85 protein-coding genes, 8 tRNA genes and 1 riboswitch (1 of these 94 running past the window's edge) are annotated in these 115,343 nt (G+C 40.4%); of the genes, 39 read left to right on the plus strand and 54 right to left on the minus strand.

What is annotated here, in order from left to right; translation table 11 throughout:
- Positions 1–288, plus strand: a 288-nt coding sequence (locus tag LY11_RS06490) for a transposase (RefSeq protein WP_146610806.1), incomplete at its 5' end; no start/stop codon positions are given.
- A gap of 151 nt (positions 289–439) precedes the next feature.
- On the opposite strand, the gene LY11_RS06495 is transcribed toward LY11_RS06490, so the two are convergent.
- Positions 440–513, minus strand: a tRNA-Asn gene (locus LY11_RS06495).
- 120 nt (positions 514–633) lie between these two features.
- Positions 634–707: transfer RNA gene (locus LY11_RS06500), tRNA-Asn, on the minus strand.
- Positions 708–852: 145 nt separating this feature from the next.
- Here LY11_RS06500 and LY11_RS06505 point away from each other — a divergent pair.
- On the plus strand, positions 853–1,776 hold the full coding sequence (locus LY11_RS06505; protein WP_111632919.1) for a PfkB family carbohydrate kinase: 924 nt from the start codon (positions 853–855) through the stop codon (positions 1,774–1,776).
- Positions 1,777–1,850: 74 nt separating this feature from the next.
- On the opposite strand, the gene LY11_RS06510 is transcribed toward LY11_RS06505, so the two are convergent.
- From LY11_RS06510 to murB, 4 genes are all read right to left on the minus strand, one after another.
- Complete coding sequence (locus LY11_RS06510) at positions 1,851–2,087, minus strand: cytochrome b5 domain-containing protein (RefSeq protein WP_111632920.1); 237 nt, start codon at positions 2,085–2,087, stop codon at positions 1,851–1,853.
- Positions 2,087–2,764 carry a lycopene cyclase domain-containing protein gene (locus LY11_RS06515; protein WP_111632921.1) on the minus strand — a complete coding sequence of 226 codons (678 nt, stop codon included), beginning with the start codon at positions 2,762–2,764 and terminating at the stop codon, positions 2,087–2,089. The genes LY11_RS06510 and LY11_RS06515 overlap by 1 nt, the downstream gene beginning before the upstream one ends.
- A gap of 242 nt (positions 2,765–3,006) precedes the next feature.
- Positions 3,007–3,537 carry an RNA polymerase sigma factor gene (locus tag LY11_RS06520; RefSeq protein ID WP_111632922.1) on the minus strand — a complete coding sequence of 177 codons (531 nt, stop codon included), beginning with the start codon at positions 3,535–3,537 and terminating at the stop codon, positions 3,007–3,009.
- A 192-nt stretch (positions 3,538–3,729) separates the two neighbouring features.
- Positions 3,730–4,746 (minus strand): UDP-N-acetylmuramate dehydrogenase, encoded by a 1,017-nt coding sequence (gene murB / locus LY11_RS06525; RefSeq protein WP_111632923.1) that lies wholly within the window; start codon positions 4,744–4,746, stop codon positions 3,730–3,732.
- A 154-nt stretch (positions 4,747–4,900) separates the two neighbouring features.
- Between murB and LY11_RS06530 the strand changes: the two genes are divergently transcribed.
- The 6 genes from LY11_RS06530 to LY11_RS06555 all read left to right on the plus strand — a co-directional run bounded on the left by LY11_RS06530 (position 4,901) and on the right by LY11_RS06555 (position 12,882).
- Positions 4,901–5,509, plus strand: coding sequence for a TetR/AcrR family transcriptional regulator (locus LY11_RS06530; protein WP_111632924.1), 609 nt, complete (start codon positions 4,901–4,903; stop codon positions 5,507–5,509).
- Between the two features lie 214 nt (positions 5,510–5,723).
- Positions 5,724–6,335 carry a TetR/AcrR family transcriptional regulator gene (locus tag LY11_RS06535; protein ID WP_111632925.1) on the plus strand — a complete coding sequence of 204 codons (612 nt, stop codon included), beginning with the start codon at positions 5,724–5,726 and terminating at the stop codon, positions 6,333–6,335.
- A 29-nt stretch (positions 6,336–6,364) separates the two neighbouring features.
- Positions 6,365–7,687 carry a TolC family protein gene (locus tag LY11_RS06540; RefSeq protein WP_111632926.1) on the plus strand — a complete coding sequence of 441 codons (1,323 nt, stop codon included), beginning with the start codon at positions 6,365–6,367 and terminating at the stop codon, positions 7,685–7,687.
- On the plus strand, positions 7,684–8,748 hold the full coding sequence (locus tag LY11_RS06545; RefSeq protein ID WP_111632927.1) for an efflux RND transporter periplasmic adaptor subunit: 1,065 nt from the start codon (positions 7,684–7,686) through the stop codon (positions 8,746–8,748). The genes LY11_RS06540 and LY11_RS06545 overlap by 4 nt, the downstream gene beginning before the upstream one ends.
- Before the next feature lie 30 nt (positions 8,749–8,778).
- Positions 8,779–11,970: an efflux RND transporter permease subunit gene (locus LY11_RS06550; RefSeq protein ID WP_111632928.1), complete on the plus strand. Its 3,192-nt coding sequence runs from the start codon at positions 8,779–8,781 to the stop codon at positions 11,968–11,970.
- A gap of 78 nt (positions 11,971–12,048) precedes the next feature.
- Positions 12,049–12,882 (plus strand): hypothetical protein, encoded by an 834-nt coding sequence (locus LY11_RS06555; protein WP_245952633.1) that lies wholly within the window; start codon positions 12,049–12,051, stop codon positions 12,880–12,882.
- 18 nt (positions 12,883–12,900) lie between these two features.
- On the opposite strand, the gene lpdA is transcribed toward LY11_RS06555, so the two are convergent.
- From lpdA to LY11_RS06570, 3 genes are all read right to left on the minus strand, one after another.
- A complete protein-coding gene (gene lpdA / locus LY11_RS06560; protein WP_111632929.1) occupies positions 12,901–14,307 on the minus strand; it encodes a dihydrolipoyl dehydrogenase in 1,407 nt (468 codons plus the stop codon).
- A 79-nt stretch (positions 14,308–14,386) separates the two neighbouring features.
- Entirely contained in the window at positions 14,387–16,054 is a 1,668-nt protein-coding gene (locus LY11_RS06565) for an ArnT family glycosyltransferase (protein ID WP_111632930.1), read from the minus strand.
- A gap of 9 nt (positions 16,055–16,063) precedes the next feature.
- Positions 16,064–16,510 (minus strand): GtrA family protein, encoded by a 447-nt coding sequence (locus tag LY11_RS06570; protein ID WP_111632931.1) that lies wholly within the window; start codon positions 16,508–16,510, stop codon positions 16,064–16,066.
- Between the two features lie 138 nt (positions 16,511–16,648).
- On the opposite strand from LY11_RS06570, the gene LY11_RS06575 reads away from it, so the two are divergent.
- From LY11_RS06575 to LY11_RS06585, 3 genes are read left to right on the plus strand one after another with little or no spacing between them, the layout of a single operon-like run.
- On the plus strand, positions 16,649–18,529 hold the full coding sequence (locus LY11_RS06575) for a CocE/NonD family hydrolase (protein ID WP_111632932.1): 1,881 nt from the start codon (positions 16,649–16,651) through the stop codon (positions 18,527–18,529).
- Positions 18,530–18,535: 6 nt separating this feature from the next.
- Entirely contained in the window at positions 18,536–20,194 is a 1,659-nt protein-coding gene (locus LY11_RS06580) for a M1 family metallopeptidase (protein WP_111632933.1), read from the plus strand.
- A gap of 59 nt (positions 20,195–20,253) precedes the next feature.
- Positions 20,254–20,979: a head GIN domain-containing protein gene (locus tag LY11_RS06585; protein ID WP_111632934.1), complete on the plus strand. Its 726-nt coding sequence runs from the start codon at positions 20,254–20,256 to the stop codon at positions 20,977–20,979.
- A gap of 243 nt (positions 20,980–21,222) precedes the next feature.
- Here LY11_RS06585 and LY11_RS06590 read toward each other — a convergent pair whose 3' ends face one another.
- The 5 genes from LY11_RS06590 to LY11_RS06610 all read right to left on the minus strand — a co-directional run bounded on the left by LY11_RS06590 (position 21,223) and on the right by LY11_RS06610 (position 28,534).
- Positions 21,223–22,113 carry a hypothetical protein gene (locus LY11_RS06590; protein WP_170132641.1) on the minus strand — a complete coding sequence of 297 codons (891 nt, stop codon included), beginning with the start codon at positions 22,111–22,113 and terminating at the stop codon, positions 21,223–21,225.
- Between the two features lie 119 nt (positions 22,114–22,232).
- On the minus strand, positions 22,233–23,465 hold the full coding sequence (gene odhB, locus LY11_RS06595) for a 2-oxoglutarate dehydrogenase complex dihydrolipoyllysine-residue succinyltransferase (protein WP_111632935.1): 1,233 nt from the start codon (positions 23,463–23,465) through the stop codon (positions 22,233–22,235).
- A gap of 20 nt (positions 23,466–23,485) precedes the next feature.
- Positions 23,486–26,281, minus strand: coding sequence for a 2-oxoglutarate dehydrogenase E1 component (locus tag LY11_RS06600; protein WP_111632936.1), 2,796 nt, complete (start codon positions 26,279–26,281; stop codon positions 23,486–23,488).
- A 54-nt stretch (positions 26,282–26,335) separates the two neighbouring features.
- Positions 26,336–27,214, minus strand: a complete 879-nt coding sequence (locus tag LY11_RS06605) for a MerR family transcriptional regulator (RefSeq protein ID WP_111632937.1) — start codon at positions 27,212–27,214, stop codon at positions 26,336–26,338.
- 69 nt (positions 27,215–27,283) lie between these two features.
- A complete protein-coding gene (locus tag LY11_RS06610; protein ID WP_111632938.1) occupies positions 27,284–28,534 on the minus strand; it encodes a DASH family cryptochrome in 1,251 nt (416 codons plus the stop codon).
- A 165-nt stretch (positions 28,535–28,699) separates the two neighbouring features.
- Between LY11_RS06610 and LY11_RS06615 the strand changes: the two genes are divergently transcribed.
- Complete coding sequence (locus LY11_RS06615) at positions 28,700–29,608, plus strand: TIGR01777 family oxidoreductase (RefSeq protein WP_111632939.1); 909 nt, start codon at positions 28,700–28,702, stop codon at positions 29,606–29,608.
- On the plus strand, positions 29,605–30,909 hold the full coding sequence (locus tag LY11_RS06620) for a cryptochrome/photolyase family protein (RefSeq protein WP_111632940.1): 1,305 nt from the start codon (positions 29,605–29,607) through the stop codon (positions 30,907–30,909). The genes LY11_RS06615 and LY11_RS06620 overlap by 4 nt, the downstream gene beginning before the upstream one ends.
- A gap of 77 nt (positions 30,910–30,986) precedes the next feature.
- On the opposite strand, the gene LY11_RS06625 is transcribed toward LY11_RS06620, so the two are convergent.
- The 8 genes from LY11_RS06625 to LY11_RS06660 form a co-directional block, all read right to left on the minus strand.
- Positions 30,987–31,907 carry an FKBP-type peptidyl-prolyl cis-trans isomerase gene (locus LY11_RS06625; protein WP_111632941.1) on the minus strand — a complete coding sequence of 307 codons (921 nt, stop codon included), beginning with the start codon at positions 31,905–31,907 and terminating at the stop codon, positions 30,987–30,989.
- A 5-nt stretch (positions 31,908–31,912) separates the two neighbouring features.
- Positions 31,913–32,455 carry an FKBP-type peptidyl-prolyl cis-trans isomerase gene (locus tag LY11_RS06630; protein ID WP_170132642.1) on the minus strand — a complete coding sequence of 181 codons (543 nt, stop codon included), beginning with the start codon at positions 32,453–32,455 and terminating at the stop codon, positions 31,913–31,915.
- A 145-nt stretch (positions 32,456–32,600) separates the two neighbouring features.
- On the minus strand, positions 32,601–34,391 hold the full coding sequence (locus tag LY11_RS06635) for an acyl-CoA dehydrogenase family protein (RefSeq protein WP_111632943.1): 1,791 nt from the start codon (positions 34,389–34,391) through the stop codon (positions 32,601–32,603).
- A 78-nt stretch (positions 34,392–34,469) separates the two neighbouring features.
- On the minus strand, positions 34,470–35,648 hold the full coding sequence (locus LY11_RS06640; protein WP_111632944.1) for an acetyl-CoA C-acyltransferase: 1,179 nt from the start codon (positions 35,646–35,648) through the stop codon (positions 34,470–34,472).
- A gap of 87 nt (positions 35,649–35,735) precedes the next feature.
- The gene (locus LY11_RS06645) at positions 35,736–38,141 is read right to left on the minus strand and encodes a 3-hydroxyacyl-CoA dehydrogenase/enoyl-CoA hydratase family protein (protein ID WP_211321504.1); all 2,406 of its coding nucleotides are present in this window, start codon (positions 38,139–38,141) and stop codon (positions 35,736–35,738) included.
- Positions 38,122–38,580 carry a MarR family winged helix-turn-helix transcriptional regulator gene (locus LY11_RS06650; RefSeq protein WP_111632946.1) on the minus strand — a complete coding sequence of 153 codons (459 nt, stop codon included), beginning with the start codon at positions 38,578–38,580 and terminating at the stop codon, positions 38,122–38,124. The genes LY11_RS06645 and LY11_RS06650 overlap by 20 nt, the downstream gene beginning before the upstream one ends.
- A gap of 119 nt (positions 38,581–38,699) precedes the next feature.
- On the minus strand, positions 38,700–40,034 hold the full coding sequence (locus tag LY11_RS06655; protein ID WP_111632947.1) for an OmpA family protein: 1,335 nt from the start codon (positions 40,032–40,034) through the stop codon (positions 38,700–38,702).
- A 260-nt stretch (positions 40,035–40,294) separates the two neighbouring features.
- A complete protein-coding gene (locus LY11_RS06660; RefSeq protein ID WP_111632948.1) occupies positions 40,295–42,073 on the minus strand; it encodes an AMP-dependent synthetase/ligase in 1,779 nt (592 codons plus the stop codon).
- Positions 42,074–42,584: 511 nt separating this feature from the next.
- On the opposite strand from LY11_RS06660, the gene LY11_RS06665 reads away from it, so the two are divergent.
- A complete protein-coding gene (locus tag LY11_RS06665) occupies positions 42,585–43,064 on the plus strand; it encodes a hypothetical protein (RefSeq protein WP_170132643.1) in 480 nt (159 codons plus the stop codon).
- Between the two features lie 84 nt (positions 43,065–43,148).
- Here the strand turns inward: LY11_RS06665 and LY11_RS06670 are convergent, their stop codons facing one another.
- Positions 43,149–44,936, minus strand: a complete 1,788-nt coding sequence (locus tag LY11_RS06670; protein WP_111632949.1) for a M61 family metallopeptidase — start codon at positions 44,934–44,936, stop codon at positions 43,149–43,151.
- Between the two features lie 146 nt (positions 44,937–45,082).
- Between LY11_RS06670 and LY11_RS06675 the strand changes: the two genes are divergently transcribed.
- The 4 genes from LY11_RS06675 to LY11_RS06690 all read left to right on the plus strand — a co-directional run bounded on the left by LY11_RS06675 (position 45,083) and on the right by LY11_RS06690 (position 51,543).
- On the plus strand, positions 45,083–46,171 hold the full coding sequence (locus LY11_RS06675) for an efflux RND transporter periplasmic adaptor subunit (protein WP_111632950.1): 1,089 nt from the start codon (positions 45,083–45,085) through the stop codon (positions 46,169–46,171).
- Positions 46,172–46,185: 14 nt separating this feature from the next.
- Positions 46,186–49,299 carry an efflux RND transporter permease subunit gene (locus tag LY11_RS06680; protein WP_111632951.1) on the plus strand — a complete coding sequence of 1,038 codons (3,114 nt, stop codon included), beginning with the start codon at positions 46,186–46,188 and terminating at the stop codon, positions 49,297–49,299.
- A 61-nt stretch (positions 49,300–49,360) separates the two neighbouring features.
- A complete protein-coding gene (locus LY11_RS06685) occupies positions 49,361–50,674 on the plus strand; it encodes a TolC family protein (RefSeq protein WP_111632952.1) in 1,314 nt (437 codons plus the stop codon).
- A gap of 17 nt (positions 50,675–50,691) precedes the next feature.
- A complete protein-coding gene (locus tag LY11_RS06690) occupies positions 50,692–51,543 on the plus strand; it encodes an N-acetylglucosamine kinase (RefSeq protein WP_111632953.1) in 852 nt (283 codons plus the stop codon).
- Between the two features lie 228 nt (positions 51,544–51,771).
- Here LY11_RS06690 and LY11_RS06695 read toward each other — a convergent pair whose 3' ends face one another.
- Together LY11_RS06695 and LY11_RS06700 are read right to left on the minus strand one after the other, a co-directional pair.
- The gene (locus LY11_RS06695; RefSeq protein WP_111632954.1) at positions 51,772–52,185 is read right to left on the minus strand and encodes a GNAT family N-acetyltransferase; all 414 of its coding nucleotides are present in this window, start codon (positions 52,183–52,185) and stop codon (positions 51,772–51,774) included.
- A 324-nt stretch (positions 52,186–52,509) separates the two neighbouring features.
- On the minus strand, positions 52,510–52,980 hold the full coding sequence (locus LY11_RS06700) for a carboxypeptidase regulatory-like domain-containing protein (RefSeq protein ID WP_111632955.1): 471 nt from the start codon (positions 52,978–52,980) through the stop codon (positions 52,510–52,512).
- Positions 52,981–53,121: 141 nt separating this feature from the next.
- Between LY11_RS06700 and LY11_RS06705 the strand changes: the two genes are divergently transcribed.
- On the plus strand, positions 53,122–55,119 hold the full coding sequence (locus LY11_RS06705; RefSeq protein WP_170132644.1) for a S8 family serine peptidase: 1,998 nt from the start codon (positions 53,122–53,124) through the stop codon (positions 55,117–55,119).
- 11 nt (positions 55,120–55,130) lie between these two features.
- Here the strand turns inward: LY11_RS06705 and LY11_RS06710 are convergent, their stop codons facing one another.
- The 3 genes from LY11_RS06710 to LY11_RS06720 all read right to left on the minus strand — a co-directional run bounded on the left by LY11_RS06710 (position 55,131) and on the right by LY11_RS06720 (position 57,185).
- The gene (locus LY11_RS06710) at positions 55,131–55,634 is read right to left on the minus strand and encodes a GAF domain-containing protein (protein ID WP_111632957.1); all 504 of its coding nucleotides are present in this window, start codon (positions 55,632–55,634) and stop codon (positions 55,131–55,133) included.
- Between the two features lie 138 nt (positions 55,635–55,772).
- Positions 55,773–56,933 carry an iron-containing alcohol dehydrogenase gene (locus LY11_RS06715; protein ID WP_111632958.1) on the minus strand — a complete coding sequence of 387 codons (1,161 nt, stop codon included), beginning with the start codon at positions 56,931–56,933 and terminating at the stop codon, positions 55,773–55,775.
- A 63-nt stretch (positions 56,934–56,996) separates the two neighbouring features.
- Entirely contained in the window at positions 56,997–57,185 is a 189-nt protein-coding gene (locus LY11_RS06720; protein ID WP_111632959.1) for a hypothetical protein, read from the minus strand.
- Positions 57,186–57,270: 85 nt separating this feature from the next.
- On the opposite strand from LY11_RS06720, the gene LY11_RS06725 reads away from it, so the two are divergent.
- Positions 57,271–57,639 (plus strand): response regulator transcription factor, encoded by a 369-nt coding sequence (locus LY11_RS06725; protein WP_170132645.1) that lies wholly within the window; start codon positions 57,271–57,273, stop codon positions 57,637–57,639.
- Positions 57,640–57,667: 28 nt separating this feature from the next.
- Here LY11_RS06725 and LY11_RS06730 read toward each other — a convergent pair whose 3' ends face one another.
- From LY11_RS06730 to LY11_RS06740, 3 genes are read right to left on the minus strand one after another with little or no spacing between them, the layout of a single operon-like run.
- Entirely contained in the window at positions 57,668–59,671 is a 2,004-nt protein-coding gene (locus LY11_RS06730) for an OmpA family protein (RefSeq protein WP_111632961.1), read from the minus strand.
- 9 nt (positions 59,672–59,680) lie between these two features.
- The gene (locus LY11_RS06735; RefSeq protein ID WP_111632962.1) at positions 59,681–60,676 is read right to left on the minus strand and encodes a PorP/SprF family type IX secretion system membrane protein; all 996 of its coding nucleotides are present in this window, start codon (positions 60,674–60,676) and stop codon (positions 59,681–59,683) included.
- A gap of 29 nt (positions 60,677–60,705) precedes the next feature.
- On the minus strand, positions 60,706–70,551 hold the full coding sequence (locus LY11_RS06740; RefSeq protein WP_245952635.1) for an Ig-like domain-containing protein: 9,846 nt from the start codon (positions 70,549–70,551) through the stop codon (positions 60,706–60,708).
- Positions 70,552–70,968: 417 nt separating this feature from the next.
- Between LY11_RS06740 and LY11_RS06745 the strand changes: the two genes are divergently transcribed.
- Positions 70,969–73,479, plus strand: a complete 2,511-nt coding sequence (locus tag LY11_RS06745; protein WP_111632964.1) for an NACHT domain-containing protein — start codon at positions 70,969–70,971, stop codon at positions 73,477–73,479.
- 65 nt (positions 73,480–73,544) lie between these two features.
- Here LY11_RS06745 and LY11_RS06750 read toward each other — a convergent pair whose 3' ends face one another.
- The 5 genes from LY11_RS06750 to LY11_RS06770 all read right to left on the minus strand — a co-directional run bounded on the left by LY11_RS06750 (position 73,545) and on the right by LY11_RS06770 (position 78,251).
- A complete protein-coding gene (locus tag LY11_RS06750) occupies positions 73,545–75,152 on the minus strand; it encodes a S8 family peptidase (protein ID WP_111632965.1) in 1,608 nt (535 codons plus the stop codon).
- 190 nt (positions 75,153–75,342) lie between these two features.
- Positions 75,343–76,134 (minus strand): uroporphyrinogen-III C-methyltransferase, encoded by a 792-nt coding sequence (gene cobA, locus LY11_RS06755; protein WP_111632966.1) that lies wholly within the window; start codon positions 76,132–76,134, stop codon positions 75,343–75,345.
- An 87-nt stretch (positions 76,135–76,221) separates the two neighbouring features.
- Positions 76,222–76,659: an RrF2 family transcriptional regulator gene (locus tag LY11_RS06760; protein WP_111632967.1), complete on the minus strand. Its 438-nt coding sequence runs from the start codon at positions 76,657–76,659 to the stop codon at positions 76,222–76,224.
- Between the two features lie 50 nt (positions 76,660–76,709).
- Positions 76,710–77,936, minus strand: coding sequence for a sterol desaturase family protein (locus LY11_RS06765; RefSeq protein ID WP_111632968.1), 1,227 nt, complete (start codon positions 77,934–77,936; stop codon positions 76,710–76,712).
- A gap of 69 nt (positions 77,937–78,005) precedes the next feature.
- A complete protein-coding gene (locus LY11_RS06770; protein ID WP_111632969.1) occupies positions 78,006–78,251 on the minus strand; it encodes a hypothetical protein in 246 nt (81 codons plus the stop codon).
- A 234-nt stretch (positions 78,252–78,485) separates the two neighbouring features.
- On the opposite strand from LY11_RS06770, the gene LY11_RS06775 reads away from it, so the two are divergent.
- Entirely contained in the window at positions 78,486–78,953 is a 468-nt protein-coding gene (locus tag LY11_RS06775; RefSeq protein WP_111632970.1) for a hypothetical protein, read from the plus strand.
- 94 nt (positions 78,954–79,047) lie between these two features.
- A complete protein-coding gene (locus LY11_RS06780) occupies positions 79,048–80,376 on the plus strand; it encodes a sigma-54-dependent transcriptional regulator (protein WP_111632971.1) in 1,329 nt (442 codons plus the stop codon).
- Between the two features lie 21 nt (positions 80,377–80,397).
- Here the strand turns inward: LY11_RS06780 and LY11_RS06785 are convergent, their stop codons facing one another.
- The 6 genes from LY11_RS06785 to LY11_RS06810 form a co-directional block, all read right to left on the minus strand.
- On the minus strand, positions 80,398–82,983 hold the full coding sequence (locus tag LY11_RS06785; RefSeq protein ID WP_111632972.1) for a hybrid sensor histidine kinase/response regulator: 2,586 nt from the start codon (positions 82,981–82,983) through the stop codon (positions 80,398–80,400).
- Between the two features lie 51 nt (positions 82,984–83,034).
- Positions 83,035–83,634 (minus strand): alpha-ketoglutarate-dependent dioxygenase AlkB family protein, encoded by a 600-nt coding sequence (locus LY11_RS06790; RefSeq protein ID WP_111632973.1) that lies wholly within the window; start codon positions 83,632–83,634, stop codon positions 83,035–83,037.
- The gene (locus LY11_RS06795) at positions 83,607–83,873 is read right to left on the minus strand and encodes an Ada metal-binding domain-containing protein (RefSeq protein ID WP_111632974.1); all 267 of its coding nucleotides are present in this window, start codon (positions 83,871–83,873) and stop codon (positions 83,607–83,609) included. Before LY11_RS06795 ends, LY11_RS06790 begins: the two co-directional genes overlap by 28 nt.
- Before the next feature lie 5 nt (positions 83,874–83,878).
- Positions 83,879–84,592, minus strand: a complete 714-nt coding sequence (locus LY11_RS06800) for a 2OG-Fe(II) oxygenase (RefSeq protein WP_111632975.1) — start codon at positions 84,590–84,592, stop codon at positions 83,879–83,881.
- Position 84,593: 1 nt separating this feature from the next.
- Positions 84,594–85,442, minus strand: a complete 849-nt coding sequence (locus tag LY11_RS06805; RefSeq protein WP_111632976.1) for a bifunctional helix-turn-helix domain-containing protein/methylated-DNA--[protein]-cysteine S-methyltransferase — start codon at positions 85,440–85,442, stop codon at positions 84,594–84,596.
- An 83-nt stretch (positions 85,443–85,525) separates the two neighbouring features.
- Positions 85,526–86,080, minus strand: a complete 555-nt coding sequence (locus tag LY11_RS06810; RefSeq protein WP_111632977.1) for a hypothetical protein — start codon at positions 86,078–86,080, stop codon at positions 85,526–85,528.
- 233 nt (positions 86,081–86,313) lie between these two features.
- Here LY11_RS06810 and LY11_RS06815 point away from each other — a divergent pair, with 233 nt between their 5' ends.
- From LY11_RS06815 to LY11_RS06840, 5 genes are all read left to right on the plus strand, one after another.
- A complete protein-coding gene (locus LY11_RS06815) occupies positions 86,314–86,508 on the plus strand; it encodes a hypothetical protein (RefSeq protein ID WP_111632978.1) in 195 nt (64 codons plus the stop codon).
- Between the two features lie 77 nt (positions 86,509–86,585).
- Positions 86,586–87,758, plus strand: coding sequence for an HlyD family secretion protein (locus LY11_RS06820; RefSeq protein ID WP_111633119.1), 1,173 nt, complete (start codon positions 86,586–86,588; stop codon positions 87,756–87,758).
- Positions 87,755–89,908, plus strand: coding sequence for a peptidase domain-containing ABC transporter (locus tag LY11_RS06825; protein ID WP_111632979.1), 2,154 nt, complete (start codon positions 87,755–87,757; stop codon positions 89,906–89,908). Before LY11_RS06820 ends, LY11_RS06825 begins: the two co-directional genes overlap by 4 nt.
- Before the next feature lie 405 nt (positions 89,909–90,313).
- Entirely contained in the window at positions 90,314–90,529 is a 216-nt protein-coding gene (locus tag LY11_RS06835) for a bacteriocin (protein WP_111632981.1), read from the plus strand.
- Positions 90,530–90,554: 25 nt separating this feature from the next.
- Complete coding sequence (locus LY11_RS06840) at positions 90,555–90,752, plus strand: hypothetical protein (RefSeq protein ID WP_111632982.1); 198 nt, start codon at positions 90,555–90,557, stop codon at positions 90,750–90,752.
- Positions 90,753–90,804: 52 nt separating this feature from the next.
- Here the strand turns inward: LY11_RS06840 and LY11_RS06845 are convergent, their stop codons facing one another.
- The gene (locus LY11_RS06845; RefSeq protein WP_111632983.1) at positions 90,805–91,641 is read right to left on the minus strand and encodes an AraC family transcriptional regulator; all 837 of its coding nucleotides are present in this window, start codon (positions 91,639–91,641) and stop codon (positions 90,805–90,807) included.
- A 90-nt stretch (positions 91,642–91,731) separates the two neighbouring features.
- Here LY11_RS06845 and LY11_RS06850 point away from each other — a divergent pair, with 90 nt between their 5' ends.
- The 4 genes from LY11_RS06850 (at position 91,732) to LY11_RS06865 (ending at position 97,329) form a co-directional block, all read left to right on the plus strand.
- Positions 91,732–92,667, plus strand: a complete 936-nt coding sequence (locus tag LY11_RS06850) for an NADP-dependent oxidoreductase (RefSeq protein ID WP_111632984.1) — start codon at positions 91,732–91,734, stop codon at positions 92,665–92,667.
- Positions 92,668–92,761: 94 nt separating this feature from the next.
- Positions 92,762–93,193 (plus strand): DUF417 family protein, encoded by a 432-nt coding sequence (locus LY11_RS06855; RefSeq protein WP_111632985.1) that lies wholly within the window; start codon positions 92,762–92,764, stop codon positions 93,191–93,193.
- 113 nt (positions 93,194–93,306) lie between these two features.
- Complete coding sequence (locus LY11_RS06860; protein WP_111632986.1) at positions 93,307–95,505, plus strand: alpha-galactosidase; 2,199 nt, start codon at positions 93,307–93,309, stop codon at positions 95,503–95,505.
- Positions 95,506–95,817: 312 nt separating this feature from the next.
- The gene (locus LY11_RS06865) at positions 95,818–97,329 is read left to right on the plus strand and encodes a glycosyl hydrolase family 18 protein (RefSeq protein ID WP_111632987.1); all 1,512 of its coding nucleotides are present in this window, start codon (positions 95,818–95,820) and stop codon (positions 97,327–97,329) included.
- Between the two features lie 56 nt (positions 97,330–97,385).
- Here LY11_RS06865 and LY11_RS06870 read toward each other — a convergent pair whose 3' ends face one another.
- The 3 genes from LY11_RS06870 to LY11_RS06880 form a co-directional block, all read right to left on the minus strand.
- Positions 97,386–101,120 (minus strand): T9SS type B sorting domain-containing protein, encoded by a 3,735-nt coding sequence (locus tag LY11_RS06870; RefSeq protein ID WP_111632988.1) that lies wholly within the window; start codon positions 101,118–101,120, stop codon positions 97,386–97,388.
- A gap of 235 nt (positions 101,121–101,355) precedes the next feature.
- Positions 101,356–101,598 (minus strand): hypothetical protein, encoded by a 243-nt coding sequence (locus LY11_RS06875; protein WP_146610807.1) that lies wholly within the window; start codon positions 101,596–101,598, stop codon positions 101,356–101,358.
- Between the two features lie 252 nt (positions 101,599–101,850).
- On the minus strand, positions 101,851–102,432 hold the full coding sequence (locus LY11_RS06880; protein WP_111632990.1) for a hypothetical protein: 582 nt from the start codon (positions 102,430–102,432) through the stop codon (positions 101,851–101,853).
- A 195-nt stretch (positions 102,433–102,627) separates the two neighbouring features.
- Here LY11_RS06880 and LY11_RS06885 point away from each other — a divergent pair, with 195 nt between their 5' ends.
- Positions 102,628–103,224 (plus strand): Crp/Fnr family transcriptional regulator, encoded by a 597-nt coding sequence (locus LY11_RS06885; RefSeq protein ID WP_111632991.1) that lies wholly within the window; start codon positions 102,628–102,630, stop codon positions 103,222–103,224.
- A 1,071-nt stretch (positions 103,225–104,295) separates the two neighbouring features.
- Here the strand turns inward: LY11_RS06885 and LY11_RS06890 are convergent.
- From LY11_RS06890 to LY11_RS06920, 7 genes are all read right to left on the minus strand, one after another.
- A tRNA-Glu gene (locus LY11_RS06890) sits at positions 104,296–104,367 on the minus strand.
- Between the two features lie 41 nt (positions 104,368–104,408).
- Positions 104,409–104,481 (minus strand) — tRNA-Met (locus tag LY11_RS06895).
- Positions 104,482–104,678: 197 nt separating this feature from the next.
- Positions 104,679–105,377 (minus strand): hypothetical protein, encoded by a 699-nt coding sequence (locus tag LY11_RS06900; RefSeq protein WP_111632992.1) that lies wholly within the window; start codon positions 105,375–105,377, stop codon positions 104,679–104,681.
- Positions 105,378–105,550: 173 nt separating this feature from the next.
- Positions 105,551–105,622, minus strand: a tRNA-Glu gene (locus tag LY11_RS06905).
- 44 nt (positions 105,623–105,666) lie between these two features.
- Positions 105,667–105,739: transfer RNA gene (locus tag LY11_RS06910), tRNA-Met, on the minus strand.
- 48 nt (positions 105,740–105,787) lie between these two features.
- A tRNA-Glu gene (locus LY11_RS06915) sits at positions 105,788–105,859 on the minus strand.
- 41 nt (positions 105,860–105,900) lie between these two features.
- Positions 105,901–105,973: transfer RNA gene (locus tag LY11_RS06920), tRNA-Met, on the minus strand.
- Between the two features lie 111 nt (positions 105,974–106,084).
- On the opposite strand from LY11_RS06920, the gene era reads away from it, so the two are divergent.
- Entirely contained in the window at positions 106,085–106,963 is an 879-nt protein-coding gene (gene era, locus LY11_RS06925) for a GTPase Era (protein ID WP_111633120.1), read from the plus strand.
- A 46-nt stretch (positions 106,964–107,009) separates the two neighbouring features.
- A complete protein-coding gene (gene der / locus LY11_RS06930) occupies positions 107,010–108,311 on the plus strand; it encodes a ribosome biogenesis GTPase Der (protein WP_068405690.1) in 1,302 nt (433 codons plus the stop codon).
- Positions 108,312–108,396: 85 nt separating this feature from the next.
- Here der and LY11_RS06935 read toward each other — a convergent pair whose 3' ends face one another.
- Entirely contained in the window at positions 108,397–110,004 is a 1,608-nt protein-coding gene (locus LY11_RS06935; protein ID WP_111632993.1) for a S41 family peptidase, read from the minus strand.
- A gap of 191 nt (positions 110,005–110,195) precedes the next feature.
- Here LY11_RS06935 and murQ point away from each other — a divergent pair, with 191 nt between their 5' ends.
- The 4 genes from murQ to metH form a co-directional block, all read left to right on the plus strand.
- Positions 110,196–111,002 carry an N-acetylmuramic acid 6-phosphate etherase gene (gene murQ, locus LY11_RS06940; protein ID WP_111632994.1) on the plus strand — a complete coding sequence of 269 codons (807 nt, stop codon included), beginning with the start codon at positions 110,196–110,198 and terminating at the stop codon, positions 111,000–111,002.
- Positions 111,003–111,009: 7 nt separating this feature from the next.
- The gene (locus tag LY11_RS06945) at positions 111,010–111,579 is read left to right on the plus strand and encodes a hypothetical protein (protein WP_111632995.1); all 570 of its coding nucleotides are present in this window, start codon (positions 111,010–111,012) and stop codon (positions 111,577–111,579) included.
- Between the two features lie 50 nt (positions 111,580–111,629).
- Positions 111,630–112,379 carry a Bax inhibitor-1/YccA family protein gene (locus LY11_RS06950; RefSeq protein ID WP_111632996.1) on the plus strand — a complete coding sequence of 250 codons (750 nt, stop codon included), beginning with the start codon at positions 111,630–111,632 and terminating at the stop codon, positions 112,377–112,379.
- Between the two features lie 215 nt (positions 112,380–112,594).
- Positions 112,595–112,704, plus strand: a riboswitch (SAM riboswitch).
- 143 nt (positions 112,705–112,847) lie between these two features.
- A protein-coding gene (gene metH / locus LY11_RS06955; RefSeq protein WP_111632997.1) for a methionine synthase crosses the window boundary here: on the plus strand, positions 112,848–115,343 show its 5' portion. The gene runs 1,164 nt beyond the window's last position; only the first 2,496 of its 3,660 coding nucleotides appear in the window; its start codon is at positions 112,848–112,850; the stop codon falls past the right edge of the window.

Consider the following 115,343-nt stretch of genomic DNA (forward strand, 5'->3'; position numbering starts at 1 on the left):
AGTATGAGCCTGAGTCAGCTATTTGAGCATACAAAAGATAAGGTATTTGGACTGGCTAACCTGGCCAAATGGCATGAAAAAGTTAGACAAACAGGTTTTAAAGCATTCAAAACTATTTCCAGGTCTATACAGAGTCATTATCAAACGATATTAAACTACTTTGACCGCAGATCTACCAATGCATCAGCAGAATCTTTTAATGCCAAAATCAAGGCATTCAGATCGCAATTCAGGGGAGTCAAAAACATTGAATTCTTCCTTTTTAGGTTAACGCAACTCTATGCGTAAAATCCAAAAATATCCAATTGCTCCACAACTTTTGGCATTGATCCTAATGAATTGTAAACCAAGGGTAAACCTTTATTAGTTCGTACAACCTATGGTGTGATTCAGCACAAAAAAGCCTTCCAGTTTTCACTGAAAGGCTTTTTGCAATTTGCTCCCTCTGCTGGGCTCGAACCAGCGACCCTCTGATTAACAGTCAGATGCTCTAACCAGCTGAGCTAAGAAGGAGTGCTGGTTTTTTAAAAAAATAACGCCTTTTTTAAAAAGGTAAAGCGTAATATAAAAGGCAATGCCCTCTACTTTAACAGAAAAAACCTTTCAACGTGATGTTGAAAGGTTTTTAATCTGCTCCCTCTGCTGGGCTCGAACCAGCGACCCTCTGATTAACAGTCAGATGCTCTAACCAGCTGAGCTAAGAAGGAGTACTCTGGTTATCCGAAAACGTTTTCTCTGCTTTAATAAACAACATAAAGCTTCGTTCGTTTTGGGAATGCAATATTAGGGCTTTTAAATTATTTATGCAATATTTGTAGACAATATTTTTCAAAAAAAATTAAAATAAAACATATGAGCCTGATAATCATAGGGACTGTAGCATTCGATGCAATTGAAACTCCCTTCGGAAAGACTGATAAAATAGTAGGAGGAGCTGCAACTTACGCAAGTTTGGCTGCTTCTTACTTCTATAATAAAGTGAAAATCGTCGGAGTTGTAGGTGATGACTTCCACCAGGAGGACATTAATACCTTTACAAAACATGGTATCGATACTGAAGGTCTGCAAATAAAAGCAGGTGAAAAATCATTTTTCTGGTCAGGAAAATACCACAATGACATGAACAGCAGAGACACTTTAGTTACTGAACTGAATGTTTTGGGAGATTTTGACCCGATTATCCCTGAGAGCTACCAGGACTGCGAATACCTGATGTTAGGCAACCTGACTCCACAAGTACAGCAAACGGTCATCAAACGTCTTAAAAACAGGCCTAAACTAATCGTTTTAGACACGATGAACTTCTGGATGGACATTGCACTGAATGATTTGCTGGATACGCTTAAAATGATTGATGTATTAACCATCAATGATGAAGAAGCACGTCAGCTTTCAGGCGAATATTCATTAGTTAAAGCAGCGAAGAAAATTCTGGAAATGGGCCCAAAATACCTGATCATTAAAAAAGGTGAACACGGCGCATTACTTTTCCATGAAGATAAAGTATTCTCTACTCCTGCGCTTCCTCTGGCAGAAGTTTTCGATCCAACTGGCGCAGGTGATACTTTTGCAGGCGGATTTATTGGTTATCTGGCGAAAGTTGGAACGGTCAACTTCGATACCATGAAAAATGCAATCGTTTACGGTTCTGCACTGGCATCTTTCTGTGTAGAAAAATTCGGAACAGAGAAAATCGTCAACCTGACTGAAGCAGAAGTTGCCGGCCGTATCCAGGAATTTGTAAACCTGAGCGCTTTCACACTTACTGAAGCTTAATTATTCAGACTTCCCACTAAAGGAAAATGAACTTTAATAAAAAAAAGCATCAGTTTAAGGCTGATGCTTTTTTGTTAACTTTTCAGTTTACCAACCGCGGTAAACTTTTCAAATACAGTTTCTGAATGCGGCGCATCTGCCAGTTCATCGGTCAGATCCTGTCCTGCCCAGTGTTCATAATGCTTCCCATTTTTCCATAACCGGCTTTCTCCAACGTCGTAAATCAACCCGAGATAAGCTACCCATATTTGTGGTTTGTCCTGCCCATTTCTTAAAGCCAGTTGTTGTTTGGTAAATTCTGGTAGCTCCATTAACGGCGTGCTCTTAATTTAAAAAACTCAAAAAGATAAACACTCAGCAATAACATCCCCATAAAATAGAAAGGCGTTTCAAAGGGAATATTAAACTGATTAAAGTTCAATGTTTCCGCACTATTATACTGTATCACAGGAAGATTAGCCAATAGCCCATACACAATATAGAATGGGATTAAAGTCACCAGGAATGCACGGTAAAAACGGTACATGAATCTGATCTTATTGACATATTCGACATACAGGATGAAAACCAATAAGATCGAAAATGTAAAAAGAGTATATAACTTCTGATGACCGAAATAGAGCATAGCTATACAGACTCCCAGCATAATATTACTAAAAGCCAGGCTATATTTCTCAGGGCCATTATCTGGAAAACGATGATTAAGAAACAAGTAAACCGCAAGCCCGCTTAAAGGTAAAATGAATAATAACAACAACTCTTCTATTGGCAATTGCCATAAAGTCATCCCACTTAAATAAGGCGGATTAAATACAATTACCTTTAATTGCGTCATAAATTCCGTAGGGATGGAGAAAGAAAAAACACTGATCAAAACAGCAAGAACCAGGAACTTACTCTGGTCAGTAAAGTTGAGTTGCCGGATAGAAAAAAATAAGACCGGCAATAACAAAAGTGCCAGGTCAATCAATAAATAAGTATAGTTCATTTAGCAGGATAAGTCTGAAGTCCAAAAATATACTTTTGATCCGACTAAACCACTTTCTTTTTCCACTGGCAACTGCACATTGAAAAGACCGCTGAACCTTCATCAATACAGCGGTCTTTTCAATGTGCAGTTCTCAGCAATTAGTATCCTTGATTGTTGCCCTGCCATGAAGCTTAAATCGAGCGCACAAAAAAGCAGCTATTTTTTATATAGCTGCTTTTCGTTAAAAGAAAACAGAATGATTAAACGATTTCTGTTCCGAGAATTTCTTTAGAATACGTTTTAAGATATTTTTTCAGTATCTGACGGGCAACGTGGATTCTTGTTTTTACTGTACCGATTGGGATCTTAAGCATATCCGCAATCTCATGATATTTATAGCCTTCAAAATATTTAATAAAAGGAACGTAGTATTCAGGTTGTAAAGTAGCTAAAGCCTTATTGATGTCACCAATAATAAACTTGCTGTCTATTGTATTTTTTGTAGCACTATAGTGAAGATTTGCAGAAGATATATCCTCAGATTTAGTAATTAACGCATTTGTTTTAACCAAACGTCTGTAATTATTAATAAAGGTATTTTTCATGATGGTGAATAACCATCCTTTCAAATTTGTTCCCTCTTTGAATTTACTGTAGTACGTAACCGCTTTCAGCATGGTGTCCTGAACTAAATCGTTTGCGTCTTCAATATCTTTTGTAAAATTTAAAGCGAATGACTGCAAGGAAACCGAGTGGTTGTGAAGCTGAAGGTTGAATTCATTTTTTGTCATAGTGTTTAAGTTTTAAGGTTAAAAAAGCAAGCAAACAATACCTTTAAAAAGTGGCGCTAATCAGGTTTGTTTAATCTTGTATATTAACACTTATACAACATATGTACCAAAAAAATGATTCATGGTTAAACACATAGATTTAATTGTTTAACCATGAAAAAACTCTATATAGTTGGGAAAATCACACAATTGTTACAGGATATTCACTTCCCGTTCCAATTTTACATCAAATTTAGAGAATACAGTGTCTATAATTTTTTCTGAAAAACTATACACTTCCTCTCCGGTTGCACCACCATGGTTAACCAGAACCAGTGCCTGATTTTTCCAGGTACCAGTATGTCCTTCAGTAATTCCTTTAAAACCACACTGTTCAATCAGCCAGCCGGCAGCCAGTTTAACTTTATCTTCGCCAGCAGGGTAACTGATCATTGCAGGAAACGCATGTTTTAACCCTTCAAATTTAGAACGGTCGATAATAGGGTTCTTAAAGAAACTTCCCGCATTACCAATAGTTGAAGGATCTGGCAATTTACTTACTCTGATCTCAGCAACAATTTTTGAAATATCTGTGATTGTAGGATGTGTGATTCTTCTTTCTGCGAGCAACGACTGTATAGCACCATACTGAGAATTGATTCTGATCCGGGTAAATAGTCTGAAATTGACACGCGTAATAATATATTGACCTTTTAATTCATTTTTAAAAATACTGTCTCTGTAAGCGAAATGGCAATCCTCATACCCGAAATTCTTAAACTCACCAGTAGCCAGTTCAAATGCTTCACAAGACTCAAACACATCCTTAAGTTCCACACCATACGCACCAATATTCTGGATCGGCGATGCGCCTACAGTCCCTGGAATAAGACTTAGATTTTCCATTCCTGCAAATCCATTCTCTACACAATAGTTTACTAAATCATTCCAAACCACTCCTGCTCCTGCAGAAACAAAAACCTGGTTATCTGCAACTTCAGTGGTAATTTCAGGAATGCTGATCTTCAATACCAAACCAGGATAGTCTTCCGTAAAAAGCACATTGCTACCCCCTCCGAGTATCAGTAATTTGCTGGCCTTGAATACCGGGTGATTCCTTAATGCAACCAGCTCATCTTCTGTAAAAATTTCAATAAAAAAGCGGGCTTTGACATCAATACCAAAAGTATTGTAAGGTTTAAGGGATATATTTTCTTGTAATACAAGCATAAGAATTATTAGAATTATTTACCGCAAATGTAATTGTTAGCCTGTGTAATAAACATGTTAAATATAATATTTAATAATTTTGTATAATTTACATCCGATTCTAACCCCAATTCAAGCCGGCACGCTCATAGAAAAAAAGCATTGCTTATTCACAATGGAAAATCAAGATAGAAAAAGACTCTTAATTATAGACGCTGCATTAAAGAGATTCGCACATTACGGACTCGCAAAAACTACGATGACTGAAATCGCAAAGGATATTGCTTTTTCAAAAGCGTTACTCTATTATTATTTCCCTGATAAATTGAGCTTATATGTCAGTGTAATTGAACATATGATGCACACCATCAGCAGAGATCTGATTAAGTCCGTAGAGAAGACATCTACCGCTACAGAAGGTATTCTGATGCTGTTGCAGAAAAGACAGGCATTTACACAGAAGTATTACAATCTCCTGGAATACACCCAAATGATTGGCCCTGAACTCCCGGAAGCACTTTATGAAAAATTTCAACGTGCCAGGGCATTCGAGCTTAAAATCATTACAGGCCTGCTGACCAAAGGTGATACATCCGGAGAATTCGCCATCAAAGACATCCCTTTCACCACCGAAATATTTGTCGAAGCGGTGTCTGGTATCCACTTCAATATCCTTAACCGTGCGCGGAATATTTTCCCTGGGAAAGAACAGTTTAAACTCATCTTTCTGAAAGAAAAAAGGTTCGCCGAAATCTTTCTGGCGGGTTTAAAGCCATTAATCTAAACACAGCTTTAAGTCACAGAACTACCATTTATTCGTTAGCACGGCTTATAAGAGACTGAAGACCAACAAAAACGGTTTAAACTCTCTTATTAAAGTCATGGTATTGTCATATCTTCACTAAGTATAGTTGTTTTTATACTAAAGTTTCTTTATTAGAAAAGCTTGCCATACTTTTGACTTTACATATAATAAAGTCAGAAGGTAAAAAAGTAAAATGGCAGAAACGGATAAAAAAAGGGAGCTGATTATAGAGGGTGCAATAAAGCGTTTTATACATTTTGGCATCAATAAAACTACGATGAATGAAATAGCAGAAGATCTATCTGTCTCTAAGCCTTCATTATATTATTACTTTCCAGACAAAACCAGTTTAATTCTCGGTGTAGTCGAGCGGATTTTCAAAGATTATTTCGATGTTTTATATGCCGACTTAAAGCAATCATCCAATATCGAAACCACGCTATTGAACATCGTAGAAATCAAACATCGTTTTTTTCTGCGCTATTACATGCTGCATTTATCTAACGGAAATCCTGATTCTTCATTGAACTCGGTTGAATTAAAATCATATTTAGAAAAAATGCTGGAGAAAAATGTTGAGTTTCACGAAAAAATATTTGAAATGGCAGTAGAGAACAAAGAGATCGCTCCACAAGAAAACATCTCTAAACTCGCCGAATTATATTTATCCTGTCAGTCTGGTTTGACCTCCCTCTGTATTATGCACGGGAATAAAGAGCTTTTCCCGGGAAAGAAAGAATTAAAATTAATGAAGGAAAAACAGATCAGTCTCTCTAAAATATTCATTAAAGGACTAAAAAACTAAAACCAGCCCTATACCAGAAAACCACAATCATGACTACACGAATAAAATCGATCCCCATCTTACTGCTATGCCTGTTTTTTACAGATATAGCATTTGCGCAAGAGCAACTTACGCTTCAGGATGCGCTTAACTTTGCTATTCAAAATAACGTTAATATACGTAAAGCGAAACTGGATATTGAAGGCGGAAAATACAAAACGCAGGAAGTTAGAGCACAAGCCTTACCACAGGTTACGGCAAATGGTGGTTTAAATTACAATCCTATCATTGGATCACTGATCTTTAATAACCAGGCTGTTCAGCTTGGTAAACCATGGGACATCAATGGGGGCTTTCAGCTTAGCCAGCAGTTATTCAACCAACAGGTTTTTACCGGACTAAAGGCAGCACGCACCAGTGAAAACTATTATAGCCTGAGTGCAAACCTTACAGAGGAACAGGTTATAGAAATGGTTGCAAATAACTATTACCAGGTATTAGTAAACAGACAACAACTTAATGTCATAGATACCAATATCAAAAACGTTAAGGTGGTAGAAAAGATCATTTCCAATCAGTATGAAAACGGTCTGGCAAAAAAGATAGATGTAGACCGGATTAAAGTGAACCTGACTAACCTGCAAACCAGACGTGAGCAAACAATTAACGGTGTTGTCCAGTTAGAAAATCAGTTGAAGTTTTCGATGGGCATGCCGGTAACGACCATCATTACCTTACCACCTGATGAATTCAGTAAAGTGGAAACTTTACCCGTAATGGCCGACAGTATAAATACTGAAGGAAGAACAGAAATCAGGTTATTGAATATTCAGAAAGAGTTACTGAGTCTTCAGCGAAAATCATACGTAGCGGAGTATTACCCTCAGTTATCCCTGGTGAGTAATATAACCAGAACCGGACAAAGTGATAAGTTCGATTTACTCAGCCCGCACGGACGCACATTTTATTACAATGCTTCTGCTATCGGGGTCACGATTAAAGTGCCGATATTCAATGGTTTTGCTACACGTTCAAGGATCCGTCAGGCTGATGTGAATATCAAAAAAGCGGATGAAGATATTAGAGAAAGTAAAAATAATCTGAATCTGGCTTATGAAAATGCGAAGATCCAGCTGAAAAATAATATTACGACTATCAAATCTCAGCGCCAGAATGTTTTACTCGCTCAGGAGATTTATAACAGTACTCAAAACAATTACAATAACGGGCTTGCTGCCTTAACGGATCTTTTAGATACGGAAAATGCTTTGACCGAAGCACAAAACAGCTATACCCAGGCATTACTGAACTACAAAATTGCCGAAATCCAACTAATCAAATCAAACGGAAATATAAAATCACTATTAAAATGAAAAGAGGAATTATAACAGTCATTCTAATTATAGTAGTTATCGGAGCTATTGCTTTGGTACTTAAAAACAATAAGAAGAAAAATGACGCGCAAACGGCTTTGGTAGCTCAGGGAAGTGGTGCTATCAGTGTACGCGTGGCTCCAGTGAAAAAAGTAGCCGTTGATTTGGATTTTAGTGCAAATGGTAATTTTATACCTAAAAAAGAATTGAACTTTCTGTCAGAAAATGCAGGCCGTATCACAAAAATATATGTGGAAGAAGGTGACCGCGTACATAAAGGACAGGTTTTGGCACATATTGATGCTGAAATTATCAATACAGATAAAGAAACTGCACAAGCAGCACTGGATAATGCAATCAGAGACGAAGCGAGATATGCAAGCTCTTTCAAAACTGGTGGTGTAACGCAGCAGCAGCTTGACCAGGCAAAACTGGCTACAAGAAATGCAAAACTAAGATTACAAGGTTCTGCAAGAAGAGTAAGTGATGCGAATATCAAATCTCCGATTGATGGTATAGTGAATAAAAAATACATTGAGACTGGTGCTTTCGTTACCGCGCAGGGTACGCAGTTGTTTGAATTGGTTGACGTTTCAAAACTAAAACTGAAAGTGAATGTAAACGAAGGACAGGTTGCGAACCTTAAAGTAGGCGAAACTGTACAGATTAAATCGAATGTATTCCCTTCTGATAATTTTTCAGGCAAAATCACTTTCATCGCTGCTAAAGCGGATGAAACTTTGAATTTCCCGATTGAAATTGAAGTAGACAACAACCACAAAAACACAATCAAAGCAGGTATGTATGGAACTGCAATTTTCAAGTTTCCAGCTCAGGCAGCAACGATTACTATTCCCCGCGGTTCATTTGTGGGCAGTGTAAGCAGTAACGAGGTTTTTGTATTAGGAGAAGGTAATACAGCGAAACAGCGTAAAGTAGTTGCAGGCAGAATTATCGGTGATCAGGTAGAAATTCTTGATGGGTTGAAAGAAGGTGAAACGGTAATTATCAGCGGACAGATCAACTTGGTTGACGGCAGTCCTGTTGCAATTATAAAATAATATCAGATCAGCATATAAATCTATATATAGATGAAATTAACAGAAATATCAATAAAAAGACCTTCGCTTGTCGTCGTTGTATTCAGCGTACTGACATTACTGGGTTTATTGAGCTACTTCTCTTTAAGTTATGAGTTGCTGCCCAAGTTCTCTCAGAACGTCGTGTCTATTTCCACCGTATACCCGGGTGCATCACCTAGTGAGGTAGAAAATACGGTAACCAAGAAGATTGAGGATGCGGTATCCTCCATGGAGAATATCAAGAAACTAAACGCGGTTTCTTACGAAAGTTTATCCGTGGTAACGATCACCCTGAATGACAAAGCCAATGTGGATTTATCATTAAATGAAGCGCAACGTAAGGTAAACTCTATTCTTAAAGATTTACCGACCGACGTAAAACCTCCTTCCTTAAATAAATTCTCTCTGGATGATTTACCAGTGATCACGATGTCAGCATCAGCGAAAATGGACGATGCGTCGTTTTATGATCTGATCGACAAACGTATTGCTCCGATTATATCCAGGGTAAATGGTGTTGCACAGGTTAACCTGGTAGGCGGACAAGAACGTGAAATTGAAGTGGGCCTGGATGCAGATAAAATTCAGGGATACGGTTTATCTGTTTTACAAGTTCAGCAGTCAATTTTAACATCCAACCTTGACTTCCCTACTGGTAGTGTGAAAACACATGACCAGGATATTTTAATCCGTTTATCCGGTAAATACAAAAACGTAGATGAACTGCGTAAATTAGTTGTAGGTACAGGAAAAGATGGTGTTCAAATTCGTTTGCAGGACATCGCAGATGTGAGAGACGCACAAAAAGAAGTAGAGAAATTAGCGCGTATAGACCGTAAAGGAGCTATTGCGATACAAATTATCAAACAATCGGACGCGAATGCCGTAGAGGTAAGTAAAAGCGTGCATAAGGTAATTGAAACTTTGCAGAAGGATTATGTGAAGAATAACCTGAAAATAATTATTGCAAATGACAGTTCTATTTTTACATTGGAATCTGCCGATGCAGTAATCCACGATTTAGTGCTTGCAATTATTCTGGTTGCTTTCGTGATGCTTTTCTTCCTGCATAGTATTAGAAATGCCCTGATCGTTATGGTTTCTATCCCTGCTTCCCTGATTGCTACTTTTATCGGGATCAGCGTACTAGGTTATACCTTAAACCTGATGTCACTATTGGGATTATCACTGGTAGTTGGTATTTTGGTGGATGATGCGATTGTGGTATTAGAGAATATTTACCGCCACATGGAAATGGGTAAAAACAAAGTGCGTGCTGCTTATGATGCGACAAGCGAAATTGGTTTTACCGTAGTATCCATTACATTGGTAATTGTAGTTGTATTCTTCCCTATTGCTATAAGTACAGGCTTAGTTTCCAATATTCTTCGTCAGTTCTGTGTCGTGGTAATTATTGCGACTATGCTTTCACTATTAGCATCCTTCTCTATTGTTCCTCTTTTATCATCCCGTTTTGGTAAATTAGAAAAGATAGAAGGCAAGAACATATTTGGTCGTTTCATCCTGTGGTTTGAAAAACAACTGCGCAAATTTACGGTCTGGATCACCAGTATCTTAGAATGGTCCCTGGCAAACAGAACACTCACAATTTTAATTGTAGTTGTTATGTTTGTTGCTTCAATATGGCTGGCGGTTGCAGGTTATATCGGAACAGAATTTTTCCCAAAAAGTGATAAAGGAGAATTCCTTGTACAAATAGAACTTCCTAAAGATGCGTCCATCGAACAAACGAATTTGATGACGCAAAAAGCAGAAGCCTTTTTAGTTAAAAAACCAGAAATCCTGCAATTGATTACCACTGTAGGACAATCAAGTGGTGATTTTGGAGGAACACAAGCAACAGCCTATAAATCTGAGATCAATGTAAAATTGGTTGAAAGAGATAAACGCGAAGACGTATCGAGTATTTACGCGACAAAAGTAAGTCGTGAACTGGCTAAAGTATTAGTTGGTGCTAAAGTAAAAACTGTTCCGATCAGTATTTTAGGTATCGCAGAAAATGCACCTATTGAACTGGTGGTTATGGGTTCAGATTTAGACAGTGCCATGAAATATGCCGAAGGTGCTAAAGCGGTTCTGGCTAAGATCAAAGGATCTGCAGAGCTGAAGTTATCTGTTGAGAATGGTAGTCCTGAAATTAATGTACAGGTAGATCGTGATAAGATGGCTGCTCTTGGTCTTACCCTGCAAACAGTAGGTGCAACCATGCAGACTGCATTTAGTGGAAATACAGATGGTAAATTTCGTAGAGGAGAATATGAGTATGACATTAATATTCGTTACCAGACGTTCAACCGTAAAAACATTGATGATGTAAGAAATCTGATCTTTGTGAATACGGCAGGGAAACAAATTAAGTTATCACAATTCGCATCCATCACTAACGGTTCCGGTCCAAGTCAATTGGAAAGAAGGGATAAGAGTACTTCGGTTTCAGTAAGAGCTCAATCTATTGGTCGTCCAACAGGTACGATTGTAGCAGAATTCCAGGCACAATTACTTGCATTGGAAAAATCAGGTAAACTTAGAAAACCTATAGGTGTAAGTTATGTATGGGCAGGTGATGCCGAAAATCAGGGGGATGGTTTCGGAACTCTGGGTATAGCCTTATTAGCATCCGTTATCCTGGTATACCTGATTATGGTAGCACTATATGATAGTTTTGTTTATCCTTTTGTCGTGATGTTCTCCATTCCTTTATCAGTTATCGGAGCCTTGCTGGCACTCGCACTGACGAATAATGCAATTAACATATTTACGATTTTAGGGATGATCATGCTAATCGGACTGGTAGCGAAAAATGCAATTATCCTGGTCGATTTCACCAATCAGATGAGGTCTGAAGGTAAAACTACACATGAAGCTCTTATTTTAGCCAACCATGCGCGTTTACGTCCAATTTTGATGACGACCATTGCCATGGTAATTGGTATGATGCCAATTGCGCTTGCAAGTGGCGCAGGTGCAGAATGGAAGAATGGTCTGGCCTGGGTAATTATTGGCGGACTATTAAGCTCATTGTTCCTGACGCTAATATTTGTGCCGGTAATGTACCAGTTATTTGACAGACTGCTTGAACGTCTAGGATTGAACAAAAAAGGAGTCACTATTGATGAATTGATGGTAGAACCTTATGACCATAAAGAAGTTCATGAATATGATTTAGATCACCAGCATTAAGAGCATTCGTTATAAATTTCAAAAAGGAACCCATTTGTGGTTCCTTTTTTGCGTTATAGAAATTCACAACACGTAATTATGAAATATACACTTGTATTGATCTTTCTTTTAACCTGCTCATTTGTGGTTAAAGCACAATATCCTCCAGTATTTGAGGGCATGACTACAGACAGTACTAAAATATTGTTAGGGGACATGCCACTGAATCTGATTAAATACAGTTACAATACCCCCAGTATAAATTTCCTGGCTATTCACGATAATGAAGATACCGGGGTAAAAGCTGCTTTCGATTATATTGCGATGAACGGCGGAAGTATCGTAGACTGTCAATATGGAGGTGCCAGGAACTTCAAATTCATACAGGATGAGGTCACCTATCAGACAGATCCCAACAGTATCTATACAGCCGAAGGCATTCCTATCGGACTGGAGAAATATGGAGTATCCAGTGAAGCTGTAATTGCCGAACTGAAAAGTACGGGTAAAACTATTCTCAAAACTTATAATCCTAAAAAATCAGCTTATATATTCACCCTGCATAATAACGCCGACGGGGGATTTGGCATTCAGAGTTACCTGCCGGAAAACGAACTGGGAAGTACCGCAGACTCCGTTCATGTCAACTATGAAATGGATGAAGACGATATGATCCTGGTTACCGAACTGAAACTCTTTAACCTGTTAAAAAAAGCAGATGTTAATGTAGTACTGCAATCTGAAGAAGCAGTAGATGACGGTTCACTATCCATCTATGCGATGCAAAATAACATTCCTTATATCAATGTAGAAGTACAACATGGCCATCAGGAGGAAAACCTCAGGCTTATACAACTTGGCGTAACTGCTTTGGCTGAAGCTTATCCGAAACTGGGCATAAAAAAACCTGCAGTTGAAACTGCGGGTTTTTAATAAATTATAAAACTGATCTTAAATATGAATCGCCCTGTTTGCAGTTGCAGCCATAGCCGCTTCTTTAATAGCTTCAGTATACGTAGGGTGTGCATGACAAATTCTTGCAATGTCTTCAGCAGAAGCACGGAATTCCATAGCCACTACAGCCTCAGCAATCATATCAGCAGCACGCGGGCCGATCATATGAACACCTAATATCTCGTCAGTAGCTTCATCCGCCAATACTTTTACAAAACCATCTGTATCCATACTTGCTTTAGCACGTCCACTCGCTTTGAACGGGAAAGATCCTGCTTTATATTTTACACCTTTTTCTTTCAATTGCTCTTCAGTATAACCTACCGATGCAACCTCTGGCCAGGTGTAAACAACTCCTGGAATCAGGTTATAGTTGATATGTGGTTTTTGACCTGCGATAGTTTCCGCTACAAAAACACCTTCATCTTCTGCTTTATGTGCAAGCATTGCACCAGTAATTACATCACCAATTGCATATACACCTTGTACAGCAGTTTCTAAATGTGCATTTACAGGGATTTTATTACCACGCTCCTCAGTTTTGATTCCGATATTCTCTAAACCTAAACCTTCAGTATAAGCCGTACGGCCAACAGCTACGATACAGTAATCAGCTTCTAAATTCACCTCTTCGCCTTTAGCGTTCAATGCAGAAACCGTTACTTTTTTACCTTTTGCAGTTGCACCAGTTACCTTATGGCCCATAAAGAATTCCATACCCAGTGATTTTTTCAATACACGCTGTAATTCTTTACCTAAACCAGCATCCATTGTAGCGATAATAGAAGGCAGGTATTCCACTACAGAAACTTTAGTTCCCAAACGTGCGTAAACAGAACCTAATTCCAGTCCGATTACACCACCACCAATCACGATCATCGTTTTTGGAACCTCTTTAATATTTAATGCTTCTGTCGAAGTAATAATTCTTTTTTTATCTATTGGTAAAAATGGTAAAGCAGTGGGCTTAGAACCCGATGCAATCACTACATTTTTAGCGGTAATAGTTTCAGATGTTCCGTCAGTTTTGGTAATCCTGATTGTGTTTTTATCTACAAAAGAACCTAAACCTTCAAAACTGTCAATTTTATTCTTTTTGAACAAGTAAGTGATACCTGCTGTATTTTGCGCAACCACATCATCTTTACGGGCAATCATTTGTGGCATATTCACTGTCAGATCCTTTAGGTCAATCCCGTGGGTAGTGAAGGTATGCGCAGCATTATGATAATGCTCTGAAGAGTCTAACAATGCTTTAGATGGAATACAACCTACATTTAAGCAAGTTCCACCAAAAGTTTTATATTTTTCTATAACTGCTGTTTTTAACCCTAATTGTGCACATCTTATTGCGCTTACATAACCACCAGGACCAGAACCAATAATAACGACGTCGTATTGCATAATGATAAAATTTTGTTGTACAAAGTTAATAATCCCCAATAGAAATAAGGCATCAGCAAGGGGGTTTCTTGTTAATCTTTCAATTAATCAACACTACTTCGGTTGTAGACAATGTCTGTTCCCGTGTAGCATGATTCAAAAATTTTCCTTTAACCATCGTAATCCGGAAATTCCCGAACGACTTAAGGCGTGTAACCTTCATCCCCTGCTGAATATACTGATCCACTAAATCCGGGTTAGCGTACAGCAGGTAAGGTCTTGGAGGTAATAAAGCCTCTTCCCCCGGTCTTAAGAAATAAACCGGAGCATTGACATAAAAATCCAGCGAATAAGCAAAAGCAAGTCTGCTTTGTACCACAGGCAGTCCTTTTTCATTATGCGCATTAATCCAGAACGCAGCTTCACTATCCCCCTGGTATTTGACTAATCGTGGATAATAAGCCAGGTTAAAATACAGATTCACAAAAAAGGCGACTGTACAAACCTGGAAAAACACTTTATACGCCTGCTCAATCGGCTGAAGAGTGATTATAATAAATAAAGCTACAGCCCCCGCCAGCAATACTGCAGCAAATACCGTAATGTTATCCGGCTGGAAAAAGTAATGCAATACTATAATCAGGAACATCATAATGCCCCCAACAATCAGCTGCATGATCCGGATAGCTTTTACAGAACTTTCTAACTTGACCCTGCATAAGTATTGCGCACAAATGATAGTGAAAAACGGAAATACAATCGTAATATAAAAAGGAAGCTGAAATTTTGATAAAGAGAAAACCAGGAAAGTCAGGAATGAACCGGAGATACAGAACCATTCAGTCAATAAAGGTTTCTTAAAATTCTTACGGAAAAACTGGTATATGGCCGTATATAACAGTAAACTCCAGGGCAAAAAGGCCCATAAAATGGTATGTAAAAAGAAAGTCGGGTCACCACTCGATTTTTTGATCGGCCCGTTGTTAAAGAAACGCCCAAACTGGCTATCCCAAAAGAAAAACCTGATTCCGGATACCCCCTGCCGTCCGAAAACTACTTTCTCCGGATGCACATCAAACTGATGATACAAAGTATAAAGTTCCGGGAGCATAAAAACCAGGATCAGCACTGCTGCCAGCAACCACCTGAAATTAAAGACCATTGCCCAATTCTTTTTAATCAGCAGCTCTCCCGCAACCGCTCCCCCGATAGGGATCAATGCAAAAATCCCTTTCGTCATCACCGCACAGGCAGCGAACACAGAGGCAATCACTAGATGCCAGAACCACTTTTTGCCCAAAGCTTTATAAAAGTGATATACACTTGCGATAATCAGTCCGGTCAGAAATGGTTCTGCACGAACATCCATCGTACAAATCAGAATGTGCTGCGCCGTTAATAAAAGCAAAACAGCCCATAAGCCAACCTGCTTCGAATAAAGTGCCTTCGCAAACTTATAAGTATATACAGCCGCCAGCAGGATAAAAAGTATTCCAGGCAGCTTATAAGCCCAGGTATTGACTCCAAACACTTTGAAAAAAACAGCCGTTACCCAGAAAGGAAAATGAGGTTTATCCAGCCAATCCTTTCCTTCGACCATTAAATCAATGAAATTATTGTGCTGAGCCATATTTTTGGCGATAGAAGCATATAAAGCACCATCCGGTCCGATTACGGTTACAAATAACCCGGTAAAATTTAAAAATACAGCAAACCCGATAAAAAGGTAAAGCCATTTTGTAGTTTGATCTGCCAATACTTTCTGCATAGGTGTTGATTAGATTGATTTTCCTTTGCCAGAAGCTTTAAAAACAAAGAAATAGTTTGCACTGAAATTCCAGAAGAAAACAATAAAAATGGCTACTGCCTTACTAATATAAAAGTTAACCGAAAGCAAATTATCCAATAAAAAGATAATACCCGAATTTAACAGGAGGCCGATTAATGAAACCACAAAAAATGCCGTGAACTGTAACCCTGGCTTTGATTTATTGTCCTTAAATGTCCAGTTGCGATGAATAATGTAATTGCTGATTACTGCTGCGGTAAAGCCTATTCCATTGGCTATAAATTTATTAAACCCCAGCTCATCCTTAAAAAACCAGGTGAGGGCAAAATCTATGATCAATCCTGATACCCCTGTGATTCCAAACTTGATGAAGGCCAGGATTTTTGGCGTTAACAAAGAGGAAAGATAGGAACTACTGAATTTATTTTGCGGCATGATTGATCCTTAGGTGAACCAAAGGTACAATCATTTTAGAATTGAGGGTCAAAATGAGTAACATTTTAGATTATATAGCGCTCTATTTTATAAAAAAGGTGCTATATCCCTTATATTTAGACCATCTAAACTTTTCATATGAAACCTTCTTTTAAAATGTTCTGGGTAGCCTTATGCTTTCTGGCAATAAGCTATTCTTCCATGGCCCAGGTAACAGATTCTGCTTATGTCCGTGACAATTACACTAAAATTGAAAGACAAATCCCTATGCGGGATGGCGTTAAGCTATTTACAGCGATTTATATTCCAAAGAATAAAGATCAAAAGTATCCTTTTATGCTGAACCGTACACCCTATACCAGCAGTCCTTATGGCGAGAACCAATACAAAACGACCTTAGGGCCTGACCCTTTATTCCTGAAAGAAGGCTTCATCTTTGTTTACCAGGATGTGCGTGGCAGATGGATGAGTGAAGGTGAATTTGTAGACGTACGTCCTCAGATTGCCAATAAAAAAAGTAAAAAAGACATAGACGAAAGCTCTGACACCTACGACACCATAGACTGGCTGATTAAAAACGTGCCCAACAACAATGGAAAAGCAGGTATTTATGGAATTTCATACCCGGGGTTTTATTCTACAGCTTCTTTACCAGGTGCACACCCTGGCCTGAAAGCAGTTTCACCTCAGGCTCCGGTTACAGACTGGTTTCACGGGGATGATTTTCACCATAATGGTGCATTTATGCTATCAGATGCGTTTAACTTTTATTCCGTATTTGGAGTTCCAAGACCAAAACCAATTACGCCAGACAAAGGCCCTAAAAGCTTTAAGTTCCCTATCAAAGACAATTATCGCTTTTTCCTGAGCGTTGGCGCACTTAAAAACGTGAAGCTGAAATATTTTGGTGATACCATTAAATTCTGGAATGACCTGATGGCTCACGGCACTTATGATTCCTTCTGGAAAGCCATGGACATCCGTCAACATCTTACTGACGTAAAACCAGCAGTACTGGTAGTTGGTGGTTTCTTCGATGCTGAAGATGCCTATGGAGCTTTACACACTTACCAGGCTATTGAAAAACAAAATCCTAAAGCCAAGAACAGCCTGGTGATGGGCCCATGGTTTCACGGAGGATGGTCAAGAGGAACAGGAGCGAGCTTTGGGGATATACAATTCGGTCAGCAGACCAGCACTTGGTATCAGCAGAACTTAGAATTCCCTTTCTTTATGCAATATCTTAAAGATAAAAAAGATGCAGACATAGCCGAAGCGACTATCTTCCTGACTGGCAGTAACCAATGGAAGAAATTCAGCAGCTGGCCACCTCAAAACACAGAAGAACAAACATTATACTTTCAGGCCAATGGAAAGCTAAGCTTTACTCCGCCAGCCACAGGAACCAGTTTCGATGAATATGAAAGTGATCCGAATAACCCGGTTCCTTATCAGCAAGGTATACAAGAAAAAAGAACAAGAGAATATATGATCGACGATCAGCGTTTTGCAGCCCGCAGACCTGACGTAAAAGTATACCAGACAGCTATTCTAACCGAAGACATCACCCTTACAGGTCCCTTAATGGCTAAACTTTCGGTTTCTACTACAGGGACTGATGCCGATTACGTAGTTAAACTAATCGACGCTTACCCGGAAGACGAACCAGATCTGGCAATCAATCCAAAAGGAATTATCATGGGCGGTTATGAAATGCTTGTTCGCGGCGAAGTAATGCGCGGCAAATTCCGCAACAGCTTTGAGCAGCCTGAAGCTTTCGTTCCAGGGCAAATCACCCAGGTCAACTATGCCCTTCCTGATGTAGGTCATACCTTTAAAAAAGGTCACAGAATTATGATCCAGGTACAAAACTCCTGGTTCCCGTTAGTAGACAGAAACCCGCAGAAATTCCTGGATATTTACCACGCTGAGGATAAAGACTTCCAAAAAGCAACACACCGTATTTATCATGACAAAGCAAATGCTTCTGCCTTAACGGTGACCGTATTAAAACCTTAATCCATGATGAGAAGATTATTTATCAGTACCCTTATTGTATTCACAGCCCTTTTTCAGGCTAATGCACAGCTACTTCAAGGGAAGCACACCTTTTCGCGCGCAGATACATTAAGAGGTATGCTGACTCCACTGCGTACTTGCTATGACATCAATTACTACCACCTTGACGTAAAAGTGGATATTAATAACAAATCAGTCAGCGGAAGCAATGAATTCAATTTTACGGCGACCACAGATTTCAAACAACTTCAGTTTGATCTGTTCAGTAACCTGACCATTGAAAAGGTAGTCTATAAAAACCAGGAACTCCCTTTCAAAAGGGAGTTCAATGCAGTTTTCCTGACTTTCCCTTCCACCATTAAAAAGGGGGCCAAAGACAAATTTGAAGTCTTTTACTCAGGCAATCCTGTCATTGCCAGAAAACCACCCTGGGACGGAGGTTTTATTTTCAGTAAAGATGCAGCCGGAGATCCCTGGGTATCTGTAGCCTGTCAGGGTTTCGGTGCCAGCTCATGGTGGCCAACCAAAGAACATCAAAGTGATGAAGTGGATAGTGTGTTAATCAGCATCAGTGTTCCTAAAGATCTGCAGGAAGTATCAAATGGCCGCCTGCGCAGTATCGTAGATAAACCTGATGGTTACAAACAATACAACTGGTTTGTGGCTAACCCGATTAACAACTATAACATTACCTTTTACATCGGGAAATATGCCCACTGGACAGACCTTTACAAAGGAGAAGACGGAGATCTTACCTTAGATTACTGGTCGCTGAAAGCTGACAGTGCCAAAGCAAGACCACACTGGGATGCCGATGTCAAGCCAATGCTCAAAGCATTCGAACACTGGTTTGGCCCTTACCCTTTCTACAAAGATGGTTACAAACTCGTTCAGGCACCACATCTGGGTATGGAACATCAAAGTGCCGTTGCCTACGGTAACCAGTTTAAAATGGGTTATCTGGGGAATGACTTATCCGGTTCCGGCTGGGGCTTAAAGTTTGATTTCATTACTGTACATGAAAGCGGCCACGAGTGGTTCGGGAATAACATCACTGCGAAAGACATTGCTGATATGTGGATCCATGAAAGTTTCACCAATTATTCAGAAGCACTGATGGTGGAATCCCAATACGGAAAAGAGGCTTCTACGGCTTATGTAGTAGGTATAAGACAAAAAATTCAGAACGATGTCCCTATTATCGGTACTTACAACGTAAACCATGAGGGCTCTGGCGACATGTATTACAAAGGAGCAAATATGGTGCATACCATCCGTCAGCTTATCCAGGATGATGAAAAGTTCCGCCAGATTTTACGTGGCCTGAATAAAACATTCTACCATCAAACTGTTACTACAACACAAATCGAAAATTACATCAGCAAAGAAAGCGGTCTGAAACTAGCTAAAATATTTGATCAGTATTTGAGAACTACCGATGTACCTGTGCTTAACTACAACATTAAAAACGGTAAATTAACTTACCGCTGGACAAATGTAGTGGAAGGCTTCGACATGCCTGTAAAAGTATCCCTGGCACCTGGTAATTTTAGTTTTATTTATCCGGATGCCCATGCCAAAACAATCGCTGTTCAACAGGGTATCAATGAATCCAATTTTAAGGCAGATCCTAATTTTTACATTTTGTTGAAAAAGGATAAATAAAATTCAGAAGTTTATGCAACAAATCAAAATCTTTAACGTCCTATAAAAAACCTAAAGAAATGAAGAAAATAAATAGTTTACTCTTACTGTTGCTGCTCACCATTAGTACTCACCTTAACGCTGCCTCTCCTATCCGGATTAATAAATCTTTCGGTGAAGAAGAAAGGTCTGTCGGAAGTTTTAGAGGAGTGGCTACAGGCGGCCCCCTGACTGTAAAGATCACGATGGGCAATAAAGAATCCCTGCGTCTTGAAGGCGATCAGGAAGCCATTAGTGAATTAACTACTGAAGTGATTTCAGGTATCCTGACGATCAAACCAAAGACTAAATGGAACATCTGGTCAAGAAAGTATAACAGTGCCCATATAACTGTATACATTACAGCAAAAAAGATCAGCTCCCTAACCATGAGCGGATCAGGTAATATGGAAGTTGAAAACGCCATCAATTCTTCCGAACTGGTGACTACCCTTAGTGGCTCAGGAGGTATTACTGCCACTGCCAACGTAAAATCATTTACAGGCACAATCAGTGGTTCAGGCTCCATCAAACTAAGTGGTAAAGCAGACAACTCAAACCTGACCCTGAGTGGCTCAGGAGGCTTTAAAGGCAGAGATTTTGCTGTAAACGACTTATCTGCTCAAATCAGCGGGTCAGCTAATATTTACATCACAGTCAATAAAAACATTGAAGCAGTGATCAGCGGCTCCGGCAGCATCCGTTATTCAGGAAACGCAGCAGTTAAGAAAACTGTCATTGGCTCCGGAAGCATAAGAAAAGAATAACAATTATTAACTCCCTATAAAAGAAAGGCCCCGTATTTAAGGTAAATACGGGGCCTTCTGCTATTTTACCTTTTTAAAGGCAAAAAAACACCGCTACAATAGCGGTGTCAATGATAATCTAATATTTTTCATAGGTATATGAATTTCTTGCAAAATCCACTATAACTATCAATATAATATCCGGTTTCTGTTATTTTTTCGTTAAAAAATAAAACATGCCCGCTAACGCTTTAATAACTCAATTTAAAATTGGTACCCCAAAGCCCAGAAATTCTGTACATAGTTAATCTTCTGACTCGCTTTATCTAAATCGTCTCTTCCCGTAGTATGCACAGTTTTCAGGTTAGTTGCCCCAACCTTCGTTGTATTCTGAATATATAACCCTCTGGTCACATAAAACTTCAGACCAATCTTAGCTGAGAAACCATAACCAGCAACATTCCAGTGATTATTTCTTCCCTGCTCGAACAAACGTACATCCGATCTCGGTACCATCATACCACCACCAAGACCAGTCTCTAAAGTTAACGAAGTCTGTCTGGAAGGTGCAACCCAAATATCATCGTAACGCTCAATCTCAATATTCGCATAATTGAATCCATCGGTATGCTCATAAGTCAGCATTTTACTCGTTACATCAATCATCTGTCCATTATAAGTTCCTGCAAGCGGCCCCGTAGGCACACCAGGATCAGAAATAGTCTCCCCGATCACACCAGTAATGGCTACTCTCTGCGGAATATCCATCACATATTTCATGTGATCCCAACCAATTGAAATACTATAATTATCTGAAATAAAATATCCCACACGAAGATTATACTGAGGCTCAGAAACCTTTGCAGGATTTAAATAGTTCCACTTTAGCGGAGACTGCCTGTCATGAGCAACTACATCCTTCAATGTAAAATCATAATTAGGTCCCGTAAAGTTAATATCACTCTTTCCATACCACGAATGGTTATATCCCCAATGCACATAGAAATCCCCTTTTCTGGAGAAATTCCTTTTGATCTCATTAGAAAATATACTCTTTCCAATCTTTACCGGATTATCCGTTGTATTTGTAACTTCTTGCGCCTTCGTTCTTTTACCAAAAACCAGGAACAACAATAATAAGTAGCTTTTTTTCACAACGTAAAAGTACAGAAATCCTGTCAAAAACGAATTACAGCAAAACAAATGACATGAACAAAACAAAAAAATCCTGCTGTAACGAAACAGCAGGATTTTTTAAATATATGAAGCAGTAATTATATCCCTAACAACAAACGTGCAGGATCTTCTAACAACTGTTTTACTCTCACTAAGAAGCCAACCGACTCTCTGCCATCAATGATTCTGTGATCATAAGATAAAGCAAGATACATCATCGGGCGAACCACAACTTCACCTTTCTCTGCAATCGGGCGCTCAATAATATTGTGCATTCCTAAAATCGCAGACTGAGGTGCATTGATAATTGGCGTAGACATCATTGAACCAAATACACCACCGTTAGTGATTGTAAATGTTCCACCAGTCATTTCTTCCAAAGTCAATTTGCTATCACGTGCTTTAGTAGCCAGCTCAATCACAGACTTTTCAATCTGGGCAAGTGTCATACTTTCCGCATTTCTAATGATAGGAACAACCAATCCTTTAGGCGCAGAAACAGCAATAGAAATATCTACGAAGTCATTGTAAACCACAGACTCTCCGTCAATACGTGCATTAACAGCAGGGAAATCTTTCATCGCCTCACAAACAGCTTTCGTGAAGAAACTCATAAAACCTAAACCAACACCATATTTTTCTTTGAACTGATCTTTATACTTTCCGCGAAGATCCATGATCGGTTTCATGTTTACTTCGTTAAAAGTAGTTAACATGGCCGTTTCATTCTTCACTGCCACTAAACGTTTTGCAACAGTTTTGCGCAATGGAGACATTTTCTCTTTACGTTCATTTCTTGAACCCGCAACAGGAGCAGCTACAGCTGGTGCAGCTTTTTCAGGAGCTTTAGCCGCTGGTGCAGCCGCTTTCTCCGCCTTAAGCGCATCATCCTTAGTAATTCTGCCATCAACACCAGAGCCTTTAACAGCCGCTGCGTCAACACCTTTTTCTGCAAGAATTTTACCCGCTGCCGGTGAAGGCGTACCAGTTGCATAACTCTCGCCATTTCTTTCCGCTACCGGAGCAGCAGGCTGCGCATTATTTACAACTGCTTTTTCTTCAGCAGCTGGTGCTGCCGCTTTTGCCGGAGCAGCTCCACTAGTTTCGATAGAACAAACTACAGCACCTATAGCCAGCGTATCGCCTTCGGCCGCCACTATTTTCAAAGTTCCGGCTTGCTCAGCAGTTAATTCAAAAGTTGCTTTATCAGACTCTAACTCGGCGATTACTTCATCCATTTCTACGGCATCACCATCATTCTTCACCCAACGGGATAAAACAACTTCGGTAATTGATTCGCCTACTGGCGGAACTTTTATTTCTAGACTCATAATTGATGTATTATATTTTCCTAATCTACGTTATATGCTTTACTCACTGATTTCTTAGCAATTTTATGATCCACCTCAGTTACAGGTGCTGCAAAAGATTTTGCCAGGATATAAGCTTGCTCATCCGCATGCTGTTTCGCAAATCCAGTTGCAGTACTGCTGCTTTCTTTTCTTGAAATCACTTCAATATCACTGAATACTGTCTTTCTTGTTTTACGCAACAAATAAGGCCATGCACCCATATTTTCAGGCTCTTCCTGAACCCATATCGCTTCTTTCGCATTTTTATAACCTTTATAAACTGCTTCCATTTGTTTCAATGGCGTAGGATATAACTGCTCAACACGAACAATAGCAACATTTTTGATCTCTTCTTTCTGTTGTTTCTCTAACAATTCGTAGTAAATTTTACCACTGCAGAACAACACCCTGTCTACCTCATTAGCCTTCACGTTTGCATCATTGATCACTTCCTGGAATTTACCATCAGTAAATTCAGATAGTTTTGAAACACATAACGGATGACGCAATAAGCTTTTAGGAGTGAAAACGATCAATGGCTTTCTGAAATCACGTTTAAACTGACGACGGATAGCGTGGAAGAAGTTAGCAGGTGTAGTACAATTGGTTACCTGCATATTGTAATCCGCACAAAGTTCCATAAAACGCTCAATCCTTGCAGAAGAGTGCTCAGGTCCCTGTCCTTCATAACCATGAGGCAATAACATCACTAATCCGTTTTCACGCTGCCATTTTGTTTCCGCACTTGCGATATACTGATCCACAACAATTTGCGCCCCATTGAAAAAATCGCCAAACTGTGCTTCCCAAATGGTTAACGCATTCGGATTTGCCATTGCATAACCATATTCAAAACCTAAAACACCATACTCTGATAAATGTGAATTGTAAATATCAAATGGAGCCTGCTGATCAGAAAGGTTGCTTAAAGGGATATATTCCTCTTCAGAATCTTCTAAAGTTAAAACAGCATGACGGTGTGAGAACGTACCACGCTCCACATCCTGTCCGCTTAAACGAACTCTCTTGCCTTCAGTAAGCAAAGTTGCATAAGCTAATTGCTCACCCATTGCCCAGTCAAAAACATGACTTGAAGTAGCCATTTTATTACGCTCAGCAAATAGTTTCTCAATTTTCTTGAAGAACTTCTTATCTGAAGGTAAAGTGCTGATTCTTTTTGCAATCTCTAATAAAGTAGTCTTTTTAACAGACGTATCCGGAGAAGTAACGAAATCTTCTGCACTGGCAATTCTCATGTCTGACCATGCACCAGCAAACTTCACCCCTTTATAAGTAGAAGTAACTTCTTTAGCTTCATTTAACCGCTCCTGTAAAATACCACGGAATTCAACTTCCATTTCTTTTGCCAGGCTGGCTTCCAGTTTACCTTCACCAATCAGTTGTTTGATATAAATATCTCTTGGATTAGCATGCTGCTCGATGCTTTTGTATAATAAAGGCTGGGTGAACTTAGGCTCATCCGCTTCATTATGACCGAACCTGCGGTAACACAGAATATCGATGAAAACATCATTTTTATATTTCTGACGGTATTCCATTGCCAGGTTAATCGCATAAACCAAAGCTTCCACATCATCCCCATTTACATGGAAAACAGGTGAAAGCGTTACTTTAGCAATATCTGTACAATAGGTACTGGTACGGCCGTCTTTATAATTTGTAGTAAAACCAATCTGATTGTTAATTACCAGGTGAATTGTACCACCGGTTTTATAACCATCCAGACCAGCCATTTGAATAACTTCGTAAACGATACCCTGTCCGGCAACTGAAGCGTCACCATGAATAAGGATAGGCGCAATACGTGAATCATCACCACCGTATTTGAAATCGATTTTAGAACGTGTCATTCCTTCAACCACACCATTTACTGTTTCCAGGTGAGACGGGTTAGGACATAAACTTAAATGGACGTTTTTTCCGTCATTCGTAGTTACATCCGTAGAATAACCAAGGTGGTACTTTACATCACCTCCAAAAGGAGACTCCGCGCTGTAACCTTTACCTTCAAATTCAGCAAAGATATCTTTGTAAGTTTTTTGCATGATATTGGCAAGAACGTTCAAACGCCCTCTGTGTGCCATACCAATTACAAACTCTTCAATCCCCATTGCAGAACCTTTTTCAATAACTGAATCCAGTGCAGGAATTAAAGCCTCAGCTCCTTCTAAAGAGAATCTCTTCTGACCAAGAAATTTAGTGCCCAGGAAGTTTTCAAAGCTTACTGCTTCATTTAACTTTTTAAGGATTCTTCTTTTCTCTTCAATTGAAAAATTCGGGGTGTTTTGAACACTCTCCATCTTATTTTCAATCCAGCCTAATACTTCAGGTGTACGGACGAATTTATATTCGGCACCAATAGACCTGCAGTAAGTTCTTTTCAGGAAGGTTACAATATCGCTTAGTTTGGCCGCACCAATACCAAGTTCTACGCTCGAGTTGAAAATTGTGTCCAGGTCAGTCTGACTCAAACCAAAGTTTTCAATATCAAGTGTTGGTAAATGATGCCGTCTTTCTCTTACCGGGTTTGTTTGGGTAAACAAATGACCGCGCTGGCGATAACCATTGATCAGATTTAAGACACTCACTTCTTTTAAAAAATGTTCGGGAGTTGCTTCACCGGCTACGCCAGCATCCGCTCCTCTTCCAAAATCAAACCCTTCAAAAAACTTTTGCCAGCCGAATTCAACCGCATTAGGATCTTCTTTATAAGCTTGATAAATAGAATCGATGTATTCGGCATTTGCGCCGTTGAGATAAGATAAATTATCCATTGTTTAAGAATTGGTATAAGTATGGCAAAATTAGGATTTTACCTTTAAAAACAGCTATAAATCATCAAGAAATTCTACGATTTCACAAACCTTTTTAAGTGGTGTCAGCCGATCGTCAAGAAGTATGTCAAATTCAGAGATTAAACTACCCGCAACCAGCAGAGGCACATCCATATGGTCCAACACCTTAGTCAATATTTTGTTGATGTCTTTTCCAAGATTCAAGGAAGTAAGGACAATAAAAGCGTAATCAGGTTTATAATGTAAAATTACTTTTTTCAGATCACTATATGGGATTTCCTGTCCGAGGTACAGCGTATCCATCCCGCATCGTTTGAGTAAATAGCGGGCAAACAGTAAACCTGTTTCGTGCATTTCGGCTTCCGGGAGAAATAAAAGAAACCTTTTAGCATCTTTTCTCTCCGGCTTGACCAGCTTATCAATCTCTACAATCATCCTGTCTCTGATCAGATTGGAAGCAAAATGTTCATGTGAGGGATCTATAGCACCAGTCTGCCATAACATTCCTACCTTCTTCATAAAGGGGAAAAGTACAAGATCCATGGTATTGACAAGTCCTAATTCCTCAATGCAACCAGAAAGAATTTCAGCAAAGGCAATTTCGTCATATTTTAAAGTGGCATCAGAAAGATGCAACACTTGTACTGTATCATTGTTATAATCTGCTTGTAACTGCATCACAAGGTCATTGATCTGAACCTTATCCATTTTTGCAATGCGGCTTATCTTGTAGCCTTTTTCATTCAAAGTCACAATATTAAGCAGATGTTTCAGGTCTTCCTCCTCGTAATATCTGATATTCGTAGCAGTTCTTTTTGGGGGCACCAGGTTATATCTGGCCTCCCATGCCCTGATTGTATGTGCTTTTATGCCTATTAAGCTTTCTATATCACTGATTGAGAATCTTTTCACTTATATGTGATAACGTTGTTAAACAAAAAATGTTTTAAATATTTTTTTTGTTTAACCTCCGTCCTTTTTTTACTGAATATCCTGAACCTCTATATCCAGTAATTTAATTTGTTTATCCAGGTCAAACGCATTTTTAGAACGTGTATCTTTTCCACCTCCGGCTACATAAGCCCAGTTGCCCCAATTACTGGCTGGTGAATAATCAATTAGTTTTTGCTCAAAATAGCCAGCTCCGTCTATCCAATTTAATTTTAAGATATAAATCAGGTAAGTAGCCACCAATAAACGGCCGGTATGGGTAATAAAACCAGACTGATTCAGTTCGCTCATGTGCTGATCAACAACAGGGTTGCCTGTATTTCCATCCTTCCACTGCTGCAAACGCTGAACATATTCTTCAGTTTGCGGGAATTCCTTCATTTCTACAATATCCTTGAAGTAATCCACACTATGCTTTTTAAACATAAACCTGAAGAAATCTCTCCACAATAAGCCCAATATCAATTGCGTGAAATGACTGTTAGCCCCGAATTTTTGTTCGGCCTCTTTCACTGCCCAATAAACTTTTCTTGGAGATAAAGCACCTACAGCAAGCCATGGCGATAATTTAGAGGTAAAACTATGCTGGGCAGCCTGTGCTTTGCTGCTCCGGGTATAAATTTCAGAACCGGCTGCAAATAATTCTTGTAAATGTTTTATGCCTTCCTGCTCTCCACCTGACAAACTGGTTGTGAAAGCCCCGCCACATGTCGGTAACTCTCCCCATTCTTCGGCCACTACAAAATTAATCTGTTCAGGAGAAAGAAAACAATCTTTTACGATCGCATCCCTTTCTGTCTTTTTCTTAAACTGGGAAAAAACATCAGGAATATCTTTAATAGGGAACGGAAGATCTTCTTTATTGTAAAGGGTATGCCCAATAAAGTGTTTCAGGTTTATTCTCAATTTCCACAGCAAGTCTTCCACATTAGAAGAAACTGTAGTTTCTTCTGTTGCGACTTCTCTATGGTGATAAACCTCTGCAATTTCATATTGTTCAGCAAGTGCTGAAATATGATCTTCAGGAGTACCACAGATTACTAAAAGATTACCACCCAGTTTGATCAGTGACTCGCGCAAAGCAAAAACGCTTTCTGCCAAAAATTGAAACCTGTTGTGCACCGATTTGCTTTCTTCTTCAGTTGTACATTCGAAATGGCGCGGATCAAAAAAATAAACTGGCAGAATACTATCGGACTTACTGATCGCTTCTACTAACATTTCATTGTCATGTAACCGCAAATCATTTCTAAACCAGACGAGTATTTTCCGAGATTCCATTTATTTAGACTAAAGTTTTGTTGTAATCTCCAAAAATATACCATTTTTATCCTAACATCTAATGCACAAAGTAATATTTACATAAGCGCAACAAAAGTTTAGCCTAAAATCACGTTTAAACTACTTTCTCAGAAACAAAACCATTAGTATTAAAGTTAATCCTACATGAACCAGCATATTTTACTCACAGGTGCAACCGGCATGCTCGGTAAAGATTTAATTCAAACGCTTTTAAAGCGGGGAAATAAGGTTTCTATCCTTTCCCGGAAGCCGCATCAAATTGACCAGGTAAAAGTCTTTTTATGGGATGTCGAAAAGCAGAAAATTGATGCGGCCTGCCTGGAAGGCGTGGATAGTATTATTCATCTTGCTGGCGAAAATATATCCAAAGGAAAATGGACTGAGCAGCGCAAAAAAGAAATTATTGACAGCCGGGTTCTTTCTACACAATTGCTGTTTAAAACCATAGCCACTAATCCGAACCAAATTAAAAACTTTATTTCCGCCGCTGCTATTGGGTATTACGGTAACCGTGCGGATGAAATACTGACAGAAGAAAGTAAGCCGGGCCATAATTTCCTCGCAGATTGCTGTATTCAATGGGAAAAAGCCATAGACCAGGGGCAGCAGCTGAAGCTGAGAATCGTAAAAATCAGAACTGGTGTTGTGCTGGCCAAAAATGATGGCGCACTAAAGGCCATGGCCACACCGATCAAACTATTTGCAGGAGCTCCTTTGGGAAGCGGAAAGCAATGGGTGCCGTGGATTCATTATCAGGATATGACCCGCATTTATCTCCATGCACTGGATAATGAGTTATTAACAGGCGCATACAATGCTACCGCACCTGTTCCTGTCACTAATAAACAAATGACCAAAGCTATTGCTAAACAATTACATCGGCCTGTATGGCCGTTTAGTGTTCCTGAGAAAATATTGCAGCTCATTTTAGGGGAAATGAGTTCACTGGTCCTGAATAGTACCCATACCACAGCGCATAAAATAGAATCCAGTGGATTTATTTTCAAATATACCCAACTGGAACAAGCTTTATCCGATATTTACGGCTCATGAAAACAGAGGTTAATATTTGCTGGTTAAGAAGAGATTTAAGGTTAAAAGATCATGCGGCTTTATACCATGCCTTAAAAGAAGGTATCCCGGTTTTACTGCTCTTTATATTCGATCGCCATATCCTGGATGACTTAAATGATCCGAAGGATGCCAGGGTAACTTTTATCTACCGTAAATTAAAGGAGCTGGAAGCCGAATTGCAGCAAAAAGGGTCTTCTATCCTCATTAAGTATGGCACGCCAGAAGAAATCTGGCCGGAATTGCTGAAAACTTATACGGTAAAATCTGTTTATGCCAATCATGATTACGAGCCTTATGCGACGGAACGCGACGATACTTTAGCAGAATACCTCCGTTCGGAATCTATTGATTTTAAAACCTTTAAAGACCAGGTAGTCTTTGAGAAAAAGGAAATCGTAAAAGCTGATGGAAAGCCTTATACCGTTTTCACCCCTTATTTCCGTCAATGGAAAATGAAGCTGAAAGATTTTTATCTTAAAGCTTACCCAGTAGAAAAATATCATAAAAATCTGCTGCAAACTCAGCCCCATGCTTTTCCTGAATTAAGCACTTTAGGCTTTGAAGAATCAACGCTGCAATTTCCTTCAACCAGTTTTGAGGATAAATTAGCTGCTTATGAGCAACGGAGAGATTTCCCTGCAGACGACGCAACCACCCATTTGGGCATCCATTTAAGATTTGGAACGGTCAGTATCAGAGCAGCAGCAGCGAAAGCCTTACACGCGGGTGCTGACAAATGGTTATCAGAGCTGGCCTGGAGAGATTTTTACATGATGATTTTATCTCAGTTTCCTCATATTACCACACAATCCTTTAAACCAGCCTACGACCAAATTAAATGGCTGAACAGGGAACAGGATTTTGAAGCCTGGAAAAACGGTAAGACAGGTTACCCTATTGTAGATGCAGGAATGAATCAGCTGAATCAAACGGGTTATATGCACAACCGGGTCCGAATGATTGTAGGAAGTTTCCTGACCAAACACCTGTTGATTGACTGGCGCTGGGGAGAGGCTTATTTCGCAGAGAAGTTATTGGATTATGAACTGGCCAGTAATGTTGGCGGATGGCAATGGGCCTGTGGTTGCGGTAATGATGCAGCTCCTTATTTCAGAGTATTCAATCCAGAGCTGCAAGCAAAGAAATTTGATCCGGAAAATAAGTATATCTACCGTTGGGCACCTGAGTATAAACAAGAAAAGCACAGTCAACCTATAGTTGACCATGTTTTTGCGAGAGAACGAATTCTCAAAGTATTTAAAGAAGCTTTAAACAGTTAAAAACATCCTATAAACAGAAAATCCCTGCTAAGTTTTGAAGCTTAGCAGGGATTTTCTGTTTATATTATTTATTGCGCTTAATTCGTTACACTGACAATTTCAATATCAAAGTCCAATACGGCATTTTTAGGTAAAGATGGCGGAATCCCAACCGGACCATAACCACGATCAGAAGGAATAAGAAGACGAATCTTACCACCTGCAGTTAATTTTCCAGGAATCACATCACCCCAGCCTCTAACTCCTAAATTCCCTAAAACAGCACTGAAAGTACCATCAACATTAGTCTGAGATACAGTTCCATCAGCAAACCTTAAGGTATAATTTGCAATCACTGTAGAGCTCAGTGAGATTTTATCGGTACCAGTACCTGGAGTTGAAATACTATAATAAACCCTTGAAGGATCTTTGATCATCGTCAGGCTATTCTTTTTAATAATATCATTGATAACACGGTCATCCAAAGCAATCTGTGATTTCTCAGGTGCTGTAGTTATTGTCATGTCAATATTTTCATTCGAAGGAACAGTTCCTGAACCATTTTTTCCATACACAAGGTAAGATGGAAGCAGAATTCTTGCAGAGCCACCTGGTTTAAGTCTTAAAATAACATCACGTATGGCAGTCACTCCTACTGTTGCGAAAATAGTATTGTCAACAGGCGACAATACATTGGTATAGCCCCCCAGTGTGCCAAAATTTCCGTTTAAAGAAGAAGCCCAGTACACTGTACCATTCTCCAGTCCTTTTACCGAAAGATTATATAACACAGAGTCACTGGTTGAGTAAAGCGCAGTGCCGGTTCCAGGATTCAGAATCTGGTAGTAATAACCAGTTTTCAATGAATCTTCAATAACAGTCAGGTTATTGGCGGTAATATAATCCTGTATTTTCTTGCCGTCTACCACCTGGATAGAATCATAAGTCTTTTTACAAGAACTAAAAAGAACGGTTAAGCCAATCAAGGCAAGAGTAAATTGTGATAACTTTTTAAGCATTATTTTTAATTTGTTTGGACTATTGGTACGAATTTTTTTACTTCGATTAATTGGATGTCGAAATCTAATATAGAATTTGCAGGCAGAAAAGAAGGTAATCTGTTAGTTTGCTGTGCTGCAGGAACTATTCTGTTTTGGTAAGCCATTGTGGAAGGTATAATTAACCTGATATGCCCGCCCGGCTGGATTAATCTGAGTCCTTTTTGCCAGCCCTCTATAGCTGAGCTAAAACTAAATGTTGGCAAAAGATCGTCAGTTACTATCGGAGTCATATCATATAACTGCTGTTTGATCGTACTTCCGGTATAACGTATTTTAATAACATCTGTAGGATCATAAACCGCGCTACCTTTTCCAGCATCATAAATCTGATAATACATGCCATCAGAAGTCCTTGTCGCTGTTATCTTGTTTGCCTCTATCCCTGTAGCATTAACTGAATCTATATATATCTTAATCAAATCCTCATCAATGGCTAATTGCGCAACTTTATCATAGGCAGGAGCTGTTTTACAGGCTGCGAAGGAACAAGCGGCGATTATCAACACTAACAAAGTTTTGCTTTTAAACATATTGCACAAAAATAGTCTTTTATTAGGGATGGTACAATATTTAACCAATTTTAACAATTATCACAAAAAAGAGGCCGGATCATTTGCGATGACCCGGCCTCTTTTGTATTAAAAACAATAATTAAAAGCAATATTTATTCTCAGCAATCAGTTGTTGTGCAACCTGCTGACGCGCGTCTTTTACATTAAATGGTTCCACTTTAGTAAATCTTTTTAGTCCCACTAACATCATACGTTGTTCATCACCTTCAGCAAAAGCCCATAAAGCTTCTTTTCCAGCTTTTTGCAAAGCATCAACTGCCTCTACAAAGTAAATGCGCATCATGTTCAACTGTCCCTGGCAAGCTTCAGCACCTCTTAAACTAACCAGTTTCTCTGTTCTTAACATTACTGACTCCGCTACATAAACATAACTCGCCATATCTGCAATGTTCATCAGAATTTCCTGCTCTTTAGAAAGGCTCATCATTAACTTCTGAACGGCTGCGCCGGCAACCATTAAGGTTGCTTTTTTCAGGTTTTGAATGATTTTTTTCTCCGCTGCGAAAAGGGTATCATCCTGTTCTGCGAAATCAGGAATAGACATTAATTCAGCTGCTACAGCAGTAGCCGGAGTCATTAAGTCCAATTCACCTTTCATTGCTCTTTTCAACATCATGTCAACAGTCAATAGTCTGTTGATTTCGTTGGTTCCTTCGAAAATCCTGTTGATCCTTGCATCACGGTAAGCCCTGTCCATTGGGGCATCGGCCGAGAAGCCCATTCCACCATAGATCTGAACACCTTCATCTACTACATAATCCAGTGCCTCAGAACCCCATACTTTAAGGATGGCACATTCCACTGCAAACTGCTCTGTAGATTTTAGTTTAGCCTTACTTTTATCCATACCGCCAGCAACCAATGCTTCATAAGCATCGTCAATATTCTGACCTGCACGGTAATTAGCAGATTCTACCGCATAAACTTTAGTTGCCATTTCAGCAATCTTATAACGGATAGCACCATACTTTGAAATCGGGCGTTCAAACTGGATACGCTCGTTTGAATAATTAATTGCTGTACTGATCACCGCTTTAGAAGCTCCGACAGCAGCAGCAGCCAATTTAATACGGCCAATATTTAAAATATTAACAGCGATCTTAAATCCGTTTTCGCGTTCTGAAAGCATGTTTTCTACAGGAACTGCACAGTCGTTGAAAAACACCTGACGTGTTGAAGATCCTTTAATCCCCATTTTATGCTCTTCAGGGTTCATGGTCACCCCACCAAACTCACGCTCTACAATAAATGCAGTCAGGTTTTTATCGTCATCTATTTTTGCGAATACTATAAAGATGTCAGCGAAACCACCATTGGTGATCCACATTTTCTGCCCGTTAATCACATAATGTTTACCATCTGCTGATAACTTCGCTTTAGTCTTCCCAGAATTTGCGTCTGATCCTGAATTCGGCTCTGTTAAACAGTAAGCTGCTTTCCATTCACCTGAACCCAATTTTGGGATATATTTTGCTTTCTGCTCTTCATTTCCATAATATAGAATAGGCAAAGTACCAATACCTGTATGTGCAGAAATAGCAACTGCAAAGGAATGACCGGCACCAATTACATCAGCAACCAGCATAGAAGTATTAAAGTTTTTACCGAAACCACCGTACTCTTCTGGAATAGAAACACCCAGCAACCCCAATTCGCCTGCTTTAGTTACTAAGGAAGCCATCAGGCCTTCTTCCATTTTATCGATGCGATCCAGGTTCGGGTACACTTCTGCTGCTAGAAAATCTCTGCAGGTCTGTGCAATCATTTGCTGTTCTTCATCAAATTCTTCAGGAATAAATACATCCTGGTATGTGGTTTCCTTAATCAGGAACTCGCCACCTTTTACTTTTGTTTTGTCTGTAGTTTCCATATTCTTTGTTGTTGAAGCTGCCGGGATCTCCCCGGAGTTTCATTTTTATATTTTATAATAAAGCGCTGACCTCAGCCGCTAAAGAAGTTCAAAAATACCAGCAGCACCTTGTCCACTACCCACACACATCGTTACCATTCCGTATTTACCATTTCTGCGTTTCAGCTCATGGAACAATTGTACAGAAAGTTTGGCTCCTGTACAGCCCAGCGGGTGCCCTAAAGCAATCGCACCACCGTTCACGTTCACCACATCCTGGTTGATACCCAAAGTTCTGACTACGGCTAATGACTGAGAAGCAAAAGCTTCATTCAGCTCTATTAAGTCCATTTGCTCTAAAGTCAGCCCTGCTTTCTTTAAAGCCAGGGGAATTGCTTCAATCGGGCCTATACCCATAATCCTTGGCGGTACACCAACCACACCATAACTTACCAGGCGGGCAATCGGTTCAACACCCAATTCTTTCAGTTTACTTTCAGAAACGACGATCACAAAAGCTGCACCATCCGAAGTCTGAGAAGAGTTACCAGCAGTTACACTTCCATCAGCGGCGAAAACAGGTTTAAGCTTAGCTAATTTATCCAGAGAAGTATCCGCACGAGGTCCCTCATCGGTATCCACGACATAACTTCTGGTCTTCTTTTTCATCTGACCGTCCAGATAATTTTCAGTCACTGTAATTGGTGCTACTCCGGCTTTTAAATGTCCGTTCTTTATCGCCTCCACTGCTTTCATATTCGATTTGAAAGCGAATTCATCCTGATCCTCTCTGCTTACCTTATATTCATTGGCTACAGCTTCGGCAGTAAGTCCCATTCCCCAGTACCAGTCCGGGTTCTTTTTAGCGACTTCAAAATTAGGGACTACTTTCCATCCCCCGAAAGGCATACCAGACATCACTTCAACACCACCGGCGATAATGCAGTCTGCCATTCCACTTTTAATTTTAGCAACTGCAGTCGCTATGGTATCCAATCCTGATGCACAATACCTGTTTAAGGTTACACCCGGAACTTTAACCGTATCCAATCCCATCAGGGAAATCATACGGCCTATATTTAATCCTTGTTCTGCTTCCGGAGTTGCATTCCCAACGATAACATCATCTATTTGATCTTTATCCAGATTCGGAACTGAGGCTACCAGTTGTTTGATGACTTCAGCAGCCAGATCATCGGCCCTGGTAAAACGAAATACGCCACGTGGTGCTTTGCCCACTGCTGTACGTAAACCTGCTATGATATATGCTTCTTGCATTTTTTGATGTAGTTAAGAAAAATCTCAGCGGAATAAATCCTGCTGATCCTTTGCTGTTAAACCTTATATTATCTTTAAATCCTCTGGTTAGTTACGAAGTGGTTTCCCCTTGGTCACAATACTCTGAATCCTTTCTAAAGTCTTCCGCTCACCGCAAAGTGATAAGAAAGCTTCTCTTTCCAGATCCAGTAAATACTGCTCAGTTACTTCTGTTGGAGCCGATAAATCACCACCACACATTACATAACCCAGTTTTTCCGAGATCTTTTTATCATGTTCAGAAATATAGTGCCCTGAATACATCGTATTTGCACCTGCATATACGATTCCCAGTCCTTGTTTACCCAGTACCCTGATATCTTTTCTTTTCACAGGTTGTGTATAGCCAGCATCTGCCAGCTCAATTGCTTTTGCTTTAGCATCAGCAATCAGTCTGCTGCGGTTCATAGAAACAGAGAACTTATCTTTTTGCAGGTAACCTAATTCATAAGCTTCCAGTGCAGAAGTCGAAACCTTGGCCATTCCTATAGTCAGGAAACGATCTTTCAGTACATTTTGAACAATCTGGTCATCTTTATACTCATCAGAAGCGCGAAGGGCGAATTCTTTGGTACCGCCTCCTCCAGGGATCACACCTACTCCAAATTCAACCAGTCCCATATAAGTTTCTGCATTCAGCTGTACATGGTCTGCATGTAAACTAAATTCACATCCACCACCCAAAGTCAGGTTATGCGGAGCAACTACAACCGGAATAGAAGAATACCTGATCCGCATCGAAGTATTCTGGAAAGCCCTGATGGCCATGTTCAACTCATCCCACTCCTGCTCTACAGCCATCATGAAGATCATTCCAACATTTGCACCTGCCGAGAAGTTAGCACCGTCATTACCAATCACTACACCTCTGTACTCTTTTTCTGCCAGGTCTATGGCTTTGTTAATAGCCTGAAGGGTATCCCCGCCGATGGTATTCATTTTAGAATGGAATTCCACATTCAGGATTCCGTCTCCTAAATCGAGGATAGAAGCACCCGCGTTCTTCCAGATTGTTTTAGTAGTACGGATGTTATCCAGGATAATAAATGAATCTGCACCTGGTAATGCTTTATAACTCTTAGAAGGAATATCGTAATATTTTTTAACGCCATCTTCTACCTTGTAAAAAGTAGTATGACCAGCGGCAAGCATTTCATGAACCCAGGCGGCAGCCTCATGTCCATATTTTTTCATGCCTTCCAGTGATTCCCTGATACCTACAGCGTCCCAGACTTCAAACGGACCTAAGTCCCATCCGAATCCCGCACGCAAGGCATCATCAATTCTGTAAAGTTCGTCTGAAATTTCAGGAATCCTGTCAGATACATATTCAAACAAGCCAAAGAAAGAATGTCTGAATACTTCTGCCGCTTTATCCTTACCTGCTGCAAAAACTTTCATCCTGTCTCTGACGTTTTCGATGGGTTTGGTCAGTTCCAGTGTAGCAGACTTAACTTTTTGCTGTACGCGGTATTCCAGTGTCTTTAAATCAAGTGCTAAAATTTCTGTTTTACCGTCAGCAGTTTTTGTTTTTTTATAGAAACCTTGTTTGGTTTTATCTCCTAACCATTTATTGGCTTCCATTTTAACTACATAATCAGGAAGCTTAAATAAATCGTGGGCTTTATCATCAGGGCAATTATCATACAGCCCTTTTGACACTTTAATCATAGTATCTAAACCTACGACATCAGAAGTACGGAAAGTAGCTGATTTCGGTCTGCCCAGCGCAGGTCCGGTAAACTTATCAACTTCTTCTACCGTTAAATCCAATTTCTCTACCAGGTGCAGTAAAGCCATCATAGAATATACACCTACTCTGTTGGCGATGAATGCAGGAGTATCTTTACATAAAACCGTTGTTTTACCTAAAAACTTATCTCCATAGTGCATTAAGAAATCTACCAGCTCAGGTTTGGTATCCGGGGTAGGAATAATTTCCAGTAAACGCAGATAACGCGGTGGATTAAAAAAGTGTGTTCCGCAGAAATTAGCCTTAAAATCGTCGCTTCTTCCTTCGGTCATTAAATGTATAGGGATACCAGAAGTATTGGAAGTAATTAAGGTTCCGGGTTTACGGAACTGCTCCACCTGTTCAAATACTTTTTTCTTAATATCAAGATTTTCAACTACCACCTCAATAATCCAGTCTACACCGGCAATTTTGGACATGTCAGCCTCGAAGTTACCCGTGGTAATCTTGTGGACTACTTTTTTGGTATAAACCGGGGAAGGATTAGTTTTAATGGCATTTTGCAAAGCTGCATTCACAATCCGGTTCTGAACTGCCGGATTTTCCAGCGTCAACCCTTTGACTATTTCCTCAGGGCTGAGTTCTTTGGGTGCGATGTCTAACAACAATACTTCTACACCTATATTCGCAAAGTGACAAGCAATGCGTGAGCCCATGATACCGGAGCCTAATACCGCTACTTTATTTATCTTTTTGTTCATCATTTCCTGTAGTTACTGTATATCCTAAAGTGAGTTTATTTAATTTCTGTAAGCTTTGTACCAGGTTGTTCTTTTCTGGTACACTCAAATGATCATTCAGGTATTCATTGAAAGAGCGGACAACGCTTTTTGCCACTTGCCGCTTCTCACGGCCGAAGTCTGTCAGAAAGACTTTCACGGATCTTTTATCTCCAGAGGAGGCTTCCCTGTATATTAACCCGGATTCTTCCATATTGTTTAGCATCCTGGATAAGCTGGTCGCCTTTACGCCAAGCAATCCTGCAAGCTGCGAGACTGCTGTACCGTCTTTATCGATATTAATCAACACATAACCAATCGCTTGTGTGATTCCAAAGCCTGATGCGATCTGGTTATACGTGTTAGACATGTTCTGCCAAACTACTTTCAATAAATAATCTATTGTTTCCTGTTGTTTCATTAATTACTATGCTTGCATAACAAAGCTAAAGAATATAAAGGTAGAATCCAAGGAAAAAAAAGAGCACAAAAAAAGCCGCCAGGTTTGACCCTGGCGGCTTCTAAAATATTGGTTTCAGACTAGTATAAAGTAAATTCTACTCTTCTGTTTTTCTGACGACCAGCTGCAGTTTTGTTAGTTGCAATTGGTTGGTTTTTACCGTAACCAGTAGCTTCGATTCTAGATGCGTTAGCACCTTGAGAAACTAAGTAAGCTTTAACTGACTCAGCTCTGTCTTTAGATAATCTCATGTTCAAATCAGCTGAACCTGTGTTATCAGTGTGACCAGCTAATTTCAAGCTAAAGTTTTTAGTTACTAATAAGTTAGCAACACGGTTTAAAGAAGGGTATGATTTAGCTCTGATAGTCGCTTTAGACAAATCAAATTCTAAGTCTTTAATTGCTTGTTTAACAACTTTACGATCAGCTTCAGTGATGATTACTTTTTCAGTAACAACTGGAGCAGGAGTAACTAATGGACAACCAGCACCATCAACAACAGTTCCTGATGGAGTGTTAGGGCATTTATCCAATTTGTCAGCAACACCGTCACCGTCAGTATCTTTTAACAAGTCATTCATTTCAGTTCTTAATTTAGCGTTTTCAGATTTTTGAGCATCTAAATCGCTTTTTAAAGAATTTGCAATGTTTTTAGCCTGAACAGCTTCGTCGTAAGAAGCAGCAACTGGATTGCTGAAAGCTAATTGCTTTCCTTTACCCAATGCAAATTCTAAACCAGCGTGAGCATAGCTGAATTTATCACTGTGACGACCACCACGTTGAGTTCCGTCTAAGTTATCACCATCAACAAAGTAAACAGACCAGCCTAAGTTAAAGTTAATGTTATCAGAAACTTTAAATCTAGCACCTAATCCTACAGGGATGATTAATTCTTTAACATCTTTTGGATATTCAGTAGTTACATTACCAGCAGTAACCTTTGGTTTGTAACCAGCTAAACCAGCACCACCTGTTACAAATAACTGTAAGGCATCTTGTTTTCTGAATAAGTCAATGTTAAACATGTTAACTTCTGCGCTTAAACTAGCAGCATAGTTTAATTCTGTTTCGAATTTAGAGTTTCCACCAACGATAGCAACACCTTTTCCATCATTAAATGATTTAGAGTTGTCACCTTTCAATTTACCTCTGATTCCGTCTAATTTCAAAGAGAAATATGGAGTAAATTGTTTCTTAATGTAAAGACCATATCCTAAACTAGAACTGTTCTTAGAGAAATCATTGTGACCACCTAGTGGAGAAGTTGGAGTTAAAACACCAGCGTTAACACCGATAGACCAAGTACTGAACTGCTGAGCAGCATTAGTAACCGGAGCTTCCTGCGCTTGTGCAGCACCGCCGATTAAAAGGGCAGCTAAAGCTACCGGCAAACTTTTAAATAATTTTTGTTTCATAATATGAGTTTAATAAAAAAAAATAGTTCTGGTATTTTTTTTTGATACTTAAGCAATATCTATACCAAATTAGTTTACAAGCCTTTGAGCACTCTTGGGGCAGTTTTTTCTTCACAAACTGTATGTTTAATGAAGCAAAATCTGCCATTTTAAATGAACAGAAACTAATATAACGCCGCCAAGGTATGGAATATAAAGAAATCTGACAAATAATTTTCAGTCACGAAGATTATTTATTACTATTAAAACACATTCTATACCTATTTTTCAGATTTATAGTCCTCCGCGTCCTTATACATTTTCTCTATTAAATCTTTATTCTTCTCCAGAATTATTTTTCTCTTCAAACTTAATTTAGGGGTAAATTCACCACCTTCGATGCTCCATGCCCTGGTGAGCAGTACAAAACGTTTAACCTGCTCCCATTTTCCAAAATCTTTAGACCCGTTGGCGATTTCCTGATTATATTTCTCCAGCACCTGGGTATTCTTAACCATTTCTTCGTCAGTCGTATAGGTTATCCCTTTTTTAGTACACCATGATTTTAAGGCTTCAAAATTTGGCACAATCAACGCAGAAGGAAATTTACGGTTTTCGCCGAGTACCATGATATGGTCAATCAAAACTGATTCTTTGTATTTATTTTCCAGCATTTGCGGCGCAACATACTTACCACCAGCAGTTTTGAAAATTTCTTTTTTGCGGTCAGTAATTTTCAGGAATTTCCCGTTCACGAGTTCTCCAATATCTTCGGTATGGAACCAGCCATCCTTATCAATAGATTCAGCGGTGAGATCCTCTCTTTTATAGTAACCTTTCATTACATTATGTCCCCTGGTCAGGACTTCTCCATCAGCAGCAATCTTAACTTCTACCCCATCAATCACAGGGCCAACCGTACCGAACATGGCATTGTCGAAATGGTTCACTGTAATCACCGGTGATGTTTCTGTTAATCCATAGCCTTCAAAAACCGGCATTCCTGCTGCCCAGAAAATACGTGCCAGGCGCGGGTTCAGTGCTGCACCACCAGAAACGATCACAACGATATTTCCGCCCAGTGCTTCCTGCCATTTCTTAAAGACCAGTTTCCTGGCAATGCCCAGTTTAAAGTTGTAAAACCAGCCGCTGTTCATATCATAATGTTCAGCAAGCGCAACTGACCAAAAGAAAATGCCTCTTTTAATACCGGTAAGTGATTTTCCTTTTTCCATGATCTTATCATATACCTTTTCCAGTAATCGTGGAACAGTAGAAAAAGCATTGGGTTTAACAGATTGAATATCTGCTACAATCGTATCCATGCTTTCGGCATAATATACAGACACCCCCATATAGAGGTAGAGATAAACAATCATGCGCTCAAAGATATGTGACAGAGGCAAGAAGCTAAGTGCATTTTCCAAACCCTGCGGAACAACTACGGCAGAATTTATAAAGTTCTGAACCAGGTTATTATGAGTCAGCATCACTCCCTTTGGGGTTCCGGTAGTACCAGAAGTATAAATCAAAGTCAGCACATCATCGGGAGTTACTGCTGCTCGGTAAGTTTCCAGCTCAATTCCTTCGCTCTTTGCGCCAGCTTCCACAAGCGTATTCCAGTGCACTGCACCGGGAACTTCATCAAAAGTATAAATCTTAAGATCCGGGTTAACCGCCTCAGCAATAGGCTTTATTTTCTTGAAAAGGGTTTCATCTTCTACAAAGAAGACACTTACACCAGCATTTTCCAGAATAAATTTAATATCATGTTCAGCCAGCGTAGGGTATAAAGGTACATGGTACCCCCCAAACTGATTGACAGCAAAATCTGCGATGTTCCATTCCGGCCTGTTATGAGACATGACAGCGATCCTGTCTCCTTTAACCATTCCGAGTTTCAGCAGACCTTTACTCAGGTTATCTGCAGTATCAGAAAACTGCTGCGTGCTATATTTTTTCCATACCCCATTACTCTTTCCACTAATAAACTCGTCTTTTGGGAATTTCTCTAAGTTGTATTTAAGTAAATCAAATACTCTTGTTACAGTTACAGGCATAATATTGATTTTATCAGTTTAAATATTTTATCTAGATGAACCCGGTAAGGCTCAAGAACGAAATTAGTTCCGGATTACTTTGTTATTCCCAAATCTAACAAATTAATTATTGTATTAAAACCAATTTTAATTTTGGTATGTTTTATCGGCTTAATCTTCTCAAACGCAGATAATCTTCCTATTTCATAGGTATTTCAGCCTTAAAACCTGCAAAATCAAGATCAGAAATTGTATCTCTTCTTTCTTTTACTGCCAATCATCAGCTTTTGTATTTGTCCTGAATAAACTACTACACTCAGACTGTTATAGTCTGGTTCTCTATGATACTACAATGACTACACGTCACCTCCACAGTGGACTCATAGCGACTTCAACTCCTGCTTAACCCGGCCAGGTATATATGCTTTCCAAAATATTCACTTCCTGTTTCCGAATTTAAATTTCATTCCAATGACATACCCGGCATAATAATTGCTAAGCTCATTTTTACATTTAAACTTTAACTAATCATATGAAAAAAGTATTTACAATACTTTGCCTTACTGTAATCGCTATGTTTGCGATCCAATCATCTTCTAAAGCTCAGAGCTACAAAAATGCAATCGGTGGTCGTTTTGGAGCATCTAACGGCGTAACTTTTAAAACTTCTCTGGGTGAGAATAAAATGTTAGACATTATTGCCAATTTCAGATCTAACAATAATTACAACTATTTCCGTGCAACTGCTTTATATGAAGTTTATCAGCCAATCAGTGGTGCGCGTGGACTGAACTGGTACTACGGTGGTGGTGCAAGTTTAGGTTCTGTAAAATATAAACCATACAACTCAAGTGATTTATATCTTTCTGTTGATGGTGTTTTAGGTTTGGATTACAAATTTGCTGATGCGCCTATTAACCTTTCGCTAGACTGGAAACCAGCTATTCAGTTGGCTCCTGATACAGATTTTGATGCTTCAGGTGTTGGACTATCTTTACGTTTTACTTTCTAAGGAAAAACTAAAAACATTAAACAAAAAAGGCGTATGGAACTGATCCATACGCCTTTTTTGTTACTATAACAGGTTAAGTTGCTGCTAAATTCCAGTCCATCTTTTGAAAACTGCTTTCTGCAATGCTGAGCTTCCCGTATCCATTGAAGAAACCAGATCCACATTCGGGCTCGCTTTCAAAGTTACTTTAACCTCCTGATCAACACCATCCCTGATGATTCTGACACGAATTACATCGCCAACCTTTTTACTATGCAATACTGCCATCCCCGAAATCGATGGTGCAGCATTCACATCATCAATGCTGATCACTTCATCACCAACATTCAAACCATCAACCCATGCCGCCGAATTACGTGATATTGCGGTAATCAATACATGACCTTCTGTTGGTCTGGATGCAACACCCAGGTAAGCTGCCTTTTCACCAGCATCTTTCACGTTGATACCGGCATAGCCCAAATATTTTTTATAATCAACTGAATCCGTACCATTCACATATTTAGCCCAGAAATCGGTGAAGCTGACCCCGCTGATCTTCTCTACCAAAGCTTTGAATTCAGCATCTGTATAACCTCTGCCTTTAGTTTTACACTGCTCATACATCGCTTTCATCACATCATCCAAACTAGATTTCCCATTGCTCGCGTGTGCAATTTCAAGATCCATCAGCATACCAACAATCTCTCCTTTACTGTAATAAGAAATACCACTATTATTCGAATTTTCATTCGGACGGTAATATTTGATCCAGGCATCAAAACTTGACATCGCAGCCGATTGCTCATAACCACCCGGTGTATTGATCACATCAGACATAGAACTGGTCAATGTCCCAATAAATTCTTCAGGCGTACTTAATCCCGCACGCAACATCAGCTTATTTTCATAGTATGCTGTAAATCCTTCAGCAATCCATAAATCTGTCGTATAGTTTTCGTTCTCATAGTCAAACGGCCCTAAAGCTACCGGACGTAATCTTTTCACATTCCACAAATGATGATATTCATGGGCAACCAGGCCTAAAAATCCTTTATACCCTTTTTCAGTCCCGTAAGCATTTTTGGAAGCACCCAAGACCGTAGAATTCAGGTGCTCTAAACCACCTCCGCCTCTTTGGAAATTGTGTACAATAAACGTATAATGCTTATTTGGATTCTCTCCGTAAATAGCCGTTGCCTGTTCTACAACCTTAGCCATATCAACTTTTAAACGTTCCACATTATAATTTCCGCCACCATACATCGCCACTTCATGTTTCACGCCTGCAGCAGTAAATTCAAAAACTTCCTGGTTACCAACTTCTATAGGACTATCAAATAAAATATCAAAGTTCTTAGCGGTATAAGTAAACTTCTGACCTTTTACGGGCTCTAAACCTGTAGAAACTTTCGTCCACCCTTCAAAAGGAATAATTTTAACAGTGCTTGATAAAGCAAGCTGGTTATCTGGATACATAAAAATCGCTGTTGGCGATAAAAACGCGTGTGTTGCGTCTATAAATGGGGTACGAACTGATACTTCAAAAGCATAAACATTATAATTGATCGCTATTGCATTGGAGTTATTCGTATAAACCCTCCAGGTATTTTTCTTTAATTTCTCTGTTTTAAGTACTTTTTTACCCGATGTGGCTTTAAAGCCTTCTACATTTCTGGCAAATTCTCTGATCAGGTAAGATCCAGGTGCCCAAACCGGCATTTTAACGTCAATATATTCCTTGGTTAAACCACCTATCTGCATATTTACGGCAGCATAATGAGCTTGTGGTTCTTTAAAACTAACCTCATAACTCACTTTAACTTGTGCTTTAGCAGCCAAAGCTGGCGCAATTAAGAGCAGCAATCCTATTCTTATTCGTTTTAACAGCATATTAATAATTCTTTTGGCGCAAATTTAGAACATATAGCATTTGTTATCAGTTTAAATCGGAAATTAGCTGTAACATACTTAATACAAGTAGTGTCAGCGCACATATTTAAATATTTTTGTATAATTAGTCGCTCCAAGAACCAATTATGAAATTGAAATACGTCATTTACTCCCTTATTTTCGTTGGGATAGTTTACCTTATTTATCACAGAATATCCATCAACAAAAAACTTGAAAACTCGGGAATGGGTGCTGGTGCAAAAAGCTCCGGCTCTTCCAAAGGCGGAAAACTACAGCATATGGCGGTTAACGGCATCGTGGTTCAGGCCGTTTCTTTCGCTAATAAACTAGACATCACCGGAACTATCGAAGCCAATGAATCGGTTGCGCTGCAAAGTGAAGTTTCAGGATTAGTAACCGGGATTTATTTCAAAGAAGGAAGCAATGTAACCAAGGGTGCTTTGCTGGTAAAAATTAATGACCGTGATATTCAGGCACAATTGCAGGAATCGCTGACCAAACAGAATTTATCCTCATCCAATGAAAACCGGGCAAAACAGCTGCTGCAAAAAGGAGCGATCAGCCAGGAAGAGTATGATACTGCATTAGCCGATTTGAAATCTTTAAAAGCCCAGGCACAACTCATCCGGGCACAACTGGCAAAAACTTCCATCCTCGCACCTTTCAGTGGAAAAATAGGCCTTCGTTCTATTTCTGCGGGTGAATATATCACCCCTACTAAAATCATTGCCAATTTGCTAAGCACAAACCCGGTAAAGATAAACTTCTCTGTACCGGAGAAATATATGGCACAGATTAAAGTAAATTCAACAATTACTTTCCGTACCGATGGTTCCGCACAGATTTATGAGGGAAAAGTTTTCGCACTGGAACCTGGCATCAATGCACAAACCAGGACTTTACAGGTTAAAGCGCTGGCTGCAAATGCAAATAATGAATTACGTCCCGGCTCTTTTGCTAAGGTATCTCTTACCCTGGATAAGGTTGACAATGCTATATTAATTCCTAACCAGGCAATTATTCCTGTATTAAGAGGTAAAACTGTATTCATCAGCAAAAACGGTAAAGCAAAACAAGTAGAAGTAAAATCAGGTACACGTACCGATGAAAATATAGTGATTAACTCCGGACTAAAAATCGGTGACACCGTTTTAACAACAGGTGCTCTTTCATTGAAAGATGATGCCCTTGTCAAAGTATCCGTTGTAAAATAACTAACCCTACCGAAATGAGTATATCCACCACGAGTATAAAAAGACCCGTTCTGGCAATTGTAATGAACCTGATGATCCTTCTGTTCGGGGTTATCGGTTACAATTTTCTGGGTGTAAGGGAGTTCCCGAATATTGACCCGACCGTAGTTTCCGTAAGGACTTCCTATCCCGGTGCAAATTCAGACATTATTGAATCACAAATCACTGAGCCGCTGGAGAAATCTATCAATGGAATTGACGGAATCAGAAACATGTCTTCTTCCAGTAACCAGGGAAGCAGCACCATTACAATAGAGTTCAACTTAGGTAAAAATATTGAAGAAGCGGCAAATGATGTGCGTGATAAGGTTTCGCAGGCTACCCGGAATTTACCAAAAGATATTGACGGAAATCCTGTAGTGAGCAAGGCGGATGCAAATTCCGATGCGATTATTACCATGACCATCCAGAGTGATCAAAGAAATCAGCTGGAATTGAGTGATTATGCGGAGAATGTAATTGCTGAACGGATACAGACTATTCCGGGCGTAAGCAGTGTGCAAATCCAGGGGCAGAAGAAATATGCAATGAGAATTCGTATTGACCCGAATAAACTGGCTGCTTATGGTTTAACTTCTCAGGATATTGTGACTGCCCTTGACAATGAAAACGTGGAGCTTCCGTCTGGTAAAATTACCGGGGCGAACACAGAGTTAACGGTAAAAACATTAGGTAAGTTAACGAATGAGAAAGAGTTCAATGACCTGATCATTAAGAATGACGGCAACAATGTGATCCAGTTAAAGGATGTTGGTATTGCAGAAATGGGCCCTGAAAATGAAGAGACTATTTTAAGGGAGTCTGGTAAACCGATGGTTGCCGTAGCTTTGATTCCACAACCGGGAGCAAACTACCTTGACATTTCAACAGAATTTGAGAAACGATTCACACGATTAAAAAATGATATTCCCAAAGATATTAAGCTGAATGTTTCACTGGACAACACCAGGTTCATCAAAAATTCAGTAACAGAGGTAGCAGAAACCATTATCCTTTCGCTCGTACTCGTTATCCTGATTATCTACTTATTCTTTAGGGACTGGGCAATTGCCATCAGGCCGTTGATTGACATTCCGGTATCATTGGTATTTACTTTCTTCATCATGTATATTTTTGGTTTCTCCATTAACGTACTGAGTTTACTGGCTATCGTACTGGCCACAGGACTGGTGGTGGATGATGGGATTGTGGTTACCGAAAATATTTTCAAGAAGGTGGAAGAAGGGTATTCTCCTTTTGAAGCGGCAATTAAAGGGTCTAATGAAATTTTCTTTGCGGTTATTTCCATTTCCATCACCCTGGCAGCGGTATTCTTACCCGTCGTATTTTTACAGGGCTTTGTAGGCCGGCTTTTCCGGGAATTCGGAATCGTGATTGGTGCGGCGGTCTTAATATCTGCCTTTGTTTCGCTGACCTTAACCCCGATGCTGAATGCTTACCTGATGAAAAAAACAGGGCATAAGAAATCGAGATTTTACGAATGGTCAGAGCCTTATTTTGTGATGCTGAATGACAACTATGCTAAAAACCTGAATAAATTTCTTGACAAAAGATGGCTGGCCATTCCAATCATCGTAGCCTGTGTGGGTCTTATTGTGCTATTCTGGAAGATCTTACCGAAAGAAACAGCTCCTTATGATGACCGGAGTGCGATCAATATGAGTATCACTACACCTGAGGGTGCATCTTACGATTATACGGATCAGTTCATCATGAAAATCGCCAAAATGGTGGAGGATTCTATTCCGGAAAAAAACGTAAATATCACGATTACCTCTCCGAGTTTCGGGGGAAGCGGGGCCGTCAACAGTGGTTTTGTGAGAATGGGGTTAGTTGATCCTGAGTTGCGTGGTCGTTCTCAGGAGGAGATTGCCGCACAGCTGACGCGGATCACCAGGAAATATACCGAAGGAAAAGTATTGGTTACCCAACAGCCGACTATCTCAGTGGGCCGTCGCGGTGGTTTACCAATCAGTTATATTATACAGGCTCAGAATTTTGATAAACTTCGGGAAAAGGTGCCTCAGTTTATGGATGAGGTAAGTAAAGATCCGACGTTTACGGTTTCTGATGTCAACCTGAAATTCAATAAGCCGGAGATCAACCTGACAATTGACCGGGATAAGGCGCGAAACCTTGGGGTATCGGTTTCTGCGATTGCACAAACTTTGCAGCTGGGCTTAAGTGGTCAGCGTTTTTCTTATTTCTTTATGAATGGGAAGCAGTACCAGGTGATCGGGCAGTTTGACCGTGGCAACCGGAAAGATCCATTGGATTTGAGTTCGGTGTATGTACGAAATGACAAGGGGGAACTGATCCAGGTAGACAACCTGGTGACTGCCAAAGAAGAAAGCAGCCCGCCCCAATTATACAGGAATAACCGTTTTACGGCAGCGACAGTTTCTGCTGGCCTGGCCCCGGGAAAAAGTATCGGGGATGGTATTGCGGCGATGGACAGAATCAGGGATAAGGTTTTAGATGAGACTTTTTCTACTGACCTGAGCGGGGAGTCGCGGGATTTCCAGGAGAGTTCTTCGAATACGATGTTTGCATTCGGACTGGCTTTATTGTTAGTTTACCTGATTTTATCTGCGCAGTTTGAGAGTTTCAAGGACCCGATCATCATCATTATGACGGTGCCTATGGCAGTAGCGGGAGCTTTTCTTTCATTATGGTTGTTTGGTCAGAGCTGGAATATCTTCAGTCAGATTGGTACGATCATGCTGATTGGACTGGTAACGAAAAATGGTATTCTGATCGTAGAGTTTGCAAATCAGCTGAAAGAGAATGGTAAAAGTGTGCATGATGCAATCAGAGAGGCTTCTGTTTCGCGTTTAAGACCAATTTTAATGACCAGTCTGGCCATCGCCATTGGTGCTTTACCTATTGCTATGGCATTGGGTGCAGCAGCAAAAAGCCGTATGGGTATGGGGGTTGTGATTGTGGGTGGTACTACGTTTTCACTGGTGCTTACTTTATTTGTAATTCCTTCGATTTATTCTTACTGGTCTAAGGAGCATAAAACGAATACTGATTTACAGGAGTCTTTAAAAGCAGCGCTGGCCGAAGAAAATAAGCCTTCGGTATAATGGGTTAGCATAGACAAAAGAATAAGTTATTATAAACAAATGAATAGTTTAGTATAGACAAATGAATAAGCATCTCTTATATATTTTAACTTTTCTGCTTTTCTGCTGTACAAAGGCAGTGGTAGCTCAGGACACGCTCAGCTTGGAAAACGCAATTAGTACGGCATTAAAGAACAATTATGATATTAGATTGGTCAATAATGAAATACAGATTGCCAAAAACAACCTGAACGCCGGAAACGCTGGAATGCTTCCCGGACTTGCCGGAACTTTCAGTAATGGGGGCAGCAGACAAAATACGGTACAAACTCCGGCAACAGGTCCGGAGAGAAAATCAAGTGGTGTACGCAGTACGAACCTAAGTTATGGGGCTGCACTGGACTGGACAATTTTTGACGGGTTCCAGATGTTCGCGAATTACAATAAGTTAAAGGAGTTACAAAAGCAGGGAGAGGTTAACGGTAAACTGACCATACTGAATACTGTTTCTGATGTAGTCTCTGCTTATTATGCTTTGGTTAGACAGCAGCAGTTGGTATTGGCCACAGATAGCGCATTAAAGATCTCCCGGTTAAGGGTAATGATAGCAGATAACAAATTAAAGATAGGACGTGGTTCTAAGCTGGATGTTTTGAGTGCAAAAGTGGATTACAATACCGATACAACCTTGTATTTGCAGCAGAAAAACATATTGAATACTTCCAGAATCACTTTAAATCAATTGATGGCAAGGGATCTGAATATTGTATTTGCGGTAAATGAGCGGCTGAATATTGAGAATGACCTGAAGCTTGCTGATCTGGAGTTATCAATGGAGCGTCTAAACCCAACTTTACAGAATGCTTTGATCAACAAGAAAATTGCTGCGTTGAGTCTGAAACAGATCAAGGGGCAGCGTTATCCTACCGTAGCTGTTAATAGTGGTTATGAGTTTTCAAGGAGTACAAGTCCGACGGGGTTTAACCAGAAATTCAGAGCTAACGGACTTACTTATGGTTTAACAGCCAATATTAATATTTTCAATGGTTTTCTGCAGCGGCAGAATGAGCGTAACGCTAAGGTACAGCTGAATTCTACTGAGTTAAGTTTGGACAAGACGAAGCAGGACGTGAGTGCTTTGCTGAATGCTACTTACCAGAATTATGCAACTAACCTTGATTTGCTAGAGGTGGAAACCGGAAATGTAGATTTGGCGAAGCAGAATCTGGATATTACTTTTGAAAAGTACCGTTTGGGTAGTATTAGTCCGCTGGAATTGCGGGAGGCACAGCGAAATTCCATAAATGCGATCATTCGCTTTCTGGACGCGCAATATCAGGCTAAACTAACAGAAATTAATTTAAAAGAGATTAGCGGTACTTTAAATGTTCAATAAGTTGATTACTTTCGTTTATGATATTAGTAGCAGATAGCGGTTCTTCAAAGACAGACTGGCTGGGGTATAAAGATGGTAAAACCATCAGTTTTAGTACGCAGGGCATCAATCCTTATTTTTTAAATGCACAGGACATCTTCAAGATATTCACGAAGTTAAAGGTAACAGAGGAGTTTGCTGCTGATGTTCGTGAGATTTATTTCTATGGCTCAGGTTGTTCTACGCCAGATAAGCATGAGGTAATTTCTAATGGTTTATCATTGTACTTCCCTAAGGCTTTTATCAGCGTTGAGAATGATTTAATTGGTTGCGCGTATGCAACGTGTGGTGATGAGAAGGGTTTGATTTGCATTTTGGGTACTGGTTCTAATGTATCTTATTTTGATGGTGTCTCTACTTATGATAGCAATTATGGCTTAGGATATATTCTGGGCGATGAGGGTTCTGGCACTACTTTCGGCAAGAAGATGGTAACATCTTATTTGTATAAGCAGATGCCTGAGGATTTACGTATACTTTTCGCAGAGGAGTTTAATACGGATAAGGAAACAATCATCACCAATGTTTATCAAAAACCATTTCCTAATACATATTTAGCGGGCTTCAGCAGGTTTATGTATCCGAACAGGGATCATCCTTTTATCAACCAGATATTAATTGATGGTTTTCAGGAATTCATTGATGTAAATATTAAAAACTTCAAGGATTATAAGACGCTGGATTGTCACTTTGTAGGGTCTGTTGCTTATTATTATCAGGATATGCTGAAAGAGGTTTGCGAGTTGAACGGGTTGAAGTTAGGAAGGATTATGCAGAAGCCGATTGAGGGGATTTATAATTATATTTTGAAAAAAGAAGGAATTCTCTAGGGTTTCTCTAGTTAAAAAAAACAAACACCCTATGTTCGGCCGACATTGCCTTCGCTGAAGAAGCTCGGAACGCATGCCCTTCACATTAGGGCATTCATTTTTTTTTAGACTCTCCAACTGACGTTCATCTGCTGGTTGGCGGACTATAGCAGATATGCTATAGCGATGTGTTAAAGCAGGTGCTCTATAGCAAAGGACCTTAAAATGATAATATGGCAAGAGCGGAACTTAGTTTAATATTTTCTGCATCGTCACATAATCAATGCCTCCTTTGCTGAATTTCTGTTCAGTTTCAACCATACCAGACTTCTTATAAAATGATGCCTTATCAACGCGGGCATTACACCAGATTGTTTCCACTTTATTTTGCTTCGCAACTAAAAATAGATGTTGTAATAATTTTGTCCCGTAACCATTGCCCTGAACCTTGGTATCAGTTGCAAATTTCCTAAACTGAGCTTCATTGCCAGTAATAAATAGAGAGACTACTGAGACTAGCAGTTCATCCTTGAAAAGTCCAAAATGAAGCCCGTTTTTGTCTTCTTCTAATTTTACATAGTCAATAGATTTTTCAGGCCACATTACCCTGTGCCGTAAATCCCAGGTATCAGCTGCCTTTATTTCTTTGACGATCACTCCCATTTACAAATCCTTTATTACCACATAACTTAACCAAATTCAGCTTCCAATTATGAATCTAAAAATCATTTTTAGCTTCCCATATTATTCTCATTTTGAATTTCCCATATTATTCTCATTTTAAGCTCCTTCGCTATATTAATCTGCCAGTTATGGTATACCTGCTATAGTCCACCAACCAGCAGATGAACGTCAGTTGGAGAGTCTTAAAAAAAAATGAATACCCTAATGTGAAGGGCATGCGTTCCGAGCTTCTTCAGCGAAGGCAATGTCGGCCGAACATAGGGTGTTTATTTTTTTTAGCTGGAAAAACCCAGTGAATACACTTTAATAAACCGCCTTATGGTTAACAACTATATCGCAAACCGTAACCTTCTTCGCAAAAACCTCTACAGGATTCAACTCCCCCTTCCCATTCGACAAACTTGCGAAAAACATTCCCCCATCCTCACCAGTAAACAAAGAATATACCCCCGGTGCCAGCTTACACTCAAAAAACCCCTTATCATCAGTCTTCACCTGCGCCACTAACGGCCGGTTGATCACTTTATACAAAGGCCCCTCGCCCTCAGTTTGTGCTCCCGTTGTCACCGCATAAATATAAACCGTACGCTGCGAAACCTTCCCGGAATTACGCTCAGGCTTCTGATCAGGACCAGGCATAAAATTACCCTCCTTCACGGATACCCTACCCTTTACCCCCTCTACGACACCCCTTTGCTGGCTCGAAGATCTCGAAGCACAAGAAAAATTTACCAGGAGTACTGCTGAACAAAAAATAGCTAAATAAAATTTCATCTGTATAGGTATTAAAGTTAAATTTGAAGCACCCCGTAACGCAATTCAAGCAATTTACCGTGCATTATGATTAATTCTCTCAATTTACGAAAGTGTGGACTATTATCCATAATATTCTGCGCAAGCCTTACACTTTCGCAAGTGCACGCACAACAAGTTATCATGCCCGGTGTAACCAACGCCACATTTCTTAAAACCAATAGCGTTGCCCTTGCCAGCAGTGCCAACAAACAAAGACTTAGTGCCTTTGCTATTGCTGCCAGGAAAGGATGGGCAGTAAACAGAAGAGACCGGGACGGATCAGTGATCAGACTGCAACGCCTTGACGATGCCGGATTACCCGTATATTATACCACCAACAACAATGTAATTGCCGCAGCAACTACAAGAACCAATAAATTATATAATGGCGGCGGCTTAGGATTAACCCTCAGTGGCAGTACCATTCCAGCAGGAAAAATAGCCATATGGGACGGAGACGGTGTATTAACCACCCATGTCGAATTTGCCAGCGGAAGAATTGAAATCAGAGATAAAACCCTGACCACCTCAGAACACTCCACACACGTTGCGGGAACCATGATTGCCGCAGGCATAAACCCAATTGCCAGAGGCATGGCATTCGGACTCCCGAAACTCTACTCCTTTGACTTTGACAACGATACCCCCGAAATGTCTGAAAATGCCGCCGGTCTGCTTATTTCCAATCACTCTTATGGTGTGGTTGCAGGATGGTCCTTAAACACAGATATTAACCCCGAACGCTGGGAATTCTATGCAGCTCCAGGAGCAACAGAAGACTATAAATTTGGATATTACGACGCTCAATCCTCAGACTGGGATAAAATCTGTTACAACGCACCTTATTACCTTCCTGTAAAATCGGTCGGGAACAACAGATCATCCAACGGGCCGCCAGTAGGCGGAGACTATTACAGATTTAATGCAGATAAAGTAATGGCCGATGCAGGCAAAAGACCAGCAGGTCTGAGCAGCAATGATAAATATGATAATATAGCCACTTACGGAACCGCGAAAAACATTCTTACCGTAGGTGCCATCAACCCGCTTCCAGCCGGCCCTTATACACCAGACCGCATTATAGCAGCGACTTTCAGCAGCTGGGGACCAACAGATGACGGCCGGATTAAGCCAGATTTAGTAGCAGACGGCGTTAGAGTCACCTCTACCAGTAATGCAGGCGATGACAGGTATACAACCCTCTCAGGCACTTCTATGGCTACCCCAAATGTGAGTGGCTCCCTGATACTTTTACAAGAACTCTACAGCCGCCAGAATAATACAGCCTATATGCGCTCTGCAACCTTAAAAGCCGTTGCAATTGGTACCGCAGCCGAAGCAGGCAGTGCTCCCGGGCCTGACTACAGCTTTGGATGGGGATTATTAAATACGGAAGCCGCCGCACAGGCGATACTGGATAATCACGTTAAAAGTAAAATCGCTGAAAACCTGCTTACCCAGGGAGAACAGCAATTTATTGATGTCGTAGCTAAAGGCGGAACCCCGCTAACCGGTACAATATGCTGGACTGATCCCGAAGTAACCCCTTTGAGTACTTTGGAAGCACTGAACAACCCAGCACCACGATTAGCCAATGACCTTGACCTGCGCGCGGTTCAGGAATCTGTGACATTTTTACCATGGATACTTGATCCCGCTAAGCCAGCCGCTCCGGCAACAAAAGGAGATAATACCAGGGATAATGTGGAACAAGTCAGAATTGATGAACCTGTTGCAGGAAAGACATACAGGTTTAATGTATCCCACAAAGGAACACTTAAACGCGGAGCGCAAGCCTATTCCATCCTGTTGACAGGAATAGATGGCGATGCTGCCTTTGCCTCCAATAAAGTAACTGAAGGTGACCTGAATATGGTGGTTTATCCTGTTCCGGCAAGAAACGAAGTGAATATTAATTTTAATATAGCAGACAAAAAGAATGTCAGTATCGACCTGTTCAATATCTCAGGACAAAAACTTTACAGTGAAAAGAAAAATGATTTTTCAGGCGTATATTATAGTCAGATAGATCTGACACACTATGCCAGTGGCATGTACTTTATGGTCGTAAAAATAGGACAGAATTCTTATACTAAAAAATTCATCTGCACTAAATAATAACGGAACAATTAAGCCCTCTTTTCAATCTCAAGCTGGATAAGCTGGGCAACCCATTCCAGTTTTTTTCTGTCTTCCGGCGTAAATGTCCTGACCTTTTTATCTACAATACACACCGCACCAATATTAAAACCTTCTGAAGTTGTAATCGGTACCGCAGCATAAAACCGAAGACCGAATTCACCGACTACCAAAGGATTGGACATCAGGCAAGGCTCTACCAGTGCATCTTCGAAAACTGTCAATTCATCCCTCAGGATCGCCAGAGAGCAAAGGCTAGTGCCCCTTTCAACTTCACTACCCGAATCTCCCTGCTGATCGGCCTTCGTCCACACATGATCTTTATCGACAAAGTTGATCATCGCCAATGGAACTTTCAGCATGGTTGCCGTGACAGCTGCCAGCTGATCGAAGATCGGTTCAGACTTGGTGTACATAATTTTATACTTTTTTAAGTTCTCTAAACGCGCCTCTTCATTCTGTGGAATTATATTCCTTCCAAAAGTATTCTCCAATGTGTTATTTATTACTTTATATAACTTATATCTGCGAACCTATACAATTACCATACCCTTTTAAAATATTCAGTCAAAAAAAAACTACACCAAACAGGAGTATACCGATATTCCTGTTTGGTGTAAAATAGGTAAGAACTAATAACTTAACTCTACAATTTGTTTGACATCAGCGGGCTTAATGCTTTTATGTTCTCCCAAACCTAACCATCCCCGATCGGTAAACCGCTCCTCAATTTTCTCTGCAGTACCCTTATAATCATCAGTATACTGAGAAAGCCTGGTGTCAATTCCTAAAGAATGGAAAAAAGACTCCGTTCTGTTAATCGCAAGCTCCGCTTTCTCCTCGATTGTACCTTCCTGAATCCCCCAGATCCGTTCCGCATACTGTGCAAGTTTTTCCTTCTTCTGCTCAAAATTATACCGGTAATGTGTAGGTACAATAATTGCGAGCGTACGCGCATGATCAATACCAAACAAAGCTGTCAGCTCATGACCAATGGCATGTACTGACCAGTCTGTAGGCACCCCCTTTTGAATCAGTCCGTTTAAAGCCATCGTACAGCACCACATAAAGTTAGCTGCAGCCTCATAATCTGACGGGTCCTGCTGTACCCTGGGTGCAATTTCTATCAGTGTCTGCATGATTCCTTCCGCAAACCTGTCCTGTAAAAATGCCTGCGCAGGATAAGTCATATATTGCTCCAGTACATGTGTAAAAGCATCAGTGATCCCATTCGCCAATTGCCGCTGCGGAACAGATTTCACCACAAGAGGATCAAGCACAGAGAACTCCGGGAATAAACCAGGTCCGCCCATTCCGAACTTCTCCTGCGTATCTGCACGTGTAATTACGGCGCCAGAATTCATTTCTGAACCCGTAGCCGGCAAAGTCAGTACTGTTCCAAAAGGCATCCCCTTATCCGTTCTGATCTTATTTTTCAAAATATCCCATGGCTCGTCCCCCTGGTACAGGGCCGCAGCAGAAAGGAATTTAGTACCATCGATCACAGAACCACCCCCAACAGCCAGCAAATAAGTAATCTGCTTGTCTTTGATAACTTTTAATGCCTGCATTAACACCTCATATTCAGGGTTGGCCGGGATACCACCAAACTCAGTTACCTCAAAGCCATTCAGCGCCGAGATCACCTGGTCATAGATACCATTCGACTTAATGCTTCCACCCCCATAAAGCAATAATACTTTTGCATTTTCCGGAATCTCCTGGCTGATCTTTGCAATCTGCCCTTTACCGAATATTATTTTTACCGGATTCTTAAATTCGAAATTCAACATACCTTTAAGGTTAATACTACCTGAATTATTTATAATTATGGATTAATACTTTAATCCTGCTTATTAACGCTCCGCTTCTTCATAGCGTATAAACTGCCATTTTGCCTTGGCATCCTTTTCAAAGAAAACTTTATAGCTATTATCAGGAGGTAAAGTAAAATGAAAAGATAACGTCGTTTCCTGGTTATTTTTCGGTATGAAACTAGGGAGTAAGGTATTAGCAATTGCTTCTATTTGTTCTTTCGGCTGCATGTGTCTTTTATAAATAATAAAACAAAAGTATCAATTCTTTCTGCCAATCATGGCACTCTGTTTGTTCAGCATGGTTTTTAGAATTATGAATAGAATACTAGTTGTCGAAGACGATCCGGATTTACTGGAAGTCATTCAAATGCTTCTTGAGGAAAATAATTATAAGGTTTTCCCATTAATGAACGGAAGGCCCATCTTCAGGATTATTGAAGAGTTCAGACCTGATATTATCCTGATGGACATCAGACTGGACGGGATGGATGGAAGAGCAATCTTCAAAGAAATCAGAACCAGACCAGATACCGCCCGTATACCAGTTGTATTAACTTCGGGTGGCTTCTCTGAAGACTATATTATGCGGGAAAATTTATTGGCAGATGCTTACCTGGAAAAACCATTTGAAATGGCAGTGTTGCTGGATAAGCTGCAGCAGTTACTAAAAGAGCCTGCCTGAATTCATCATTCAGACAGGCCTTGAGTATTTATTGTTTGGTAACCTTAAATTCAGTTCTTCTGTTCAGCTGACGGCCTTGTGGGTTATCTTTTCCACTAGGAAGCTGATTCGGCGCAATAGGCTTAGTAAAACCATAGCCCTTAGCTGTCACCCTGCTGGCAGCAATACCTTTTTTAACCAGGTAATCTACACATGACTGCGCCCTTCTTTCTGACAGTTTCAAATTGTAAGCAGCCTTACCCACATTATCAGTATGTGAACTGAGTTCAATTTCCAGGGTTTCATTGTCAATCAGTTTCTGGTACAGCTTATCCAGGATAACCTCTGATGCCGGATTAAGCTTATAACTGTTAAAATCATACAGGATATTTTCCAGGACAACCGGTTTATTAATAATGAACCCATCCAGGCAGATCCGCGGATTCAGCAGTGTATCTAATTTAGCCAGTTCATCATAAGTATAGCTCAGTACCTTTCTGAAATAAAGGTTTTTCTCTGCCTTTATTCTTAACTGACGGTTAGAATTGACTTTGAACCTGTATTTACCATCTGCCTCAGTAATTACCTTCATAATTTGTGTAGAGTCGGTAAGCGTAACGACTGCACTATCCAGCGGCAAATTGGTTTTACAATCCAGAATTGTTCCCTCCACAGTCAGGAAATCTTTTTTGACATGGAAGATCTCCAGACAACATACGGACTCCCTGTCAGAGCTGATGTATCCTTCGCTATCCTCACTATCTGATGGTGTGAAATAAGCATCATCCTTTGAAGAGTTAAATGGAAACCCCAAATTTCTTGGTTCAGACCAGGCCCCAAAGTTACCCGTACTTTCATAGAAATCCAGTCCGCCCATACCTACTCTTCCATCGCTGCTGAACAGCAATTTTTTAGTTCGTTCATTATAATAAGGGGCCTCATCATTCTCTTTAGAATTGACCATATTCCCCATATTGGAAGCTTCACTCAGAGTTCCGTCACTGCGTAATTTACAATACCAAAGATCAAATTTACCTAATCCACCTGGCCGGTCTGAAGAGAAAATAAGATATTTCCCGTCTTTACTTACAAAAGGCTGCATCGAATTGAAGCCTTCCACGTTCACTTCTGTGCCTAAAACTTTTGGTGCCGCCCATACCTCTCCGGTACCTCTGGAAACATTAACCTGGTATATCTTTTTATTACCTGCCCCACTCCAGATGGTCACATACATGACCCTTCCGTTTGGACTGAATGCCGGAGCAGCAAATTCTTTACCTTTTTCCGGAGTTCCCATTTTCTTCACCGTTGTCGATGTCCTTAATGGATTTCCTGAGGCCGAATAAATGGCATTGATAAAAGGGTTCTCCGACTTCACAACTTTAGTTTTCATCTTACTATCCTTGACAGTCTGCGTTTTGTTACCTACCGCAACAGGCCGGGATGAAGTAAAATAGAAATTATTATTCATCAGTAAAGGCGTATAGTTAGACCCCTGGTCATTAATTTGATTCAACAGCTTACTGAACTTATACAAGCGTGGGTAACGCATTTCATACAAGGCAAAATTACAGGAAGCAATTTCAAGTTTCGCTTTCTCTGCGTAGTCATCATTCGCTTTATATTTAGTTAAAAACTCTTTGAAAGAGATAATCGCATCATTGAATTTTTGATTGGAACGCTGACTTTCCCCGAAATAAAACAGGCTTAAGGCGTACTTAGGGTCGCTGAAGTTTCTGGCAATGGCGTACCAGGCTTCGGCTCCCCTGAAGTCCTTATAAAGACGGAGTGATGACGCTAACTGAAAAACACAATATTCGTATTCAGGGCGCTTTGGGCTTTCTTTTTTCACCTTAGCTTCAAACGCATAAGGCACTACAAAACCCGTTGTATCCGTTGAGATATTTAATGCTTTTTTATAGTATTCAGCGGCTGCATAATAATCCTTATTCTGGAAATACACATCAGCAACTCTTTTATTATTGGTTACATATTGGGCCTGTGTTCCTGTACTTAATAAACAGATCAAAAGCAATAGTCTGAGAGGTTTCATATTTGTGGGTTATAAGCGTGGACAAAAGAAGTTAGGACCTGAAATCCCCCTGCGGCTGGTAAAGGATACTGACAATTCCAATCCACCTTTACTTCCTGTTGCACGGTTAAGCCCCGAAGTATTAAAGTCATAACTGACCCCAAAAGTCATGTTCTTCAGGTGCAGCCCGAAGAAGGCTATCGCAGCATCGTCAAAACGATAATTCGAGCCGAACATCAGATCGGCATCCGGATTGACATAAAATTGCCCGTAAGCGCCTACAGATGTTTCATGAGCAGTCCCCTGTTTCATATAAAGTCCATTAGGTGTAATATCAAATACATCGTTCACTTTAACACGGGCACCACCATGCGCAGTATACCGGATAGGTATTCTGACATCATTTCCAAGGAAACGGTCAATTGGCCTGGTCAGGTGATTGGCTGCAACCCCTCCAAATACATTGACACGTTTATCTCCGCTTCCATCAAAGTACATGGCACCTACATTCACGTCCGGAACCAGAGTATTGCTGGAGGTAAAGTTTTCATTGAAAGGCAAACCCGGATCGTATCCGGTTCCTGGGTTAAACTGGTTACCCAGTGTAACTTTCGAAGGATCAAAACTCTTGTTTAAGATCCCCGCCTGCAAACCAAAGTTGATCATGTTTAATCCTGCCCGGCCAAAACGGATCCGGTAGGCAGCTGAAGCTAACGCATTCAGGTAATTATAACTCACGTCTCCTGCATTCTGATTCAGGATCATCCCCCCAAAAGCAAGATTTTTAGTAGGTGCCATATCAAATGAGGCACCTGCTGTGAGATAGGAATGGGAAACTGATCCCCATTGTTGTTTGGCATTTACTGATACCCGGTAATCTCCATCGATAACACCCGTTAAGCCTGGGTTAAGCCATAATGGATTGGCATAATATTGTGAAAAGTGAGGATCGATTTGCGCACTAACCTTCGAAGCCCCCGTAATGCACAACAAGCCCAAGACGATGATTTTTGATAGTTTCTTCATGTGATTCATATTTCAGGTTAATGGGTCCCTTATCTTAAAATGGTTATTGTTCCTTTTCTTTTATCTGTAGAGCCGTCTGTAAGGGTCAGTTCTACGTAGTATACATATACACCATTTGGTTGTATTTGTCCTCTATATGAGCCATCCCACCCTACTTGCAGCTGCAACGATTCAAATAAGAATTGTCCCCACTGATTATAGATGCGCATTCTCATTTTAGCAATTGAATTTCCATAAACATAGAAGACATCATTTTTACCATCCCCGTTTGGTGTGAATGTATTCGGAATAAATATATCACCAGGTATTGCTCCATCGGTTGCTGTCCCGGTTACACTGCCCGCTGCACTGGTTTGACAAGTTGTACTTCCTTTTGCTCTCACCATCAGTTTAACAGTTGTATTTGCCGGAAGTCCTGAGATCAGGTGTGTCGTACCTGCGGCTCCTGAACTTGGACTGGTCCAGGTAGTCCCTCCATCCATAGATACTTCATAGCTGGTTGCTCCCGGAACATCATTCCAGCTAAAGGTGATACTGCTCAGTGTACTTGATTTCACCACTACTACCGGCGATGCAAGTGCTGCTGCTACAGTTACATTAACTGCAATTCTGCCGCTGGTCGCTGTTCCTGAAATCGCTTCTACATAAAAGATCGTCGTTGCAGTGATGGCTGGTGTCGTAAAGGCTGGCCCTGTGAACAACACGCTTCCTCCTGTTGGTGCATTGTACCAATTGTAAGTTACTCCTGTCAGCGCATTGGTTACGGTTAAAGTAACCGGGCTTCCTCCGCAGCTTACTGCATCCCCTACTGCAGATGCCGGTACGGTAACATTCACGGTATAGGTATTGGTTGCAGTCAGTCCGTTTCCGTCTGTAACAGTTACAGTTACCGGGAAGCTTCCTCCTAGTGTTGGCGTTCCTGAGATTATCCTGGTTACCTGATCAAAGTTTAAACCAGGAGGCAAGCCTGTAGCTACATAACTATAAGGCGCTGTTCCACCAACTACTGCTGGTAAGGTTTGAGGAGTATAAGAACTGCCGACCTGTCCATCTGGTAAAGTTGCTGGTGGCAAGGTCATTTGTGTGCTGCTGCCTACTCCAAGAATGAAAGCGGCTACCGCTGTACATCCTTTGCTATCTGTGGCTGTAACAGCGAAAGCATAACTTCCTGCTGCTGTAGGTGTTCCGGTCAGCAGTCCCGCTGCAGACAGCGATAAACCTGCTGGAAGCGTACTTCCTGGTTCCAGGCTGTAAGTATAGCCAGGAGTACCTCCTGTTGCTGAACCCACCTGCGCAGAATAAGTAGTTGAGGTAGACGCGCCAGCCAGGGTTGCACCATTGTAAATCAATGCCGGGTTCACCGTTAAGACAACTGTTTTGGCAGTGGCCGATGAGCTTTCGCAAGTATTCGGTCCTTGTACAGTCACATAATAAGTGGTATTTGCTGTCAGTACAGGTGTGTTATAAACTGCTCCAGTAAATACTGAATTAGTTAAAGCTGCATCGGTGTACCATTTAAATGTTGGGTTACTTACTGTCGCACTGCTTGCTGTTAAACTAGCGCCCGAGCCTCCGCACACTACAGAAGGTATACCTGTTATGGTAATATCTGCCGAGCTGGCCGGAGTTTTTAAGTTCACATTTACAGCAACTCTTGTGCTGGTTATTCCTGCCAGACCTTCTACATAATAAATAGTATTCACTGTGATTGCAGGAGTCTGGAAGCTCGTTCCTGTGAAAATCGGGATTCTCGCAGTTGTATTCGTAAACCAGTTATAAGTGATAGCTGGTACTGCATTGGTTACAACTAAAGTAACACTGCCCCCTCCGCAATTCGATCCGTCAGCAACAATTGGTGCTGGGACAATCACATTCAGCGGATAATTGGCTGAGGCATTCCTGTTGCTTCCATCGGTTACGGTCATCGTGACTGTGAACATGCCGCCTATAGTGGGTGTACCTGTAATATTCCTGGTTGCAGGATCAAATAACAGACCTGGAGGCAGACCGGTAGTAACGTAAGTGTAAGGGGCAGTTCCGCCTATTGCTGCTGGAAGGGTTTGTACTGGATAAGCTGTACCTACTTCTCCATCTGGCAAGGTTGCTGCTGGTAGTGACAATACAGTTGTAGTACCAATGTTCAGGGTGAATACGCCCTGAGTACTACAGCCTTTACTGTCTGAGGCATTAATTGAGAAAGTATAATTTCCAGCTGTTGTTGGTGTTCCGCTGATTAATCCGGCAGATGACAAGGTTAATCCTGCTGGTAAAGCACTGCTTGGTGCAAGCGCATAAGTATAAGGCGCTGTGCCACCAGTGGCAGGATCAATTTGTACACTGTATGGATTGATGGTGGAGCCGTCATTGAGTGCTTTACCTGCAAAATTCAATGGAGCATTCACGTTTAAGGTAATCACCAGTGCTTGCCCAGCCAGGTTTGGACATTTATTCAATCCTTGTACGGTTACGTAATAGGTTCTGCTTGTTGCCAATGGAGGTACATTGAAAGTATCCCCTGTAAACACTGCGTTCATGAGCGCAGAATCTGTATACCAGGTAAATACCGGGTTAACCACAGTCATACTGCTTGCAGTTAAGGTTGTGCCTGATCCTGAACATAGCACCGCAGGAACACCATTCACGCTGATGTCTGAGGCTGTTGCCGGCGGGTTAACATTCAGGGTAACAACTTTTGCATCGGCTGCAGCATTTTTACATTTATTAGTTCCTTCAACGGTTACGTAATAAAGTGTATTCGTTGCGGATGCTATTGGAGTAAATGTTGGACCGGTCGCAGCTACTACGGTTAATGCAGCATCTTTATACCAGGTAAACATTGGATTGGTTACTGTAGCTGAGCTGGCAGTTAAAGTAACCTGAGATCCTGCACAAGTACTTACTGGTATACCGCTTACGGTAATGTCAGCAGCTGTAGCTGGCGGATTAACAGTTAAAGTAACCACTTTAGCGGTACCTGCTGTGTTTGCGCAGCGGGTATCTGCTTTTACGGTAACATAATAAGTAGTCGTTGCTGTTACCGGAGGCACGTTATAGGTTGCTCCTGTAAATACTGCACTGGTTAATGCAGCATCTGTGTACCAGGTAAATACTGGGCTGGTTAGCGTACTGGTGGCTGTTAATACAGCACCTGTGCCTACACAAACAGAATTTTCTGCACCAGTAACATTAATATCAGCAGCCATAGCCGGCGGATTAATAGTAATGGCAATTGGAGTTCTCGCTAAAGCAATTCCACAAGCATTACCATTTGAGGCTTCTACATAATAAGTTGTAGTTCCTGCTGGCAAACTAGTTGGCGTAATAAAGCTATTGGTGTTAGCAGCAATCAGGTTTCCTCCGGTTAATGCGTCATACCAGTTGAAAGTAATACCTGTAACCGGGTCTACTCTTAAAGTGACCGGAGTATTCAGACAAGTTGTTACTGGATTTCCTGTAGCTGGTACCGCAGCCGGAGCCGCACCGGTAATAATCACTGTTACTGTAGTTTTTACTAATCCCGGACAAGTACCACGGGTGGCATTTACTGTGTAGGTGTAAGTTCCGGCAGTCAGCGTAGTTGGTGTACTGAAAGTTGGATCGTTACCTACTATTGCGCCTGAACTATCATACCAGGTATAAGTTATGCCTGCAACAGGATTACTCACTGCAAGGTTTGCAGCACTGCCTTCGCATGCTGAAACTGTAGTTGCAGCAACCGTTGGTGGTGCTATAATACGCTGTGCATAGTTCAGATTGATTGAGGTAAGCAGCCCCGCTGCTCCTGATTTAAGCTTCAACTCGATGGCATCAAAAGCAGTGCCTGGAGTAAATTGAATAACAAAGTTTTTATTAGCAGTAACGACATTCAGATTAAGTTGCGGATCGGTAATATTCCTTTCATCAGTATTACTTATTCCATTTTTATAAGTCGTTACAGTGATGTTGTTGGCAATACCCAAAGTAAGCAGTGCACCGGTTTGTGTCAGGCTTACTTTTACCTGATCACCAGGAGTTGAAAGTCCCACAAAACCTACCCGCTGACTTACATAACTATTCAGTAAACCAACCGGGATAAAGAGTGAAGAACTCGTAGTAGAATCATTGTCTAAAGCAAAAGCAGGATTTGAAACCCCTGCGAATAAAGCAGGCCCATTTACTGTGTTACCCATATCAACTGTTGCCCCTTCACAAGGAACTGATCCTGGATTTGGTGGCGTATTATTTACAGTCACCACAACCGAAGCTGCAGCAGACACGCAAGTTCCTGCTGTACCTTCTGCGGTTACATAAAATGTAGTAGTCGCAATAAGCGGATCAGTTGCAAACATTCCATTCGCCCCATTGGCTAAGGTTGATAATTCTGGCGTACCTGGCGTGGTAGCCGGATCAGCACCATACCAGTGATAAGTTAAATTAGCAGTTGATGAATTTGCAATCAGCACTGCTTTCTCTCCCGAATTAATCGTTACTGCTGCAGGAGTCAGTACTGGTGGAGTCAGGCTGCCGACAGTAACTATAATTGCTGCTTTTGCAGATGTGGTACCGCAGGTGTTCACGGCTTCTACTTCATAAGTTACATCTGCGGTAACTACATCAGTAAATATTGCTGTTGTCTGACCAGGAACTATTACACCGGCTTTATACCAGTTATAGGTAACCCCGGCCTGAGGGCTTTGTATTTTGATTTGGATGCTTGATCCCGCACAGGTACTCTGTGATGGTGAAAGCAATAATGGAGTTGCAGGTGCAGGGCTAACTGTGACATTGACCTGAGTTCTTGAACTTCCGCAACCTCCTCTTGAAGCTTCTACAAAGAATTTTGTATCCGCAGTAATTGCAGGTGTGGTAAAAGTAGCACCGTCATTACCTAAGTAAGTCCCGGCGGCATCGTACCATTTATAGATAATACCTTGCTGCGGAGCTGGAACAGATAGAGTTGCGGGTGCATTTAAGCAGGCAGTTACATCGGCCGAGGCAACTGCCGGTGCTTTAGCTATCCTTCTGGCATAGTTAAAGTTAATAGAGGTTAAAGCACCCAGAAGACCTGAGTTCAGTTTAACTTCTACCCCGTCAAACTGAGCTGCCGGAACAAAAGTAAGCAAGGCCTGAGAACCGCCGCTTAATAACTGAAGGTTCAGGATTGGATTGTTTATAGCAACACCGTCATTGTTACTGGCATTGCCCTGGTAAGTAGTTACAGTCACACTTGGAACAAGTGAAAGTGATAATAACTGACCTGGCGAGTTTAACAATACACGCACAGTATCACCTACGTTAGACAGACCTGTGAAAATTGCTTTTTGATAAACATTGGAACCTATGCCTACTGGTATAGCTAATGTTGATCCTGTTTGCTGATCACCGTCAATTGCTAATGCCGGATTATCTACTCTGGCTAATATAGAGACTAAGCCTCCAACGCCATTGGTTTGACTGGCTGGCCCTTCACATCCTACTGGTATAGGTGTTCCGGTTGGCACTACCGTAATCGTTTGTTGTACTCTTACAGAAGAGGCACAGCCGGTTATTGTAGAAACCGCGTCCAAATAGAAAGTTGTAGTTGCGGTAAGTGGTGGTGTCAGATAAGTTGCCCCGGTAAATACTGGGGTAACATCTGTCGCTGAGGTATACCAGTTAAAGGTAACATTGTTTTCTGTTGAAGTTCCTGTGAGGCTTACACGCTGACCTTGGGCTACTGTAGTCATCGCAGTAGCAATCTGCGGAGTAACCGGACGGGCATTAACAGTAACATTTGCTGCTGTACGGGTCGCTGAAACACAACTTCCATTGGTAGCTTCTACATAATAAGATGTATTTGCAGTTAATGCGGGTGTAGTGAAAACTGTGCCTGTAAATAAGGCTGTTCCACCGGTAGCAGCTGCATACCATTTATAAGTAATTCCAGCTATCGGACTGTCTACCGATAAGGTTGCTGGTGAACCTGCACAAACCGGAACTACTGTCGCTAAAACCGGAGGCGTAAGCCCGGTGGTTACAGTTACGGTAACCGGAACACGTGTATCATTGGCACAGCCATTTTTACTGACTTGCAAATAATAAATTGTAGTTGCAGTAAGTGCCGGTGTGGTAAAGGTATTGTCATTTGAAAGGACTGTTCCTCCAGTTGCAGCACTATACCAGGCAATGGTAGTCCCGGCAACCGGTGTAACTTGCAGCGTAGCTGTTGAGCCTGAACAGATGGTTTGATTTCCTGTAACCACCGTTGGGTTTGGAGCAACAACAGCCGCTCCATAAATATATACATTGATTAAAGCAGATAGTACAGCATTGACTTTGACTTCTACTCTGTCATAAACGCCGCCTGCTGCAACGGCAACTTTAAATCTGTTCCCTCCTAATAAACTTAAATGAATCAAGGATGAATTTAGCGGATAGCTGCTTACCACGGTAGTACCGTTCATCACATTAATGGTAGTTCCACCAAGAACTGATAAGTCTAACAGACCTGATGGTATTTCCAGTTCAAGACGGACACTATCTGTTGCTACGCCAGGATTTTGGAAAATTAAACGCTGGTATCCTGTAGTTCCAATACCTGCGGGCAGAGAGATCCTGGTATAATTGGTCAGGTCTGCATCTGTAGAATTAGCAGGATCAAAGATCGCACAAGCAATACATAACAAGCCGCCTGTAATTCCGCTTTCTTGTTTGGTAGCTGCATAACAGTTCGGATTGACCGTTCCGTTAATCACGCTAACTACAACCGGAACTCTGATTGCATTGGTACAACCAAAACTATTGGTAGTTCCTGCATAATAAGTCACATTAGCATTAAGTGCTGGTGTTGTAAAAGTTCCGCCCGAAGCTAGTTCAATACCGCCAGTTGCTGCTGCATACCATTTGATTGTTGAACCAGAGGTAGCGGTTGCCTGAAGGGTTGCAGTTTGACCGGCACTGACTGTTACATTATTAATAACAACAGTTGGTGCATCTGGTGCAGGGTTTACGGTGATAGTAACCGGGATACGTGCGCTTACTGCAGTTCCCGAAACTGCTTCTGCGTAGTAAGTGGTGGTCACTGTTAATGCAGGTGTAGTAAATGTAGTTCCGGTGCTTAGTGGTGTATTTCCGGTAGAAGAATAGAAGTTATAAGTTACCCCATTGGTAAGGTTATCAATAGTTAAAGTTGCAGTATTACCACTACATACTGTCACACCTGCTACAACAGGTGCATCAACAGTAATGTTCAGTGCATAATCTGTACTGGTAGAGATTCCTGTGTTGTCAGTAACTTTCATCGTGATGGTATAATTACCACCGGCGGTTGGAGTTCCTGAAATTACCCGGGTTGAAGCATTAAAGCTTAAACCTGCTGGCAATTGATTTGCATCAATCGTATAAGTATATGGACTGGTGCCCCCTGTTACTGCCGGCAAACTTGGAGAGGTATAAACTGTACCTACTTTACCATTGGCAAGCGTGGCAGTTGGCAAGTTCAGTGCACCGGCAACCTTTAAAGTGTATGGAACGGTGATCGTTCTGCCTGCTGCATCGGTTACCTGGATGGAAAGTGTGAAGGTACCTGATTGGGCAGGCGTTCCTGAAACAGTTTTAGTTAAAGGATTAAAAGCCAGTCCCGGAGGCAGGTTCAAGCCTGCATAAGTATAAGGCCCGGTTCCCCCAGTTGCATCAGGTATAGTCTGAGTCGGATAAATTACATTAATTGCGCCGTCAGGAAATACAACATTACCCAATGCCAGTGCGTCTCTGACAGTAATGGTATAGTTCAGGGTAGCGGTGTTGTTTTCATTATCGGTTACAGTGACCGGAAAAGTGAAAGTGCCTGTTTGTGTTGGCGTACCTGTAATTGCCCGGGTAGCCGGATCAAAATCTAGTCCTGGCGGCAGATTTGTAGCACTATAAGTAAAGACACCGCTTCCGCCTGTTGCTGAAGGTATAATTTGCGGAGTATAGGAAATCCCCTTAGTCCCATCCGATAAAGTGGAGGCTGTTAATACCAGCGGGCTTCTAACTATAATCGTATAGGTAGCGGTTGCAAAGTTTCCATCTGCATCGGTAACAGTTACGGGAATAGTATAAGTACCCGCTGTTGTAGGTGTTCCTGTCAGCAGTCCGGTTGCCGGGTTTAAGGTAACCCCCGGAGGCAGATTAGTCGCTGTATAAGTATAAGGTGTGCTTCCTCCGGTTGGAGTTGGCAATTGTGTATTCGGGTAAACTTTATTGACTGTACCATTTGGCAAGGTTGACAATGGTAAAGTTAAAGTCGATGTGATAGTTAACGTATGAATTGCGTTGGTTTTGCAGCCCGCAGCATCTGTTGCAATTAACGTAAAAGTTGTTGCTGCCGCTGCTGCGGTAGGTGTTCCGCTGATTAAACCTGCCGAGGTCATGGTTAAACCTAAAGGCAATGCACTTCCCTGAGCAATTGCATAGGTGTATGGAGCTGTGCCGCTGGTTGCCGGATTAATCTGTTTCGAATAGGCTTTACCAACTGTGCCATTGCTGAGTGGAGTTGCCGCAAACAAGAGTGTTGGTTTAACGGTCACCACTACACTATCCAGATCAGATTCTGCAATACAGCCTGTTTTCTGAGCAGCTACGTAATAGGTATAAACTCCGGCTGCCAGACCGGTTTCTGTAAGCACATTAGCTGTTACACCTGTAGCAGCTGTTCTTGGTCCATTAGTACCAACCTTTTTGTAAAAATTATAAGTATATCCAGCATTAGGGCTTTGAGGCGTTAAGGTTAAAGTACTACCACCGCATAGTATTTGTGCATTGCCGGTTATGCCGTCAAATAATGGTTTGGGTACTGTACGCTGTGCTTCGTGAATATTCAAACCTCCTGCCAGCAGATTACCTCCTATGGCCAGGCCATTGTCCAGGGTAACTTTAATCCTGTCAAATGGAGCGCCGGGTGTAAAGAATACCGGAAACTGGTTGTTATTTGTGAATAAGCCGAGTAAGTCAAGATTGACTAAAGCACTGAGTGAATTCAGATTGCCAACAGCGGTATTTCCATTGTAGGCTTGCACGGTAATCGTTTTCAGGACGTTTACGCTTAATACTGAACCACCCTGAGACAAAACAACCTTCGCCACATCTGATGCGGAAGAAAGTCCGTTTAAATAAATAGTTTGAGAAACTGATGAGCCCAAAGTCACTACTCCTGCCTGAAGTTGTGAAAAAGTATTCAAGTTACCATCAATAGCGTTTTGAGGATTAGCAACCAGGCTGGTTAAAGAAACATTTAAGCCTGTAGCTGCTACACTCGTAAATATAGAAGAACTGCAATTATCGGTATCATAATTGAATGCCGGATATACATTCATATTGATTGAACTTCCAAGACTGATTGAAAGTGCATTACTACGCACTCTTAAACGAATCCGCAGGGAGTTGTAAGCAACTGATGAAGTAACTGCAAAATAAGTTTTTCCGTTGACATCAGTCACAACTGTAGCCGAAACGTTGGTAGCAGGTATTACTGTACCGTCGCTGCCTGCCGTAGCCCCGGTATAAGCGTCAATTTGTACAATTCTTTTAGAGAAGAGTCCGGTAAGATCTCCTACAAGTCCGAGCAAATCGAGGTTTAAGCCATTATTGGTAGGCTGGTCAAAACGGATATAGGTTGTTTTTCCAGCAGTTAACGGACTACCATATTTAAGTTGTAAATACGCCTCCCCTTCGTATCCCAATCCGAGTAGACTGAAATACCTGGCATTCAGTGTTGCCGGAGCTCCCGGTGGCTGCAAGATTGCATTTCCAGGATTATCCACTGATGCTACATTGCCTGGATTAGGATTTGGGTTGTCCGATCCAATGTTATAGCTGGCAATTCCTGGTGAAGGAGTGATCGTCGCGTAATTTTTTGTTTGCGCATACGATCGCATACCAAATAGCGTTATAGCTAGTATACTAACGAGAAGACAAAGGTATTTTCTTAAAATTTGAGGAGTAAACGTATATTTCATACCGGCAGTTTTAGAGGTTAACTTTCATACTTTCCGACAATTTTAAGTAAAGGGCGCTTCTAATCAGGTGTTCAAATCGTTCATTTAATGTGGATGAAATGAACGGCTGATTCCGTTCATTTTGTTCAATTTCTTATTTCTAATTCAGAAAATTTTGGACATGCGCTTTTAAATGCACTCTAAAAGCATTTATCTGTTTAAAGGAAAATTTCTTGCCTTTTTTATTTAAAACCTTTCTGTTCATTTATCACGTATATGTGTATATTCGGTTACTATTGGTGTCTAACTAGCTTTTATTAACTAAAATCGAATAATACAATAGAAAAAAACGGATCTATGGAATACAGTCACCGGCTGAACGAACTTAAAAGCTTGATTCTCTTAAAATGTGGTATTCGATTTATTACGCCTGCTGACTGTAAGAGAATCTCAATTGAGATTAGTAAGCATCTTAACAAGAACGTAAGTGAAACGACCATTAAAAGGTTATTTGGTTTCGCTGTTGTTAAACATAAGTTTTCTACGTTCACCCTGACCACCCTTGCTGAATACGTTGACATTGCATCGGTTGATATCGTCGATTTACCACAGTCATCCCCTCCAACAGATGAATGGAAAAATCTTAAAGATAAAGCCGATAAGATTACCCAGTTCACGTTAAAAACTATAAGGAACAGATCCGGCATTCCTTATGACATTACCATCAGCCGGAAATTCGCAACCTATGATTTTGATGAGTTTTATACTGGCGACTATATCTTTACCAGTGTAATATCACAACCTGGCTACGGGAAAACTATTTTACTCAGCCATCTGGCAGAAGACCTGTTTTATAAACAAGACGCTGCGTATAAAGATTCCACCATCTTATTTGTTCAGGCTTATAACTTCTTTAGTAAAGATCAGGCAGATCTGAATATGGAGGATCAGCTCAAATTACAGTTACAGATAGATCCTGCCGAAAATACGCTGGAATATATTAATAACATTCAGGCTGCACATGGTGGTAAGTTTATTATCATGTTAGATGGTTTTGCCGAGCTGATTTTAAAGAAAGAAGATAAGAACCGCTTATTTGATAATATCATTAACCTGATCTGTTCACTGGAAGATTACAAGAATATCAAGTTAATGATGAGCCTGCGCTCTACAACCTGGATGAGGTTTTATGAACGCATCCGCCATTCTTCCTTCCTGAAGTCAAAATGGTTCCCGGGGAACTATTTTAATCTCCATGAGCTGTCCAATGTTCCTCCGCTGACAGAAAAAGAAGTAGATGTGATAATTTCTAAAATCAATTACCTGGACAATAAAGAAATCAATCCGAGACTCAAAGCTCAGCTGAAATTCCCATTGCATATCCAGCTCTATTACCAGCTCAAAGAAGAAGATCCTGATTTTAACTACTATACAAACATTACCTTTTACGAGCTGGTTTCCCGTTTTATTCAGGAAAAGATTTACCGCTCGAATTATTATACGGAAAAGATACTTTTCCTGAAAAAAATCATTCAGCTTACTGAGTATGGGAAACAAACCAATGCAGTAGAAAAAGACAGTTTGCTCTCAGAACTCTCTGCTTTCAGAAATGCCTATATAGAATTACTTGCCGATGGTATCCTGATGGAAGAAAAGCGGACAGAAAATGCACATCCGAAAGAATATGTACGCTTTCTGCATCCGCACATGTTCGAGTATTTTCTGTTTGTTGAGATTCTGGAAAAATTCCATCTTCAGGTAAACATCGATTTCTTCACTTATATCAATACGGAATATGAGGCTAACCAGGTCCGCTTCCAGCTTTTACAGTGGACTACACGCTTTCTGATCAAAACAGGTAATTTCCATGAGCTGAAATCTGTTTTCAAATTGAACCTGAACAGCTTCGAAACTAATTACCTGATCTTGTTCATGGCCGAAGAGATTAAATACAGATCGAAGTTTAATCCAGACATTCTCAGGGTACTCGACGAGAATCAGTTTCATGAGATCATCATTTCAAAACTCATCAATTTTGACTTTATTGATTCCTGTTATAAAGAGGCTGTTGCAGCTTTAATTGATATTGCCAGTAATGATGATCATTTACTGGTCTACAATTCAATATTAGGGGTTCTTGAAGTCATTAAACTGGATAAAAAAGCCATTAAGGCAAGAATAAAGAATATCAGTACACTGAATGCTGCAGATTGGATGGTCAACCCGGTAGAAGCATTGGAGATTATCTACGCCAAGATTAATGCGGAACAACCTGTTGAAAGGAATTTCCTGGGTCATATTGAAAGCTTAAGAAACGGAGATAATCCTTTTGGGGTCAGACCTGAAAACCATATTGATCCCAGGCAAGGTATTTCCTACCTCCTGATCCTTTATGTAAACCTGTTTACTGGTGATGCCACCTCCGGCCACGAAGTGATTTCTAATATTGTTAAACTTCATCCAAGAGAATTTGCAAAAAGAACTACTTTCACTATTTATATACTCGCTGTGTACGGAATGTATAGTTCCAGAAGTGCCCCGGGAAAGAAAACAGACCAGATTGAGAATATTATCGTCTATTTATCCAACAGGAACTGCACTAATTTCGCCAAATATCAGGAAGTAATTTTACTGATGTTCCAGGCGCAGCAATATTACAACAGGAAAGAGTATGAAATTGCGATTCACCATACCAAAGAATGCCTGCTGCTTTTCAGAAGAAATAACGTGCTGCTGAATGCGATGTTTATGTTCAATCTGCTGATCAATATCTATACAGACCTGAATGAGTTTGACCTGGTCAACGAATACAAGTACGAGAAGCTTTCTTTACTTGATGAACACCAGGTTTCAAGACAGCTATTTTAATTTCAATAAAAAATGGCGCTGCCTCTATAGAGACAGCGCCATTTTTTATTGAAATTTATAGGATTTTATTTATAATCAGCCGCTAGTTTCAAAGCATTATAAGCATTGACAATTCCACCTGAGATACAAATGACTGCAAAAGGTACAGATTTCGGAGTTTCCCCGTCAGCACCTTCAATATCTACATTATGGTCAACTTTCACCACTGATTTCATAATAATTTCCTTAACCTGCACCGCAGTCAATTTAGGATAGTATTCTCTGATCAATGCGGCAACACCTGCCACTACAGGAGCAGCCATACTTGTACCGTTATAAGCTTCATATTTCGATCCCGGTACTGTAGAATAGATTTTCACACCTGGTGCAAATACATCAACAGTTGTTTTTCCATAGTTAGAAAAGTCAGCTTTCAAAGTTTTATCATCAGCAGATCCCGAAGCACCTACTACAATATAAGCTGCTGCTGTTCCACCACCTTCATATCTGCGGTCTGGAAAGCTTTTCTCTACATCAAGATCTTTATTGTCATTTCCTGCCGCCTGAATAATCAGTACATCCTTAGACATGGCATATTTAACGGCCTCATCCACAGTTTTCTTATCCCATGAATACGCTTTACCAAAACTCATATTCAAAACCTTTGCGCCATTAGCTACTGCATAACGGATTGCATTGGCAACGTCTTTATCACGTTCATCGCCATCTGGTACGCTACGTACACCCATAATCTGAACGTTATCAGCCACACCTTTAATACCAAGGTTATTGGTACGGTTTGCAGCTATAATTCCGGATACGTGTGTTCCGTGACTTGCATCAGGACCTGTAACGTCATTATTTCCATAATCTTTTTGTTTGCTGTCTGCGTAGTTATCTCCTACAAATTCAGCCCGGGGATCAAAATCAAGGTTTAAATTATAAGCCAGCTGATCCTGGTAGTGCTCCAGGCCTTTCACGATCTGTGCTTTGTAGAAATCCTCATAAGTTGAGTTCTGCAATTGAGAAACCATGATGTTTTTCAAACGGCCTTCTATATCAGAGGCAGCTTTATAATTTTGGAAGTCTGCTAAAGTTGGGTTTTCTTTACCCATGCTCTTCACCATGGCATCCAATGCAATTTTTAAACCACCAATGTTTGCAACTGCATTTTTAGCTTCATTCGTTTGTTTATCGAAATCAGTTTGTTCTTTTTGATACTGGTCAAATGCTGCTTTGTCATCCGGTTTAACGGTTTCTGCAGTTACCCCTTCAAACCTGGCTTTATCTCTGCGCAATACGCGGGTAAGCTCTAAAGCTTCATGACTTACTGAACCTTTCGCTGAACCAATAAAGTTCCAGCCATTCACATCATCTATATATCCGTTTTTATCGTCATCTTTTCCATTACCGGCAATCTCTTTTTTATTTACCCAGATTACACTCAGTAAATCTTCATGTTTGATGTCAACTCCGCCATCCAGTACACCCACAATAACTGGTGTTGATTTTTTACCTTTTAGTAATTCCAGGTATGCTTTTTCAGTACTTACACCAAATACAGAATCTTTTTTAAAGTCAAGGTTATGCCAGTTATCTTTCTGAGCCTGAGCAAAAGAGCTGAATCCTAACCCAGCTATAAGTGCAGCGCTGAATATACCACGCAATACAACTTTATTTTTCAATGTGTTCATATGTGTTAATTAAATTATACTCTAAACGTTAATATTGATGTTTAGTTATGCCGCAGCTATCAAATTTAGCTTAACTGCGAGCTTTCACCTTTATATTCAAAGGTAACGGTTTGCGCCTGATTATAAATCAAAAAGCCAGGAATTTCTCCTGGCTTTTTATTATAAACTATTAAGACTCTTATTTAACTCCTTATCCTTCAGAAAGCAGATGATAGAAATCTCTGATCCTGGCAAAAGAAGGATGTAAGGAAACAACATCACCAAAAACTAAAACAGCGGGAGAAGAAATTTTATGATCTTCAATGAGTTCTGCGATAGTTTCTACTACGCCTACGATTGTTTTCTCATCGTGAGCAGATCCATTTTCAATAACGGCAACTGGTAATCTACCTTTTCCTTCAGCCATAAAGATCGCGGCAATCTCTCTGATCCTCTCAATTCCCATTAACACGACAACAGTTGCTTTGGATTGTGCTGCACCTTTTAAATCTGAAGAGATCTCCCCTTTCGAGTTCACTCCGGACAGTACCCAGAAGCTTTCACTCATATTCCCGTAAACCATCGGGATCTTATGCAAACCGGGAACACCGATCGCACTGGAAATACCTGGTACAATTTCAGTTTTAATACTGTAAGATTCAGCAAAATTTATTTCTTCGAAGCCTTTGGCAAAAACGAATGGATCACCACTTTTAAGCCTGACCACATGGCCGTAATTCAAAGCGTAATCGATCATTAATTTATTTACGGCATCTTGTGAGAAGGATTCTCCATCAAACTGGCTTCCTACAAAGATTTTGATAGCATGTTCCGGGGCATGATTCAGTAATGCGCCGTTCACTAAGGCATCATATAATACAACGTCTGCAGTGTTGAGTGCTTTTACTCCTTTTAAACTAATTAAATCAGGATCTCCGGGGCCGGCTCCTACTAAAGTGATACGGGGTTCCTGAATGCTGTTTTTTATTTTATTTAAAATCATAACCGGCTATTTTAAAGGTTTATATACTTGCTGATACACAAATATAATAAAGTCTATTTAAATAGTAGTCTTTTTTTTATAATAAATTTAAAACATCATTTCGCCATTGCTTTCACGTGCAATAACATCTGCAACAGAGGTCTTTGAAAGTACTTCAAGGGTTGCGTCTCTGACATCAATAAATGTCTTTCTGATCCCGCATGTTTTTTCATCATGACATTCATCACATTTACGATAGAATTTTAAACTTGCACAAGGAACCATAGCAATCGGCCCGTCTGTTATCCTTAGAATATCTACCAGATATATATCTGCCGCATTCTTATTCAGACTATAACCTCCTCCTGCACCTTTTTTACTGTACAGATAACCTGCATTACGCAAATCCAATAATATCTGTTCCAGGAATTTTCTGGGTATCATCTCCTGTTCTGCCAATCTTACGATTTGCATTGGAGGATTCTCAACGTTCTTGCCTAAAGCCACCAGTGCTTTAATGGCATATTTTGTTTTCTTAGACAACATATTAGAAACAAAGTTAAGAAAAGATTTAGGTATTGATAAATGTCACGGATTTAATATAACGTTTCGTCACGCAATACATAGCGATAATATAATTTGCTGAGCTGAAAGTACTGCTCCATCAGTAGCATGACAACTGCAGGAAGAATAATCCACTCAAAAATCCCGGCTTTTCCGAGCATATAACTCAACAACAGGATTACCCGGATACATTCCAGTTCATAAATATACTTCCGTTGTTCCATCAGCGCACCACAATTAACCAGCGTCAGCAGGACGGTTGCGGCAATAAATAGCTTATCAACTGTACCAAGCACGGGAAACCAGGCTGTAAAACCAGTAAGCAGCAGAATAGAGAAGATAACCTGCGCGTTGAGATAGTTTTTGATTTTAAACTGAGGATTGTCTTTGTGCCCCTGCATCAAAAACCTTTTTTCCAGCGCAGGGCGAATATCCTGATCTAATATTGCCGGACTTCCGAAAATAATCCGGCACTTCTGCTGAAAGCCTTTCACCCGGCTGCAGGCTTCTATAAGTTCCAGGTAATAGTGGAAATGCTGCCACAAAAAGCTATAGCTTTTTAATGGGTGCGTCAAACCATAATTTGGCTTTTCTTCTTCCAGCTGGAAAGTTCCGAAGAGCTTATCCCAAAAGGTAAATACATCCCCATAATTTTTATCCAGGTACTTTTCATCGCTGGCATGATGAACACCATGTAAGGAGGGAGTAATTAATATATGTTCCAGCCAGCCTAATTTGCCCACCAGCTGTGTATGGATGAAAAATGAATAAGCGCCGTGTACTAAAAGAATAGTAAAAACCATAACCGGATGAAAACCGATTAAAGGCAGAACCGCATAGAAAATATTGCGGATTAAGGCTTGAAGTGTAGTAATACGTGCGGAAACTGTCAGGTTGAATTCTTCACTTTGATGGTGAACGATGTGCGCTGCCCATAAAAAATTAACTTCATGTCCAAGCCGGTGGTACCAGTACCAAAGGAAATCTGTTGCCAGCATCAATATAATCCATACCCACCAGCTGTTTGGGATAGGAAGAATTGCATAATTGGTATATATCCAGTCAAATACCTGGTAAAAGCCAGCAGCGACAAAGAGGTTAATCAGGCGTTCTGCGATGCCGATACTTACATTAGCTACCGAGCTTTCATGTTTAAAGTAGTACTCTTTCTTTTTGCGCTTTGCCAGTTTATATTCCAGCAACAGAAAAATAAAGAATACAGGTATAATGAAAGCAAGGTAGTTTAAGGGTAACTTCATATCAGATATTTTTGATTTAATTAGTTCAAAAATACCTAATATAAATAAAAACTACTATTTTTATAGTCTTTATTTAATAAAGTCTTCGTAGAAGTTATCAGGAGCCTGTTCATTGATAGACTCTTCATTTTTAATCGTGGCGATCAGCGCAACCAATTTCTTTTCCAGTCTTTCATACTCTGATCTGTGCTGTTCAGCTTTTTCAGCAGAAAGCCCATCACCTTCAACTGTTGTTGAAATTTTAGCCTGTAAATAAGAATTATAAGTCTCAGCGGTTTTTTCTGCCAGTGAATTCAGCATTTCTTTATAAGTCATCGTAGTTATGATTAAGTTCTAAGCCTTAATAACGTTTGCCAAAAGGATTTGTTCTAAGGAAGTTGCTGTGTTATGGGGGCAGAGTGTAGAGAATGTCTACATCATTATTTTACTGCAAAACACTTAAACAGCTAAACTAAAGCGTATTACCTGTTTTCTGGCACGCTGGCACCATTATGATACATAGCTAAACAGAATTAGTTAATTAGAATTTTAAATTTAAATAAACAGAATATGAGAAGTTTCATTTTATCAGCAGCAGTTTTAGCAATCGCAGGAGTATCAACAGTTAAAGCAAATGAAATTAAAAACCCAATTGCAATCCAATCAGATAGCGCAGCTTATTCAGTTAAATTAGATAGCACAGCTAACACATTCAGAACAGACAGCGCAGCTTATACAGTTGCAGCAGATAGCGCAATAAATACAGCAAAAACAGACAGTGCAGCTTTTACAGCAAGACTGGATAGTACTTCCAATATAGTTAAACAAGATAGTGCAGCTAAAGTACCGGTTAAAGTTGAAGCATTACCTGATCCGGTAAAAGCGACTTTAAAAGCTGATGCTTATAAAGAGTGGACACCAACTACAGCTTTTTTAATTACCAATGCTGATAAATCAACTTATTATCAGGTAGATGTTAAAAAAGACGACAAAGTAGCCTTCTTAAAAGTAGGTGCTGACGGTGTAGTTCAACAATAATTGCTACACACAATAAAATATAAATAATATAAAAGCCGGAAGTTCTCCGGCTTTTGTATTTTTGCCGTATATTCAAAAAGCGAAGCGGATACTTATGGCGAAAATACTTATTATTGAAGATGATCTAACTTTCTCTCAGTTGTTAGAAGGCTTTCTTAAAAAGCATGGTCATGAACCTTATGTTGTTCATGATGTCAAAAGTACTTTCAAGATAATTTCGCAACACAATTTCGAACTCTTTCTGATAGATTACCGCCTTCCCGATGGAACTGGCTTAGATGTACTCGCACATTTGCGCGAAAACGGATTAAACTATCCGGTAGTCATCATGACCAGTTTTAATGATGTAAGAACTGCAGTAAAATCAATCCAGCTTGGCGCAATAGATTATATTACCAAACCTGTGAATCCTGATGAACTGCTGATGATCATCAGAGGTTCCCTGGAGAAAAAAGAAGAAAAAAGCCAGCCTGCTTCGGTTGAACATGAAGACTTCATTAAAGGAAAAAGCACAACAGCAGATAAGTTGTACGCACATATAGACCTGGTTGCTCCCACAGATATGTCTGTGATTATCCAGGGAGAAAGCGGAACAGGTAAGGAATATGCTGCCCGTACTTTACATACCCAAAGTAAACGGAATACCAAACCTTTTGTAGCAATTGATTGCGGAGCCCTTTCTAAAGACCTGGCTGCAAGTGAACTGTTTGGTCACGTTAAAGGTGCTTTTACAGGAGCCGTCAATGATAAAAAAGGGCAGTTTGAGGCTGCTGAAGGTGGCACCTTATTTTTAGACGAAGTTGGAAACCTGAGTTATGAAGTTCAGGTAAAACTATTAAGGGCTTTACAGGAAAGGGTCATTCAGCCTTTAGGCAGTACTAAAAAGATTCCTGTTAATGTGCGGATCATCACTGCAACGAATGACGACCTGTTAACCAGCATCCAAAACGGAGAATTCCGTGAAGATTTATATCATCGTTTAAACGAATTTAAAATCCTTTTGCCTGCTTTACGTGACCGCGGTAAGGATCTGGAACTGTTTATCAATCATTTCATCAAACTTTCCAATACTGAACTGCACAGGAATGTACAGCATCTTTCCGGCCCGGTAAAAGACCTGCTTTTGCAATATGACTGGCCGGGAAATTTAAGAGAGCTGAAAAATGTGATTAAAAGGATGGTTTTATTGACCCCTACTGATACTGCTGGCATTGAATCTCTGCCTGATGAAATGATTCTGGCGATTAAACAGACTCCTAAACCGGGTGGTTCAGATCTTAAAGCGATCAATGAAAGCAATGAAAAAACACTGATCATGGAAACACTGATCAAAGTCAAGTATAACAAATCTAAAGCAGCAAAACTTCTTAATATAGACAGAAAGACACTTTACAGTAAAATGGAGCGTTACGAGATCGAATAGACTGATCAATCTTTTGATTAGCTAATTTTCTGATTTACCAATCTTCTGATCTACCAGCTGCATGAGCAAACCCAGTCTTTTGATTAAGTTTTCCAGTTTATCCTGATGGCTCCGGCCAATATCCTGCACCTCAGAGAGTTCAATTTCCATTGTCCGGAATTCTGCTGCAAGCTGTCCTGAACCCATTTGTGCAGTTCTTCCGGCAATACGGTGAACGATTAACCTGGCTAAAGGCTGATCATTTGAAGTGATACTTTGCTGAAGCTCCACCACATCATGCTGGCAGTCTTCCTTAAATCTGTTCAGAATACTTAATAACAATTCCTCATCACCAAAAGTCATCTTTTCTACGATCGTGGTATCCAGTGCAATTCCATCAAATTCATCCTTTATTTGCTTTTGAGACACTGATTTAACTTCGTGTAACTGTGCTTGCTGCACTTCCTGCTGTTGTTGCTGAACTGCATTTTCAGGCACTGCTGTTGTAATGAAAACATTAAGCAGATCACTTTCCCTGAACGGCTTCATAATCAATCCATCGAACCCTTGCTGCAATACCGATTCCAGTTCTTCTGGTAAAACCTGGGCGGTCATTGCATATATTTTAATGTCAGAAGGAATCCTGGCTTTCATCAAACCACAAAGTTCTGCTCCTGAAATCTCAGGCATCCGCATGTCCATCAGAATATATTTCACTTCAGGGTCCCAGTCCGCAGCCAGCATAGCAGCCGGTGTATTAAAGCAGACATGATTAATCTTCTCTTTCGTAAAAATGATCTGACACAGGTCAAGAATCAGCTGATCGTCGTCTACGACCCAAACTTTATCTTTCACATAGATCTTTTCACTAAGCTGTGGCACTTTATTTTCTCCAACTGGTATAGCTGCGATTTTAAAAGTCAGGTATACGGTAAAAACACTCCCTTCTCCGGGTTTACTTTTGACATAAATACGGCCGTCCTGATTTTCTACCAATGATTTAATGATCGTTAGCCCAAGCCCTGCACCTGCTTTATTGATCACCTCTTTATCGGGTGAATCAATCTGCTCAAATTCATTAAAAATACGGCTGCTTTCTTCTTCAGTTAATCCGATCCCCGTATCTTTTACCATGAAAGTAAAATGAAGATTGTCTGATTGCCTTTTATAAAAAACGCTCAGCAATACTTCGCCTGTTTGTGTAAACTTAATCGCATTACTCATCAGGTTATATAAAATCTGTTTGAGTCTGAAAGCATCGCCAACTACAAATTCCGTATCATGCAGTTCGATTATTTTCCGCATTTCCAGGTTTTTCTGTTCTGCCTGCGGCTCCATGATCATAATTACTTCTTCCAGCAGCTCCCTGATATTAAAAGGTTTTTGCTGAAAAGTGAATTTTCCTGATATAATACGGTTATAATCCAAAATTTCATTCACAATCTGAAGCAAATGCTCAGAAGAGTGGTAAATCGCATCAATATCTTTCTGTTTAGGGTGTTCCTGCTCCCTGATAATTTCTGCATAGCCAATAATGGATTGTAAAGGTGTTCTGATTTCATGGCTCATATTGGAAAGGAAGCGTTGCTTTGCCATTCCATGATACTCCGCTTCATCTCTTGCAGCTTCGAGCTCCTTTCTATAGAGGTTACTTTTCGTAATATCTGTTAAAATCAGGTACAACAACACGACTGTTAGCAGGAAAAAGCCAATCATAATAAAGCTGATCCTGGTAATCCCGGTATTCACTACGGCTTTTGCTTCTATGCCGTTTTGCTCGATCTGGGCTACCACCTCGGCTTCTACTTTTCTCAGAATATCAAGCATCTGACGGATCAGCGCGTCATTCGCATTGGCAAGAATAGCTTCTCTGTCTAAAAAGCGTGCACTTTTCAATTGCTGCTCTTTCGCTATAGTACGCAATGATTTCTCCAGTCCCTTTGCGATTACAGTCTCCCCTGCTAAAGCAATGGTATCCCTTTTTATCTTTTCTTCATTGGTAACCTGATAAGATTTATCTTCTTCTTCCTTTTTCTTATTAAACAGGCGGTTGAAAAATCCCTTGCGTTGTTTAGACTCATCGACAGGCAATATCGTAACTGTTGAAGTCTTTTTCTCTGTCGTAACAATAGTACTATCTTGCTGCTGCTGCCCCTTGTTGACCAGTTCATTCAGCTTTTGGACCTCCTGAGTAAATGATTTATTATTCACGAGCCCTTCTCTGACTTTAAGGTAGCTGATAAACTGTTTATCCCTTTGAACGAGTAGTTTTTCTATGGATTTAATCCTGCTCAGCTGAACAGAATCAGAAGCATACATCCCTCCTAAAGTATCCAGCATAAACCTGAGCTGTCCGGACTGTTTAAAGAAATTACTATAGTTACCGGGTGAATTGAAAGCCAGGTTTTTTTGCTGCTGATCCAGACTTGCTATTTTTCGGGAAACCAGGTTAACCAGTCGTAATTTGACGTTAGGAGTTGAAATGGTATCTACTGTATTCAGCATTTCATCAAAAGCTATTTTACTAACTCCCCAGGCTAAAAAAAGGGCAAAAAAGGCCAGGGTGAAACCTATTATAATTTTGCCTTTGGCATCGCTTAAAAAACTTTTCCGGGAAACATCTATCATTCGCTGGTTTTGATAATATCCAGTAAAGATAACAATGATCAAAAGAATTTGTTACACGATAGTCCTGAAGGTTAGGTTTATTCTCGGGCGGGTAACTTTAGTGGTCTTTGGTAAACGGTGCAGCCAGTGTGTTTGTGTAGTTCCTTTCATGACCAGTAAACTCCCGTTTTCCAGCAGTAATGAAACCACTTGTTTCGTATCTTTATGCTTGAAAGCAAATTTACGTTCTGCACCAAAACTTAAGGAAGCGATCGTCGTATTCCTGCCCAGCGATTTTTCATCATCACTATGCCAGGCCATTCCTTCATCGCCATCATGGTATAAATTAAGCAGGCAAGAATTAAACCTGGCACCTGTTTGCAATTCTACTGACTGTTTTAAGGCAAGCAGGTCTGCTGTCCATAAAAGGGCATGTTTAGTTGTATTAGAGTAAGTATAGGCATATTCTGCGTCTCCATACCAGGCCACTTTCCTTTTGGTGATGATATGTTTGCCAAAAATGACTGCTTCATCATTTTTCCAGATGATGTCATTCATCAGCCGCTCCAGATAGTAAGTGAGCTGATCAGCGGGTACTAAATGTCCGTAATAAATCACCTCGCCATCATAAGGCAGCAAATTCACTAATTCTCCGGTACTGAATAAATCCATTTCTTATATAAATTTCTTTTGCAATTTCCGCATGGGCGGTATCCGTTAGCTATGGCCTGCTGTTCATCCGTAAAAAACACTCTGTTCTCTGCTTTCATCCGCTTTCCGCTTTTACAACCCAGCAGTCCGTAAATCTTTAGTTTTTTATTTCCACCTAAGGTAATTACACCTCGCCTGATCAGCATTCTGAGCCGGACAGCGCTAATATCGGTATGGTTCAGTAAATTTACAGGATTCATCGGTTTTAAGTTAATGCGTCATGAAAAATGATCCCAACCGCGTAACGTTCGCCGCTTTGCACTTCACTGATCCCATGTTTCATTTTCATCTGGTAATAGCCTTTGCTGCCTTTTGCGGGTCTGAAATTAGTGGTAAACAATAACATATCTCCCTTACGGGGCTTCAATACGATCGCTTTGGACTGTGCCCTGGGATTCTGCTGGGTCAGCACAAACTCCCCGCCTTCATAATCTTCTCCGGGTTCATTTAAGAACAGTACCAGTTGTATCGGAAAATAAACATCTCCATAAAGATCCTGATGTAAGGTATTATATCCTCCCTGCCCATATTTCAAAATCAGTACAGTTGCTTTGGTTTGCTGCTGCGCTTCACATTTCGTTAAAAATTCTTCATGAAGCAGCGGATATTGATTATCCAGCTGAAGAACTTTCATCCAGGTATTCGCAATCGGAGCAAGATAGGGATAAACTGTTGTTCTGATGGACTGGATCAAGGCAGGTAAAGGATAATTGAAATATTTATATTCCCCGATACCAAAACGGTATCTTTCCATAACCACGGTCTTGCGATAACCATCCGGATTTTGATAACTACTGATCAATCCAGCACAATCCTCTGCCGTTAATAAATTTTCAAGCACAGCATAACCCTGATCATTCATATTTTCTGTAACCCGCTGCCAGCCGGCAGCTGCTATTTTTTCTTCCACTGTCTTCATCTTATGCTTCGCTGATTGTCATTGCCGCTTCCCACCCGATTATAGCCGTTTTGCGCGTACTTCCCCAGTGATACTGACCTAACGTACCCGTGGACTGAATTATCCGGTGACAAGGAATAATAAAGGCCACCGGGTTAGCGCCTATAGCTGAACCTACCGCTCTGGAAGCAGACGGCATTCCTATCTCTTTGGCAACAGCACCATAAGTTGTCAATTGTCCGGCAGGAATTTTCAATAAAGTTTCCCATACTTTCAATTGGAAATCTGTTCCTTTTAAATGCAGTTTGATCTCGCTGATGCGGTCCCAGTCGTGCGTAAAAATGTATAGGGCATGCTGTTGAGCAGCATCTGCAAACTGCCGGTACACTGCATTAGGGAATTTGGTTTTCAAGTCTTCCAGTGCATCTTCAGCCCTATCAGTAAAAGCAATATGACAAATTCCTTTAGCGGTTGAAGCTACCAGGATGTTACCAAAGGGTGTTTCGGCAAAGCTATAGTTGATGGTCAGATGCTCCCCTCCGTTTTTATATTCACCCGGGGTCATTCCTTCAATATTGACAAACAGATCATGCAGCCTGCTTGTTCCGGAAAGACCTGTTTCAAATGCAGTTTCAAACAGGGTAGCCTGATTTTCTTTCAGCATTTTCTTCGCGTGTTCAACGGTCAGGTATTGCAGAAATTTCTTTGGACTTACGCCTGCCCACTCCGTAAATAACCGTTGAAAGTGAAAGGGGCTAAGATTGATTTTTTCGGCAACTTCCTCCAGCCCGGGCTGGGTTTTAAAGTTACCATTGATATAACTTATTGCCTGGGCAATGCGGCTATAATTAGTTTCTTCTTGTGCTTTCATTTTTTTCGTATAATTGATTTGACCATACAAAAATAAAGGCCCGGACAAGTTTTACCGACCCGAAACTTGCTCAGTTTCAATAATTATTTACTTCCGGTAGCTTCATCCAGTTCTTTCATATACAGGTAGTAAGCAGCAATATAAGTTAGCTCATGATGGCTGGGTTTAGCGATAAACTGCTTAAAATCATCAATATCATTCTGAGTAAAACCCATTTTCACAAAAAAAGGCTGGGCAAAATCCCACTCTTCCAGGTTCACCTTTTTATTTTCAAGCCTTTTATAGAGCTGTAAGGATTCTACAAATTGACGATAGTCCTGTGTATCCTTAAACTTGTCCATAAATACGATCATTGTGCGGTAAGTAGCAGGCTGTCCTTCCTCCATCGCAGTTCTTAAAAATGCGGAAAGCACTGAGCCTTTCCATAACACACTATCCACATTTCCATAGTTTCCGCAATGTTTTAAGATTTCAAGATCTCTCAAAAAAAGAGAGTCATTTTGCACTGTCTGATGTTTAGCAAAATAAGGTTCCCGATCAAGCACCTGGTTACAATCAATTCCTTTCTGCGCGAATGACATTAAATTTATGCCGAAAAGCAAGCTGATCAATAGGGTATAAAAAATATATTTCTTCATAAAAAAATAGCGATGAAAGGCAGACAAGGTAATAAAATCCTGTTATCAACATGAATTGTTTGCGCCTATTTAAACGGTTCTGTTTCTGTAGCAACCAATAATGAATAAATTGAACAGGAAGCACCGTCATGTTTTAGCTTCTTATTATCTAATTTCGATTCAGCGTTTGACCAAAGAGGCGTACCCTGAAAAGCCTTCAATGAGTAAGGAACTATTCGTAACAAGCTATTATTATGAGAAAATTAGAGTTAAAAAATCTTGGTGTTCAGGAAATGAATACAACGGAAATGCTGAATACCGAAGGCGGAAGTCTGCTGAGTTTTCTTGACGGATTACTTGGGGGTGTAAATACATTGTTAGGCAACGTGGTAAATACTTTGAATAAAATATTATCTCCACTGATCAATATTGGCATCGGTCCTTTTTAAAAGATTAGAATTTAAAATTCTTACTGATAACCGTTATGCCAGATTGCAGCATAACGGTTATTTTATATGCTGCCCATATGTCTCTGTCTAATTATACAGTTGAAACTATATCGAGTAATTCCATTGTTTACCGTTCAAAGATTGGTAAGCCCAGCCAATTTATCTATATCGCTACCGTACTGGCTATCTTAGCTACTTTCATCGCATTACCGTTTATTAAAACTCCGATCAGTGTAAAAAGCAGTGGCCTTTTACAGTCCTCTATGGAGAAAACAGAGCTTACTGTTCCAGTTAATGGCAGAATTATCCAGCTCGGATTGAAAGATAATCAAAAGGTAAAACAAGGCGACCTGTTAATAGTCATTGATGCTTCTGCACAAAAAAAACAAGATGCACTGGTACAAACACGCCAGGGACAAATCAGTGAGTTTTTACAAGACCTGAACAAATTATTAGAATACATTCAATGGAACGGATATAGTTATCCAAATCCAAAAACCGGCCAGTATACCGCAGCCTGGCAGGAATTTGCCCAAGAATCTGAAAATGCCAGAATCGCTAAAGAACAGACAGAAACCACTTTCAACAGGTATAATAAATTGTATCAAAGTAAGGTGGTGACTGAATCTGAATATGAAAAATATAAGTTTGAAAAAGAACAGGCAGCCTCTGCCTATCTGATGGTGACTACCAAATATAAAACCAGGTGGCAAACAGAAGCCAATCAATTCAGGAATGAACTGCGTCAGCTTTCCAGCCAGCAGGTAGATTTAAACGAACAGAAAAAACAATATACTTTAAGGGCTCCGATCAGCGGCTCTGTTCAGAATCTTTCTGGTATCCAAAAAGGAGCTTATGTATTTGCGAATCAAAAGATCGGTGAGATCTCACCAGATACCAATATTACTGCTTTCTGTTATATTAAACCGGCCGACATCGGGCTGATCAGAAAAGGACAGGAAGTCAGGTTCCAGGTGGATGCTTTTAATTATAATCAATGGGGACTGGCAACCGGGCAGGTGCTCGATATATCAGATGATATTATCATGATCAACAATAATCAGCCTGTGTTTAAAGTCAGATGTAACCTGACTAAAAACTACCTGGTGCTGAAAAACGGTTATAAAGGGTTTTTAAAAAAGGGAATGAACTTTACTGCACGTTTCACGGTTACTGAGCGCAGTTTATATCAGTTATTATATGATAAAGTTGATGACTGGGTAAATCCAAATGTAAGCGACAAAATATGAGCACCAAAGTAAAACAAAGGGACATTACAGATTGTGGTGCGGCATGCTTAGCGTCAATTGCTTCCCATTTTAAACTGGATCTTTCTGTTGCCCGTATCCGGCAACTGGCGGGTACAGATAAAAAAGGAACAACAGTTTTAGGATTGGTAGAGGCTGGCCGTAAATTAGGCTTTGAGACTGCTGGTGTAAAAGGCCCTTTCGAGAGTTTGTTTAAGATTCCAAAACCTGCTGTCGCTCATTTAATTGTTGATCAGATTCTGCAGCATTACGTGGTGATTTATAAAGTGACCAGTAAATTTATAGAGGTAATGGATCCCGCTGATGGGCAAATGCACCGCAAAACGCATGAAGAATTTAAAAAGGAATGGACCGGGGCACTCGTTTTATTATTGCCTGCTGAGGAATTTCAGACCGGGAATGAGAAAATATCCGTACAAAGTCGTTTCTGGACCCTGATTAAACCACACAAAGCCATTCTGATCCAGGCACTGCTGGGTGCTATTGTATATACCGTACTGGGGCTGTCTACTTCCATTTTCGTCCAAAAACTAATAGATTTTGTATTGGTTGATGGTAACCGGAACCTGCTCAACCTGATGAGTATAGCAATGGTGATCATCCTGGCTGTTCAGCTTTTCATCGGCACTGCCAAAACAATATTCACTTTAAAAACAGGTCAGATGATTGATAGCCAGCTGATTTTAGGCTATTACAAACACCTGTTGAAATTACCGCAAGCATTTTTTGATACTATGCGTGTGGGTGAAATTATTTCAAGGATCAATGATGCTGTAAAAATCAGGGCCTTTTTAAACGATGTGAGCATTAACTTCCTGGTGAATATTTTTATCGTTTTCTTCTCGTTTATCATGATGTTCACCTATTACTGGAAGCTGGCATTGATCATGCTGACAGTAATCCCTTTATATCTTATCATTTATGTGATTACAGATAAGCTGAACAAGAAAGTACAAAGGAAACTCATGGAAGATTCTGCTGAACTGGAATCCCAATTAGTGGAAAGTCTGAATTCCGTGGGCACCATCAAACGTTTCGGTTTAGAATCTCATGCCAATGAAAAAACAGAAACCCGCTTTATTAACCTTTTACAAACAGGTTTTAAATCCAATATCAACTCTGTTTTTTCAGGAACTTCAACGGAATTAATATCAAGACTTTTAACCATAGTTTTACTATGGGTAGGTGCAGGATATGTACTCGAAGGGAATATCACCCCTGGTGAATTGTTATCATTTTATACCCTTATCGGTTATTTTACCGGCCCGGTTACCTCCTTGATCGGGATGAATAAAACGGTACAGGATGCAGTGATTGCAGCAGACAGGTTGTTTGAGATCATGGACTTAGAACGTGAAAGTGAGGAGAGCCAGATTGACCTTACTCCTGATAAAATTGGGGATATACATTTTGAAAAAGTTTTTTTCCGTTATGGAACCAGGCTCAATGTATTTGAAAATCTGAACCTGATGATCCCTAAGGGCAAGTTTACTGCTATTGTTGGCGAAAGTGGTTCAGGAAAATCGACCTTAATGTCAATTCTGCAAAATATTTATCCCATACAAGAAGGCAATGTACGTATAGGAAGTTATGACTTAAAGTACATCCGTAACTCTTCCCTGCGCCAGGCAGTAGCCGTTGTACCGCAAAAAATTGATTTATTTGCGGGTAATGTTATTGATAATATAGCAGTAGGTGATGATGAACCTGATATGCAAAAGATCATTGAAATATCCACGCAGCTCGGAATTATAGATTTTATAGAAACCTTACCCAGAGGGTTTCAAACTTACCTTGGAGAAAATGGCACCACTTTGTCTGGTGGACAGCGGCAGCGTATTGCAATAGCCAGAGCCTTGTACCGGAATCCGGAAATCCTTATTCTGGATGAGGCTACTTCTTCCCTCGACTCTGCTTCAGAATTGTACGTTCAAAAGATGATTGAGCTCTTAAAAGCGAATCAAAAAACAGTTATTGTTATTGCACATCGGTTAAGCACATTAAATCATGCAGATAAAATCATTGTACTGGACAAAGGAGTAGTTGTTGAACAGGGCACACACCATGAACTCATCTACAGTAAAGAGTCAGCTTATGCTAATTTATGGAAACTTCAATTACCACAACTATAATTCAATTTTCGATTGAGGTTTTCTTTGGGTCCGAATGAAGATAATTCCATTCTACAAAAAGAAAAACATACTTAAAATCAGTTAGTTAACACAAAACAATTACATCAAAACAGTCTCTGCTATCTTTTTTAATTCACCATTTGCCCCCTTAAACAGACAATGCACTAAATGAATGAATTGAATAACAACCAAAAGCAGTCATTGCGGCAGTTCAAAAACCCTGTTTTTAAGTATAAAAACCAAGTATTCAGCCACCTGCAAAACAAAAACATGCTATTACACACTTTTTCACTCTTCCAGGTTTTAGCCAAATATCATTACTTTCGTCAGAGTGTTTGGCCAACCTAGGCGTATCCTGAAAAGCCTTTAACGAGTAAGGAATTTATTTTATAATAATCCCCCATTATGAAAAATTTAGAATTAAAAAATCTTGGTGTTCAGGAACTGAATACAAAAGAAATGTCAACAATAGAAGGCGGTGGTTTACTAGGTGATATTTTTGGTGTAGTTGGCGCAGTGGCTACTACTGTAGGTGGAGTTGTTAATACTGTAAGTACTGTAGTTGGGAATACCGTTAAATTTGGTCTTGCTCAATTATTTACAATTTTAGGTTCATTATAAGGCCTGCATTAACCAACCCCCTGTTATGAAAAATCTAGAATTAAAAAACTTTGGTGTTCAGGAAATGAACACGGCAGAAATGTCAACAATTGAAGGTGGTGGTATCCTTGGAGATCTGGTTTCAGGTTTAACCAAAGAAATTATCTCAATCACTACTAATTTTGTAAAAAGTACTGTTAGCTTTCTTGGCAGTACCTTAGGCACAATTTTCGGCTCTCTATAAAAACCATAATAAATTAACGCTTGCCGTTATGCTGATAGTATCAGCATAACGGTCATTTAAAAGTTTTCCTGTACTGCCCCGGACTTAGCCCTTTTTGTTTCCGGAAAAACTTATTCAGGTGGCTCTCATCCGTAAAACCCAGTTCATCGGCTATTTCATTGATTCGCATATCACTATGCTGCAGCCTGTTCATGATAAACTTTGTCCTGTAATTGATCGTGTATTGCTGCATCGTTTCATTCATATGCTTTTTAAAATAACGTCCCAGGTAGGTTTCTGAAATCCCAAAATGTTTACTGACCATTTCTGTGCGGATCTTTTCGGGATGATAAATATTGTTCTGAATATACTCCAGGATACCTAAAGCCTTTTCTTCAGTACATTCATTGACCTGTTCAGGCAAATATTTTGCGATGTTCCGGGCAACCACGACAATGAGTGTATTTACCAGTTGCTGCACCAGTTCCTTATTGTACAAATCCCGGTTTACACCTTCCCGGATCACAGCCTCTACCATCGGACGTACCAGGCTTTTATCAGATTGATTCTTCAAAATGCAACCAGGCTGATGATTCGCATGCTGCAGAATAAATTCTAAACGCTGAAGATCGGCACTGCTGATTCCTTTTGAGCGGATATAAATATCATTAAAACGCAGAAAGAAAAATTGTGAAGTAGTTTCAATATCAAATGAATGACAATCATCGGGTGTGATCAGGAACATATGGTCAGGATGATAACCAAATTTATGCTGATTGATACACTGTTTTCCCGTACCTGACAACACATAGATTAATTCGAAAAAGCTATTTTTATGTGCCCAGACTGAACTTTCTTCCAGTGTTTCAAAGCTCACTGAAAATGGCTCATAGAGATTTTCTTTCTTCATGATGCAAATATACCGAAATAGAGAAAATATATACCGTAAAACCATCAATAAATAAGTACAATTTTGTGTTACAAATTTAAACAAAGAGAAATGAAAGCAATAGTTCTAACAGCAGCCGGCGATGTAGACAAACTGGCACTGACCACCTTACCAGCACCAGTAATCGCTGAGGATGAAGTCCTGATACAAGTTAAAGCAATTAGTATTAATCCTGTTGATGCCAAAACAAGAAGCGGAAAGGGATTATATGGAAAACTCAAAGAACAGCCTCCCATTATCCTTGGATGGGATGTTTCAGGTATAGTTACGGAATCAAAATCACCGCTGTTTAAAGTGGGGGATGAAGTATTTGGGATGGTAAACTTTCCCGGTCACGGTAAAGCTTATGCTGAATATGTTGCTGCTCCGGCAGTACATCTTGCGCTAAAGCCAGCGAATATTTCGCACGAAGAAGCTGCAGCAGCAACATTGGCAGCACTTACAGCCTGGCAAGTACTGGTTAACTATGCAAAAATCAAAGCGACAGATCAAGTACTGATCCATGCAGCAGCCGGAGGTGTAGGACACTACGCCGTTCAAATTGCCAAACATATCGGAGCTTATGTAATTGGAACATCCTCTGCAAAAAACAAAGACTTTGTAATGAAACTCGGTGCAGATGCGCATATTGATTATACCAGTCAACGCTTTGAGGATGTCGTTGAAGGATTGGATTTTGTTTTTGACACCATCGGCGGTGACAATATAGATCGTTCGCTGGAGGTCATTAAAACAGGTGGTACAATCATTAGTATTCCTTCAGGTTTAAATGAGGACGTGACTGCTAAGGCATCAGCCAAAGGCATTAATGGTTACTTCATCCTGGTGGAGTCCAATGGAGAGGATATGAAACAGCTGGCCGGCTTACTGGAAAAAGGGATTGTTAAATCACATGTTGGTCAAACCTATTCATTTGAGCAATTGCCAGCAGCACATTCCGCTATAGAATCTGGCAGAACAGTTGGAAAAATAGTGATCACTGTTTAAGCTAAATCAGATAAGGGCCTGCTTCAATAACCGGGCTCTTATCTTTTTTATAATTTCCTTGTAAGGTTTCTTTTCAATTCCCGACAAAAAGGGCATGAAAACAAATAAAACAGGTTACGCCACAGGCGTTATTGCCACTATAGTGGTCTTGGTATGGATAGGCATATTAAAATTTACGCCCTCAGAAGCAAAAGGTATTCAACCTTTAGTCGAAAACAGCTGGTTAATGAGCTGGTTATACAAGGTAGTCTCTATTCAGACAGGATCAATCCTGATAGGAATCTTTGAAATTATTACTTCGCTATTTCTGATTAGTTCTTTCTGGAGCAAAAAAGCGGGAAAAATTGCAGGTATATTAACACTGATCATTTTCGCTTCTACTTTAAGTTTTTTGCTGAGTACACCTGGTATCTGGAAGCAAATGGACGGGGTTCCGGTTACTGATTTCTTTATCTTAAAAGACCTTGCATTTCTGGCAATAGGGATTCAGGTTCTAGCCCAATCCGAAGATGAAACTATCGTTTAAAAAATTAGTTATCAACCAATTATCAGCTAAATCATTTTATTAATTTAAGCCGTAAGCCTCCTGTTTCTTTTCCATATTTATCTCTTTATATTCGTAAAAACGGAGATTAAAAAATGAGAAGAATATTAGCTGCTTTACTATTATTTCAAGCCAGTCACCTCTTGGCACAGGACAAAATAAGCTTGCTGCCAGTATGGGCACTGGCATCAGCTGAAAAACAAGATTGGCTTATCAATAATACTGGTAAAACTGCATCAGTATACCGTGATGCAGCGAATAAAGATATTATTTTGTCTAATGGTTTAATCAAAAGATCATTCCGTTTACAGCCAAATCTTGCCTGCACAGATTTCAGTAATCTCAGCAACGGACAGCAGCTTTTAAGAGCAGTGAGCCCGGAAGCAAAATTAACTATCAATGGTAAATCTTATAACATTGGCGGGCTATACGGTCAAAAGCAAAAGGCTTACCTGTTAAACCAGTGGCTGGATGGGCTAACAGCTAATAGTTCAGATTTCCTTTTTAAAGCTTATCACGTTGCTGATATTGTACCCTACATCAATTGGAAGCCCGCCGCTAATACCTGGGCATCCAACAGGTTACAACCTACAGGAAAGATGCTTACGTTTTCGTTTGAATCGACCTTGCCTGCTTTAAAGGGAATCCGGGTTAATATAAATTATGAATTATATGACGGTATACCACTTATCTGTAAATGGCTAAGCGTGGAGAATAAAGGCCGGCAAACGATCAAGTTAAACAAGGTGATGAATGAGATCATTGCTGCACATGAAGAAGAATCTACTGTGGACGGGAACCCAAAAGACATCAAAACTCCTCATGGAATTTATGTAGAAAGCAATTATGCTTTTAATAATTCCATGAATGCCCGCCTGTCGGACCAAACTACCCACTGGAATACAGATTCAACCTATACATCGCAGGTTAACTACAATCTTAAAACGCCCTGTTTACTGGAAGTTTATCCGCCGATTGGTCCGGGCGTAACCATCGCACCGGGGAAGAGCTTTAAATCTATCAGAACAAATGAATTGCTGCTGGATAGTTATGACAGAGATAGAAATGGATTGGCGCAGCGCATGATGTATCGTAAAATTGCGCCCTGGTCTACAGAAAACCCAATCTTTATGCACCTGGTTACGATTGATCCAAAGGTGGTCAGAACAGCTGTTGATCAATGTGCAGAAACCGGCTATGAGGCTATTATTCTTAGCTTTGGCAGTGGCCTGCATATGGAAGATCATAGCGAAGAAAATATAGCCAAGATCAAAGACTTAGTAGATTATGCACATAGTAAAGGTATTTTGATGGGTGGATATTCGTTATTTTCCAGCCGCCGGATTAATGATCAGGAGGATGTAATTGATCCAAAAACCGGAAAAGCAGATGTCCATGCTCAGTTTGCCCATGCACCTTGTTTAGGCTCAAACTGGGGCCTGGCTTATATAGAAAAGATCAAAGGGTTTATTAAAAAGACAGGGCTGGATATATTTGAAAATGATGGCCCCTATCCGGGTGATGTCTGCGCATCTACAAAACATCCGGGTCACCAGGGATTAGAAGATTCACAATGGGCACAAATAGAACTGCAAAAAGGGTTGTATCACTGGTGTAATGAAAACGGTATTTATGTCAATGCACCCGATTGGTATTTTCTGGATGGAACTCACAAAATAGCCTTAGGTTACAGGGAAGTGAATTTTAGTTTACCAAGAGAACAGCAGGTCATTCTGAACCGTCAGAATATATATGACGGAACCTGGGAAAAAACGCCCACGATGAGCTGGGGCTTTGTCCCGTTAACACAATATCAGGGTGGCGGAAAGGCCGCAACTTTAGAACCACTTTCGGAACATCTTGATTCTTATGAGCAGCTCATGATGCAATATTATGGCGCAGGAATTCAAGCATGTTACCGCGGGCCGAGATTATACGATACACAGGAAACAAAGGAATTGGTTACCGGGGTGATCAGCTGGTATAAGAAATACAGGACGATTCTAAATTCTGATATAATACACCTGCGCAGGGCGGACGGCAGAGAATGGGACGGAATTTTACATGTGAATCCTAATGAAAAAGAAAAGGGATTGGCGATGTTATACAATCCTTCGGCAGAAAAAATTACGCAAAAAGTCATCTTGCCTCTTTATTATACCGGCCTTACTGGTCAGGCAAACATCAGGGAGAAAGAAGGTAAATCTGTTTCCTATATCTTAGACCAACAGAGCAAAGTAACTTATGAGGTAACGATTCCGGCAAATGGATATACGTGGCTGGTGATTGAATAACAACATTTTACTTTTCCGGATTTAAACATTAAAAACATATAATGAAAATTGTAAATATTTCTACATAAGGCCTTATACTTTCATCATCTGAAACACATAAACAAGAAATATTTTCATAACAATGTGACAATGAGACACATTACTCATTTAATATTCGATTCACAATCGCTAATCCATTCACAAATATTCTTTTAAAAAGAAAATAAGTACCATATATATAACATCTGATAATTTATATCGAAAATGTTACAATTAAAGTTGCGAATGTAAACTCCAGTGTTATTTTTGAGGTTAACTTAAAAACCTAATCCTATGAAACAACATTTATCAGTTGATGACAAAATCTTGTCATCGAAAAAGAAAGTGTGCAATTTCTTAAAAAAGAGCACAGCAGCAGGTCTTTTTCTACTGACTGCTTTTTCTTCCTGTAAGAAATCAGAAACCGGAAATCCGCAATCAGACAACCAATCCTTAAGTAATTCGAAAACACAGGTCAATTTCGAACGCAATGCGAATGCCAGCTTAACTAAGCCAATCACTATAGGCTACTATCCAAGCTGGACAGAAGGATGGTTAAATGAAGACGGAAAAAGCGCCTTCACAACCTTACCAACTGCAGTAACCCACGTATTCTTCGCTTTTGCCAAACCTAACTTAACGTATGTAAAGGGGTCTTACAACATTTCTACAGCAAACACAGGTCTGGAATGCTATCAGGCTACTGAAGGCGGTTTGATGTTGAAACGTGCAGTTGGAATTCTGAAACAACGCGGTATCACTGTAATTTTATCATTAGGCGGTGAAACCTACTGGAGAGCTCCCGAAAACTTCAACAACATCAACTATCAGCAGATTAAAGATTTCGTAGACGATATTGGCTTTGGGGGGATTGACTGGGATTTTGAACCTGCTGGCAGCTTTAGCGAATCAGGAAATGCGGCTAACGTAGCCTATTTGACAAAATTCATTACTGAATCCAGAAAACTAATGCCAAAATCAGCAGGATATATTATCGCTACCGCACCTGTTGGATCGGGTGCTATTGGCGGCTTGAATAATGATGATGCTGCTTCTCCATTCGCTTATAGCAAACGTAATACGATAACAGGAGAATCAGACAATTATCTATACAGCGCAACCGACGGTACGAAAAGTATCAGCTTATTTGGTTTCAGCTCAACAGGCGCGATGATACCAGTAATCAAAGCAGCGGGAGATAAACTGGATATTATTGCCTACCAGGCTTACAATATCGGTGCAGCACCAAACCGCAAGTTAATGTATGATTCTTATGCTTATTATGCTAACATTTACGGTTTTCAATTGGCACATGGAACGCACGTACCTAACGAACCCTGGGGACCTTATTTTGAGCACACTCCTCAATTTGAGGCAGATTTAGCAAAGTATATCCATGATGGTGGTACGCAAAGCAGAGCTGGTAAAAATGATGGTATCATGATTTGGAACCTGGCTTTGTTATCAGCAAAAGGAACAAATTATACTGGCGTAACTTATTTGAATGTGGCCAAGAAAGTTTTAAATGGACAAACCACAACAGCGGCACTTGCAACCGCATTTGATTACAAGAATGAAACGCCAGTTATACCTACTGACCCGACTAACCCAACAAATCCGACTAACCCAGGTACGGGAGGCTGTGGAATAGCCACTTATAACCCAGCAATTGCTTATCCAGCAGCAGGCACAAAAGTCTATTACAACAGTAAAATATTCAAAAACAAATGGTATGTAAATCCTAATGAATTGCCAGAGGCGAATCAATGGGGCCCATGGGATTTTGTAGAGAACTGTCCTAAATAGTATTTTTAAATTAAACTGTTCAGGATATAGCAATTATATCCTGAACAGTTTAATTATCACTTTAAAACAGTTAAAGAACCTGAAAGGATTTTTTTTCCATTTTTAAGATCTATCACGTAATAATATACTCCTACAGGCACATATTCGCCGTTATATTTTCCATCCCAATTCTTTACATCTCCAGTTGTACTATATACTTTTCCTCCATACCTGTTGAACACATTAACGGTTGCCTGTGGGTATGTGCTCAAATATTTAATATTCCATTCATCATTGATACCGTCACCATTGGGAGTAAAGGTGTTGGGAATTTCAAGATTTGCTAACACCCGGACAGAAACCTGATCTGTGGCAGAACAGCCATGAACTGTCATCACCGTCAGTTGATAAGTCATATCCTGTGTAGGTGAGGCGACTGGGTCAAGAACATCATCCCTGTTCAACCCGTCAGCAGGACTCCATTTATAGCTTAAGTTTAAATCATCAAGAGCTGTTACAACTCCTCTCAACTGTGCTTCTCCACCTTCCAAAATCACCTGGTCTTTTCCTGCATCTACTATCGGGGTGCCAAAAACAAAAATATCTTGTTTTTTTATAGCTGATGAGCAGCCATTAATAGTCTTGAACGAATACGTTAAAGTATGCTTTCCTGCACCTGCCGCGAAAGGATTAAACAAGCCGGAAGCACTTACCCCATCGCCAGTATAAATACCATTACCTGCTAATAAACCAGAAGTCTCTCTGCCCTGGGTCAATTGAAATGGAGCAACCGAACTGCACACTGCTGGTAGTACATCAAAATCGACCTCAGGTATTGGCCTTAATGTAATTGTGACAACCCGTTCATCTATACAGGAAGCTCCCGAATAAACTACCATCCGCACCTTAAATTCCTGAGAAACGGAACCAGCGAACTCAGGATAAAGATGACTATATAACTTCGGCCCGGCAAACCGTAAGCCGGGACTGCTGTCTGTCTCCACAACCGTAGGATTATTATCTGCATCATAATACCAATCGATACGAGTGATCTCCCCAAAATCTACTGTTGAGTGATCTTCGAATATAACTTCCTGATTACTGCAAAGCGCCGTACTGTTCTGCACTGTAAAGTCCGCTTTAGGAGAGCTGCCATTTACCCGGAATGTTTTCGCCACCGTACTTCCACAGATCCCATTTCTGAATACAGTCAATTTAGTAATATATTCTCCGGTATGGGTATAAGCATGCTGTCCATTCTTTTCTTCAGAAGTCGGATTTGATGAACCGGGATCTCCAAAGTCCCATAAATAAGTAAGCTCTGTTTCTACTACATCATTAACCGGCGTACGATTGATAAAGGTTGCCGATGCATCTTTTAAACAAAAATCTGGCATATCAAAATTTACCGCATCCAATGGCCTGATCACATTCAACTTCACAACATTGCTGATCAAAGTGGTAATTTTACAACCTGAATAATATATGCCGCGGCGGTAAAAGGTAGTTTGCTGAATTGTTGGAGAGATATAATCTTTGGCTATAGCTCCCGGAATATCCTGATAAGTAATTCCGTCCGGAGAAGATTGCCATTGGTAAGTATAGGAACCCGCACCTGCTACAATCGCACTTCCTTCAATCAGGCCAGAGCTTCCTTCCGAACAAAATATTGTGACCAGCGGAGCCATAATTTTATTGTTTACTTCAGGTAAACCTACCGTTACATCCCCTATAGTAGAAAGGTCACCATTATAATTACTTCCAGCTACTAAACCTGCAATTCCCGTTTCATAAGTCGTATTACTGCCGGGGAAAGCATTTAGAGCGGGGGTAATTCTGCGGCCGCTATCTGCTAATGTCCTCGTAGGATCTAAATACCGGGCCTGAGCATTACTTTTATAAATTCCAGCCTGCGTACCGCAGGGAATACTGACCGTCAAAATAAGCTGTATACGATCGCCTGGAGAGATCTTAAAATCACCAAATAAAGGCTGACTGGCATCTCCACTAAGGTTGCAGACCGTGACTGGCCCGCTGGCTTCTCCAGTATAAGCGATAGTTGCTGAACTATACAAAAATCCAGGGGGGAGCTTCACCTGGATTTGTACACCCGCCGCAGTTCCCCCACCGGAATAATTAGTTGTATTGATTTGGTAACTGACCATACCTCCAGCATATTGAACACCAGTCGGACTAACACTGGCAATTACAGTGCTGAGTTCGGGATAACAAAATGCCCCTCCACCCCTCAAATAGGGAAGGAAATCTGTTACCACAAAAGGAACCGAGTGCCCATCCTGCCCATCTGCAGCAAAATTATGCAACCCGTCTACAAACCCTGCGAAGCCTTTCCCTACATCTATATTAACCGAGGCCGATGGCAGGGAATTGAATACCTCACCACCACCTCCTCCACCTCCTGGGCCGCACGCAACACCACGGTCAGATTTAGAATATCCCCCATTGCCTCCTTTAGCTTCAATAGTAAGCCTGGCCGAAGGATCAGGATTGGTAACTTTGATCAACACTGTACCACCAGCACCTCCACCGCTGGCACCGTTAAATGCACTGTTACCATCGTAAAACCCGGAAAGACCAGGATCTCCATTTGACAGGATTTTACCACTACCTGTAATCCGTCCAACATTAATCAGTATGATTCCACCACCAGCAGCTCCCCATGAGTCGTTAAAATCAGACTGACCAGCACCTCCACCTCCGCCCATAATTAACCTGCTCAATTCCGGAGTTGATGGATCATAACTTGCCGATCCTGGTCTCCCCCCATTCGGAAGTAAGCCAGGATCATTTAAGAAGACAGCCCCATTACCACCACCACCACCCATACCGCCATTACCACCACCACCACCGCCCGCGTTAAATTCATTTCCACCACCGCCGGCGTTACCAGGTGCACCTTTACCATAGGAGCCCGAAGGCAATCCTTCAATTTCATTGTCGACCTGATGAGACAAACCATCCTTATATATATCAAGCAGGTACCTTGGCGTCCCCGCAACCCCTTCCCCTTTACCGGAACCACGACTATCTGTGGAAAGTGTTACATATCCTCCACTTAAATTGCTGTGTGTAGCGGATAGTGAACCAAATCCACCCCGAAAACCTCTTGCCGAGGCATCTATTTGAAAACCATTCAAGTTCATCGTTCCCGATACGTCAAATGCAATGACCCCTCCTACTTTTCCGTTAAAACGTGGGATTTCGAGATTTTTAGTTAAAGTGAGATTAGAATACTGAGGAACCCGGATAACTTGAAATGTTTTTGCCCCATGACTGGGAGTTGCAGTTGCATTAGCATAGGCATTAACTGTACCTTTTCCTATCCCGCCCCCTCTGAAGGTTAAAACGCCTCCGGCGAGGGGAACAGCATTGGTGGCAATTACATATTCAAACTTACCCGTATTACCCAGACTGGTGTAACCCGTACCACCAAGCCCATCATTTCCGGCTTTGTCGTTATTCGAACCGTAAAAGGCATCATTAGTATACTTTATAGTGGCATCCTGCATTTGGATAATCAATAACATATCCCCCGTACTTATTGCGGTAGCCCCAAAATTATTGCCATAAATATCATTGACAGGTACCGCGCCAAGCTGTACAATGTTTGTCCCAGCTGACAAGCTCAGGTCTGCCTTAGGCGGAAAATAAGTATTCATTGAAATGGAAACGCCCCCGGCCTCATACACTGGAATATATGCAGCCCCGTCCAGACCTGGTGTACCGCAGATTTGCGCCTGTAGTGCTGAACACAAAAAGAACAGCACTAAAAGTAGAGATATTCTTTTCATTCTTTGATTGAGCTCATCAATAGATTTTAAATGAAGTTAATCATAAAATTTACAATTACTAAAAATACTCAACAAATTCATTTACAGGTAAATAAATATTATATTTCAGTAGAAAACTAAAACATTATAGCAAAACAAAGTATCTAAGATAAGCGGCTATTGCCTGTCCCAATAATCTCATTCGAAATATATAGTCAATAAAAAAGTGATTAGGCAAAAAACTATTTTCACTTAATCACTTGAAGAGTTCATTATTAAAAGACCAACTATTACGGTTTAAAAAAACATAGGCATCATCAGGAGGAATCGGTTGTGGTGTTGCCACTAACTGAACAAGACCTCCCGCAATATAGGTCTGAATATTTGCAGAGATCACAAGGGGGTGAATACCCGGCATCTGATTACCCGGACATCCTACTAGCGGACCTTCGGTTGCGAAAACCGCGCAAAGACGTGCTCCATTTCGGCACGCGGGCATCGCGAATGTCCTAGTGTAATTGTTTGGATTACTATAACTACCAGAATCCGTATAAGCATACCATAATCTTGACATAGTTAAAAAACTGTTTTATAGATCAAAAGCAGTTAAAAACTTTATTAAGCACCTACTCTATTCAAGGTTTTCGGCTTCCCCTTTGCAGGGATAATTTAAAACTCCCAATATTAAAGTTCCGCATATTTTCACTTCACAACAAGACACAAATGTCTCATAATGAATTATTTAAAATGATCAGCTATTATGATGCTCTTTTTTTCCTAAACGGAAAGCTGCCAGCAAGTAATAGAATGCACCAAATGCAGCATAACCTGCCAGACTCGTTATACCCATTGTCGGATCATGCGCCAACAGGATAAAGGATGTACCACCGATAATGGACTGTCCACCACTGATTATCATTGGCCATTGCCCACCTAACAATTTTCTACGGCGTAAACCAAGAACCAACTGGATCAAACCAGTCAGGATCGCCCAGACACCGAACACCATCAATGCCTCAGGGACTCCCATTTGCAGGGCAAAACCTACAGCTATAGTCGTAATTATGCTGATCGCAGCATTCATATATTGAGGCGTTCTGGAAACATTGCCATCGTTCGCACGAATATCAAGAAAAGTACCTATCACATCCCAGGCCGGGTAAATAACCAGTAGCGCACAGGCAATACCAAATGAATTTTTAGCGAGTAATGCGACAAGGATTACCCATGTGATTGAAAATGCAGCCCGTAAAAAATAAAGTTTACGTAACGAATTTGCAGTTTCAGTGGCCTGGCCAGCTGTCGCTGTATTTTTTTGGTCAATTGAAGTCATGATTCTGATTTTTAGTAATTTCTTAACCCAAAGCTCCGCACTTATTGGCCGTTGTTTTTTAACTTAAGTTAAAATGGACCGTAATAATTGAAGATTTTTTTCGAAACCTACTCCAGCGGCCAGATTTCTAAACAGGATGCACATTTTGAACAGCTTATCAATTTCATTACATTGGCATCGTAAATATAAATTGACATGTCAGACAGATCACACCTTCTTCAGGAAGCCATCAAGAATTTAACAGGGCTTACCGATACAGATCTATCAGCAGGCCTTCCTTACTGGAAGAAACGCAAGATTACCAAGGGTGATTTTTTTAACAAGCAAAGCGTGGTTTGCCAGGATTTAGGAATTGTTGCTCAGGGAATTTTCCGGGTTTACTATTATGATGAAACAACAAATGAAGAAAAGAACATTTTCTTTTTTTCAGAAAACCAGTTCATTGTCTCGTTCCGGAGTTTTATTTTTCAGTTCCCCTGTAAGTATTATATTGAAGCATTGGAAGATGCTGAGATACTTTATATTCCATATCAGGATCTCCAGCAGTTATATGATCAGTCAAAAGAATGGCAAAAATTCGGAAGGTTATTAGCTGAACATTTTTTCAACCAATCGCAGGGCCGTACCGAGGATCTGTTATTTCTCAGTCATGAAGCCCGCTATTTGAATTTGGTAAAGACGCATTCCAATATCTTAGAGCGTGTGCAGGCTTACCACATCGCATCCTTCCTGGGCATTAAAAATCCTTCTCTTAGCCGGATCAGGAAACGTTTACAGGAAAAAACAAGGTAATTCAGGATCAATCGCAGCATAGAGCAGGCTGTATTTTGGATCAAGTCATAAACTTGTGGATCAGGGATTAAATTTCAAGTTTTGGGTTTGATATTTTCTTAGCTCAAAGCAGATGGTTACGATTCTTTAATAAGCTGATTACTTCCTGATTTTATAGTTCAATTTATCATTATTAAATGCTCCTGATTACTTTGATAAGAGATCGGTCAACGCTTCAGTGGAATTCTTAGGGGGAGGAAAGATCCTGATTTTTCCAGGCTTGCTACTTTTACGAAAGTTCTCTGATGCCTTTGCGTTTCCATTGATTGTTTCATCGTGCCCCCAGTACAGAACTTTTGAAACAACTTGTACTCCAAACTGCTGCTTTAAAAATGAAATCGCCCAGGATTCCCTTTACAAATTTACCCGTTAAACTTCCCATAATCAATAAATGCCTTTCCACCAATGTAGGCTATTAGCGCTAAAGATTATCCTGATGCGTAAAAAATGTCCGTAATTGTCCGCAGCTGTCTGCAATTGTCCATAGGTTAGTCAAAGGGAAAATTATAATTTCATTAATCTTCAACTAGTTATGGTTTGGTTGTGCCTGAGTGGTGGTCGGGATGACACCAGGTTGAGAACAGGCTTTAAGCATGGCAAGTCCATGTTGTTTCAACTAGTTGTTTTGACTTGGACTTGACATGGACTCAGGATACTCTTACCTTGGACTTACCCTAACGAGTACCCGGACAGTACCCGGGCAGTACCCGGCCGATATAGATCTATCATTTAACTATTTTGAATTTATTTACTAACAGCCCGGCCTTGTTTCGGCTGGGTCATTTCGATGCAAATTGAAAGCTTTCAGCGCAACTTCCAGAGGCATAAGAGCATCCGTGATATCAAAGACTCTCTGTTTAGCGTGTCAAAAATTTATGCTTAAAAAAGAACATCCTCCACAAGTTTTGACATTGATCCCAACTTTTGGCATTGATCCGACATTGATCCATTTTCAGGAACTGCCTTATTGCGAGCAGTAAAAAAAAGTGTCTGAAACGCAAAAAGCCGCTCTACTTTCGTAAAGCGGCTTCGTAGCCCGTAGGGGAATCGAACCCCTATTTCCAGAATGAAAATCTGGCGTCCTAACCGGTAGACGAACGGGCCATTTCAAAGCGACCAACCTTTGCAGGTTATGCTTCTCCAGGTAGCGGGGACCAGACTCGAACTGATGACCTTCGGGTTATGAGCCCGACGAGCTACCAACTGCTCCACCCCGCACTATATCCTTAACAAACAGGCCTTCAGAGGCTAATACTACTGTTTTTTAAAGTGATGCAAACATAGGGTTATTTTTCAAAAACCGCAAGTATTCATAACAAATACTTGCATTATTTTTAGACACAAAGCCTATTCCCCTAATTTACAGACACATCTAATCTTTATTTTTATGTCAAGAAAAAGAAAACCTATACTTATTAATACAGAATTAACCTTAAATACCCCTTCTCTACATCCTTTTTCACCTTTTCTTCTCTATCAAAAACGACAGTATTGAATTTTGCTTCCAATAAATAGCTGCCATTCGTTAGTTTAACACAACTAATAATTTCAAATTTTGATTTTTGCTGACTCTCTGAAGTTATCACAGTAGGCCTTTCCATGGAAACCTCGCTATGCGAAGAAAAAGATTCATTTGTATACAGAGAAATAGCTATACCATTTTGCGTATGTTCTCTTTCATAATCGCTGGCATACTTATAATTTCCTGGCAGAAAAAGATCCAGCCTGTTTTTAGGTATAAACATATACATCAAACTTTCATCCATTTCCTTTTTATTGTATTTTTTAGCAAAAGAAATGTTAATTCCTGCCATGGATTCTTTATCATTAAAATTATAACTTCTGCTGAAAAGCACAGAATCTTTATCGCCAGAATAATAGCGCGCTCCATTTACAATTGAATCGAGCTTAACATTGGTCTGAGCACTCCTCATTTGTAAGCCAGCGGGACGGTTAAAAGAATAAGATTTACCATCAATCTGATAAAAACAAGAATCTCCCAGCGCTAATAAAGGATCGGGTTTCAATTCTGAAGGTAATGCATTGTTGTCCTTTTTACAGGCTGCAAATAGACATAGGGCTAAAACGCCGCAAAAAAAAGGAGAAATCTTCATAAACCTAAACTTATATTATTTTTATATAATCAACAATTATTCTTTCGAATGCTCAAAGATATAACTATAAAACAAATAATAGCACTAATTATGCAAGAAACAGCACATAGCAATTAAAAACAAGAAAATAATTAAAGATTTTTTTCATCAAAGAAACAAGATGAAAATTTGAGTAGCCCGTAGGGGAATCGAACCCCTGTTACCAGAATGAAAATCTGGCGTCCTCACCCCTAGACGAACGGGCCATAAATTAAAGCGCTTAACTTTTAAGGGTTAAACGCTTTCCAGGTAGCGGGGACCAGACTCGAACTGATGACCTTCGGGTTATGAGCCCGACGAGCTACCAACTGCTCCACCCCGCACTATGTTTTAATCAAAAAAGGCTAGTGTGCAACCAGCCTTTTCTTTTGTAGCCCGTAGGGGAATCGAACCCCTATTTCCAGAATGAAAATCTGGCGTCCTAACCGGTAGACGAACGGGCCATTTCAAAGCGACCAACCTTTGCAGGTTATGCTTCTCCAGGTAGCGGGGACCAGACTCGAACTGATGACCTTCGGGTTATGAGCCCGACGAGCTACCAACTGCTCCACCCCGCACTATATTTACAATTGAAAACTATAAAAGATTAAATCTTCCTATGTTTTAAATTGGTCTGCAAAGATATATTTCGTTTCTTTGCAATGCAAATTTATTTTAAAAAAAATTCAATGTCGCATAAAGCAGGTTTTGTAAGCATAATAGGAAAGCCAAATGTTGGTAAATCCACGTTAATGAATGCCCTGGTGGGGGAGAAGCTATCGATCATCACTCCGAAGGCCCAAACTACCCGTCACCGTATTCTTGGAATTGTCAATGAAGAAGATTCACAAATTGTTTTTTCTGACACACCCGGCATCATAAAACCCCGCTATGGACTACAGGATTCAATGATGAATTTTGTCAAAGGTGCATTAAGTGATGCAGATTTAATTTTATTCGTTACAGACATCAACGAACAACACGATGAAAATGATGTACTGGAAAAAATAATCAATACTACTATACCTATGATTGTACTGATCAATAAAATTGACGGTGCAACCCAGGAGCAGGTAGAAGAGAAACAAGCCTACTGGCAGGAACTTTTAAAACCGAAACATATTTATGCAATCTCAGCCTTACATAAATATAACCTGGATGGGATTATGGAGCGGATCTTAGAATATCTTCCGGTACACCCACCCTACTATGATAAAGGTGACCTGACAGATAAGACACAACGTTTCTTTGTTTCTGAGATTATCAGGGAAAAAATCTTCAACAATTACCAGAAAGAAATCCCTTACAGTACAGAAGTAGTGATCACTTCTTTTAAAGAAGAAGAGAAAATCACCAGGATCAGTGCAGAGATCATCGTAGAACGTGATTCACAGAAAAACATCCTGATTGGTAAAGGTGGTGCTATGCTGAAAAAGGTTGGTACTGAAGCACGTAAGGATATTGAGAAGTTTTTAGATCAGAAAGTCTTCCTTGAAACCTTCGTAAAGGTACTTCCGGACTGGCGTAGTAAAAAGAACTATTTAAAAAGTTTCGGGTACGAAAATTAAACCTACCTTTGCAACCCCTTAATAATTAATACAATTCACAAAACACATGAGTAACATTATCGCAATCGTCGGAAGACCAAACGTAGGCAAATCTACCCTTTTTAATCGCTTAACTGAAAGTCGTAAAGCAATTGTTGATGATTTCAGTGGTGTAACACGCGATCGCCATTATGGCGTTGCTGAATGGACACACAAACAATTTACTGTAATTGACACAGGAGGTTATGTAGCAAATTCTGAAGATCTGTTTGAAGCGGCAATCCGTGAACAAGTAGTTATCGCGATCGAAGAAGCTTCCGTTATCCTGTTTATGGTTGACGTAATCACTGGAATTACAGATTTAGATGATGAAATAGCACAGCTATTACGCCGTAGTAAAAAACCGGTTTTCATTGTCGTAAATAAAGTAGACAATACTTCATTAGAAAATGATGCAGCTGTATTCTACGGATTTGGCCTTGGAGATATTTATTCGATCTCTTCAATGACAGGTTCAGGTACAGGTGACTTACTGGATGACGTGATCTCACATTTTGAAGATGACGTAGTCGAAGAAAATGCTTTACCAAAACTGACTATAGTCGGCAGACCAAATGTGGGTAAATCTTCCCTGATCAACGCCTTAATGGGCCAGGATAGAAACATCGTTACCCCAATTGCAGGTACAACACGTGATTCGATCCATATTCACTATAATCAGTTCGGACATGAATTTATGTTCATCGACACCGCAGGGCTTCGTAAAAAAACAAAAGTAAAAGAGAACATCGAGTTTTATTCTGTTATGCGTACCATTAAAGCCCTTGAAGAGGCTGATGTAGTATTGCTAATGATAGATGCTGTTGATGGCTTAGAGTCTCAGGACGTTAATATTTTCCACTTAGCGGAGAAGAACAAAAAAGGTATCGTAATTCTGGTTAACAAATGGGATTTGGTAGAGAAAGATCATAAAACTATGAAAGCTTTCGAAGAACAGATCCGTGTTAAATTACAACCGTTCACAGATATTCCAATCGTATTTACTTCAGTATTGAGTAAACAACGTATTTTCAAAGCAGTGGAAACTGCCTTGGAAGTGTTCAAAAACAGAGGAAAGAAAATTCCAACCTCGAAACTGAACGACGTGATGCTGCCGATCATTGAGAAATATCCGCCACCAGCATTAAAAGGAAAATACATTAAAGTAAAATACGTGACGCAAATCAATGCAACCTCACCAATGTTTGCTTTCTTCTGTAACCTTCCTCAATACATCAAAGAACCGTATAAACGTTTCATTGAGAATAAATTACGTGAGAACTTCGACTTTAGCGGAGCGCCAATCCAGATCTACTTCAGACAGAAATAGAAACTGAAAATCATCAACAGGCGGTATTAGATTTAATACCGCTTTTTTTGTGCCTGAATAAATAGGTTTTTAATCAGAAGAATCTTTATTGCATGCTTGAAATTGCCTGCTTTACCATACTGTCATTTAAGTTCAGAGCCTTATAATAACCAGATTCCCCTAAATGATACTTACAAAGTAAAGCCTTCAGGTCACTATAAATAACCGGCTTTGCCGCTGAAAGCTGTTTGGGATCAATCACAATATTTTTGCTCTGTATAAACTTCACAAAGTCTTTATAATCCGCATCACTGATACTGAAAGTTGCTAAATTCTGCTCCAGGTAAGCTGCAGTATAACGGTTCGCCAAAACATCGAACACATAATCAAAAAGAACTTTTTTGGTCAATAGCGTTCCATAGAACTTATTCATTCCGGTCGTATCCATTTTCACATAAATATCCGGTTCAATACCACCGCCAGCAAAAACTTTTTTACCAGAACCCGTTGTAAAAGCAAGGTTTCTTCTTAAACTATCTTTTGCAGCTACAGGTTTATCCGTTAACTCGCCATCATTATAACGATCATCGATCTCATTCTGATAAGCAGTATATCCTTTTTTATAAGACTTTTGAATACTACGGCCTAAAGGCGTATAATATCTTGCAATAGTCAGGTTCAGCGCAGAACCATCCCCAAAGGGAAACTGTTCCTGTACTAACCCTTTTCCAAAAGAACGGCGGCCTATAATCACTCCCCTGTCCAGATCCTGAACAGCACCCGCCAGTATCTCACTCGCAGAAGCCGTATTTTCATTGATCAGCACCGCAAGTTTACCATTCTCAAACTCCCCTCCTCCGGTAGCAATATAATCAGTACGCGGTTCATGCTTCCCTTCGGTATAAACAATCAGTTTATTTTCCGCAAGGAGCTGATTGGCCAGACCAGTAGCCGCAGTTAAATAGCCCCCGCCATTATCGCGCAGATCAAGCACCAGCTTTTTCATTCCCGCAGCCTTCAGCGTTTTTACAGATTCTATAAAATCTTTATCTGTACTGGCTCCGAATTCACTGATTCTGATGTAACCCGCATCATTATTGATCATATAAGCAGCATCAATACTGCTCACACTCACTCTTCCCCTTTTAATGGTTAACATAACAGGATGCGCTGATCCTGAATGCAAGACCACCAGTTGAACCGGAGTTCCCTTTTTGCCCTTGATCTTTCCGATCATTTTATCTTTAGTCAGGTGTTTGCCACTGACAAATAAACTATCAATTTTTAAGATTTTGTCTCCCAGTTTTAACCCTGCCTGTGCAGCCGGGCCATCTTTGATTACATTGGTGACCAGCAAAGTATCTTTAAGAATATAATACTCGATACCGATGCCTTCAAAATTGCCTTCCAGCATGTCCGATTGTGCATTTGCTTTCACCGGAGGAAGATAAACACTATGAGGGTCCAGCTGATGTAATAAACTATCAATCTCCAGGTGACTTAAAGTATCTGCGTTAATCTCATCTACATAATTTCTGTTGATCAGATTGATAATTTCATCTACTTTATTGGAGTTTTTATCTGCGAATTGTACACTGCGCTGAAACGTGAAGCCCTGATCCTTTAAAAACTTGTAGCCCAGAAACATACCACCTATTAATGTGACAGAATAAGTGATTGCGACAAGCAGGTTTTTACGGGTAGTTGGTTTCACTGAAATAGGTTTGCACAAAGTTATGAAATTACACTGTCAATTAACCTATTAACCCCATTAGAATTGCAATTGTTTAGTATTTTATTATAATCCTCATTTGTTTATAAATATTCAGCTGTAAATCTGTCTGAAATACATTCAAATTTCCCTGTTAAAAAGAAATTGACGATTTTTAACAAAAAAAAGATAAAATGATACGCATCACCGAACAAGAATCGAAGTACCACAATATTGATCAGATGGAAGTGCTCGACATTCTGAAAGGTATAAATAACGAAGACAAAACAGTTCCCCTGGCCGTAGAAAAGGCGATTCCACAAATTGAGAAACTGGCTACTGCAGTAGCAGAGCGGATGAAAAGCGGAGGAAGGCTATTCTATATTGGCGCAGGCACAAGCGGCAGACTAGGCGTAGTTGATGCCTCAGAATGTCCGCCTACTTTTGGCGTTCCTTTTGATGAGGTAGTGGGAATTATTGCAGGTGGGGATAAAGCGATCAGACGTGCCGTAGAAAACGCAGAAGATGACGATGTCCAGGCCTGGATAGACCTACAGGAATTTAACATCAACAGTAAGGATAGCCTGATTGGTCTTGCCGCTTCAGGCACTACCCCTTACGTGGTAGGCGGATTGAAAAAAGCAAGAGAAAACGGCGTACTTACCGGTTGTATCATTTGTAATGAAGGAGGCCCGGTTGTGGAAGCCAGTGATTTTCCTGTTGAAGTTGTAGTAGGCCCGGAATTTTTAACGGGGTCAACCCGGATGAAATCCGGTACTGCACAGAAACTGGTCCTGAATATGCTCAGTACGACAGTGATGATCAAATTAGGCCGCGTAAAAGGTAACAGAATGGTCGATATGCAATTAACCAATCATAAACTCGTTGACAGAGGTACACAGATGGTGATGAATGAACTTCATATTGACTATAAAAAAGCCGAAGACCTGCTGATCCGTTACGGAAGTGTTAGAAAGGCTGTGGAAGCCGGTACTAAATAAAAATATTATGCACGAAATAGAACCATTTTACCGTTGGCGTGACGACTATATAGCTGCGGAAGACCCCCGGTCACCATTTTACAATACAGAATACTCTGAGTTTTATTTCGATAAACAGTTATACAATTTCCTGATTCACCCGCAATGGGATGATTTTGGTTCTAATACACTTTACATTAAAGTGCTGTTCGTTGATTATGACCATAACTATGCGATTATTGAATTTATCGGCGAATGGAATGATGCCATAGGAAATGACATTATGCTGCTAAAAAGGGAAATACTCGAACTGATGATTGATGAAGGGATCAATAAATTTATCCTGATCGGAGAAAACATCCTTAATTTCCACGCTTCGGAAGACAGCTACTATGAAGAATGGTTTCAGGATGTGGAGGATGGATGGATCACCGGACTCAATTTCAACCCGCATGTCATTGAAGAATTCAGAAGCAGTAACATCGATTATTATATCAACTTCGGTGGCGAACTTGACGATTTGGCATGGAGAACAGCGAAACCTCTTCAAATCTTCCATAAAGTTGAAGAAATTCTGACAAAAAGACTAGGGGCATAGCTTTTGCTGATACAAATAGATTCGTATATTTAATTAAATTTTAAAATAACATGGATAACAACAATAATAATTGGTCACAACAATCAGTATTTGTGGAAAACCAAACAGGAACAGTTGCCAAGAAATTCTTTGCCAACGTGTTTTTATGGATGTTTGTAGCGTTGAGCTTATCAACACTGGCTGCGGTTTACATGGCTAATACACCAGAAATGTTAAGCTACCTGATCAACCAGGAAACAGGTAAAATGTCTATGATAGGTTATGTTGCTATGTTTGCTCCACTTGGGCTGGTACTTTTAATGAGTGCAGGACTGAGTAAGTTATCATACAGTGCTTTATTAGGCGTATTCATTCTGTATTCAGTATTGACCGGTGTCAGTCTGAGTTTCATCTTATTGATTTATACAACAAGTTCAGTAGTGGCTTGTTTTGCTGCTGCGGCAGGGATATTTGGTTTAATGGCCGTATTAGGCTATACCACTAACACTGATTTAAGTAAATTCGGATCAATCTTAATGATTGGTGTGGTAGGTCTGGTTATTGCCAGTGTAGTGAACATGTTCCTGAAAAGTTCAGGCTTTGACTATATCATGAGTTTCTTTGGTGTAGCGATCTTCACTGCATTAACTGCTTATGACGTTCAAAAACTAAAACGTATCGGTGCAGGTATAGAAGAAAACGGCGGTACAATGGCCGTTGATGATACTAAGAAATTAGCGATCATGGGCGCGTTGTCATTATACCTTGACTTCCTGAACATCTTCATCTTCTTATTGAGAATATTCGGAGGAAGAAAATAAGCCAGTATCCTTATACAAAAAGCCGGTCAGTTTTAGAGCTGACCGGCTTTTTTGTGTCCGGTGCAGCACAATAACCCCGATTCTGTCAGCTCAGCACGCCCAACTCCACAGAACATTGTTCCGTACCACCCTTCAAATTGCCTGATTTTTGCAATTTTATATGCTTTAAACTCTATTTGCTTGGAAATGATTTTTCTTTGTTGCATTTTTGCGTGAGCTTATAAAGAAAGACGGAGGGATTAGACCCGACGAAGTCTTAGCAACCTGTGCTTACAAGGTGCTACATTCTACTCGAACAGTTTTGGCTGTTCCTGACAGATAAGTTAATTCGATCCGACACCGGATTTCTGATTAGGCCTGTTTATATAAAATTTCTGTATTCAATTTACTGCACCGCATTTTTGCATTGCAATAGCGCTTCGCAGTAATTGCTTAAATACAGCAAATGGCTATCCATCAACACAGATAATGAGCATAAGAGAAGAGCTTAAAAAACGAATACTAATCATCGATGGCGCAATGGGCACCATGATTCAGCGCTATATCCTAACCGAAGAAGACTTTAGAGGAGCGCGTTTTGCGAATCACCCATGCGATGTCAAAGGAAATAATGACCTGCTGAATATTACGCGTCCTGATATTATTAAAGCTATACACACCGAATACCTTAAAGCAGGTACAGATATTATTGAAACCAATACCTTTAGTACGCAAAGAATCTCTCTTGCGGATTACAAGATGGAGGAACTGGACTATGAAATGAGTTTCGAAGGCGCTAAAATTGCCAAAGAAGCTGTCACAGAATTCATGGCCGCCAATCCGGACCGCGTTTGTTTCGTGGCAGGAGCTGTAGGCCCGACCAACCGTACCCTATCCATTTCACCAGATGTAAATGACCCGGGATACAGGGCCTTAACCTTTGACGAACTTGTTGACGCTTACTATGAGCAGATCAGAGGGCTCGTTGACGGCGGATCTGACCTGTTATTAATTGAGACTATTTTTGATACTTTAAATGCGAAGGCAGCAATCTTTGCCATCAAAAAATACGAAGAAGTTATCGGGCGAAAAATTGAGATTATGATTTCCGGAACCATTACAGACGCGTCGGGCAGAACACTGTCCGGACAAACTGTAGAAGCCTTCCTGAATTCCATCATTCACGCCAAACCATTAAGCATCGGCTTTAACTGTGCACTGGGCGCAAAAGACATGAGGCCCCATATAGAAGAACTGGCAGCTAAAGCACCCTGTTACGTATCCGCATATCCCAATGCAGGCTTACCTAATGAATTTGGCGCTTATGATGAAATGCCCAATGAAACAGCTTCACTAGTCTCTGACTTTATTCAGCACGGTTTTGTCAATATCGTGGGTGGTTGTTGTGGCACTACGCCAGAGCATATCGCTGCTATTGCCGCAAAAGCTAAGAATATTACCCCAAGACAAATACCAGAAATACCACGTTACCTTCGTCTGAGCGGACTTGAACCCGTAACCATTACGCCCGAAAGCATGTTTGTCAATATTGGTGAAAGAACCAATATCACGGGCTCCCCAAAATTCTCCAAGTTAATTTTAAGCGGTGATTACGAAGCTGCACTAACCGTTGCCAGACAACAGGTAGAAGGTGGTGCGCAGGTTATTGACGTGAACATGGACGAAGGGATGCTGGACTCCGAGGCCGCAATGACAAAATTCCTGAACCTGATTGCTTCAGAACCTGATATTTCCAAACTGCCGATCATGGTCGATTCCTCTAAATGGAGTGTCATTGAAAACGGGCTGAAATGTTTACAGGGAAAAGGGATTGTCAACTCTATTTCACTTAAGGAAGGAGAAGATAAATTCCGTGAAAGTGCCCGTAAAATCATGAATTACGGTGCGGCAATCGTGGTAATGGCCTTCGATGAAAACGGACAAGCAGATAACTTTGAACGCAGAAAAGAAATCTGTAAACGTTCTTACGACATCCTGGTAGATGAAATCGGTTTTCCGGCAGAAGATATTATTTTCGACCCGAATATCTTAACCGTAGCCACAGGTTTAGAAGAACACAATAACTATGCAGTTGATTTTATCAACGCAGCACGCTGGATTAAAGAAAACCTGCCTTATGCGAAAGTAAGCGGTGGTGTATCCAATATATCTTTCTCTTTCAGAGGAAACAATACCGTCCGTGAAGCCATGCACTCTGCCTTTTTATTCCACGCCATTAAAGCCGGACTGGATATGGGAATTGTGAATGCCGGGATGCTGGAAGTTTATGAAGCGATCCCTGCCGAACTACTGGAACGCGTAGAAGACGTTTTGTTAAACCGCCGCGAAGATGCAACAGAACGCCTGGTTGATTTTGCCGAAACAGTAAAATCTAAAGGAAAAGAGCTCGTTAAAGACGAAGAATGGAGAAAAGCAACAGTAGAATCGCGTCTCTCCCACTCTTTGGTCAAAGGAATTATTGAATACCTGGATGCTGATGTCGAAGAAGCGAGACAACAATACGCCCGCCCTATTCATGTCATTGAAGGTCCGTTAATGGACGGAATGAATATCGTGGGTGATTTGTTTGGTGCAGGAAAAATGTTCCTTCCACAGGTTGTGAAATCTGCCAGGGTCATGAAAAAAGCAGTAGCTTACCTGCTTCCATTCATTGAACAGGAGAAACTCGATAACCCTGATGGTGATCAAAGCTCCTCGGCCGGAAGAATCTTACTGGCAACTGTAAAAGGTGACGTTCATGATATTGGTAAAAACATCGTAGGGGTAGTTTTAGCCTGTAATAACTTTGAAATCGTTGATTTAGGGGTAATGGTTCCCGCACAGGAGATCATCAGAAAAGCCAAAGAAATCAATGCAGATATTATTGGCTTAAGCGGCCTGATTACACCCTCACTGGATGAAATGGTCCATTTTGCCAAAGAAATGGAACGTGAAGGCTTTACTGTACCCCTGCTGATTGGTGGC

This window comes from Pedobacter cryoconitis, assembly GCF_003259615.1.
GTDB classification, from domain to species: domain Bacteria; phylum Bacteroidota; class Bacteroidia; order Sphingobacteriales; family Sphingobacteriaceae; genus Pedobacter; species Pedobacter cryoconitis.

What these genes read in the sequence shown, in the direction of transcription:
- LY11_RS06815 (WP_111632978.1), top strand. Translation starts at nt 86,314, where the DNA reads ATGAGAAAATTAGAGTTAAAAAATCTTGGTGTTCAGGAAATGAATACA.
- LY11_RS06685 (WP_111632952.1), top strand. Translation starts at nt 49,361, where the DNA reads ATGAATAAGCATCTCTTATATATTTTAACTTTTCTGCTTTTCTGCTGT.
- LY11_RS06555 (WP_245952633.1), top strand. Translation starts at nt 12,049, where the DNA reads ATGAAATATACACTTGTATTGATCTTTCTTTTAACCTGCTCATTTGTG.
- LY11_RS06575 (WP_111632932.1), top strand. Translation starts at nt 16,649, where the DNA reads ATGAAACCTTCTTTTAAAATGTTCTGGGTAGCCTTATGCTTTCTGGCA.
- odhB (WP_111632935.1), bottom strand. Translation starts at nt 23,465, where the DNA reads ATGAGTCTAGAAATAAAAGTTCCGCCAGTAGGCGAATCAATTACCGAA.
- LY11_RS06780 (WP_111632971.1), top strand. Translation starts at nt 79,048, where the DNA reads ATGGCGAAAATACTTATTATTGAAGATGATCTAACTTTCTCTCAGTTG.
- LY11_RS06875 (WP_146610807.1), bottom strand. Translation starts at nt 101,598, where the DNA reads ATGCCCGCGTGCCGAAATGGAGCACGTCTTTGCGCGGTTTTCGCAACC.
- LY11_RS06805 (WP_111632976.1), bottom strand. Translation starts at nt 85,442, where the DNA reads ATGAAAGCACAAGAAGAAACTAATTATAGCCGCATTGCCCAGGCAATA.
- LY11_RS06885 (WP_111632991.1), top strand. Translation starts at nt 102,628, where the DNA reads ATGTCAGACAGATCACACCTTCTTCAGGAAGCCATCAAGAATTTAACA.
- LY11_RS06510 (WP_111632920.1), bottom strand. Translation starts at nt 2,087, where the DNA reads ATGGAGCTACCAGAATTTACCAAACAACAACTGGCTTTAAGAAATGGG.
- LY11_RS06720 (WP_111632959.1), bottom strand. Translation starts at nt 57,185, where the DNA reads ATGCAGCCGAAAGAACAAATAGAAGCAATTGCTAATACCTTACTCCCT.
- LY11_RS06505 (WP_111632919.1), top strand. Translation starts at nt 853, where the DNA reads ATGAGCCTGATAATCATAGGGACTGTAGCATTCGATGCAATTGAAACT.
- LY11_RS06680 (WP_111632951.1), top strand. Translation starts at nt 46,186, where the DNA reads ATGAGTATATCCACCACGAGTATAAAAAGACCCGTTCTGGCAATTGTA.
- LY11_RS06735 (WP_111632962.1), bottom strand. Translation starts at nt 60,676, where the DNA reads ATGAAGAAACTATCAAAAATCATCGTCTTGGGCTTGTTGTGCATTACG.
- LY11_RS06550 (WP_111632928.1), top strand. Translation starts at nt 8,779, where the DNA reads ATGAAATTAACAGAAATATCAATAAAAAGACCTTCGCTTGTCGTCGTT.
- LY11_RS06785 (WP_111632972.1), bottom strand. Translation starts at nt 82,983, where the DNA reads ATGATAGATGTTTCCCGGAAAAGTTTTTTAAGCGATGCCAAAGGCAAA.
- LY11_RS06515 (WP_111632921.1), bottom strand. Translation starts at nt 2,764, where the DNA reads ATGAACTATACTTATTTATTGATTGACCTGGCACTTTTGTTATTGCCG.
- LY11_RS06825 (WP_111632979.1), top strand. Translation starts at nt 87,755, where the DNA reads ATGAGCACCAAAGTAAAACAAAGGGACATTACAGATTGTGGTGCGGCA.
- LY11_RS06535 (WP_111632925.1), top strand. Translation starts at nt 5,724, where the DNA reads ATGGCAGAAACGGATAAAAAAAGGGAGCTGATTATAGAGGGTGCAATA.
- LY11_RS06565 (WP_111632930.1), bottom strand. Translation starts at nt 16,054, where the DNA reads ATGCAGAAAGTATTGGCAGATCAAACTACAAAATGGCTTTACCTTTTT.
- LY11_RS06675 (WP_111632950.1), top strand. Translation starts at nt 45,083, where the DNA reads ATGAAATTGAAATACGTCATTTACTCCCTTATTTTCGTTGGGATAGTT.
- LY11_RS06665 (WP_170132643.1), top strand. Translation starts at nt 42,585, where the DNA reads ATGAAAAAAGTATTTACAATACTTTGCCTTACTGTAATCGCTATGTTT.
- LY11_RS06610 (WP_111632938.1), bottom strand. Translation starts at nt 28,534, where the DNA reads ATGGAATCTCGGAAAATACTCGTCTGGTTTAGAAATGATTTGCGGTTA.
- LY11_RS06860 (WP_111632986.1), top strand. Translation starts at nt 93,307, where the DNA reads ATGAGAAGAATATTAGCTGCTTTACTATTATTTCAAGCCAGTCACCTC.
- era (WP_111633120.1), top strand. Translation starts at nt 106,085, where the DNA reads ATGTCGCATAAAGCAGGTTTTGTAAGCATAATAGGAAAGCCAAATGTT.
- LY11_RS06880 (WP_111632990.1), bottom strand. Translation starts at nt 102,432, where the DNA reads ATGACTTCAATTGACCAAAAAAATACAGCGACAGCTGGCCAGGCCACT.
- LY11_RS06865 (WP_111632987.1), top strand. Translation starts at nt 95,818, where the DNA reads ATGAAACAACATTTATCAGTTGATGACAAAATCTTGTCATCGAAAAAG.
- LY11_RS06845 (WP_111632983.1), bottom strand. Translation starts at nt 91,641, where the DNA reads ATGAAGAAAGAAAATCTCTATGAGCCATTTTCAGTGAGCTTTGAAACA.
- cobA (WP_111632966.1), bottom strand. Translation starts at nt 76,134, where the DNA reads ATGATTTTAAATAAAATAAAAAACAGCATTCAGGAACCCCGTATCACT.
- LY11_RS06750 (WP_111632965.1), bottom strand. Translation starts at nt 75,152, where the DNA reads ATGAACACATTGAAAAATAAAGTTGTATTGCGTGGTATATTCAGCGCT.
- LY11_RS06570 (WP_111632931.1), bottom strand. Translation starts at nt 16,510, where the DNA reads ATGCCGCAAAATAAATTCAGTAGTTCCTATCTTTCCTCTTTGTTAACG.
- LY11_RS06640 (WP_111632944.1), bottom strand. Translation starts at nt 35,648, where the DNA reads ATGCAAGAAGCATATATCATAGCAGGTTTACGTACAGCAGTGGGCAAA.
- LY11_RS06795 (WP_111632974.1), bottom strand. Translation starts at nt 83,873, where the DNA reads ATGAATCCTGTAAATTTACTGAACCATACCGATATTAGCGCTGTCCGG.
- LY11_RS06820 (WP_111633119.1), top strand. Translation starts at nt 86,586, where the DNA reads ATGTCTCTGTCTAATTATACAGTTGAAACTATATCGAGTAATTCCATT.
- LY11_RS06765 (WP_111632968.1), bottom strand. Translation starts at nt 77,936, where the DNA reads ATGAAGTTACCCTTAAACTACCTTGCTTTCATTATACCTGTATTCTTT.
- LY11_RS06650 (WP_111632946.1), bottom strand. Translation starts at nt 38,580, where the DNA reads ATGAAACAACAGGAAACAATAGATTATTTATTGAAAGTAGTTTGGCAG.
- LY11_RS06870 (WP_111632988.1), bottom strand. Translation starts at nt 101,120, where the DNA reads ATGAAAAGAATATCTCTACTTTTAGTGCTGTTCTTTTTGTGTTCAGCA.
- der (WP_068405690.1), top strand. Translation starts at nt 107,010, where the DNA reads ATGAGTAACATTATCGCAATCGTCGGAAGACCAAACGTAGGCAAATCT.
- LY11_RS06660 (WP_111632948.1), bottom strand. Translation starts at nt 42,073, where the DNA reads ATGCCTGTAACTGTAACAAGAGTATTTGATTTACTTAAATACAACTTA.
- LY11_RS06695 (WP_111632954.1), bottom strand. Translation starts at nt 52,185, where the DNA reads ATGGGAGTGATCGTCAAAGAAATAAAGGCAGCTGATACCTGGGATTTA.
- LY11_RS06730 (WP_111632961.1), bottom strand. Translation starts at nt 59,671, where the DNA reads ATGAAACCTCTCAGACTATTGCTTTTGATCTGTTTATTAAGTACAGGA.
- LY11_RS06645 (WP_211321504.1), bottom strand. Translation starts at nt 38,141, where the DNA reads ATGAACAAAAAGATAAATAAAGTAGCGGTATTAGGCTCCGGTATCATG.
- LY11_RS06585 (WP_111632934.1), top strand. Translation starts at nt 20,254, where the DNA reads ATGAAGAAAATAAATAGTTTACTCTTACTGTTGCTGCTCACCATTAGT.
- LY11_RS06760 (WP_111632967.1), bottom strand. Translation starts at nt 76,659, where the DNA reads ATGTTGTCTAAGAAAACAAAATATGCCATTAAAGCACTGGTGGCTTTA.
- LY11_RS06840 (WP_111632982.1), top strand. Translation starts at nt 90,555, where the DNA reads ATGAAAAATCTAGAATTAAAAAACTTTGGTGTTCAGGAAATGAACACG.
- LY11_RS06530 (WP_111632924.1), top strand. Translation starts at nt 4,901, where the DNA reads ATGGAAAATCAAGATAGAAAAAGACTCTTAATTATAGACGCTGCATTA.
- LY11_RS06855 (WP_111632985.1), top strand. Translation starts at nt 92,762, where the DNA reads ATGAAAACAAATAAAACAGGTTACGCCACAGGCGTTATTGCCACTATA.
- LY11_RS06690 (WP_111632953.1), top strand. Translation starts at nt 50,692, where the DNA reads ATGATATTAGTAGCAGATAGCGGTTCTTCAAAGACAGACTGGCTGGGG.
- LY11_RS06580 (WP_111632933.1), top strand. Translation starts at nt 18,536, where the DNA reads ATGAGAAGATTATTTATCAGTACCCTTATTGTATTCACAGCCCTTTTT.
- LY11_RS06790 (WP_111632973.1), bottom strand. Translation starts at nt 83,634, where the DNA reads ATGGATTTATTCAGTACCGGAGAATTAGTGAATTTGCTGCCTTATGAT.
- lpdA (WP_111632929.1), bottom strand. Translation starts at nt 14,307, where the DNA reads ATGCAATACGACGTCGTTATTATTGGTTCTGGTCCTGGTGGTTATGTA.
- LY11_RS06670 (WP_111632949.1), bottom strand. Translation starts at nt 44,936, where the DNA reads ATGCTGTTAAAACGAATAAGAATAGGATTGCTGCTCTTAATTGCGCCA.
- LY11_RS06715 (WP_111632958.1), bottom strand. Translation starts at nt 56,933, where the DNA reads ATGTTGAATTTCGAATTTAAGAATCCGGTAAAAATAATATTCGGTAAA.
- LY11_RS06615 (WP_111632939.1), top strand. Translation starts at nt 28,700, where the DNA reads ATGAACCAGCATATTTTACTCACAGGTGCAACCGGCATGCTCGGTAAA.
- LY11_RS06635 (WP_111632943.1), bottom strand. Translation starts at nt 34,391, where the DNA reads ATGGAAACTACAGACAAAACAAAAGTAAAAGGTGGCGAGTTCCTGATT.
- LY11_RS06945 (WP_111632995.1), top strand. Translation starts at nt 111,010, where the DNA reads ATGCACGAAATAGAACCATTTTACCGTTGGCGTGACGACTATATAGCT.
- LY11_RS06600 (WP_111632936.1), bottom strand. Translation starts at nt 26,281, where the DNA reads ATGGATAATTTATCTTATCTCAACGGCGCAAATGCCGAATACATCGAT.
- LY11_RS06775 (WP_111632970.1), top strand. Translation starts at nt 78,486, where the DNA reads ATGAGAAGTTTCATTTTATCAGCAGCAGTTTTAGCAATCGCAGGAGTA.
- LY11_RS06810 (WP_111632977.1), bottom strand. Translation starts at nt 86,080, where the DNA reads ATGAAGAAATATATTTTTTATACCCTATTGATCAGCTTGCTTTTCGGC.
- LY11_RS06950 (WP_111632996.1), top strand. Translation starts at nt 111,630, where the DNA reads ATGGATAACAACAATAATAATTGGTCACAACAATCAGTATTTGTGGAA.
- murQ (WP_111632994.1), top strand. Translation starts at nt 110,196, where the DNA reads ATGATACGCATCACCGAACAAGAATCGAAGTACCACAATATTGATCAG.
- LY11_RS06835 (WP_111632981.1), top strand. Translation starts at nt 90,314, where the DNA reads ATGAAAAATTTAGAATTAAAAAATCTTGGTGTTCAGGAACTGAATACA.
- LY11_RS06800 (WP_111632975.1), bottom strand. Translation starts at nt 84,592, where the DNA reads ATGAAGACAGTGGAAGAAAAAATAGCAGCTGCCGGCTGGCAGCGGGTT.
- LY11_RS06655 (WP_111632947.1), bottom strand. Translation starts at nt 40,034, where the DNA reads ATGAAACAAAAATTATTTAAAAGTTTGCCGGTAGCTTTAGCTGCCCTT.
- LY11_RS06850 (WP_111632984.1), top strand. Translation starts at nt 91,732, where the DNA reads ATGAAAGCAATAGTTCTAACAGCAGCCGGCGATGTAGACAAACTGGCA.
- LY11_RS06700 (WP_111632955.1), bottom strand. Translation starts at nt 52,980, where the DNA reads ATGAAATTTTATTTAGCTATTTTTTGTTCAGCAGTACTCCTGGTAAAT.
- LY11_RS06620 (WP_111632940.1), top strand. Translation starts at nt 29,605, where the DNA reads ATGAAAACAGAGGTTAATATTTGCTGGTTAAGAAGAGATTTAAGGTTA.
- LY11_RS06900 (WP_111632992.1), bottom strand. Translation starts at nt 105,377, where the DNA reads ATGAAGATTTCTCCTTTTTTTTGCGGCGTTTTAGCCCTATGTCTATTT.
- LY11_RS06520 (WP_111632922.1), bottom strand. Translation starts at nt 3,537, where the DNA reads ATGACAAAAAATGAATTCAACCTTCAGCTTCACAACCACTCGGTTTCC.
- LY11_RS06625 (WP_111632941.1), bottom strand. Translation starts at nt 31,907, where the DNA reads ATGCTTAAAAAGTTATCACAATTTACTCTTGCCTTGATTGGCTTAACC.
- LY11_RS06745 (WP_111632964.1), top strand. Translation starts at nt 70,969, where the DNA reads ATGGAATACAGTCACCGGCTGAACGAACTTAAAAGCTTGATTCTCTTA.
- LY11_RS06725 (WP_170132645.1), top strand. Translation starts at nt 57,271, where the DNA reads ATGAATAGAATACTAGTTGTCGAAGACGATCCGGATTTACTGGAAGTC.
- murB (WP_111632923.1), bottom strand. Translation starts at nt 4,746, where the DNA reads ATGCTTGTATTACAAGAAAATATATCCCTTAAACCTTACAATACTTTT.
- LY11_RS06740 (WP_245952635.1), bottom strand. Translation starts at nt 70,551, where the DNA reads ATGCGATCGTATGCGCAAACAAAAAATTACGCGACGATCACTCCTTCA.
- LY11_RS06545 (WP_111632927.1), top strand. Translation starts at nt 7,684, where the DNA reads ATGAAAAGAGGAATTATAACAGTCATTCTAATTATAGTAGTTATCGGA.
- LY11_RS06770 (WP_111632969.1), bottom strand. Translation starts at nt 78,251, where the DNA reads ATGACTTATAAAGAAATGCTGAATTCACTGGCAGAAAAAACCGCTGAG.
- LY11_RS06540 (WP_111632926.1), top strand. Translation starts at nt 6,365, where the DNA reads ATGACTACACGAATAAAATCGATCCCCATCTTACTGCTATGCCTGTTT.